Source organism: Bradyrhizobium sp. USDA 4503, assembly GCF_054055815.1.
In genome coordinates this window covers 8,674,753-8,788,738 of record NZ_JBSRXS010000001.1, presented here as the reverse complement: position 1 = coordinate 8,788,738, position 113,986 = coordinate 8,674,753, and the positions used below count along the sequence as shown (strand labels likewise).

Below are 113,986 nucleotides of genomic sequence, written 5' to 3'. Positions count from 1 at the left end.
CAATTCGGCAAGCTTGCGCGCCCCGAAGCGCCGGGTGATCTCGGCATAGATCGTCTCCGACGTCGGCGCCACCGCCTCGATCAGCTTCAACCCCTTGGCGGAGATCGAAACCACTGCGCGCCGCGCGTCGTTCTCCGCTGCCTTGCGCTCGATCAACGCGCGGCCCTCGAGATCGCGAAGGATTCGCGACAGGCTCGGGCCGAGCAGAAACGCCATGCGGGCGAGTTCGGTGACCTCGATCTCGTCGACCGCGGTGAGCGCGCGCAGGATCCGCCATTGCTGCTCGGTCAGCCCGTGATTGCGCAGCGACGGACGGAATTGCCGCATCACCGCCTCGCGGGCGCGAAGCAGCGACATCGGCAGCGAGCGCGAGAACTCGCGCATCGGTGTCCGTCGCGCCGCCACGTCCTCGCCCTGCCCCGGCCGAATGTCGTTCGAATTTTTGCGCGCCATTACCTAATCCTGCGCAACGAAATTTTGCGTTGCAACATGCCTTGATTCAGTTTGCGGGAATTCACTTAACATGTTAATCATCTCCCGACATCCACTTTTGTGTAGCACGCATGGCCCTCTCCAAGGACGATATCCGCGCTGCCGCCGAACGGCTCGACGGCGCGGAAAAGACCCGCAAGCAAATCCGCCAGCTCTCGCTGGAATACCCCCGCATCACCCTCGAAGACGCCTACGCGATTCAGAAGGCCTGGGTCGAGATCAAGGTGGCGCAGGGCCGCGTCGTCAAGGGCCACAAGATCGGCCTGACCTCGAAGGCGATGCAGAGCGCGCTCAATATCGACGAGCCCGATTCCGGAATCCTGCTCGACGACATGTTCTTCGCCGATGGCGGCCTGGTCCCGACCGACCGCTTCATCGCCACCCGCGTCGAGGCCGAGCTTGCCTTCGTGATGAAGCATCGCCTGACCGGGCCGAACTGCACACTGTTCGATGTGCTGAACGCGACCGATTTCGTGGTACCGGCGCTGGAGATCCTGGATACCAGGGTCGAGCGCGTCGATCCCGAGACCAAGGCGACCCGCAAGATCTTCGACACCATCGCCGACAACGCCGCCAATGCCGGCATCGTGCTCGGCGGCCGGCCGATCCGCCCGCTGGACGCCGACCTGCGCTGGATCGGCGCGCTGTGCTTCCGAAATGGCCAGCTCGAGGAAACCGGCCTGGCCGCCGGCGTGTTGAATCATCCGGCGACCGCGGTGGCGTGGCTCGCCAACAAGATCGCGCCGAACGGGCTGGCGTTGGAAGCCGGCCAGGTCGTGCTGGCGGGCTCCTTCATCCGTCCGATCGAGACCCGCAAGGGCGACACCATCCAGGCCGACTACGGACCGTATGGTTCCGTAAGCTGCTACTTCGCCTGACGCCTTCAGCAGGAGCGCTGCATGCCGCATTTCACGCTTGAATACTCTGCCAATCTCGACGATCTGGTCGACATGGGCGCGACGGTCGAACTGGTCCGCAAGGCCGCGGTCGAGACCGGCATCTTCCCGCTCGGCGGCATCCGCGTCCGTGCCGTCAGATGCGAGCACTACGCGATCGCCGACGGCCGCAAGAATTACGGTTTCCTCGACATGGTGCTGCGGCTCGGCGAAGGCCGCGATCTCGCCACCCGCAAGAAGGCCGGCGAGTACATCTTCAAGGCGCTATCGGCTCATCTCGATCCGGTCTTCGCCAACAGCAAATTCGCGTTGTCGTTCGACATGCAGATCAACGACAAGGAAACTAGCTGGAAACGCAACAACATCCACGACGCACTGAAGGTGGAGACGGTCAATGGATAAAGCGACAGCGAAATCGCCAGCCGACGTGTTCCAGGCCAACCGCGATCGCGCCGGCCCGCTGCTTGCAAGCTTGAAAGCCGAAGGCATCGGCCATGTGATCGACGGCAAGATCGTGCCGGCGGCCTCCGGCCAGACCTTCGAGACGAGATCGCCGATTGACGGCACGGTGCTGGCGACGGTCGCACGCGGCAATGCCGAGGATATCGACCGTGCCGCAACCGCGGCGTCCAAGGCCTTCAAGACCTGGCGCGACATGCCGGCGGCGCAGCGGCGCAAACTGCTGCATCGCGTCGCCGATGCGATCGAGGCGCGCGCCGACGACATCGCCGTGCTCGAATGCATCGACACCGGCCAGGCGCACCGCTTCATGGCCAAGGCCGCGATCCGCGCCGCGGAGAATTTCCGCTTCTTCGCCGACAAATGCGGCGAGGCCCGCGACGGTCTCAACACGCCTTCGGACGAGCACTGGAACATCTCGACCCGCGTGCCGATCGGCCCGGTCGGCGTGATCACGCCGTGGAATACGCCGTTCATGCTCTCGACCTGGAAGATCGCGCCGGCGCTCGCGGCCGGCTGCACCGTGGTGCACAAGCCGGCGGAATGGTCGCCCGTCACCGCCGATCTGCTGGTCAAACTCGCAAAACAGGCCGGCATCCCCGACGGCGTGCTCAACACCGTGCATGGTTTCGGCGAAGAGGCCGGCAAGGCGCTGACCGAGCACCCCGCCATCAAGGCGATCGGCTTCGTCGGCGAGAGCGCGACGGGCTCAGCGATCATGGCGCAGGGCGCGCCGACCTTGAAGCGGGTGCATTTCGAGCTCGGCGGCAAGAACCCGGTGATCGTATTCGATGATGCCGATCTCGATCGCGCGCTCGATGCCGTCGTGTTCATGATCTACTCGCTCAATGGCGAGCGCTGCACGTCGTCGAGCCGGCTGCTGGTTCAGGAGAGCGTCGCCGGCAAGTTCATCGAGAAGCTGACCCAACGCGTAAAGGCGCTCAAGGTTGGCCACCCCCTCGATCCCGCCACCGAGATCGGGCCGCTGATCCATGAGCGGCATCTCGCCAAGGTGTGCAGCTATTTCGACGTCGCGAAGAAGGACGGCGCCACGATCGCGGTCGGCGGCAAGCCGCATGACGGTCCTGGCGGCGGCCACTATGTGCAGCCGACGCTGGTGACCGGCGCGAACGCAAAAATGCGCGTCGCGCAGGAGGAGGTGTTCGGCCCGTTCCTGACCGTGATCCCGTTCAAGGACGAAGCTGACGCCATCGAGATCGCCAACGGCGTGCAGTACGGCCTGACCGGCTATGTCTGGACCGGCGACATGGGCCGCGCGCTGCGCGTGGCGGATGCGCTGGAAGCCGGCATGATCTGGCTCAATTCGGAGAACGTCCGCCATCTGCCGACCCCGTTCGGCGGCATGAAGTCGTCAGGCATCGGCCGCGACGGCGGCGACTACTCGTTCGACTTCTACATGGAAACCAAGCACGTCTCGCTCGCGCGCGGGACGCACAAGATTCAGAAACTGGGAATTTAGCCAGCCGTCGTTCCGGGGCGATGCGCAGCATCGAACCCGGAACCTCGAGATTCCGGGTTCTCGCTTCGCGAGCCCCGGAATGACGATAGAATTGAGGGGAAACACCGATGCCCGTTCCAACGCACGTTTTCGATCCGCCGTTCAACATCATCCGCTGCAGCCATGCCGTGCTCGACGTCACGAATCTCGACAAGAGCGCCGCCTTCTACGAGAAGACGGTCGGCCTCCACATCGAGAACCGCGACGACAAGTCGGTGTATCTGCGCGCCAGCGAGGAGCACCAGCATCACTCGGTGGTGCTGCGCAAGGCGCCGAAGGCGGCCTGCAACCGGCTTGGCTTCAAGGTCGGCAACGACGGCGACCTCGACAAGGCCGCCGCCTTCTTCTCCGAGAACGGCATCGCCTACGCTTTCGTCGACCAGCCGTTCCAGGGCCGCACCCTGCAATTCACCGATCCGTTCGGCTTCCAGATCGAGCTTTACGCTACGATGGAGAAGCGCCCCCATCTCTTGCGGCGCTACGATCTCTACAAGGGCTGCCATCCGCAGCGGCTCGACCATTTCAACGTGTTCGCCGCCGAGGTGCAGGACACAGTCGATTTCTACGCCCGGCTCGGCTTCCGCCTCACCGAATATGCCGAGGAGGACGGGGACAACGGCCGCATCGCAGCCGCCTGGATGCACCGCAAGGGCAATGTCCACGACTTCGCCATCACCAACGGCCGCGGCCCGCGCCTGCACCACATCGCCTATTGGGTACCGACCGCGATGAACATCGTGCATCTCTGCGACGTGATGGCCTCCTCCGGCTACCTCAAGAACATCGAGCGCGGTCCTGGCCGGCACGGCATCTCCAACGCCTTCTTCCTGTACATCCGCGATCCCGACGGCCACCGCATCGAGCTCTACACCAGCGATTATTTCACCGGTGATCACGACCATGAGCCGCTGCGCTGGTCGCTGCGCGATCCGCGCCGCCAGACGCTGTGGGGCGCGCCGGCGCCGCGCTCCTGGTTCGAGGAAGGCTCGACCTTCGCCGGCCAAGCGGTGCGCGAGCCGCGCTTCGTCGCCGACGTGCTGGTCGCGGACTAGTGCGCGCCTTCCTCCTCACGTCGTCCCTGCTTTCGCAGGACGACACCAATTATGGGACTACTAATGCCCTCTCCTCGCCTCGCCACCTATTCCTTCAACGGCGCCACCAGCTATGGCGTCGTCACCGACACCGGCATCGTCGACCTCTCGTCGCGCTTCGCCAAGGACTATCCGACGCTGCGCGAGGCGATCGCCGCCGGCGCGCTGAGCAGGCTCGTGGAGGACGCCGCCAGGCGCGCGCCCGACCACGCGCTCGACGCAGTCGACTGGCAGCCTCCGATCCCGGCGCCGGAAAAGATCATCTGCATCGGCGTCAACTACCCGGACCGCAATGCCGAATACAAGGACGGCTCGGACGCGCCGAAATACCCGAGCATGTTCCTGCGGGTGCCGCGCTCCTTCGTCGGCCACAACACGCCGGTGGTGCGGCCGCGCATCTCGCCGCAGCTCGACTATGAGGGCGAGCTGGTTCTGGTGATCGGCAAGGCCGGCCGGCACATTGCGGAGAGCGCCGCGCTCGATCACATCGCCGCGATCACGCTCTGCAATGAAGGCACCATCCGCGACTGGGTGCGCCACGCCAAGTTCAACGTCACCCAGGGCAAGAACTTCGATTCCACCGGCAGCCTCGGCCCGTGGATCGTGCCCTACACCGGTGAAGCGCAGATCGCCGATATCCGCCTGACCACGCGGGTGAACGGCGAGACCCGCCAGGACGACCGCACCTCGCGCTTGATCTTCGGCTTCCGCTACCTCATCAACTACATCTCGACCTTCACGACGCTGGTTCCCGGCGACATCATCGTCACGGGCACCCCGACCGGTGCAGGTGCGCGGTTCGATCCGCCGCGCTATCTGAAGCCCGGCGATGTCGTCGAGGTCGAGGCCGAAGGCGTCGGCATCCTGCGCAACAGCGTCGTCGACGAAGCCACCTAACCTCACCAGCAAAGTGGACAGTGCCATGACCTCTACATCCGGCGGCGAAGCGATCGTCAACGGCCTCGTCGCCCACGGCGTCGACACCGTGTTCGGCCTGCCCGGCGCGCAGATCTATGGCCTGTTCGATGCCTTCCACCAGGCCCAGCTCAAGGTGATCGGCGCCCGGCATGAGCAGGCCTGCGGCTACATGGCGTTCGGCTATGCGCGCTCCAGCGGCAAGCCCGGCGTGTTCAGCGTGGTGCCCGGCCCGGGCGTGCTCAACGCCTCGGCGGCGCTGCTCACCGCATTCGGCTGCAACGAGCCGGTGCTGTGCCTGACCGGTCAGGTGCCGACGCAGTTCCTCGGCAAGGGCCGCGGCCATCTGCACGAGATGCCGGACCAGCTCGCGACGCTGCGCACCTTCGTGAAATGGGCCGACCGGATCGAATACCCTGATAACGCCCCCGCGCTGGTGTCGCGCGCGTTCCAGGAGATGCTGTCGGGCCGGCGCGGCCCGGCCTCGCTGGAGATGCCGTGGGACGTGTTCACCCAGCGCACCCAGGTCGCGCCCGTCAAGCCGTTCGATCCGTTGCCGGCGCCGCAGCCCGATGCGGACCGCATCAAGGCCGCCGCCGACCTGATCGCCGGCAGCAAGGCGCCGATGATCTTCGTCGGCAGCGGCGCCATCGAGGCGCGCGAGGAGATCCTCGAATTGGCCGAGATGATCGACGCGCCTGTCGTCGCCTTCCGCAGCGGCCGCGGCATCGTCTCCAACGCGCATGAACTCGGGCTCACCATGGCTTCGGCCTACAAGCTCTGGCCGAAGACCGACCTGATGATCGGCATCGGCACGCGCCTCGAGCTGCCGACGATGTCGCGCTGGCCCTACCAGCCCGCCGGACTGAAATGCGTGCGCATCGACATCGATCCGGTCGAGCTGCGGCGCTGGCCGGCCGATGCCGGCGTGATTGCGGACGCCAAGGCCGGCACCGCCGATCTCGCCGCCGCTGTGCGCAAGGTGGGCTACCGCAGGACCTCCGGCCGCCGCGCCGCGATCCGCGAGGCGACGGCCGCGACCGAGCAGGAGATCCAGCGCATCCAGCCGCAGATGGCCTATCTGAAGATCCTGCGCGAGGTGCTGCCGGCGAGCGCCATTGTCACCGACGAGCTGTCGCAGGTCGGTTTCACCTCCTGGTACGGCTTTCCGATCTACGAGCCGCGGACCTTCGTCACCTCGGGCTATCAGGGCACGCTCGGCTCGGGTTTCCCGACCGCGCTTGGCGCCAAGGTCGCCAATCCGGACAAGCCGGTGGTCGCGATCACCGGCGACGGCGGCTTCATGTTCGGCGTGCAGGAACTTGCCACCGCCGTGCAGTTCAAGATCGCCGTGGTGACGCTGGTGTTCAACAACAACGCCTATGGCAATGTCCGCCGCGACCAGCGCGAGCGCTTCGACGGCCGCGTCGTCGCCTCCGACCTGGTGAATCCGGATTTCGTGAAGCTTGCAGAATCCTTCGGTGTCGGCGCCGCGCGGGTCACCTCGCCGGATCACTTCCGCCCCGTGCTGGAGAAGGCGCTGGCCGACGGCGGGCCTTACGTGATCTCGGTGGAAGTGCCGACGGATTCGGAAGTCTCGCCCTGGGCGTTCATCCATCCGGCGCGGAATAACTAAGCCAAACGCTCGTCATTCCGGGGCGATGCGCAGCATCGAACCCGGAATCTCGAGATTCCGGGTTCGTTTCGCCCCCGGAATGACAACGCTAAGCGCTCTTCACCCCGTGTTGCAGCCGTGACGCGGCGATCACGAGCAGGCCGGCGCCGGCGACCGACCAGCAGGCGACCGGCGCCCAATGCACCAGCGGCGCATAGTCCGGCATCTTCTGCAGGCCGCCCGCGACCGCCGCCATCCGCGCAAAGGTCGCAAGCGCCAGCGCCGAGAACACGAGGCCGGTGACCTTGCCTTCCGCGCCGGTCTCCCCGATCGCGAGCGCCGCGGACACCGCGCTCATCAGCATGCAGCCCCAAGCGGCCCCCGCCATGAATTGCGCCACGATCAGGACGTTGAGACTGCCGGCGATCTCGGCGGCGATGATCGCAAAGGCACCGAGCAGTCCCGCCGCGCCCATCACGATCAGGCCGCCGCGATGCTTGACGACGATGCTTGCCGGAAACATCGCGATGTTGAAGCCGATCCAGAATACCGGCATCAGCCATTGCAGCTCGTCCGCCTTGGCAAAGCGCAAATAGAACGGCGCGCTGTTGATGTTGAAGTGCAGCTGGTAGCCGAGCGACAGCAGCACCATCGATCCGATCAGGAACATCGGCACCGCCCCGAGCCGCTTCGCCGGGGGCGCCAGCCGCGCCGGCTGCGCCTCTGCCGCGATGCGGCGCTCGACGCCTGAGAAGGCGAGCGCGGTCAGTAGCAGCACCGCGCCTGACAGCACGAACGGCAGCCGTGCATCCTGGTTGCGCAGCACGACGCCAAGATAGGGCGAGACCGCGCCCGCGATGCCATAACCCAGCATCGCCAGCGCCGCGAGGAACGGCACCGAGGGTTGCGCGCGATACTTGCTGAGCAGCGTCAGCGGCGGCGCCCGCAAGGCCGACGACGTCACGGCCCAGATCACGATCAGCACGATCAGCCAGACCCTCGCGCCCGGCCCGGTGCCGGCGACGTAAGGCAATGCGACGAAGGCGGCGCAGGAGATCGCGGCAAGGATACCGACAAACAAGCCAAGGCGGCCGACCAGGCTCGATATCCTGTCGGCGGCCATGCCCATCGCCGTGTCGGTGACGGTGAAGATGCCTTGATCCATCATCAGGATCAGGATCACGGTCGACGGCGCGATGCCGACATCGGCGCACAGCTTCGGCAGATAGATCAGATAAGTGGTCCAGCCCAGCGTGAAGACGAGCTGCAGCACGGCGAGATAGACGCCGGTACGGTTGACCGCGCGGTCGGCCTTGGTGGTCATCCGCCAAGTCTAGACCACCCGGCGGTTCAGCGCACCTTGCGGAAGGTCAAATTGATGCGCTGGCGGCCGAGCACGCTGTGCTCGCCATCTGCGAGCGGTGCCACGCCGTGATAAAATAGCCGTGACGAGCCGCCCCACACCGCAACGTCGCCATGTTCGAGTCGATAGCGGCGCGGCGTGTCGCTGCGCTGCAGGCCGCCGAACAGGAAGATCGCCGGCAGCCCGAGCGAGATCGACACAATCGGTGCGCGGTAGTCGAGCTCGTCCTTGTCCTGATGCAGCGACAGTTTTGCGCCGGGGACGTAGCGATTGATCAGGCAGGCCTCAGGCGCGAAGCCGTTGAAGCCGGCTTCATCAGCGGCGTCGGCGGCGAGCCTGCGCAACACCTCCGGCATTTCAGGCCAGGGTTGTCCCGAGACGGGATCGATCGGATCATAGCGATAGCCGCTGGGATCGGAGACCCAGCCGACGCTGCCGCAATTGGTCATCGCGACCGACATGCGGTGGCCGCCCGGCGTGATCAGATGCCGGAACGGCGCCTGCTTGACGATGGCACGCAAGGCCGGGATCAGCTCGGCCTCGAACGGCCGGACAAAGCCGCGCAACAGCACCGCGCCATCCGCGATCGTCTCGCGCGATGGCCGGGCATCGCCAATGGTCTCGAACAGATCGGTGGCCACGCCTCTCTCGCACTCACTTCGCGTCGTGGAAGATCACACCAACGGTGTGGCGATGGCCGGAGCGAATCCTGCTGACGCCGTGGCGCAGATTGACACGATACGGTCCGCGCGTCCCCTGCACCGGGCGATGATGCACGGCAAAGGCCACCGCATCGCCCTTGGTGAGCGGCACCACCTCGGGCCGCGACTGCATCCGCGGCCGCTGCTCGGTCAGCACGAATTCGCCACCCGTAAAAATCGCGCCCGGGCTGCGACAGCAGGATCGCGACCTGGATCGGGAACACATGCTCGCCATAGAGATCCTGGTGCAGGCAGTTGTAGTCGCCCTCGCCATATTGCAGCAGCAGCGGCGTCGGCCGCGTCTGTTCGGCGTCATGGCAGCGCTTCAGGAACGCCGCATGCGACGCAGGATATCGGATATCGATCCCCATCGTCTCGTTCCAACGATTGGCTGCCGCGGTCAGCCGCGTATAGAGCGCCGGCCGCAGCTCCGCGATCAGGTCCGGCAGCGGATAGGAGAAATACTTGTACTCGCCGCGGCCGAAGCCGTGACGGCCCATCACGATCCGGCTGCGGAACTGGCTGTCGTCGGGATACAGCGCGGCGATGGCATCGCATTCCTCAGGCGTCAGCAGGCTGTTGAGGACGGCGCATCCCTGCCCATCGAGGTCGGTCGTGATCCGGTCCCAGTCGAGCCCGTCGACGCGGGCCGGGATGCCGGTGGGTGGACGGGTGATGGTTTTGGCTGTTGCTGTCATGGGACGGAATCTGGCCCCTGATTGCGGCCCGCGCCACCCGATTTCCGATCGAAAGATGCAGAGAACGTCACCACAATTACGGTGTCGTCCCGGCGAAAGCCGGGACCCATAGCCACCGTCGTCAGTTGTTGAGATCGGTGGGGCCACAGCGTGCCAACCACAACACTCTGTGGTTATGGGTCCCGGCTTTCGCCGGGACGACGCACGTGGAGAAAGCGTCGGTCATCTCCCTCACAACAACAACGCGGCGAGCAATCAGCCCCTCACCGGCAGCGTCACCACGTCGTAGCCGTGGCTGATCTTCCGCTTCAGCACCGGGTCTTCCAGCTCGAACTCGAACCGGCTGGCCGGGCGGATGCCGCCCTTGGCCGCGAAGGTGCCGCCGAACATGGCGCAGCCGTCGGGCAGCGCGCCCTGGTCGAAGCCGCGCGCGATCAGGTCCTTCACCGGCAGCATGTGATCGAGCGTGCCTTCCTGGTAGAGCACGCGCTGGCCGCCGATCACGGCCCAGGAACGCAGCACCAGCTGGTCCCAGTGGCCGATCACGTCGTCGAGTTCCCACAGCTCCGATGCCATCGGCTTGTCGCACATCTGCTTCGACACGGTGACGCTGTAGCTCTCGACCTTGCGGTCGGTGTGGTCGGAGCCGCAGCCGACGAAAATGCGGCCCTGCCAGCCGATCAGCACGAACTCGACCTCGCCGCTCGAGTCCTCTCCGCAGACTTCGATGGCATCGGCGAAGGTGAGCCGGCGCGCCGAGCAGCGGTAGTAGATCGGCGTGGTCGCGGGCCGTGCGATGCCGAGTGCCTCGAGCTCGGCGATGTGCTTGTCGCGCGCCACCGGATCGCGGCCGGTCCAGCCGGCGATCACGGCCTGCCTGATTTCCAGTGTGAGCGGAGTGGCGACGCCCTTGTCGTCGACATTGAAGGTGAGATCAAACACGGATCACGGTCTCCATTCCGGCAGCGAGCTCGAAAATGCGCCGATCCGAACCGCCCGCGGCGGCGAGCATCAGGCCGACCGGCGCCTCGCCCTCGTGATGCGCGGGCAGCGAGATCGCGCAGCCGTCGAACACATTGATCAGCGTGCAATTGCGCAGCGCGCGCAAATTCTCGGTGGCGAACGCCTTGTCGTCGGCGAGGCTGGCGATCGTAGGCGGCAGGTTCGCCGTGGTCGGCAGCACCATCGCATCATAGGGCGCGATCCGCTTCTCGGTACGGGCGATGAAGGAGCGGCGTGCGTTGAGCAGATCGATGTAGTCGGCGGCCGGAAAGCCCTCGCCGCGCTGGATGCGCACGGCGACGCGCGGATCGTAGATGTCGCCCTTGCTGGCCAGCAGGAAGCGATGCCAGGCATAGCTTTCGGCGGCGGCAAAGCCGCCCTTGGCGTTCATGACGCCGACATCGAGCAATTCGGGCACCTCGATCCGCTCGATCAAGGCGCCTGCGCGCGACAACGCCGCGAGCGCGCGCTCGAAGGTTTTCGCGACGGCCTCGTCGAGGTCGTCGAGAGCGACCGTGGTCGGCATCGCGAGCCGCATGCCTTTCACCGGGCGCGGCGAGACCGGCGTCACCGGCTGATCCGCCAGCACCGCGTCGAGCGCGGCGCAGCAGGCCACCGAATTGGCCAGCGGGCCGTAGCTGTCGAGCGTGAACGACAGCGGCACGCCGCCATCGAGCGGAATCCGGCGTTGCGTCGGCTTGTAGCCGACGATGCCGTTGAAGGCGGCGGGAATCCGGCAGGAGCCGCCGGTATCGGTACCGAGCGCGCCGAACGCCATGCCGTCCGCGATCGAGACCGCCGCCCCCGAGGACGAGCCGCCCGGCACGTGGCCGGCGCTCCGGTTCCAGGCGCTCTTCGGCGTGCCGTAATGCGGATTGATGCCGATGCCGGAATAGGCGAACTCGGTCATGTTGGTGCGGCCGATCACGATGAAGCCGGCGCGCTTGAGCCGCGCCACGACAGGTGCATCGGCATCCGCCGGCGCGGAATCCTCCAGCGCGCGCGAGCCCGCCCGCGTCACCTGCCCCTTGATGTCGAACAGGTCCTTGATCGAAACCGGAATGCCGGCAAATGGCGACGGCGCGGCATTGGCCTTGCGCAGCCGGTCCATGGCGTCGGCGGCCTCCAGCGCGGCGTCGCGGTCGACATGGATGAAGGTGCGTTGGCCCTCGCCTGAGGGATCAGCGATTTTGGCGATGCACTGCTCGACGAGCTTGCGGGCAGAGGTCGCGCCGCCGGCGAGATCGGCGGCCAGGGAGGCGAGTGTCGGATTCTTGGGCATGGCTTTCACTTCACGGCTTGCACTTCATGGCTTGCAGTTGATTGTCGCGCGAACCGAAGCCGATTTCCAGCCCGCCGGCGCCTCACCTCGCATCACTTCAGCCCGAAATAGGCGCGGTGCAGCTCTTCATTGCCGCTCATCTCGGCAACCGTGCCGGAGAAGCGGATCCGCCCGCCTTCCAGCACGAATACGCGGGTGGCAATCTCGAGAAAACCGATATTTTGCTCCGCGATCAAGAGTGCCAGTCCGCGGCCCTGCAGGCTCGACAAGGCGCGCAGCACCTCCTTGACGAACAGCGGCGACAGCCCGGCCGAGGGCTCGTCCATCACCAGCAGCTTCGGCTCGGCCGACAGCGCCTTGGCGATGCCGAGCATCTTTCGCTGACCGCCGGACAGGCTGGACGCGGGATCGCGGCGCTTGTCGCGCAGCACCGGGAACAGGCCGTACAGTTCGTCGACCCGCGCCCCCGGATTGGCATGGCCCAGCGCCTGCGCGCCGACGCGGATATTTTCCTCGATCGACAGGTCGGGAAACACCGCAAGCTCCGACATGTAGGTCATGCCGCGCTTCATGCGATCCGACGAGCGCATCCTGGTGATGTCCTCGCCGCCGAGCTTGATGTGGCCGCTGCGGGCCTCGATCAGGCCGACCAGCGACTTCAGGAACGTGGTCTTGCCCGCGCCGTTGGCGCCGAGCAGCAGCACGGTCTCGCCGGGGCGGACGTCGAGATCGACGCCCCACAGCACCTGCATGGTGCCGTAGCCGGCATCGACGCCCCTCGTGTCCAGAAGCGACACCGCATCAGTGGGCATGCTCGCCTCCCAAAAATACCTCGATCACCTGCGGCTCGCGTACCGCGGTCGCCAGCGTGCCCTCGAAGACCTCCTTGCCCGCATTGAGCACGATGACGCGGTCGGTGATCTGCTCGATGAAGCCCATCAGATGCTCGACCACGATGATCGCCATGCCGGTTGCGGCCAAGGCCTTGATGCGGCCGGCGATCCAGTCGAGCTCCGCCGGGTTGAGGCCGGCCGCGAGTTCGTCGAGCAGCAGCAGCCGCGGCCGCGTGGCGAGCGCACGGGTCAGATCGAGCATCTTCTGCTGCGCGCTGTTGAGATCGGCGGCCGGACGGTCGGCGACCTCCTTCAGCCTGAAATCCTCGAGCAGTTCGGCAATCGACGGCGCACCGGTCGCGCCGCCATAGGCCAGCGCCACCTGGATGTTCTCGCGTACCGTGAGCGACAGGAACGGCTTCGATACCTGGAAGGTGCGGTTGATGCCGCGGTGAACGAGCTTGTGCGAGGCGACGCCGCCGGCGGACACGCTGTCGAACACGACCTCGCCGCCGTCTGGCGCATAGAGACCGGAGATCACATTGATCGCCGTGGTCTTGCCGGAGCCGTTCGGGCCGACCAGCCCGAGGATCTCGCCGGGCACGACGTGGAAGCTGAGGCCATCGAGCGCGTGGAAGCCGCCAAAGCGCTTCACCAGCTTCGAGACCTTGAGGATCGGGGTTTTCTCAGGGGACATGCCACCCCCTGCGGGTTGCCAGCGACACCAGTCCAGAGGGCAGGAACAGCACCAGGCCCATGATCAGGAGACCATAGATCAGCTGGAAATATTGCGGCGTGGTGAAGCCGATCAGATTGTAGATGCCGTAGAGAATCAGCACGCCGACGATCGGTCCGGTGATGGTGGCAACGCCGCCGAACAGCGCGAACACGATCGCGAAGATGCTGAACTCGCCGGAGAACACGTTGTCCGGATAGAACACCGAGACGTACCAGGCATAGATGCCGCCGGCGAGGCCGGCGACCAGCGCCGAGGCGAGCCAGGCAATCACCCGCATCTTCACGATATTGACGCCGGCCATCGAGGCCGACACCGCATCCTCGCGCACGGCCTGCAGCGCCAGCCCGAACGGCGAGTTCTTCAGATAGACCACGGCGCCGACCGTCAGCGCCATCACGACGACCGCGGCATAGTAGGCGTGGGTCGGGTTGAACGTGCCGGTGAGCGACACGCCGTAGGGGCCCTTGGTGATCCCCTCCAGCGCGGGGTTGGCGACGAAATGCAGCACCGCGAGCGAGGCCGCGAGGTTGGCGATCGCGAAATACGCGCCCGACAGCCGCAGCAGCGGCGTCAGCAACAGGCCGAGCGCAACCGCCACGACGCCGCCGACCAGCACGGCGAGCGGCGCCGGTGTATGCAGATGCATCACCATGATGGCGAAGCCATAGGCGCCGGCGCCGAAGAAGCCGACATACCCGAACGGCAGATAGCCGGTGAAGCCATAGATGATGTTCACGCCTTGCGCGAGGATCAGGAAGATCACGAAGTTGAACAGCAGCAGATGGTTTTGATAGACGCCGGGCAGCAGTGCGAACACCACCACCAACGGCGCCAGGATGAACAGCAGGTGCTTCGAGGCGTTATGCAACGCGCACCCGCCTTCCGAGCAGACCGCTCGGGCGCAACAACAGGATCACGATCAACAACACATAGGGCAGCAAGTCGGCCCAGGAACTGAGATAGGTCTGCACCAGCATGTAGCAGAGACCGTAGACGACACCGCCGATCGCGGTACCGAGCGGATTGCCCAGCGAACCCAGCACGACGATCGCAAACGACGTCACCGTCGCGTCGGCGCCGAACGCCGGCGTCACCGAGCCGAACATGAAAGGCGCGAACACGCCGGCGACCGCCGCGATGCCGAGCCCGATACCGAACGCCGCCGCCGAGACGCGATCGACATCGATGCCGGTCGCCAATGCCTCGTCGCGCCGTGACATCACGGCGCGGGTCAGGGTGCCGAGCCGGGTGTGGTAGAGATAGAGGTAGACCAGCGCGATCGCGATCAGGCTGGTGATGGCCGCGATCACCCAAGGCGCGGGAAAACCCTGGCCGAAGATCTGGATCGGCCCTGCCCCACCCGCCTTGCCGCCGAACCATTTTACCTTGATGGTCGTGAACACGGTGCCGAGCAGCCGGCTCTGGATCGAGCGCTCGCTGGTGCCGGCGAAGATCGTGGTGACGGCCTCGATCACCTGCGACAGACCGAAGAACAGGATGATCGACAGCATTTCCGGATTGGCCGAGCCCTGCAGCCGCGGCACCAGCACCCAGTACAGCAGCACGCCCACCAGCACGAAGACCACGAAGGCCAGCGGCACCGCGAACAGCGGGTCGATGCCGGCGAGGCCGACCACGCCGAGCGCGATGAAGGCGCCGAGCATCAGGATGTCGCCATGCGCAAGGTTGACGATGCGCATGACGCCGAACACGAGATTGAGACCGATGCCGACCAGGCTGAAATACAGCCCGAACAGCACGCCGGCAACGAGCGCATAGGTCATGCTACCGCTCGCCGCCGACGGTTACGCCTGCCGCACCCACCTGCATCACGGCGCCGGGTAGATCGGCTTGCCGGTGGCGGTCTCGTGCGGATAGATCGAGACGAACTTGATGTGATCGTGCTCGTCGACCGTGAGCTGGCCGAGCGGCGTGAGTTCGCCGATCTGGCCGCCGGTCTCATCCAGCGCGAAGGTGCCGTCCAGCGTCTTGAGCTGGCCGCTGAGCGAGAACACCGTGCGGCGCAGTTCCATCTGGTCGAGGCTGGTCGCTACCGACAGCGTCTTCTCGATCACCAGCGCCGTGGTGTAGCCGGCCACCGCGTTGAAGCCGAACTCCATCTTGCCGTCGTTGTACTTTTTGGTCCAGGCGGCGCGGAAATCCTTCATGTTCATCCCGAAATTGACGGGATAGTCCAATTCGGACGGCGGCACATAGGTCCAGATGTGCTCGAGACCCTTGGCGCCGACGTTCTTCTCGAGCAATTCGGTCTCGAGGCCGGCATAGATCGCGAACAGCATCTTGAACTTGGTGCCGACGTCCTGGACGTTGCGCAGGAAGGCGATGTCGTTCGGCGCATAGCCGAAATGGATCACCGCGTCGGGATTGGCGTTGCTGATGTTGTTGATGATGACGTTGTAGTTGGTGGTCTCGGTCGGAACGCCCTGGTCATAGACGATCTCGATCGGCGCGCCGGACTCCTTGACGAACTTGCGGAACGCGTTGGCCTGGGTGCCGGTGAACTCGTTGGTCGAATAGAGGATCGCGACCTTCCTGATGCCGAGGCCAGGGCCGTCATGGCTGATGAAGTCGGCGACCGGCTTCGGCCACACCGTCGACACCGGATCGGCCATCAGCGCGATGTAGGGATTGTCCTTGGAGAAGAAGCTCGCGCCGGTGCCGGTCTGGTCGAACAGGAACATCTTGTGATCGCGCGCGATCGCAACCGCGGGCGCCGTCAGCACCGATCCGGAATCGGCGACCAGGAGATCGACCTTATCCTGGGTGACGAGCTGATTATAAAGCGTCGAGGCGGTCGCGGTGTTGCTCTGGTCGTCATAGGAGACGAGCTTGATCGGGATCTTCTTGTCGAACGCCTTCACGAAGACGCCGCCCTCGGCGTTCTTCTGCTCGACCCACAATTTCAGCGAGCTGTAGACCGGCATCGAGATCGAGGCGTAGCGCCCCGAGGATGCGTAGAGCGTGCCGATCTTGATCTCCGACGGTGCGTCGGCGGCCATCGCCTGCGTGGCGAATGCGAGGCTGGCAGCGAGTGCCGCGCCGATGATCCTCAGCATGATATGTTCCTCCCGGCTATCTTGAACGTGTCTTGGACGTATCTTGGACGCGGCCCTTCTACGCGCCGGATCGGAGCGACACAAGCATCGCCGCCTTAGCAATTGTGCGAGGGGCGGAATATGCGGCATGCGCGGGACACAGGCCGCTGCGCGGAGCATGGATGGACCGTTGACGGGCCTTGGTTCAATGTCGCATCAAGACTGTAACGATTTCGGGAGGAGACATCAGACATGGCCGAGCCCGCGCGCGCGAAACCAAAGCCGACACCGGAGACCCAGCATTTCTGGGATGGCACCAAGGCTGGCGAGCTGCGCCTGCAGCGCTGCGATGCCTGCGCCAATGTCTACTTTCCGCCGCGGCCGTTCTGCCCCTCCTGCGCCTCGCGCAAGGTCTCGATCTTCAAGGCCAGCGGCAAGGGCAAGCTCTACAGCTACGTCATCAACCACCGTCCGGCCGCGCCCGGCTTCACGCCGCCTTACGCGATCGCCGTGGTCGAGCTCGACGAAGGCCCGCGCATGATGAGCAACATCATCGATTGTCCGCAGACGCCGGAAGCGCTCGAGCTCGACATGCGGCTCGAAGTCGCCTTCGAGGCGCTCGACGACAAGATCACGCTTCCCTTGTTCCGTCCGGCAAAGGGATAATGTGATGCGCAGGAACCAGGTTGCCGTCGTCGGTGCGGCCGAAACCACCGAACTCGGCGTCATCCCGAACATGTCGCAGATCCAGCTGCACGCGGACGCGGCGCTGAATGCGATCGCGGACGCCGGCCTGAAGCTGTGCGACATCGACGGCTTCGCTACTGCGGTCGAGACCCCGCAGCAGATGGCGCACTATCTCGGCATCACGCCGACCTGGGTCGACGGCACCTCGGTCGGCGGCTGCTCCTTCATGCTGCATGTCCGCCACGCCGCTGCGGCGATCGAGGCCGGCCTGTGCAAGACCGTTCTGATCACGCATGCCGAAAGCGGCAAGTCGATGATCGGCAAGCAGCCGCGCTTCACGCCGGCCGACAGCCTCAACGGCCAGTTCGAGGCGCCGTTCGGCGTCTACGGGCCGCCGAGCATGTTTCCGATTCCCGTGCTGCGGTTCATGAAGACCCACGGCATCACGCATGAGCAGCTCGCGATGGTCGCGGTGGTGCAGCGCGAATGGGCGGGGAAGAACCCGCGCGCGACCATGAAGGACCCGATCACCGTCGCCGACGTCCTGAACTCGCGGATGATCGCCTATCCGTTCCGGCTGCTGCAATGCTGCCTCGTCACCGACGGCGGCGGCGCGCTGATCCTCACCTCGGCCGACCGCGCCAAGGATTTCCCGAACAAGCCGGTCTACATCCTCGGCACCGGCGAGAGCGTGGAAACGCCGATGGTCAGCCAAATGAAGACGTTCGACTCATCGCGCGCCTTCAAAGTGGCAGGGCGGCTGGCCTTCAAGGAGGCCGGCATCACCCACAAGGACGTCGATCATCTGATGATCTACGATGCATTCGCGCATCTGCCGCTCTACGGCCTCGGCGACCTCGGCTTCATGCCGTATGAGGAGACCGGCAAGTTCATCGCCGACGGCAACACCCGCCCCGGCGGCAAGCTGCCGCTCAACACCAATGGCGGCGGCCTCAGCTACATGCACTCCGGCATGTACGGCATGTACGCGCTGCAGGAGAGCGTGCGGCAGATGCGCGGTATCGCGCCGGCGCAGGTGCCGAACGCAAAGATCTCGGTCTGCCACGGCGTCGGCGGCATGTTCGCCGCAAGTGGCACGATCATCTTTACGAACGAGAAGTAACAACTCCGTCGTTCCGGGGCGCGCGAAGCGCAAACCCGGAACCTCGAGATTCCGGGTCTGGTGCTTCGCACCATCCCGGAATGACGGAGAGCAAACCAGGAGAACCGACATGGCAAAATCACTGCAGGATAAAGTCATCATCGTCACCGGCGCGGGGCGCGGCATCGGCCGCGAAATCGCGCTGCTCTGCGCGGCGGAAGGCGCCAAGGTCGTGGTCAACGATCCCGGCGGCGCCGCCGATGGCGCCGGCACGAGTGCCGCGCCCGCCGAGGAGGTGGTCGAGGAGATCAAGAAGCGCGGCGGCACCGCGGTCGCCAATTTCGAGTCGGTGGCGGAAGCCATTCCCGCCAGCAAGATCGTGAAGACCGCGACCGATCATTTCGGCCGGCTCGACGGCGTCGTCAACAATGCCGGCATCCTGCGCGACATGATCTTCCACAAGATGAGCGTGGAAGCGTTCGAGGCCGTCATCAAGGTGCATCTGATGGGCTCGTTCTATGTCAGCCACGCCGCGGCGCGGATCTATCGCGAGCAGGAGTCGGGCTCCTTCGTGCACTTCACCTCGACCTCCGGCCTGATCGGCAATTACGGCCAGGCCAACTACGCCGCCGCCAAGCTCGGCATCGTCGGCCTGTCGAAATCGATTGCGCTCGACATGGGCCGCTTCAACGTGCGCTCGAACTGCGTGTCGCCGTTCGCCTGGACCCGCATGATCGGCACCATCCCGACCGAGACCGACGCCGAGAAGGCGCGCGTCGAGAAGATCAAGCAGATGGGCCCGGAGAAGATCGCGCCGGTCTGCGCCTATCTGCTCTCGGACGCGGCCAAGGACGTCACCGGACAGATCTTCGGCGTGCGCATGAACGAAATCTTCCTGTTCGGCCAGCATCGTCCGGTGCGCTCGGTTCATCGCGGCGAAGGCTGGACGCCCGAGACCATTGCCGAACACGGCATGCCGGCGCTGAAGGGATCGTTCGCCAAGCTCGACCGCTCGGCCGACGTCTTCACCTGGGATCCGATCTGAACTTGATCTGATCCTCCGATCCGATCTGACAGTTTTATGAAATCGTCGCCTCCGCGAACTCCGCGCGCAATCGCGCGCTAGGCGGGGGCGACACACTCTTTGGTTGTTTCATCATGGCGTGCCCGCATTGTGCCAGAATTGCGGGGGTATGATCGTCCTCCCGATAACAAAAAAGCCTGGGAGGACTTTCGTGACAAATCCAAGCAACATTCAGAAACACGAGGGCGACGGTGCAAAGGCGTTCGACCGTCGGACAATCTTGCGCGGTGCAACCGCGCTTGCTGCAACCGCGATGGCCGCATCCGATGCCGCAGCGCGCGACTTCGGCCCCAACGCGGAGCCGCAGCGCTATCCCGATCCAGACATCGTCGTGATCGACGACAAGCGCTTCAAGGCCAAGGTCGGCAACACCGCGATCAAGCGGCTCTACACCGGCTGCCTGTGGGCGGAAGGCCCGGCCTGGAACGCGCAGGGCCAGTATCTGGTCTGGAGCGATATCCCGGCCAACCGGCAGTTGCGCTATCTCGACGATGACGGCCACATCTCCGAGCAATTCCACAAGCCGTCAAACGAGGCCAACGGCTCGACCTTCGATTTCGAGGGCCGCCAGATCACCGCCGAGCGCACCCGGCTGGTGCGCTACGAGCACGACGGAACCGTCACGCCCTTGGCGGAGCAGGCCAATGGCAAGCAGCTCAACGGGCCGAACGACATGGTCGTGCATCCCAACGACAAGTCGATCTGGTTCACCGACCCCGGCTACGGCGCGATCTCGATCTATGAGGGCCAACTGGCCAACACGGGATCGAAGCAGCCCTACCAGAAGGAAGCCGTCTATCGCATCGATGCTGCGACCGGCCAGATCACCAAGGTCGCGGACGAGCCGTTCAAGCCGAACGGCATCGCCTTCAGCCACGACTACAAGAAGGTCTATGTCTGCGATACCGGCATCACGCATTACCCGAATGCCAAGAACATCGTCTGGCAGTACGACCTCAACGGCGACAAGCTCTCCAACCCGCGCACGCTGATCGACATGGCGCTGGACGGCAAGTCAGGCTTCCCGGACGGCCTGCGTGTCGACGTCGACGGCAATATCTGGGTCGGCGCCGGCTGGGTCGGACCGGGCTACGACGGCGTGCAGGTGTTTGCGCCCGACGGCCAGCGGATCGGCCAGATCCTGCTGCCGGAGACCTGCGCCAACCTCACCTTCGGCGGCAAGAAGCGCAACCGCCTGTTCATGACGGCAAGCCAGTCGCTCTACGCGGTCTATGTCGAGACGAAGGGCGCGCACAACTGTTGATCTAACCGTCGTCCCGGCGAAGGCCGGGACCCATTACCACTGCAGTTGGTTGTTGAAGAAAGCTGGGGCCCACATCGTTCACGACACTCCCGGTCGTGGTTATGGGTCCCGGCCTTCGCCGGGACGACAGCGTAGCTAGCCGCTATTCCTCAGCCCCGCCGAAATCCCGTTGATCGTGATCTGAATCCCGCGCAGCACCTGCTCGTCTGGGTTCTGCGCGCGATACTCCTTCAACAGCTCGACCTGCACGTGATTGAGCGGATCCATGTACGGGAAGCGGTTGCGGATGCCGCGCTCCAGTAGCGGGTTGCCCTGCAGCAGCCGGTCATGCCCCATGATGTCGAGCAGCGTCTCGATCGACAGATGCCATTCGCGGCGGATCTGGCCGAAAATCTTCTCGCGCAACGCGACGTCAGGCACCAGCTCGGCATAGCGCGAGGCGATCGCGATCGAGCTCTTCGCCAGCACCATATCCATGTTGGAGAGCAGCGTGCGGAAGAACGGCCATTCCCGATAGAGCTCCTGCAGGAACGACATGCCCTGCTCCGGATGCTCTGATATCCAGCTCTCGACCGCGCTGCCGAAACCATACCATCCCGGCAGCATCAGCCGGCATTGCGCCCAGGAGAACACCCACGGAATGGCGCGCAGGTCCTCGATCTCGCGGGTCTTCTTGCGCGAGGCCGGGCGGCTGCCGATGTTCAGCGTCGCGATCTCGTTGATGACGGTCGAGCCCCAGAAATAATCGGCGAAGCCTTCGGTCTCATAGACAAGGCCGCGATAGGCCTTGAAGGCGAGCGCGGAAATCTCCTCCATCGCCTTGAGATATTCGGGGCGCGGCGCGCTCTGCCGAGGCTGCAGCAGACTGGTTTCCAGCGTCGCCGCGGCGAGGATTTCCAGATTGCTGCGGCCGACCTCGGCATTGGAATATTTCGACGAGATGATCTCGCCCTGCTCCGTGATGCGTATCTGGCCGTTCACGGCGCCGCCGGGCTGCGCGATGATCGCGTCATAGCTCGGGCCACCGCCGCGGCCGACCGAACCGCCGCGGCCGTGGAACAGGCGCAGCCGCACGCCGTGGCGCTCGAACACCTCGACGAGGCCGATCTCTGCCTTGTAGAGCTCCCAACCCGAGGTGACGAAGCCGCCATCCTTGTTGCTGTCGGAATAGCCGAGCATCACCTCCTGCACGCTACCGAGACTGTCGACCAGCTTGCGATAATCGTGCAGCACCAGCATGCGGTCCATGATGCCGCTGGAGGCCTGCAGATCCTCGATGGTTTCGAACAGCGGCACGATGTTGACGGCGCTGCGGCCGGACGGATTGACGAGCCCGACCTCCTTCAGCAGCACCGCGACCTCGAGCATGTCGGACATGCCCTGGCACATCGAGATGATGCATTGGGAGATCACCTCCGGCCCGAACCTGGCATGCGCCTCGGCCGCGGCTCGGAACACGGCGAGCTCGCTTTGGGTCTCCTCGGAATATTTCACGAAGGGCGAGGCCAGCGGCCGTGCATTGCGCAGCTCGCCGAGCAGCAGGCTGACGCGAGCGTCCTCGCCGAGCGCCACATAGGACATCCCCGGATTCGCGGTGTCGAACAGTTCGGCGATGGTGCGCTCGTGCACCGCCGAGTTCTGGCGGATGTCGAGTCGCGCCAGATGGAAGCCGAAGCAATCCACCGCCCGCCGCAACAGCCGCAGCCGGCCGCGCGCGATCACGCTGGAATTGTTCGCAATCAGCGAGCGGTTGAGCACGTCGAGATCGGCCTGGAATTCCCTGGCGCGCGCATAGGGCTCGGCCTTGCCGACCGGCGGCCGCGTGGTCTCGACCTCGAGCCGGGAGGCTGTCGCCGCAAGTCTCGCATAGATGCCCGATACGGCCAGACGATACGGCTCGCCGCTGCGATGCGGTGAGGTGTCGGGCGAACGCCCGGCGAGGCTCCGCAGCTCGTCCGAGACGTCGGCGAGATGCGCCGCCAGCGACAATTCGGCGCCAAGCGCATGCAGCTCCTCGAGGTAGAAGTTGAGCGCCTGGCTCGACTGCAGGCGCAGCGTGCCGCGCATCACCTCCGCGGTGACGAAGGGATTGCCGTCGCGATCGCCGCCGATCCAGCTTCCCATCCTGAGGAAGGAAGCGAGTTCGCCGGCCTCGCCGCCCTCCTTGTTCAGGCGGTCCTCCAGCGCGCAATGCAGCCGCGGCACCTCCTGCAGGAAGGTGTAGTCGTAGAACGACAGGCCGTTGGCGACCTCGTCGAGGACGGTCAATTTGGTCCGGCGCAGCAGATTGGTCTGCCACAACGTCACCACGGCGCGGCGAAGCTGCTCGTCGCTGGCCTCGCTCTCGTCCGGCGTCATCTGCAGCCGCTCGCGGCGGTCGAGCAGATCGGCGATCTCCATCTCGCGGTCCATCGTGCTCTTGCGGCGGACCTCGGTCGGATGCGCGGTCAATACCGGGCTGACCAGTGCACTCTTGAAGAAGCTGCGCAAATCGGCCGGGCTGATGCCGGCCTGACGGGCATGCACCAGCGTCTGTTCCAGCGTGCTCGGCCGCGGCGCCCCGCTCGGACCGCGGCTGCGCATCTGGCGGATGTTGTTCTGGTCCTCGGCGATGTTGGCGAGGTGGGAGAAATAGCTGAAGGCGCGGACGATCTGCAGCGTCTCGGCAATCGACATGCCGTCGAGGATGCTCTCCAGTTCCCGACGCGCCAGCTTGTCCTCGTCGCGATGGAAGCGAACCGAGGTCTGGCGGATGCGCTCGACCAGGTCGAATACATCGGCCCCTTCCTGGTCGCGCACGGTGTCGCCGAGAACGCGCCCCAGCAGGCGGATGTCGTTCCGGAGCCGCGCATCCTCCTCCTGCGCACTCGCTTCCAGAAGGCTGGCCTCTGCGGCAAGTTTGGCGCGGATTTCCGTCTCGGGCGGCATGATCTGGGGAGGCATTACCTGGGGAGACATGGCTCGGCTACTCCGGAGGCTGCCCGGCTCCTCCCGAGTGTGCGCTTTTTTTGCCGCAGCGCAAGATGAACTTGGTGGCGGTGCACACACCAATGTCGTCCCGGCGAAAGCTGGGACCCATCACCACCGGCGGCTGCGGTCGAAGCAAGCTGGGCCACTGCAGCGCGCAACACGGAGATTGGTGGTTATGGGTCCCGAGTCGCGCGGAGCCTGTCATCGGGCAGCGCTTCGCGCCGACCCGTTGGCTTGCCCGGGACGACGGCGAGTTTTGTGGCGCTAGATCCTCCGCCCCGCTCGCTCCCAATAGGGATCGCGCAGCCGGCGCTTGAAGATTTTTCCGGAATCCTCGCGCGGCAGGCTGGTCTGGATCTCGATGTGCTTGGGCACCTTGTAATCGGCGAGCGTGGTCTTCAGCTGGGCGCGGACGGAGGCGATGTCGAGCGCGACGCCGGGCTGCGGCTCGACCACCGCCATCAGCGCCTCGCCGAACTCGGCATCGGGAATGCCGAACACCGCGCAGTCGTGCACGCCGGGGACGGCATGCAGCACCGCCTCGATCTCGGCCGGATAGATGTTGACGCCGCCCGAGATCACCATGTCGCGCTTGCGATCGCAGATGAAGACGTAGCCGTCGGCATCGATATAGCCGACGTCGCCCGAGGTGATGAATCCCTGCCGGTCGATCTCGGCGCGCTTCTCGGCCTTGTTGTGATAGGTGAAATCGGGATTGCCCTTGATCCGCGAATAGATCTCGCCGATCTGGCCCTGCGGCACCTCCTTGCCGTCGTCGCCGATGAAGCGCAGCTCGGCACCGGGCGAGATCTTTCCGACCGTGCCGGGCTTCTTCAGCGCGTCCTCGGAATTGGCGAAGGTCACCGCGCCTGACTCGGTCGAGCCATAGAATTCATAGATCACCGGCCCCCACCATTCGATCATGGCGCGCTTGACGTCGGGCGGACAGGGCGCGGCGGCATGGATGATGTGACGCAGCGATGACATGTCGTACTTGCGGCGCACCTCCTCGGGCAGCTTCATCAGGCGGATGAACATCGTCGGCACCATGAAGATGGTGTCGATCCGCTCGCGCGCGATCAACTGCAGAAACTCCTCCGCGTCGAAGCGCGGCATGAGCACCAGCGCGCCGCCGAGCTTGCCCGAGCGCAAGCCGAAGGAATTCGGCGCGGAATGGTAGAGCGGTCCGGGCAGGATCGCGCGTGCACCGGGCTTCAGGCCGTAGATCATCGCGCGCATTGCTTCCGCATTGGCGGTCTGCTCCGGCGTCGGCGCGAAGCGGCGCACGCCCTTCGGATGGCCTGTGGTGCCCGAGGTGTAGATCATGTTCTGCGGCTGCGGCACTACCGGGCCGTCATAGCGCGGGAATTGCGCCAGCCAGGCTTCGAAATTGATCGCGAAATCCGGTGTCGCCAGATGATCGGGATTGATCTTGTAGTTGGCGAGGATTTCCGGTGGCGTCGGCACGCTGAGCACGATGACGCCGGGCGGGATCGCGCCGCGCAGCGGATGCAGCATGTCGGCATGACCGATCAGGACGCGCGTGCCGGAATCCGTCAGCACATAGTTGATCTCCTCCGGCTTGAAGTGCCAGTTGATCGGCACGCCATAGGCGCCGAGCCGCATCGCGGCATAGGCAGCCTCGATGAAGGCGATGTCGTTGCGCATCAGCATGCAGACGCTGTCGCCCGGCTTGACGCCGAGCTCGTTGAGGCCGCTGGCAATACGGTCGGCGCGCTCGGCCACTGCAGCGTGATCGCGCCGGCGACCGCCGCTGACGATGCCGAGGAAGGGCTGGGACGTTTCCATTGTCGTTGTCCGATCTTTCGTCGGGTTAAATGTCATTCCGGGGCGCGCAGAGCGCGAACGCGGAATCTCGAGATTCTCCGGTGCGCAATTGCGCACCATGGTTCGATGCTGCGCACCGCTGCGGAATGACTGCGGTCGTTACCCCGCATCCACAAACCTTGGCGCGCGCTTCTCCAGATTGGCGCGCACGGATTCGGTCTGGTTCGGGCTGCCGAGCAATTTCTGCTGCTCGACCGATTCCGCGAGCAGCGCGGCCGCCGGGTCGACCGACAGATTGTTGAGCATGCGCTTGGCGGCACGGATCGCATCCGGGCTCTTGCCGGCGATTTCGCGCGCGACCTCGAGCGCCGCGGCGCGCGGATCGTCGCAGACGCGGGTGGCAAGGCCGTAACTTTGGGCCTCCTGCGCCGAGAAGATGCGGCCGGTATAGGTGAGCTCGCGCAGGATGTCGTCGCGCACGAGGCTCGCCAGAATCGGCGTGCCCGCCATGTCGGGCACAAGACCCCATTTGATTTCCATGATCGACATCCGCGCATCCTGCGAGAGGAAGCGCATGTCGGCGCCGAGCGCGAGCTGGAAGCCGCCGCCGAACGCGACACCGTGGACCGCTGCGATCACGGGCACCGGAAGCTGGCGCCAGCCCCAGACCGCCTGCTGCGGGAAATTGGCCTTGCCGTGGGTGCGGACGGTGAGATCGCGCTTCTCGCTGCCCGGCACTCCGTTACCGCCGTCCTTCATGGCGGCGAAACGGCCCATGTCGAGCCCGGCGCAGAACGCCCGGCCCTCGCCGGACAGCACCACCACCCGAACGGCTTTTTCCCTGGAAAGCCGGTCGGTTGCGGCCACCAATGCCTCGAACATCGCGGCGTCGAGCGCGTTCATCTTGTCCGCCCGCACCAGGCGGACATCGGCGATACCGTCCGAAATCGATATCGAAACGCGATCTTCCATTGAAATCTCCTCCGCTGTTCCTTGTTGGCGCTTTACAGAAAGGCCGTTGTCCGCTTTTAGTCAATCGACCAATTAACTGACAACCCCCGTGGAGGAAACGATGTTCTCTGATCAGCTTCTTGCCGGGCGGCGCATACTGGTAACCGGTGGTGGCACCGGCCTCGGCAAGTCCATGGCCTCGCGGTTCCTGCAGCTCGGGGCCGAGGTGCATATCTGCGGCCGCCGCAAGAGCGTGTGCGACGAAACCGCCACCGAGCTGATGGCCGAGCATGGCGGGCGCGTGGTCAGCCACGGCGTCGATATCCGCAACGCCATGGCGGTCGACGAGATGATCGAGGCGATCTGGACCACCAGCGGCCCCCTCACCGATCTCATCAACAACGCCGCCGGCAATTTCATCTCGCGCTCGGAAGAATTGTCGCCGCGCGGCTTCGATGCGGTCGCCAATATCGTGATGCACGGCACCTTCTACGTGACGCACGCGGTGGGCCGGCGCTGGATCGCCGGCGGCCATCGCGGCAACGTGGTGTCGATCACCGTGACCTGGGTGCGCAACGGCTCGCCCTATGTGGTGCCGTCGGCCATGAGCAAGTCGGCGATCCACGCCATGACCATGTCGCTTGCGATCGAATGGGGCCGTCACGGCATCCGCCTCAACACCATCGCGCCCGGCGAGATCCCGACCGAGGGCATGAGCAAGCGCATCAAGCCCGGCGACGAGGCCGGTGCGCGCACCAAGGCGATGAACCCGATGGGCCGCGTCGGCACCATGGAGGAATTGCAGAACCTCGCGGTGTTCCTGATCTCCGGCGGCTGCGACTGGATCAACGGCGAGACCATCGCCATGGACGGCGCGCAGGCGCTCGCGATGGGCGGTAATTTCTATCAGCTCCGCGACTGGAGCGACGACGACTGGACCAAGGCGCGCGAGTCGATCAAGGCGCAGAACGAGAAGGATCGCGCGGCGCGGGGCTGAGGCCCGCGCTTGCTCCTCAATCACTACTGTCGTCCCTGCGAAAGCAGGGCCCATAACCACCGCTGCGCGTTGTCGAGCTCGCTGTGGCTCCAGCGTCGCGCCACATACAGATTCGTGGTTATGGGTCCCGGCCTTCGCCGGGACGACGATGTTGAAACAGCGCGGCCAATTCCTCCGTATTGTTTTTCCCGCGCGATGCCGCCACACTCCGTGCAACCAAAACAAGACGTCACGGGGGAACATGTCCGACGCGCAGAAACTAACCAATCTTGCCGACATGGTGCGCGAGCGCGCCAAGAGCCGCGGCGACGCGCTGGCCTATGAATTCGAGGGACGGCAAACCAGCTTCGCCGGGTTCGACATCAAGACCAACCGCGTCGCCAACGCGCTGATCGCGATGGGCGTCGAGAAGGGTGAGCGCATCGCCTATCTCGGCAAGAACAGTGACTTCTATTTCGAGCTGTTGATGGGCGCGATGAAGGCCGGTGTGGTGATGGCGCCGGTGAACTGGCGCCTTGCAGGCCCCGAAGTCGCCTTCATCGTCGACGACTGCAAGGCCCCCGTCCTGTTCGTCGGCCCCGAATTCATCACGCAGGCGCGCAACATCCGCGACAAGCTGCCGAGCGTTCGCACCATCATCACGACCGAGGGCGGCGCGCCGGAATGGCCCGACTTCGTCGCCTGGCGCGATGCGCAGGGCGGCGACGACCCGCGCGTTGCGATCGAGCCGAAGGACATCGCGATCCAGCTCTACACCTCGGGCACGACGGGCAAGCCGAAAGGCGCGATGCTGTCACACGCCAATTTCCTCAACCTCGTGCAAAGCGGCAACGAGGCCGAGAAGCCAGAGTGGAACCGCTGGACCACCGACGACGTCTCGCTGGTCGCGATGCCGATCTTCCACATCGGCGGCTCCGGCTGGGGCGTGATGGGCCTCTATCACGGCGCCCGCGGTGTAATCGCGCGCGAGTTCGACCCGACCAAGGTGCTCGACTTCTTCGAGCAGTCCGGCATCACAAAGCTGTTCATGGTGCCGGCCGCGATGCAGTTCGTGGTGCGGCAGCCGCGGGCGCGGCAGGTCGACTTCTCACGCCTGAAATACATGCTCTATGGCGCCTCACCGATTCCGGCGGCGCTGCTGAAGGAGTGCATCGAGGTCTTCAAATGCGGCTTCGTGCAGATGTACGGCATGACCGAGACCACCGGCACCATCGTCGCGCTGCCGCCGGAGGACCATATCGAAGGGCTCGATCGCATGCGCTCCGCCGGCAAGGCGTTGCCCGGCATCGAGCTTGCGATTCTCGATCCGGACGGCAAGCCGCTGCCGCCGGGCGAAGTCGGCGAAATCGCCACCCGCTCCGGCTCCAACATGGCCGGCTACTGGAATCTGCCCGAGGCCACCGCGCGCACCATCGACAGCGACGGCTGGCTGCGCACCGGCGACGCCGGCTACATGGACAAGGACGGCTATCTCTACATCCACGACCGCATCAAGGACATGATCATCTCCGGGGGCGAGAATATCTATCCGGCCGAGGTCGAGAGCGCGCTGTGCGACCATCCGGACGTGGCGGAAGCGGCCGTGATCGGCATCCCCGACGACAAATGGGGCGAGGCGGTGAAGGCCGTGGTGGTGATGAAGCCGGGCAAGAGCGCGACCGCGACCGACATCATCAACTTCACCCGCGAGCGGATCGCCGGCTACAAGACGCCGAAATCGGTCGACTTCATCCCGGCACTGCCGCGCAACCCGTCGGGCAAGATCCTGCGGCGGAGCCTGCGTGAACCGTACTGGGCGGGCAAGGACCGGCAGGTGAACTAGCGGTCTCTGTCGTCCCGGCCAAGCGAAGCGCGAGCCGGGACCCATAACCATCGTTGTTCATTGTCTGTCGACGCTGGGGCCACATCTCGTTCAACCAATAGCCGACTGTGGTTATGGGTCCCTGCTTTCGCCTGCTTTCGCAGGGACGACGGTGGAGGGAGTGTCGCACTTCACTTCTTCCCCGTCCTCTCCCGCAAGACGCGCCACCGCTCCTGCGCCTCTTTCGGCCAGACCTCTTTCCGATCGTAATACTCGGCGAACACTTTCGCGCCCGGCGGGAACGTCACCCAGGGCTGCTTCGACGAGGTGAAGATGTGAGCATCCGGCGGGCACTGGCTCGGATCATCCAGCGTGCCGACGCGGACGAAGCGTACCGCCGGTCCCGCGCCTGGATAGTTGCTCCACACCGCGACCTTGCAGATGGGGCAACGCGCGATCTTCTGTCCCTTGCCGCTCGCCGAGGGCGTGTCGACGATCTCGGGCTCGGCCGCGATATGCTCGACCCGCTCGGCCTCGTACAACGCGTTGAGCGCGTGCACGGTGCCGGTCTCGCGCTGGCACCAGGTGCAGTGGCAGGCGTGCACGATCAGCGGCCTGCCGGTCAGGCGGTAGCGGACGTTTCTGCAGGTGCATCCACCTTCCATGCTCATGCCGCCTCCTCTGCGTTAGTGCTTGCCGGCTCCCATGTAGCCGAACAGGAAGCCCGCCACTTTGCGCTTCTGGATCTCCTCGCTGCCTTCCGTGATGCGATAGCGGCGGTGATGGCGGTAGATGTGCTCGAACGGCTTGTGGCGCGAATAGCCCATGCCGCCATGCACCTGCATCGCGCGGTCGGCGGCTTCGCAGCACAGACGGTTTGCCCAGAAATTGCACATCGAGACCCGGTCGGACAGCGTGTGCTCGACCTGCGCCTGGGTCAGTTGATCCATCTCCCAGGCGGTCTTGCGGATCAACAGCCGCAGCATCTCGGCCTGGGTCGCGAGCTCGACCAGCGGCCACTGGATCGCCTGGTTCTCGGCCAGCGCCTTGCCGAACGGCTTGCGCTCGCGAGCATATTTCACGCTCTCATTGATGCAGTACACCGCAGCGCCGAGCGAGCTCGCCGCCTGGCGGATGCGGTTCTCGTGCACGAAGCATTGCGCCAGCGACAGGCCGCGGCCGACCTCGCCGAACTGCGCATCCTCCGGCACGAACACATCGGTGAAGCTGACCCGCGGATGGTCGGTCGGCATGTTGAAGGTCCACATATACTCTTCGACCTTCACCCCCGCCGATTTCGCCGGCACCAGGAAGCAGCTGATGCCGCGCGCGTCGCCGTCATTGCCCGAGGTGCGGGCAAACAGCGCGCAGTGCGTGGCGACATGCATGCCTGTCGTCCACATCTTCTCGCCGTTGATGATCCAGCCCTTGACGTTGTCGCGCGTGGCCTGAACCGCTTTGGTTTCCATATGGGTGGCGTCCGAGCCGTGCTCGGGCTCGGTCAGACCGAACGTGATGCGGTACTTGCCGGTGATCGAGCCGTCGATCATCGCCTTCTGCTCGTCGGTTCCGTAGCGGTCGAGCATGGTCACGATCGGCAGATTGCCGACGATCGAGTGTTCGTTCTGCAGGTCGTTGTGCAAACCGAGACCCTTTGAGGCAAAATGTTCGCGGATCACGGCCATCCACAGGTTGGAGCCGTCCTTGCCGCCATAGCGCTTCGGGATCGCGAAGCGCAGATGGCCGGCGGCATCGGCCAGGTTCTTGGCCTTGCGCAGCAAGAGCTCCCATTCATGGCGCGGCAGGCCGCCCTTGTCGAAATCGGTGCGCGCCCATTCACGGCGATGGTCGAAGAAGCGGATGTTGTCGTCAGCCTCTTCCAGCGGCTTGATCTCGCGTTCGATGAAGCGATCGAGCTCAGCGAGATAGGCTGTCAGGTCAGCCGGCAAGTTGAAATCCAAGGCGGTCTCTCCCGGAAATATTGTTGATTCTGATTTTGCGTCTAGACGCTGTCGCGCATCCGCGTTCGGATCGATTAAGGTGAGAAGCCTGTCGCCAAGTCAAGCAGGCGAGCGAGGCTTGCACGCGCGGTCGCCTTGCGTAATTGGATGGCACGGAACGACGCGCAGGCGCTAGGATATCAGCAATATTCTTCGCCGCAGAAAATCGACGGGAGCAAACATGGATCTGAAATTCTCCAAGGTGACGCGCAGGGGTCCCATCACCATCGTGACGCTGTCGCGGCCCGAGGTCTACAACGCGCTGCATATCGACGCGCATTTCGAGCTCAACAAGGTGTTCGACGAGTTCTCCGCCGATCCCGAGCAGTGGGTCGCGATCGTCACCGGCGCCGGCGACAAGGCGTTCTGCGCCGGCAACGACCTGAAATGGCAGGCTGCCGGAGGCAAGCGCGGCTGGGACAAGGGCGGCTTCGCCGGCCTGACCACCCGCTTCGACTGCGACAAGCCGATCATCGCCGCAGTCAACGGCGTCGCGATGGGCGGCGGCTTCGAGATCGCATTGGCCTGCGATCTGATCATCGCCTCCGAGAATGCGACCTTCGCCCTGCCCGAGCCGCGCGTCGGCCTCGCGGCGCTGGCCGGCGGCCTGCACCGGCTGCCGCGCCAGATCGGGCTGAAGCGCGCCATGGGCATGATCCTGACCGCGCGCCATGTCAGCGCCAAGGAAGGCCTCGAACTCGGCTTCGTCAACGAGGTGGTGCCGCAGGGCGAGGCGCTGGCAGCCGCCGAGCGCTGGGCCGAGACCATCACCAAGAACTCGCCGATGTCGATCCGCGCCTCCAAGCAGGCGATCCAGAAGGGCCTTGAAGTGTCGCTGGAGCAAGCGCTGGCTGAGCAGCGCGACTATCCGGCGGTGAAGGCGATGGCCGCCTCGCGGGATTACATCGAGGGCCCGAAGGCGTTTTCGGAGAAGCGGCCGCCGAAGTGGCTGGGGCGGTAGCACGTCCCTTCTGTCATTCCGGGGCGATGCGAAGCATCGAAGCCGAAATCTCGAGATTCCGGGTCTGGTGCTGACGCACCATCCCGGAATGACGGCGATCCTGTCATGACGACGTAGGATGGGTAGAGCGCAGCGAAACCCATCTACGCTTGCCGCGTGTCGTGATGGGTTTCGCTGCGCTCTACCCCATCCTACCTTTCGAGTTCCCGCTTGTATGATGCGTAGTTCGGCTGGTCGACGGCGAGCTTGTCCAGCGTGGTCTGCCAGAGATGCTCCGATAGCCCCGGCGTTTTCAGATCGACCTCGCCACCTGCGATCTTCTCCGACAGCACGCGGTTCAGCTCCATCAGCGTCCCGTCGGTGCCCAGCAATTGCTTCAGCCGCGCGGCCTCGGTCGCATCGCCGGCCTCGGCGAGCGCGAGCTGCCGCGTCACCAGGTCGAGCGCGTTGATGCCGACGCGCAGCTTGAAGCCGTTGTGCCCCTTGATCGCGGGCGCGATCTCGCTGCGCAGGAAGTCGGCGACGGCCTTGATCAGTTCGGTGGGTGTCGGTTCGTCCTGCATGTCACTTGCTCTCTTTCTTGCGCATGATCGATTCCGAAGACCGGCCTCCACGTTCCGGGATCATGCGCGCGGCGCCAGCAACCGCAGCAGATCGATCTCGGTCTCCGACGCGCGCCGCCCGATCATCGCGCGCTCCATCGAGTGATCCGGGCCGCTTCGGAAGCGCTGCATCATGCCGCAACACATCACGCCCCAGCGCAGCGTGCCCATCACTTCCCAGAACATCACGCGCTCGGGGTCGGCCCTGCGGCCGGCTTCCTCATAGCCCGCGAACAAATCTTCGCGCGTGCCGAAACCGCCGACCGGCTTGTCGATCTCGCCGAAGCGCCATGAGTTGACGCAGATCCATCCGAGATCCTCCATCGGATCGCCGGTATGCGCGAGCTCCCAGTCGAGCACCGCGCGCACCCCGTCGGGACCGATGATCAGATTACCGTGGCGGAAATCGCCATGCACCAGCGTCGTCTCCGACGACGGACCGGGATCGTGATCGCGCAGCCAGCGCAGCGCCAATTCGAACACCGGCCGCGGCCAGTTGAAGCTGTGATACTCGCGGGAGAGATCCTCGATCTCCCTGGTCGCGGTCAGGCTGCGCAGCTTCGGCAGCTTGGCCTTCGGCAGGCCATGGATGCCGGCGATGACGCGGCCGAGCTGGCGGGCGAGAATCGGCCGCGCGCCGGCAAATCCCTCGTCGCGCAAAATTTTCCGCGCGATGGTCTCGCCTTCGACCCGCGCCATGATGAAGCCGCGGCCAAGGCCGTCCTCCGGCCTCAAGACATGCATCACCTTCGGCGACGGCAGGCCCGCGTCATGCGCGAGCTGCATCAGCGTCGCCTCGGCATCGAGGCCGGCGGCGCGGCCCGGCGCGGCACCGTAGCCCGGCGGCGCGCGGCGCAGGATCGCGCCGACAGTGCCGTTCGGGTGCACGATGTCGAACGACCAGGTCTCCTGGCTGGCGCCGCCGGAGAGTTTTGCGGCGCCGGTGACGCCGGTCGCGCCGGGATGAAACGAGGCGACGCAGCGGGTGAGTTCGGTCTCGATCATTTGCCCTTGAACTTCGCCGGCCGCTTCTCGAGGAATGCGGTGACACCTTCCTTGAAATCCTCGGCGCTGCCGGCAAGGCGCTGCGACTCGAATTCCAGATTGAGCTGATCCTCGAGGGTATTTTCCGGGCTGTCCCAATAGAGCTTTCGGATCAGCGACAACGCCACCGTCGGGCCGTTGGCGAGATCGTGCGCGAGCTTCATGGTTTCTTCCATCAGCGCGGCGTCGTCATAGACGCGGTTGACGAGGCCCCACTCCAGCGCCTTCTCGGCCGGCAGCCGCTCGCCGAGCAGCGACAGCTCGACCGAGCGCGCCTTGCCGATCAGCCGCGGCAACAGCCAGGTCGAGCCGCAATCCGGCACCAGGCCAATGCGGCGGAATGCCTGCAGGAAATACGACGAACGCGCGCACAGGATGAGGTCGCCCATCAGGGCGAAGCTCATGCCGGCGCCGGCGGCCGGACCGTTCACCGCCGTCACGATCGGACAGTGCAGCTTACGCAATCGGCGCAGGAACGGATGGAACGCGGTCTCCAGCGCCGCGCCGGCATTGCTCTTGCCGGGCTTCTGCTGGTTGCGGCCCTGCAGATTGGCGCCGGTGCAGAAGGCGCGGCCCGCGCCCGTGATCACCAGGCAGCGCACCTCATCGCGCCTGTCGTCGATCGCATCGAGCGCTTCGGCAAGCCCGCCCAGCATGTCGATCGAAACCGCGTTCATGACTTCCTGGTGGTCGAGCCTCAGGATCGCGACCGATCCGTCGAAGTCGAGCGTGACGTGCTTGAACTGCATGGTTTCCTCTTCACGTTGTTTCGGCGGTGGGTACCGCGGTAGGTCGATGCTTCGACCCATATTTGATTTTTGTGCCGGGCTTGTCCATGGTCGGCGGCAAGCCCATCCGTGAACGCGTGATTAGCGCGCACCAAACCAAATGGAAACCCCAATGAGTGGCATCTTCGATCTCACCGGCCGCGTCGCTGTCATCACCGGCGGCAACGGCGGCATCGGCCTCGGCATCGCGCAGGCGCTGAACGCCGCCGGCTGCAACGTCTCGATCTGGGGCCGCAACGCGGAAAAAAACGCCAACGCCGCGGCCTCGATGAAGGCCGGCCCCGGCAAGGTCGCGACGCAATTCTGCGACGTCAGCGATCCCGGCTCGGTCAAGACCGCGATGAAGGCAACCCTGGACACCTTCGGCCGCGTCGACGGCTGCTTCGCCAACGCCGGCATCGGCGGCGGCGGACGTAGAGCCTTCATCGACCGCACCGAGGAGGAATGGCGCAAGATGTTCGCGACCAATCTCGACGGCGTGTTTCACGTATTCCAGGCTGCGGCACGCCACATGACCGACCGCGCCGAGGCCGGCGACAAGTTCGGCCGGCTGGTCGCCACCTCGAGCCTCGCCTCGCTGTTCGGCACCGCGCGCAATGAGCACTATGCCGGCACCAAGGCGGCGCTGAACGCGCTGTGCCGCGCACTCGGCGTCGAGCTCGCGCGCCACGGCGTCACGGCGAACGCGATCCTGCCCGGCTGGATCAAGAGCGACATGACCGCCGGCATCATGGCCAACGACAAGTTCGTCGCCAATGTGATGCCGCGCATCCCCCTGCGCCGCTTCGGCGAGCCAAGCGATTTCGGCGGCATCGCCGTCTACATCATGAGCAAGGCGTCGTCCTATCATACGGCGGATTGCTTTGTGATCGACGGCGGGTACACGGCGTTCTAGCCCGGCTCTTGCCGCATCAACGCCGTCGTCACGGCGAAGGCCGGGACCCATACGCCGCGGCGGATGTTGTGAACGGGACTCGTCGTACCAGCATCGCACCACAAATGACATCGGTAGTTATGGGTCCCGGCCTTCAACGGGACGACGCTGAATATGTGGCGCGCGGTTGAGTCATACATCCGCGCCCTCGCGGCGCAGTTGCGCGGCGTGGAATGACGGCCGGAGAGCGACGGATAGAACAACGCGCGACGCAGCGTCGCTTCCGTCGCGGCAAAACTGCTGCTAGCGTTTGAGCCGCAAGGGACGCAATGAGGCGGCTTTTAACAAGCAGGGAGGATATTTCAGATGTTTTCACACGTGATGGTTGGCACCAACGATCTCGACAAGGCCAAGGCATTTTATGATGCGCTGCTTGGCACGCTTGATGTCCGGCCGGCCCGGGTTGACGGTCACCGCATCATGTACCTCACCAAGGCCGGCATTTTCATGGTGTCCAAGCCGATCAACGGCGAACCGGCGACGCATGCCAATGGCGGCACGATCGGCTTTGCCTGCTCTTCGCCGGAGCAGGTCCATGCCTGGCACGCGGCCGGCGTCGCCAATGGCGGCAAGCCTTGCGAGGACCCGCCGGGCGTACGGGAAGGTTCTGGCGTGAAGCTCTATCTCGCCTATCTGCGCGACCTCGACGGCAACAAGATCTGCGCGATGCATCGGATGAGCTAACCGGCCTCCGCCGGACTCTTTTCACGCTGTACGCGGCGGCGTTCAAACAACGTTTGAAACGCCGTCGCGAAATTCCGCGATGCGGTAGCGGTGATCGGAAAATCGGTACTCGCGCTTCGCGTCGCACGCGTCTATTGTCCGCCGCGAAACGCGCCTTCGCGAGGGAGAAAAGACAGTGAAACATGCCTATGTGCCGCGCACCACGAACTACACGCTCAGTCCAGGCGACGAGCTCAATGACCTGCGCATGTCGGACAAGGTCCGCCCGCTCTACGACCATGTGAAGCAGTTCATCCGCGACACGGTCGACCCGATGTCGGTCGAGTTCTATCGCGCCGGCGAGAAGAAGACCAACCGCTGGAGCTTCACGGACGAGCAGCTCGCGATCCTGCAGAAGGCCAAGGACAAGGCCAAGGAAGTCGGCCTCTGGAACTTCTTCCTGCCCGATGCAGAAACCGGCGAAGGCCTCAACAACCTCGACTACGCCTACATCGCCGCCGAGCTCGGGAAGAGCCCGCTGGCCTCCGAGACCATGAACTGCTCGGCGCCCGACACCGGCAACATGGAGGTGCTGGAGCGCGTCGGCACCAAGGCGCAGAAGGAGAAGTGGCTGAAGCCGCTGCTCAATGGCGAGATCCGCTCGGCCTATGCGATGACCGAGCCGAACGTCGCCTCCTCCGACGCCAAGAACATCTCGACCACCGCAAAGCTCGTCGGCGACGAGTGGGTGATCAACGGCGAGAAGTATTACATCTCCGGCGCCGGCGATCCGCGCTGCAAGATCATGATCGTGATGGTGAAGACCAATCCCGACGCCGCGCCGAGCAAGCAACAGTCGCAGATCCTGGTGCCGATCGACACCCCCGGCGTCGAGATCCTCGGGCCCATGCACGTGTTCGGCCACGACCACGCGCCGCGCGGCCACATGCATCTGCGCTTCAACAATTGCAAGGTGCCGAAGGAAAACATGCTGCTCGGCGAAGGCCGCGGCTTCGAGATTTCGCAGGTCCGCCTCGGACCGGGCCGCATCCATCACTGCATGCGCACCATCGGCAAGGCCGAGAAGGCGCTCGACATGATGGTGCAGCGTGGCCTGACCCGCGAAGCGTTCGGCAAGAAGATCGCCCATCTCGGCGGCAACATGCAGATCATCGCCCAGGCTCGTTGCGAAATCGAGGCGATGCGGCTGATGGTGCTGAAGGCGGCCAAGGCGATGGACGTGCTCGGCAACAAGGAAGCCCGCGTCTGGGTCTCGATGGTCAAGGCCATGGTGCCCGAACGCGCCTGCAAGCTGATCGACCAGGCGATCCAGATGCACGGCGCCACCGGCATCTCGCAGTGGTCGCCGCTCGGCGAAATGTACCAGGACGTCCGCCATCTCCGCTTCGCCGACGGTCCGGACGAGGTGCACTGGATGGTGGTCGGCCGCCACGAACTGAGCATGCCGTAGTCGCTTCTTCTCCTTCTCCCCGCTCTTGCGGGGAGAAGGCCGGGATGAGGGGCTGCCTCCGCAAGCACGGTGAGAGATAGTCTCGCGGAGAATCCCCCTCACCCGGATCGCATCTGACGATGCGATCCGACCTCTCCCCGCAGGCGGGGCGAGGTAAGGGAAGAGCGCTCCAAGGAACAAACAAGCAAGTCTGCAAGGCGGGTTCGCGCGAGCGTGTCCCGCCTTTTACTTTGCTGTCCGGTCGCGGCGGGTTACGCTCCCCTAACCCGCCCTACGAACTTCCGGACATTCCCATGGAATATTCCCCAAGCGACCTCACCCAACGCGAACGCTACAAGGTGCTGACCTCCTTCGTGCTGCCGCGGCCGATCGCCTGGGTGACGAGCACGAGCGCGGACGGCGTGGTCAATGCGGCGCCGTTCTCGTTCTTCAATGTGTTCTGCGAGGATCCGCCGCTCTGCATGTTTGCGGTCAATCGCCGGCCCGACGGCCGCGAGAAGGACACCCTGGTCAACATCCAGCGTCTCGGCGAATTCGTGGTCAACCTGACCGACGAGCCGCTGGCGCGCGCGATGCATGAGACCTCCGGCGACTTCCCGCCCGAGATCGGCGAGCCCGATTATCTCGGCCTGAAGCTCGCGCCCTCAAGCAAGATCGCAGTCCCTCGCCTCGCCCAGGCGCCGTTCGCGATGGAGTGCAAGACCTGGAAGCTGATCGACGTCAATGGCGACCGCCAGCTGATCATGGGCGAAGGCATCCATTTCCACATTCGCGACGAATTGTGGGACCGCGAGGCGATGCGCGTCCACATGGAGCGCTACCACCCGATCGGCCGCATGTTCGCCGACCGCTACTGCCGCACCGACGACCGCGTGGTGTTTCCCGCGGCCGAGGGCACAAAGAAATAGAGGATCAGACAATGAGCGAAACATTCCGCGACAACGAAGCGCAGAGCCGGTTCGAGCTCGCCGTCGACGGCTCAACCGCTTTCGTGGTCTACCGAAAGACGCCGGACACGATCACGCTTGTGCACACCGAGGTGCCGCCGGAGCTTGGCGGCCGCGGGATCGGCTCCAAGCTCGCACGCGCCACGCTCGACGCCGTCCGCGCGCAGGGCATCAAGCTCGTCGTGAAATGCGAATTCATCCAGGGCTTCATGAAGAAGCATCCGGAGTATGACGATCTGTTGGGGTGATCGCAGGGCGGGTTGGCAAAGCTGTCATTTCGTCATGGCCGGGCTTGTCCCGGCCATGACGCGTTTCGTCACGACGCCACCGGCTCGCCGATCTTGTCCTGCGTCTTCGTTTCGAAATCGCTGGCGTCGTGGCGCTCATGGAGCTGGCTCGACGGCTCGCCCCAGGTGCGGTTGACCATGCGTCCGCGCTTCACCGCGGGCCGTGCCGCGATCGCATCGGTCCAGCGCTGCACGTTCTTGTAGTCCTGCACCGAGAGGAATTCGCCGCCGCCGTAAAGCAGACCCTTGGCGAGGCTGCCGTACCAGGGCCACACCGCCATGTCGGCGATGGTGTAGACATCGCCCGAGAGATACTCGTTGTCGGCGAGCCGGCGGTCGAGCACGTCGAGCTGGCGCTTCACCTCCATCGCGAAGCGGTCGATCGCGTATTCGATCTTGGTCGGCGCATAGGCGTAGAAATGGCCGAAGCCGCCGCCGAGATAGGGCGCGGCGCCCATCTGCCAGAACAGCCAGGAGAAGGTTTCGGCGCGGGTCTTGACGTCGGTCGGCAGGAACGCGCCGAACTTTTCCGCGAGGTACACCAGGATCGAGCCCGACTCGAACACCCTGATCGGCTCCTTTCCGCTGCGGTCCATCAGCGCCGGGATCTTCGAGTTCGGATTGACCGCGACGAAGCCGCTGCCGAACTGGTTGCCGTCGATCTTGATCAGCCAGGCGTCGTATTCCGCGCCCTTGTGACCCGCCGCCAGCAGCTCTTCCAGCATCACGGTGACCTTGACGCCGTTCGGCGTCGCCAGCGAGTAGAGTTGCAGCGGATGGCGGCCGACCGGCAGTTCCTTGTCGTGGGTGGGACCGGCGATCGGCCGGTTGATGCTGGCGAAGCGCCCACCGCTCTCCTTGTTCCAGGTCCAGACTTTCGGCGGCTCGTAGGCAGGAATGTCATTCACGTCGTTGGCTCCCGATTCATGTTCTTGCCAGGTGGCGCGGCGGCGCCGTGCCCATCCCCATGTCCGCACTAGATGGTGCGCGGGCTGCGCTTTGCCCACCCCGCGGATCGCATTTTCTATCCAGCGGAATGCGCTGCGAGGGATGCAGCCGGAGCAGCGCCTGCACGCAAGATCGCCGTGGCCGAAACCCGCTTGGCTTCGCGGACCGTGATGCGCTAGCGTTGCAGCGGCTGACGCCAACAAGCACAAGAAGCAGCCGCCGGGAGAGAACCAGTCCATGAAATCACCGATCTGCGATATGCTGGGGATAGACTTCCCCCTGCTCGCTTTCAGCCATTGCCGCGACGTGGTAGCGGCGGTCAGCCGCGCCGGCGGTTTCGGCGTGCTCGGCGCGACCGCGCATTCGCCGGAGACCCTGGAGCAGGAGTTGAAGTGGATCGACGCGCATGTCGACGGCAAGCCCTATGGCATCGACGTGCTGATCCCGGAAAACATCTCGACCGCCGGCGAGAAGAACGTCACCTGGAAAAGCCTCGAGGCGCGGGTCTCGCAGGAGCATCGCGACTTCACCCGCAATCTCTTGAAGAAATACGACATCGAGCTGACCGGCCGCAACGTCGCCGACAACCAGCCGCAGCCGTTCGACGCCGAGACCGCGCTGCAACTGCTCGAAGTCTCGTTCCGGCATCCGATCCGGCTGATCGCGAATGCGCTCGGCGTGCCGCCGAAGGCGATGATCGAGATGGGGCGCAAGCACGGCGTGCCGGTGGCGGCGTTGGTCGGCTCCAAGGAGCACGCGCTGCGCCAGGTCGCGGCCGGTGTCGATATCCTGGTCGCGCAGGGCACCGAAGCCGGCGGCCATTGCGGCGAGGTCTCGACCATGGTGCTGGTGCCGGAGGTGATCAAGGCGGTCAAAAAGATCCGCGACGTGCCGGTGCTCGCCGCCGGCGGCATCATGACCGGCAGCCAGATGGCGGCCTGCATGGCGATGGGCGCGGCCGGCGCCTGGACCGGCTCGGTGTGGCTGGCCACGGTGGAATCGGAGACGTCGGAGATCTTCCGCGAGAAGATGATCGCGGCCTCCTCGCGCGACGCGGTGCGCTCCAAGGGCCGCACCGGCAAGCCGGCGCGGCAGCTCCGCTCGGTCTGGACCGATGCCTGGGACCGCTCGCCGGAAAGCCCCGGCGCGCTGCCGATGCCGCTGCAAAGCATCATCAGCCGCGACGCCTTCAACGCGATCGACCGCGCCGCAGCTGGTGGTAACGAGAAGGCCCGCGACCTCGTCAGCTATTTCGTCGGCCAAGGCGTCGGCCTGATCGACAGCGTCAAATCCGCCGGCGCCGTGGTGCAGGAGTTCAAGGAAGAGTTCGTCGAAGCTGTCGAGCACATGAACGCGCTGGTGGCGGAGTGACGATCCCTCCCCGCCGTCATTGCGAGGAGCAAAGCGACGAAGCAATCCACCTTTCCCCGTGTCGGAGCATGGATTGCTTCGCTTCGCTCGCAATGACGCCCATAACAACCATCGAGTCCAAGACCGCAGAGTGAACCAACAAGAATGTCGAACAGCATCCCCGAAGACCGCATTCCCGTCATCGTCGGCGTCGGCGAGATCGTCGATCGACCGAAGGACATCGCCGCCGGCCTCGAGCCGCTCACGCTGCTTGAGGAGGCGCTGAAGCGCGCCGAGGCGGACAGCGGCGCCAGGCTGCTGTCCGACGTGCAGTCGCTCGACGTCGTCAACTTCCTGAGCTGGCGCTACCGCGATCCCGAGAAGCAGCTCGCCGCACGGCTCGGCATTCAGCCTTCGCATCTCTATTACGGCCCGGTCGGCGGCGAGAGTCCGATCCGCTATCTGCACGAGGCTGCGCAACGCATTGCGCGCGGCGAATGCAGCGTCGCCGCGGTCTGTGGCGCGGAGGCGCAGTCGACGGCGACCAAGGCGCAGCGTGCCGGCGTGGAGCTGCCGTGGACGCCGTTCGCGCACGACGTGGAGGAGCCGAAGCGCGGCGCCGCGTTCCAGAAGCCGATGGCCGTGAGCCTCGGCGTGTTCAGGCCGATCACGGTCTATCCGCTCTATGAATCCGCAACATCGGCGCATTGGGGCCAGACGCCGCGCGACGCGCTGAAGGAATCGGGCGAGCTATGGTCGACCTATGCGCGCGTCGCGGCCGACAATCCGAACTCGTGGCTGAAGAAGACCTTCACCGGCGACGAGATCACCACGGCCACGCCCGACAACCGGATGATCGCCTGGCCGTATACAAAGCTGATGGTGGCGAACCCGACGGTGAACATGGGCGGCGCGCTGATCCTGACCAGCCTCGCGAAGGCGCGCGCGGCCGGCGTGCCGCAGGACAAGCTGATCTATCCGCTCGGCGGCGCCTCGGCGGAAGAGCCGCGCGACTATCTGATCCGCGATCAGTTCGTCGAAAGCCACGCGCAGACCGCGGTGCTGAAGGCGGTGATGGATCTCGTCGGCGGCGATGGCAAGAAGTTCGACGCGATCGAGCTCTATAGCTGCTTCCCCTGCGTACCCAAGATGGCGCGCCGGACGCTCGGCCTCGGTGCCGACGTGCAGCCGACCGTGACGGGTGGTCTGACGTTCTTCGGCGCGCCGCTCAACACCTACATGACGCACTCGGCCTGCGCGATGGTGCGCAAGCTCCGAAGCGGCGGCACGCTCGGCCTGCTCTATGGCCAGGGCGGCTTCGTCACCAAGCATCATGGCCTCGTGCTGTCGCGCGCGGCGCCGAACGTCGCGCTCAAGCAGGACACGTCCGTGCAGACGGAGGCCGACCGCAACAGGCGCAACGTGCCCGACTTCACCGCCGAGGCTGCGGGAAAGGGCAAGATCGAGGCCTTCACCGTGATCTATCGCGCCAATGGCGAAGTCGAGCATGGCGTCACCATGCTGCGCACCGAGGACGGCCGGCGCACGCTCGGCCGCATCCCGGCGAGCGACACGGCGACGCTGGCCTATCTGCAGGACATGGACCGCACGCCGGTCGGTACCACCGGCGACATCGTCACCGCCGGCGATGGCATGCTGGAATGGCGGGTGGGCTGACAATTCCTACCACGCCGCAAAATCCGCCGTCATCCTGAGAGTCTGACTCATAAATCACCCAACCTTAGCTGCAGCCGCGAGTCTGCGGGTCAGGAGCCTGATGTGCAATCAGCAGCCAGGCAGCTTCGGTTGCCACCGTCGCCTCGAAGTCCTTGGCGAGGCGGCGGCATCTGCCGAACCAAGCGAATGTGCGTTCAACCACCCACCGCCTCGGCAGAAGCTGGAAGCCTTTGACGCCTTGAGGCCGCTCGACGATCTCGACAGTCCATGGACCGCAGTCTGAGAGCGCGTCGAGGAGTTGATTTCCGCGGTAGATCCGGTCGGCAAAGACGTGGCGCAGCCGGGGGAAGTTCATCCGCACGTTCTTCAGCAGCGGTACGGCGCCATGGCAGTCCTGAACGTTGGCGGGATGAACATGAACCCCAAGGAGGAGGCCATTGGTATCCGTCACAATGTGCCGCTTGCGGCCGTAGATGCGCTTGCCTGCATCGTAGCCGCGCGGTCCACCAGCTTGGGTGGTTGGCGCACTTTGACTGTCGATCACGGCTGCCGTCGGCTTCGGTGTCCGTCCAAGCTTTTTTCGCGCCCGGCGGACAAGCACGCTGACAATCCTCTGCCACCGGCCTGTATCCCGCCATCTATAAAAATAGCCCTGCACCGTCGAATAGGGCGGGAGCTCCTGCGGCAACGCCCGCCACTGGCAGCCGGTCGAAACGATATAGAGGATCGCTTCGATCACACGACGCAGCTCCGTCTTACGCGGCCGGCCGCGCCGGTTCGCTCGCGGCAACAGGCGTCTGATCACCGCCCACTCCGCATCGGTCATATCGCTTGCATAACGCAGATCGTCCCGCCGATATTGCTCCCGAGTGATCTTGGTCCAGGGCATCGTGCTCTCCCTCGAATCTTTGCAAATCCGATGGAATCACACCCCACTGAGATCACTCACCCATTTTTCAGTCAGGCTCTGAGGTGCGAGCGGAGCGAGCCTCGAAGGATGGGCTGCGAACACCGTCGTGATCCCATCCTTCGAGGCGCGCAAGGGCGCGCACCTCAGGATGACGGCAGCGCAAGCGGCTTGAGGTGAGAGGCAGGAACGAGCTTACCTGTCCTCCCCTACCCCTTCACGTCCTGCTTTTCGGATGCCGTGGTCGGCTTGCCCTTGGCGCCGGCACCGGTGACGCGGACATGGTCGCCGTCGGCGAGGCCGTCCGGCGGGGCGGTGATGATGCGATCGTCGGGCGCGAGGCCGGTGGCGATCTCGATCTCCTTGCCGAGGTCGCGGCCAATCTTCACGGTCTTGAACAGCACCTTGTCGTCAGGACCGACGGTTGCGACCCGCAGGCCACTGCTGTTGAAGATCAGCGCGCTGGCGGGAATGCTGAGCGGCGTGGATTCGCGCTGCAGATTGAGCTTCACGCTGGCATAGCTGCCCGGCATCAATTCGCCGGAGGAGTTGTCGAGCCCGAGTTGCATCCGCGTCGTGCCGGAGGCGACATCGACCGCCTGCGAGGAGGCTTCCACCGTCGCCTGGAAGGTGCGGTTCGGGTAATCCGGCAGCGCCAGCGTCGCCTTGGCGCCGATCTTGATCGCCGGGACGTAGTTCTGCGGCACGTTGACATAGACGCGCAGCTTGGTGATGTCCGAGATCGTGAACATCGCCGGGCCCGAGTTGCCGCCGGCGTTGATCAGCGCGCCGACGTCGGTGTCGCGCGAGGTCACCACGCCGTCGAACGGCGCCGTGATCTTCTTGTATCCGGCGAGCGCTTCCAGCCGCTCGACATTGGCCTGGCCGGCCTTGACCGCACCGTTCTTGTTGGAAAGGTCGGCGGTGCGCTCGTCGATCTCCTGGGCGGAGACGAAGTTCGAGGCCACCAGCGTCTTGCGCCGGTTCAACGTGGCCTCGGAGAGCTTGGCCGAGGCCTGGGCGCTGGCGAGATCGGCGCGCGCCTGCAGCAATTGCTGGTCGAGGTCGGGCGCCTCGATCTCGGCGATCACCTGGCCGGCCTTGACGCGGGCGCCGATGTCGGCGTCCCAGTTCTTGAGATAGCCGGACACCCGGGCATAGATCGGCGCGCGGGAATAGGCCTCGAGCCGGCCCGGCAGGTCGATCGTGGGGCTCAGCGCCTTGGCATTGGGCAGCGCCACCGCGACGGTCGGAATGGCCTGGTCGTCGGTCCATTCCTTCAGCCGCGTGTCCTGTTCCTCACGGGCGCGGATCCCGGTGCCGACGATCAGGCCCGCCCCTACCAGGGCCACCACGCCGAAGATGCCCAGCTTCCGGCGTGAGACCGGGGGGCGCTTTTCAGTGGGCGGCATGCGGAATCTCCGATGAGGCGGCGGCTTTGGCGCCTTGCTTCTTGTGTACCATACTGAATACCACGGGAACAAACATCAGCGTCGCGAAGGTGGCGAAGATCAGGCCGCCGATCACGGCGCGGCCCAACGGCGCGTTCTGCTCGCCGCCCTCGCCCAGCCCCAGCGCCATCGGCGCCATGCCGATGATCATGGCAAGCGCGGTCATCAGCACCGGGCGGAACCGGACGAAGCCGGCTTCCAGGGCGGCCGCGACGGGATCGCCGAGTTCCTCATAGCGCTCGCGGGCGAAGCTGATCACGAGCACGCTGTTGGCCGTCGCCACACCCATGCACATGATGGCGCCGGTGAGCGCCGGAACCGACAGCGTGGTCTCCGTCGTGAACAGCATCCAGACAATGCCGGCGAGCGCAGCGGGCAGCGCCGTGATGATCACGAACGGGTCCGACCAGGACTGGAAGTTCACGACGATCAGGAAGTAGATCAGCACGACGGCGCCGAGCAGGCCGAACAAGAGGCCGGTGAAGGCCGAGTTCATGGTCTGCACCTGGCCGAGCAGCACCACGGACGAGCCCTTCGGCACCTCCTTGGCAGTGTCGGCGATCAGCTTGCGCACGTCGGTCGCGACGCCGCCGAGATCCCGGCCTTGCGTCGTGGCGTAGATCTGCACCAGCGACTGGATGTCATATTGCGACACCACCGCACTCGAGGTCGCGCGCTTGATGTCGGCGATGCCGCCGAGGATCGGTGCCTGGGCGTTGCCGGTCGCGGTGATCGGCAGGGTCTGCAGCGCGCTCAGCGAGTCGATCTGGTATTGCGGCGTCTGCATCACGATCGAATACGACACGCCGTTATCGGGATTGAGATAATAGGTCGGCGCCACCTGCGAGGAGCCGGCGAGGTTGACCACCAGCGAGTTGGTGACGTCGCGCTCGGTCAGGCCGACATATTGTGCGCGGGTGCGGTCGACATCGATGTTGAAGGTCGGGTTGTTCGGCGACTGCTGGATCCGCGCATCGGCGATGCCGGGGATGCGCTTGATCCCGGCCAGCAGCTTGTTGGCATAGGCGAAGTTGGCCTCGAGATTGGCGCCGCGGATCTGCAGGTCGATCGGCGCCGGCGCGCCGAAGTTCAGGATCTGGCTGACGATGTCGGCCGGCAGGAACGCGAAGCTGGTGCCCGGGAACAGCCGCGGCAATTGCTCACGCAGTGCGCGGACATGCTGTTCGGTCGGCTTGTGGCCTTCCTTGAGGCGTATCTGGATGTCGCCGTCCTGCGGACCGATCACGCCGGTGTTGTTGTAGGTCATGTTGATGCCGGAGATCGGCATGCCGATGTTGTCGGTCATGGTCTCGATCTCGCCGGGCACCAGCTTGCGGATCGCCTTCTGGATGTCGGCGAGCTGGTTGGCGGTCTCCTCGACGCGGGTGCCGACCTGGGTGCGGACATGCATCAGGATGTTGCCGGCGTCGACCGACGGGAAGAAGTTGCGCCCGAGGAACGGCACCAAGAGGAACGACGCGGCGACGACTGCGAGAAAGCAGCTCACGAACACCGTGCGATGACCGAGCGCCATCGCGAGCAGGCCACGATAGCCGCTGCGGATGCGCTCGAACCGCGCCTCGAAGCCGCGCTGGAACCAGACCAAAGGATTGCGCGACTTCGGCGGCGCGCCCTCATGATGCACATGCGCCTGCAGCAGATAGTTCGCCATGGTCGGCACCAGGGTGCGCGACAGGATGAACGACCAGATCATCGCGAACATCACCGCTTCGGCCATCGGCACGAACAGGAAGCGCGCCACGCCGGTGAGGAAGAACATCGGCACGAACACGATGCAGATACAGAGCAGCGAGACGAAGGCCGGCGTCACGATCTGGTTGGCGCCGTCGAGGATCGACTGCTCGACCGGCTTGCCCTGCTCGAGGTGATAATTGATGTTCTCGATCGTCACCGTGGCGTCGTCGACCAGGATGCCGACCGCGAGCGCGAGGCCGCCGAGCGTCATGATGTTCAGCGTCTCGCCGATCAGGGACAGCATGATGATGGCGCCGAGCACCGACAGCGGGATCGACACCGCGATGATGACGGTCGAGCGCCAGCTGCCGAGGAACAAGAGGATCATGATGCTGGTGAGCAGCGCGGCGATCACGCCCTCGAACGCGACGCCGGTGATCGCGCCGCGGACGAACACCGACTGGTCGCCGATGAAGCCGATCTTCAGCGCGTCCGGCATCTGGTCCTTGACCTCGATCACCTTCTGCTTGATGCCGGAGATGATATCGAGCGTCGAGGTGGCGCCGGCCTTCAGCACCATCATCAAGACCGAGCGGTTGCCGTCGACATGGACGATGTTGGTTTGCGGCGGATTGCCGTCGCGGACCGACGCGACGTCACGCACATAGACCATCGCGCCGTTGACCTGCTTGATCGGCAGGTCGCCGAGCTCCTCGAGCCGCAGCGGCGAGTTGTTGAGGTTGATGGTGTATTCGAAATTGCCGATCTTCTGCGTGCCGACCGGCGTGATCAGGTTCTGCGCGGCGAGCGCATTGGCGACGTCCTGACCCGACAGGCCGCGCGCCTGCAGCGCGGTCGAATTGAGATCGATCTGGACCTGGCGCTGCTTGCCGCCGAACGGATACGGGATCGCCGCACCAGGCACCGTGACCAGCGGCGTGCGCAGCTGGTTGATGCCGATATCGGCGAGGTTCTGCTCGGTCAGTCCCTCGCCCGACAGCGCGACCTGGATGATCGGAACCGTCGAGGCGCTGTAGTTCAGGATCAGCGGCGGCGTCGCGCCCGGCGGCATCTGCTTGAGCAGGGTTTGCGAGATCGCGGTGACCTGCGCATTGGCGGTGCGGATGTCGACGTTGGGCTGGAAGAAGATCTTGATGATGCCGACGCCGTTATAGGAATTGGCGACGATGTGCTCGATGTCGTTGACGGTCGTGGTCAGCGCGCGCTGGAACGGCGTGGTGATGCGGCCGGACATCTGGTCCGGCGGCAGGCCGGTGTACTGCCAGACCACGCCGATCACGGGGATGCGGATGTCTGGGAAGATGTCGGTCGGCGTGCGCAACGCCGCCAGCGGTCCGATAATCAACAGCAGGATCGCGAGCACGACGAAAGTATATGGCCGGCTCAGCGCGATACGGACCAGTGCGATCATAAAACAAGCGTTCCCGAAATGAAGCCCGCCCAGGCAGAGGAATCGACATTGCAAAAGCCGTTCCGTAGCGGCCGATTTACCCGATGCCGGGCAAAACGCCAACCCGCGGAGCCGCGGCGGCTTTCACTTCCTCGGCATAGTGCGTGAGGCTGCGCGCTCCGAGCGACCATGCCGGGCGCAGTGCCGCCGATCGCGTGCGGATCATCGTCAAAAAGAGACGGCTCTGCTGCGAATGCGAGCCGGCCGAGGATGCTATTTCGGCCGACGCGAGGTTAACGCATCGCTGCTCTGCGAAAATGTAAAACGTGGTGGGCCGGGTCAGCCCACCACGTCGGCATCGGTTAGGCGAAGGATGGCGGCCGCCCGAGCGGCGCCGCCGGATCAGGCGGCGCGGACGGCGTCGAGGAACTTGCTGACCTCGAGCTTGAGGCGGCTGCTGTCGCCCGAGAGCGATTGGGCCGCCGACAGCACCTGGCTCGACGCCGAGCCGGTCTCGTTGGCGCCATGCTGGACGTCGGTGATGTTGGCCGAGACCTGCTGGGTGCCCTGCGCCGCCTGTTGCACGTTGCGGGAGATTTCCTGCGTCGCCGCGCCCTGCTCTTCGACCGCGGCCGCAATGGTGGACGAGATTTCCGACAGCCGTTCGATGGTCGAGGAGATTTCCTTGATCGCGCCGACCGACTCCTGGGTCGCGGTCTGGATGCCGGCGATCTGCTGGCCGATCTCGCCGGTCGCCTTGGCGGTCTGCTCGGCCAGCGCCTTCACCTCGGACGCCACCACGGCGAAGCCGCGGCCGGCGTCGCCGGCGCGTGCCGCCTCGATGGTGGCGTTCAGCGCCAGCAAATTGGTTTGGCCGGCAATGGTGTTGATCAGCTCGACGACGTCGCCGATCCGCGCGGCGGCCTTCGACAGCTCGCTGACGCGATCGTTGGTGGTGCGCGCCTGGCCGACGGCATCGCCGGCCATCCGTGCCGACTCCTGCACCTGGCGGCTGATCTCGGTCACCGACGACGACAGCTCCTCGGTCGCCGACGCCACCGACTGGACATTGGTCGAGGCCTCCTCGGACGCCGCGGCAACCGAGGTGGTCAGCTCCTGCGAACGCCGGGCGGTCGACGACAGCGTGCCGGCGGAGGCTTCGAGCTGGGTCGAGGCCGACGACACGGTCTGCACGATCTCGCCGATCATCTGTTCGAAATTGCGGGTGATGGTGTCGACCCGGCGGCCGCGCTCGATCTTGGCTTCGGCGTCGGCAGCCGCGGCTTCATCGGCCGCCTTCTTGGCGACCAGGGCTTCCTTGAACACCTGCAGCGTATCGGCCATCGCGCCGATCTCGGTCTTCTCGCCCTGATGCGGGACGTTTGCGGTCAGGTCGCCGCGGCCCAGCGCCTGCATCGGGCTCACGATCGAGGCGATGCCGGCCGAGACGTCGCGGATCATCAGGAAGCTGACGCCGACGCCGACGATGATGGCGGCGCCAAGGATCATCGCAAGCAGCATGACGGCCGACGCGTAGCTGTTTGCCGCCTCCTGCGCCGCCTTGTCGGCGCCGGCATTGTTGAGCTCGATGTCCTTGCGCAGGATCTCGTCGGCCTCGAGGCCGATCTTGTTGACGGTCTTGGCGTTCAGCTCATGCGCATCGTGCGGGGCCTTGCCGACATCCCTGCGCGACAGCGCCATCACCTCCTCGGTTCCCTTCTTGTAACGGGTCCAGGCATCGACCCATTGATCGTAGAGCGCGCGCTCCGCGGGGGTCGCGATCAGTGGCTCGTAGATCGCGCGGACCTTGAGGTTGGCGTCGACCACCGAGGTCAGGGTCTTCTCCTGCGCGAGCTTGTCCTCCAGCGTCTCGGACAGCATGTGCTCGCGGATCACGTTGCGATAGGTGATGACGCCGGCGCGCAGATCGCCGAGCGCACGCACGCTCGGCAGCCAGCTCGTCGTGATGTCGACAGTGTTGGCGTTGATCGACCGTAAATTCACGACCGCGAGCAGGCCCATGCCCGTCATCGCGACAAGCAGGAACGCAACCACGGCAATAATCTTGGCGCGGATCGAGAATTTGGCGAACATCGTGGGGGTCTCTTGATATCGGGCTCGCGAAGCCCGATCGAATGGCTGGGGGCGTGGCGGGACGCCGCAGACATCAAAGCCAGCCCCCCTCCTTAAGTAGGGTTAATTTGGTTCCCCGTTGAACTACGGAGGCGCTCTTCGACACCGTGGCATGATGCGCGCCAGCCGCATCAAGGCATCAACACGAGCGCATCCGAGAAAAACTCCGGCCCGCCGAAATTGCCTGATTTCAGGGCAAGCACCATCTCGCCTCTCCCGGCGCCGACCGCTCGCAGAACCGGCACGCCGGCGGCGATTTCCGCACCGACCAGGAATCCAGGAATGCGCAGGCGATCGACCACGGCGCCCGAAGTTTCACCACCGGCGACCACCAGCCTGTGCACGCCCGACTGCACCAGACCATCCGCGATGTCGGCCATCGCCTGCTCGATGGCATGCCCGGCTGCATCGCGACCATGACGGGATTGCACAGCTGCCACCTGATCCGGGGTCGAGCTGCTCGCAATCAGGATTGGCCCCGCCCCGAGCCGGTCTCTGGCCCAGGCGAGCGCACGCTGCGTTTCGTCCTTGCCGGCGACCACCTGCTCGGGATCGAGGTGCAGGACCGGCATCACTTTCTCGGCGTTTGCGATCTGGCGCAGGGTCGCCTGCGAGCAACTGCCGGCAAGGCACGCCGCCGGGCCGCCGACCGGCGTCGCCAGCATCGCATCCGCGCTGTCCGGTTTGGCCTTGCTCGCGGCGACCAGCGCCCGCGCCAGGCCAAGCCCGATCCCGGAAGCGCCGACTGAAAGACGGTGATCCAGCGCGACCTGCCCGATGGTCTCGAGGTCGCGGTCGAACACCGCATCGACGATGGTGGCGCCGATGCCGCTTTGCGTGAGCTCGGCGAGCTTTGCCCGGACGGCGTCCGCGCCACGGCTCAGCGTCGCCAGATCGACCAGGCCGACCTTGGTCGTGCTTTGCCGCGCCAGCACGCGAACCAGATTGGAATCATGCATCGGGTTGAGCGGGTGGTCCTTCAGCGGACTCTCGTTCAGCGGCACCGAGCCGACGAACAGATTGCCCTGGTAGACGGTGCGGCCGGTCTCCGGGAATGCCGGAGTCACCAGCACGATGGCATCCCTGGAATCGGCGCGCAGCGCGTCCATCACGGGGCCGATGTTGCCGGCATCGGTTGAATCGAAGGTCGAGCAGATCTTGAACAGGATATGTTTGGCACCGCGGCCGCGCAGCCAGGCCTCCGCTGCGCGCGAACGCGTCACGGCGAGGCCGGCCTCGATCGAACGGCTCTTCAGCGACACCACGACGGCGTCGACCTCGGGCAGCGCGAGATCGTCGGCAGGCACGCCGATGGTCTGCACCGTGCGCAGGCCGGCGCGGGTCAGCGTGTTGGCGAGGTCGGAGGCGCCGGTATAGTCGTCGGCGATGCAACCGAGAGACAGTTTTCCGGCTCGCGTCACGGCTTCACTCCGGCATAGGGCTTGAACCAGGCGAGACCGTCGGTGGTCTTGCCGCGCGGATTGTACTCGCAGCCGACGAAGCCGCCGTAGCCGAGCCGGTCGAGCTCGCCGAACAGGAACGGATAGTTCAGCTCCTCGCCGTCGGGCTCGTTGCGCGAGGGGATCGACGCGATCTGGACGTGGCCGATGATCGGCATCATTTCACGCAGCCGCATGGTGACGTCGCCATGGATGATCTGGCAGTGGTAGATGTCGAACTGCAGCTTCAGGTTCGCGATACCAAGCTCGTTGATCAGATCGCGCGCGAAGATGAAGTCGTTGAGGAAGTAGCCGGGCACGTTGCGCGGATTGATCGGCTCGATCACGACGTCGAGGCCGTGCGGCGCGAAGAACTCTGCGGCATGGGCGACCGATTTGCGAAACGCGGCGACCGCCCTGGCATCGCTGCGGTCGGCTATTCCCGCCATCAGATGCACCCGCTTGACGCCGGTCGCCTGCACATAGGGCAGCGCGGTCTTCAGGCTTTGCTGGAGGTCGGCGAAACGGTCCGGCAGCGCGGCAAACCCCTTCTCGCCGGCGTTCCAGTCGCCCGGCGGCAGGTTGAACAGCGCCTGCGTCAGCCCATTGCCATTCAGCCGCTTGCCGACCTCCTCGGCCGGATGGTCGTAAGGAAACAGGAACTCGACCGCGGTGAAGCCCGCCTTCGCGGCCGCCTCGAAGCGGTCGAGGAACGGGACCTCGTTGAACATCATGGTGAGGTTGGCGGCAAAACGGGGCATTGCAGGATCCTCTTATTTCTCGCCTGGAAGCTTGGTGCCGGTAACCTGCGCATACATCCGCGCCACCGACGCATCGTCGTCGCGGCCCATGCCGGCGGCCGCGGTCATCAGGAACATCTGCAAGGCCGCGGCCGAGACCGGCACCGGGAAGCGTGCATTGCGCGCCATGTCCTGGATGATGCCGAGGTCCTTCACAAAAATTTCGACGGCGCTGCGCGGCGCATAGTCGCCGTCGAGCACATGCGGCATGCGGTTCTCGAACATCCAGGAATTGCCGGCGGAGGCGGTGATCACCTCATAGACCTTGCGGATGTCGAGCCCCTGCTTGGCGGCGAAGGCGATCGCCTCGGAGGCGGCCGCGATATGCACGCCGGCCAGCAGCTGGTTGATCATCTTGAACGCGGCGCCCTGCCCCGCGGCATCGCCGAGCTCGTAGAGCTTTGCCGCCATCGCATCCAGCGCCGGCCGCGCCTTCGCAAATGCCGCGGCGCTGCCGGAGGCGAGAATCGTCAATTCGCCCTGCGCCGCGCGCTGCGCGCCGCCGGAGATCGGGGCATCGAGATAGTGCCGGCCGGTCGCCTCGAGCTGCTTTGCGAGGCGCCGCGCGATATCAGGGTCCATGGTCGCCGAGGAGATGAAGACCGCGTCCTTGGCCAAGGTCTCGGCGACGCCGTCCTTGCCGAACAGGATCCCTTCAGTCTGCGCCGCGTTGACGACGACGCTGACGACAATGTCGGCATCCCGGGCCGCCTCGGCCGGCGACTTGGCGCCCTTGCCGCCGTCGGCGACGAAGCGCGCCACCGCATCGGCCGTGACGTCGCAGCCGGTCACCTCGAAACCGGCCCGCCTGAGTGAGGTCGCCATGCCGTATCCCATCGAGCCCAGCCCGATGACGGCGACACGTGATGTTGCGGAACTGGACATTTGGCGATCCCTGAACATTTTTAGTTGTTTGAGCATGACCTTTTCGGAAAACCGGCTGCCACTTTGCGCTAGCGCGGCCTTCCGGGCCCGGTTCATGCTCGTTGCTGCTTGCCTATCACGGCTTGGCCGCGCTGCCAAAGCATGAGACAAAGCGGAAAACGGATAGCGCCAAAGATGGCGCGGCGAGCGAAACCGGATGAGCGAAACAAAGCTTCGTGAGGACATCTGCCGCTTCGGCCGCTCGCTGTTCGAGCGCGGCCTGACGCCGGGCTCCTCGGGCAATATCAGCGTCCGGCTCGCGGACGGCGGCTGGCTGGTGACGCCGACCAACGCCTCGCTCGGCTTCCTCGATCCGGCGAAAATGTCACGGCTCGACGGCAACGGCCGGCTCGTCTCCGGCGACGCCCCGACCAAGGAAGTGCCGCTGCACACCGCGCTCTACCAGACGCGCGCCTCCGCCGGCGCCGTGGTGCACCTGCACTCGACCCATTCGGTCGCGCTCTCGATGCTGCCCGAGATCGACCCGCGCGCCGCGCTGCCGGCGATGACCGCCTATTACGTCATGAAGTGCGGCCAGACCGCGCTGGTGCCCTATTATCGCCCCGGCGATCCGGCCGTTGCCGACGCGATCCGGGGACTGGCCGGAAAATATTCATCGGTGCTGCTCGCCAATCATGGGCCCGTCGTGTCGGGCGATACGCTGGAAACGGCGGTGTTCGCGACCGAGGAACTGGAGGAAACCGCAAAGCTCTATCTGCTGCTACGCGGCCTGAACCCGCGCTATTTGTCGCCCGACCAGGTGGCGGATTTGACCAGGACGTTCGGGCTCGTGCTGCCGGATCACCCTCACTAGATCAAGCGGAGGATCGATATGCGGAAGACAGTCATGATGAGGTTCACAGGCTTGGCGTTAGCGATTCCGTTCGCCGTCGGCCTTGCGGCGTCGGACGGACGGACCGAAGAGACCTTGCAAGGCATGCTGGCAACCCAGCTGCGCGCGCAAGGCTATGCCTGCGACAAGCCGCTCAAGGCCGAGCGGGACGACAAGCTCTCGAAGCCCGACAACGAGGCCTGGACGCTGACCTGCAGCAACGCGACCTATCGCGTCAGCCGCGTGCCGGACCTCGCCGCCAAGGTCGAGAAGATCGACGAGAGCAAGTAGGCTGCGTGGGCTGGATCAGTAGCCCGCATGAGCGCAGCGATATGCGGGACGCCCCGGATGTCGCTGCGCTCATCCGGGCTACGGGCTGGATTGCGCGCACCGCATGCACTGGCGTCATCCCCGCGCAAAGGCAAAACCTTTGTCGCTGGAGGTACGAGCGTGGAGATATTCCGTCGCTACAGCCCCAGATACGCCTTGCGCACGTCGGGATTGCCGCTGATCTCGGCGGCGGTGCCCTGCATCAGCACGCGGCCGGTCTGCAGGATGTAGGCGCGGTCGGCGATCTCGAGGCACTCGGCCATGCGCTGCTCGACGATCAGGACCGTCATGCCGGCGTCGCGGATGCGCTTCACGGCCTGGAAGATCTCGTCGACCAGTTTCGGCATGATGCCCTGCGACGGTTCGTCGAGCATCAGAAGCCGCGGCCGCGTCATCAGCGCGCGGCCGATCGCAAGCATCTGCTGCTCGCCGCCGGACAGCGTCTCGGCGCGCTGGTCGAGCCGTTCGCCAAGCCGCGGGAACAGCTTGAACACCAGATCGAGCGGCGCGTCGCGGTCAGACTGACTGCGGTAGAGATAGCTGCCGAGGCGCAAATTGTCGCGCACCGACAGCCGCGGAAACAGCCGGCGGTTCTCCGGCACGTAAGCGATGCCGCTTGACGTGATGACGTGCTGCGGCTGGCCGTCGATGCGCTTGCCGTCGAAGGTGACGGTGCCTGCGCGCGGCCGCTCGGCGCCGGCGATCGATTTCAGCAGCGTCGACTTGCCCGCGCCGTTGGCGCCGGCGACGCAGACGATCTCGCCCTTGGTGACGTCGATCGACACCGAGGAGATCGCGACCAGGCCCTGATAGGCGGTGGTGACTTCACGCACCGACAGCATGACGATCCCCGAGATAGGCAGAAATGACTTCCGGATTGCGGACGACCTCAGTCGGCTTGCCCTCGACCAGCACCTTGCCGAGATTCAGCACGATGGCGCGATCGACCAGCGGCATCACGATCTCCATCACATGCTCGACCATCAGCACGGTGATGCCGGCGGCGCGGACCTTCCGCACCAGCTCGACGCCGGTCTGCGCCTCGACCGGCGTCAGCCCGGTGAGGACTTCGTCGAGCAGCAGCAGCTTCGGCTCGGTCGCGAGCGCGCGGGCCACCTCGAGCCGGCGCTTCTCCGACGGCACGAGGTCGGCGGCGAGCTTGTCGGCGCGCGCGGCAAGGCCGCAGAACTCCAGCACCTCGTAGGCCTTCTGCCGCGCGATACGCATCTTGGTGTTGCGGATCAGCGCGCCGACGATGACGTTGTCGATCACGGTCATGGTCTCAAAACTCTTGACGACCTGGAAGGTACGCCCGACGCCGCGCTGGCAGCGTTCCGCCGCCGGCAGCTTGGTCACGTCCTCGCCGTCGAAGATGATCGAGCCTTGGGTCGGCGGCAGCACGCCCGCGATCAGGTTGAACAGCGTCGACTTGCCGGCGCCGTTGGGGCCGATCAGGCCGACGATCTCGCCGCGCCCGACCGAGATCGAGACATCGCTGTTGGCGACGAGGCCGCCGAAGCGCTGCCATACTCCGCGCGTTTCCAGCAGCGCCGTCATCGTGCAGCTCCCTTGCGCAGGGAGAACACGCTGACCAGGCCGCGCGGCAGCGCCAGCGAGATCACGACGATCAGCGTGCCGTAGACGATGAGGTCGACGCCGCGCCCGGAGCCGCCGATGAACGAGCGCGTCAGCTCGGTGAGCGGGATCAGGATGACCGCGCCCAGCACCGGGCCCCACAAGGTGCCGATGCCGCCAAGCACCGCAGGCAGCGCCATCAGCAGCGAGAACTGGAAGCCCATCACGCTTTCAGGATCGATGTAGGAGACGAACTGGGCGTAGAAGCTGCCGCCGACCGCAACGAGGAAGGCCGAGACCGCCGCCGCGCCCATCTTGGAATTGAACACGACCACGCCGAGGCTTTCGGCCGCATCGGGATTGTCCTTCACCGCGCGCCACCAGTAGCCCCATTTGGAATCCTCCAGCCACCAGGTGACGAACCAGGCGATGCAGGCCAGCGCCAGCGCGAAATAGAAGTAAGGCAGCTTCGAGCGGGTGAACTGGAATTTCAGCCAGCTGTCGCCGCGCACCGGGATGTCGATGCCGAGCGCGGCGCCGGCCCAATCCCAGTTCTGGATCAACAGCAGCGCGATCTCGGCGATCACGATGGTCGCGATCACGAAATAATGCCCGCGCAGGCGGAAGCAGGGGTAGCCGAGCGCCATCGCGATCAATGCGGAGATCGCCCCGCCCGCCAGCATGCCGAACCACGGCAGCACGCCGAACTTGGTGAACAGCAGCGCGGTGGTATAGGCGCCGAGCCCGAAATACAGCGCATGGCCGAGCGAGATCTGCCCGCAATAGCCGGACAGGATGTTCCAGCTCTGCGACAGCGCCGCATACATCAGCGTCAGCACCATGATGTTCTGGACGTAGACGTCCTTGACGAACAGCGGCACCAGCGCGGCGATCACCGCGAGGCAGGCCGCCACGATCAGGTCACGCCTGCGGCGTTGAGCGAACTGGGTGTCCATCACATCGATCCGAACAGGCCACGCGGGCGGATGAAGACGACCAGCAGGTAAACGGCATAGATGCCGACCGATTTCAGCGACGGCGGCAGGATCAGCGCGGTGGTCGCTTCCACCAGGCCGACGATGATGCCGCCGGCAAAGGCGCCGAATACGCTGCCGAAGCCGCCGAGCGCCACGGTGACGTAGGCGATCAGGGCGAACGACGCGCCCACGTCGGGGTAGACGTAGAAGAAGATCGCCATGATGGCGCCGGCGAGGCCGACCAGCGCCGCACCAAGGCCCCAGCCGAGCGCGAACACGCGGTTCTTGTCAATGCCGACCAGCGCCACCGCGCCGGCGTCTTCGCGCGTCGCCTCGAGCGCGCGGCCGAAATCGGTGCGATTGATGAAGAAGTAGAGCGCGACGAAGGCCGCGATCGACAGCATCGCGCCGATCAGCTGCGGCTCCGGCAGATAGATGCCGGCGATCGACACGGTCTTGCCGCCGACCCAGGAGTTGGTGACGCTGCGGTAGTCGGGCGTGAAGAAGAACTGGGCGAGGCCCCGCATCACGATCGCGAGGCCGAAGGTCGAGAAGATCTGCACCATGCCAGCATTGGCCTTGGCGCGCATCGCGAAGCGGACGATCAACAGATAGACCACCGCGCCGAACACGAACAGCGCCGCGGCGACCAGCGGCGCCGAGAGCAAGGGATCGATCGCGAAGAACGCGAACAGGAAGAAGGTCGCGTACATCGCGATCATCAGGAACTCGCCGTGCGCGAAATTCACGACGTCCATCAATCCGAAGATCAATGCGAGGCCTGCGGCGATCAGTCCGTAGAGCAGCCCCATCAACAGGCCGCTCGCCAAACTCTGGATAATGGTCTCGGCTGTCACGGTCGACGCTCCATGTTCCGACCATTGTCTTTAGCCCCCGTCATTGCGAGGAGCGAAGCGACGAAGCAATCCATGCTTCCTTTTCGCGGAGACGTGGATTGCTTCGCTTCGCTCGCAATGACGGAACATGCGAGACTCTGAATGATGTCTTCGGCTGTCACCGCCGTCTGCCCCCTCAATAGCGTTTTCGAGCGAAGTGGATACCGGTTCGCGCTAGGAAAACGCGTCGCAACAAGAATCCAGAGCTCCGTTCCGATACGATCGGAACGGACGCTCTGGCGCCCGACCGATCAGCTGTTCATCGGCCAGATCGCCTCGGAGACGGCGGCCTGTTCCGGGAAGATCGTCACGAAGTTCTTCGCGGAGTACTGCAACAGCACCGGATCGGCGAAGTTGTTCTGACCCATCTCGTCGAACTTGACGCGCCGCCACGGCATAATGGTCTGATCGCCCGGCATGTCGGTGGCGACCAGCGCCTCGCGGATCTTGTCGCCGTCGGTCGACTTGGCGCGGTTGATGGCGTCCGCCATCACGATCAGGCCCATGAACTGGCGCGACGAATAGTCGTTGAAGTCCTTGCCGGACTTGGCGCGGTACATCTCGTTGATCAGACCGACCATCGGACGCTTCTGCGCCAGGTCGAGCGAGAAGCTGCCGCGCGAGATCACGCCCTCGAGCTTGTCGCCGACCGCGTCATAGGTCGCCTTCTCCGAGAAGCCGGCGTCCTGCGCCATGATGTTCTTCGGCTTGTAGCCGAGCTCGGCCATGGTCTTGACCAGGAGGATCGCGTCGGTGGTGTAGCTCGACGGCATCAGCACGTCGGCATTCGCCGCCTTGAGCTGCTGCACCTCGGCGGTCAGCGACGGCGAGTTGGCGCGGTACTTGATGTCGGCCACGATCTTGTAGCCGCGCTCGCCGGCGAGCTTGGTCTGCGCGTTCGCCGAATCGGTGCCGAAGATGGTGTCCTCGTGGAACAGCGCCAGCGTTTCGATCTTCTGGCCCTTCTTCTTCATCGCATCGAAGAAGTCGAACATCGCGGTCGAGAACATCTCGTCATGCGGCGAGGCGCGGAAATAGTATTTCAGGCCGCGGCGATGCAGGCTCGGCGAGGAATTGTCCGCCGAGAGGAACGGAACGCCGTAGCGCTCGCAGATCTGGCTGACGGTGACGGCGACCGCGCTCTGATAGGTGCCGATCACGGCGCAGACCTTCTCCTGCGTGATCAGGCGCTCGGCTTCGGCGCGGCCCTTTTGCGGATCGGCCTGGTGGTCGGCGAACACGAGCTTGACCTTGGCGCCGCCGAGGCCGGACAGGCCCTCGCCCTTGGCGAGCGGCAATGCGAAGTCATAGTTCTTGTTGATGATGTCTGCCGCGGTCTCGAACGCGCGCTGCGCATCGACGCCGATCTGGGCGCTGGCGCCCGAGAGCGGATAGATCACGCCGATTGCCACTTCACTGGCCTGCGCGCGCGCGGCCATCGGACCGAGCGCCGCGGCGGCAGTGGCACCCAGCAACACGTTACGGCGAGAGATCGTCATCGAAATTTCCCCTTGGTCAGCTTGTTATTATCGATGTGACGCTTGTAGCGCGCAGTAAAGCCTCAATGAATTGCACGAATTGCCTATTCAGAGCACAGCGAGCTGCTTGTTCCTGAGATCGGTCACCAGCATCAGGCCCGGCGAATGCGTGATCGCGAACGGCAGCTTCGCACTTGCGATCACCGATTGCGGCGTCACGCCACAGGCCCAGAACACCGGGATCTCGTCATCGGCGACCGGTACCGCATCGCCGTAATCGGGCTTGGCGATATCATTGATGCCGATCGCATGCGGATGGCCGAGATGGACCGGCGCGCCATGCACGGACGGGAAGCGCGAGGTGATCTGCACCGCGCGGATCGCATCCGCCGGCTTGAACGGGCGCATCGACACCACCATGGGTCCAGCGAACGGCCCCGACGGGCTGCAGGCGATATTGGTGCGATACATTGGCACACGCAGATTGCGTTCAATGTGACGGATTGGCAGGCCCTCATCCAGCAGCGCCTCCTCGAACGAGTAGGAGCAGCCGAGCACGAAGGTGACGAGATCGTCGCGCCAGTATTTGGTGATGTCGGTCGGCTCGTCCGCCACCTCGCCGTCGCGCCAGACCCGGTAGCGCGGCACGTCGGTGCGGATGTCGAGGTCGAGACCAAGGGCCGGAATGCGGGGATCGCCGACGTCAGACATGCCGATGATCGGGCACGGCTTCGGATTGAGCTGGCAGAAGCGGTGGAAGGCGCCGGCAAGCTTTTCCGGCAGGATCGCGAGATTGCCCTGGACGAAACCGTTGGCGAGGCCGGCTGTGGTGGCCGAGGCCACGCCGTCACGGCAGGCGCGGCGCGCTTCGACGCTCGCCGGCACTGGCTCCCCCTGAGATCGCTGCACTGCCGCAAAAACAGTCATGGGATTCTCCTGCCCATAATCTCGACAAGGACAAACCAACACCAAGCGTGATATAATGTCTAATCGTCCTTTCTAATCAAAATCGATAAAGCAGATTTATCGATCGGGAAAATGCTTCCAATGACGGACTTCCGCTCGATCGAGACATTTCTCTGGGTCGTCAAGCTCGGCAGCTTCCGCGGCGCCGCCCAGCGGCTCAACACCACCCAGCCGGCGATCTCCCAGCGCATTGCCCAGCTCGAGCGCGAAATGGGCGTCAAGCTGCTCAACCGCGACCACCGGGTGGCCTCGCCCACCCCGAGCGGGCGGCTGATGATGATCTATGCCGAGAAGTTGATCGGCCTGCGTTCGGAGATGATGGCCGAGGTCGGCGACCGTTCGGCGATGCGCGGCGCGCTGCGGCTCGGTGTCGCGGAGACCATCGTGCACACCTGGCTGCCGCGCCTCGTCAAAAGCGTCAACGAGGTCTACCCGAACCTGTCGCTGGAGATCGAGGTCGACATCACGCCCAATCTGACGCAGCGGCTGCTGGCGCAGGAGATCGAGCTCGCCTTCGTGCTTGGACCGGTCTCGGCGTCCGGCGCGCACAACCACGTGCTGTGCGATTACCCGATCGGTTTCCTGGCGAGCCCGGCGCTCGGCCTCGGCGACGGCCCGGTGGCGCGGCAGGACCTGGCGCGGTTTCCGATCATCACCTTTCCGCGCAAGACCCAGCCCTACGAGACCGTGCGCGCGCTGTTCAACGCCCCCGATCTGCCGCCGATCCGGCTGCACGCCTCGACCTCGCTCGCGACCGTGATCCACATGGCCAATGAAGGGCTTGGCATCGCGGTGATCCCGGCGGCGATCGTCGAGAACGAGCTTGCCGACGGGCGCTTGCTGCTGCTCGATACCGACCTCAAGCTGCCGCCCCTCACCTTCACCGCGAGCTGGCTCGCCTCGCCCGATGCGGTCGCCATCGAGCGCGTCGCCAATCTCGCCAGGCAGATCGCGCAGACGAGCGTGGCGGTTGACGGCGCGAGAGTGGCGCGTCATTGAACGATTGCCGGAGATGAACTGTCATTCCGGGGCGATGCGCGAGCATCGAACCCGGAATCTCGAGATTCCGGGTCTGGTCCTTCGGACCATCCCGGAATGACCGAATACAAATGGAATGTCAGCATGAGCCGAGCCGCCACCAACCTGCAGATCGATTCCGCCCGCCTCTGGGGCACCATCCACGAAACCGCGCAGTTCGGTGCAACGCCCAAGGGCGGTGTGCGGCGGCTGACCTTGAGCGCCGAAGACAAGCAGGTGCGCGACTGGTTCCGCAAGGCATGCGCGGACGCCGGCCTCGAGGTGCAGGTCGACGCGCTCGGCTCGATGTTCGGGTTGAGGAAAGGACGGGACATGTCGAAGCCGCCGATCGGCGTCGGCTCGCATCTCGACACCCAGCCGACCGGCGGCAAATATGACGGCGTGCTCGGCACGCTGGCGGCGCTCGAAATGGTGCGCACGCTGAACGATGCCGGGATCGAGACCGAGCTGCCGATCTGCATTTGCAACTGGACCAATGAGGAAGGCTCGCGCTTTGCGCCGGCGATGATGGCCTCGGCCGCCTATGTCGGCGACTTCACCACCGACGACATCCTGTCGCGCAAGGACGCCGAGGGCGTCACGGTGGCGCAGGCGCTCGACACGATCGGTTATCGCGGCGACGCCCCGGTCGGCCGCCAGAAGTTCACCAGCTTCGTCGAGCTGCATATCGAGCAGGGCCCGATCCTGGAGGCCGAGAACAAGACCATCGGCGTGGTCGATTCCGGCCAGGGCGTGTTGTGGTACGACGGCAAGATCACCGGCTTCGAAAGCCACGCCGGCTCGACCCCGATGCCGCTGCGCCGCGATGCGCTGGCGACGCTGTCCGAGATCGTTCTGGCGATGGAGAGCATCGCGAAGAAGCACGGCCCGAAGGCGGTCGGCACCATCGGCGAGGCCGTGATCGCCGCGCCCTCGCGCAACGTCATCCCCGGCGAGATCACCTTCACGGTGGATTGCCGCAGCGCCGACGCTGGGATCATGGATGCGCTGGATCGCGACCTACGTGCCGCTGTGAGCGAGATCGCAGCAAAGCGCAAGGTCGAGGTGCAGCTTGATCTCGTCTGGCGCAAGGCGCCGACGCACTTCGATCCGAAGCTGGTCGACGCGGTCGAGAACGCCGCCAAGCAGCTTGGCTATTCGCACCGCCGCATCACCTCGGGCGCCGGCCACGACGCCTGCAACCTCAACACGGTGATGCCGGCAGCAATGGTGTTCGTGCCCTGCAAGGACGGCATCAGCCATAATGAGCTGGAAGATGCCAAGCAGACAGATTGCGCCGCCGGCGCCAACGTCCTGATGCATACGGTGCTGGCGCTCGCCGGCGTCGCGTCCTGATCATCATTTCTCCTCATCGGATGGAGGCTTTCGTGCGCGCAGTGTTTGTCGACGCCAATGAATCGCTTGCTGTCATCACGGAACGACTGGAAAAGCCCGGCGATCCCAGGATGCGGATCAACCGCAACCCGGACATCAAGTCCGAGGACTATCCGGCGGTGCTCGACGGCGCCGAGATTGCGGTGGTCGACCACACCGCGCTGCCGACCGATGTTGCGAAGAAGTGCGCCGGCCTGAAGCACGTCGTGTTCCTCGGCACCGGCGCGCGCAGCTACATGAACCCGGAAGAGCTTGCCGAGCTCGGTATCTCCGTGCACCTGATCAAGGGCTATGGCGACACCGCGGTCGCGGAGTCAGCGATCGCGCTGATGTGGTCGTCGGCGCGCGTGATCGCGCAGATGGACCGCGAGATGCGCGCCGGCAACTGGCTGCGAGAGGACGGCATGCAGCTCACCGGCAAGACACTCGGCCTGGTCGGCTTCGGCGGCATCGCCGCCGAGGTCGCCCGCATCGCACTCGGCAGCGGCATGAAGGTGATCGCCTGGAACCGGTCGGCCAAGAGCCATCCGGGTGTCGAATTCGTCGATCTCGACACCGTGCTGGCGAGCAGCGACGTGGTTTCGATCCACCTGCTGCTGAATGACGAGACCCGCGGCCTGATCACGCGCGACAAGATCGCGAAGATGAAAAAGGGTGTGGTGCTGATCAACACCGCGCGCGGCGCGATCGTCGACGAGCTGGCGATGATCGATGCGCTCAATTCGGGCCACATCCGCCACGCCGGCCTCGACGTCTACAACATCGAGCCGCTGCCGAAGGATCACCCGCTGACCAGGATCCCGAACGTGACGCTGTCGGCGCACTCCGCCTTCCGCACGCCCGAGGCGAGCGAGAATTTGATCCACGCGGCGTGGGAGCACTGCCGAAGGATCGTGAAGGGGTAATTTCACCGTCGTCCCGGCCAAGCCAACGGGTCGGCGCAAAGCGCCGCCCGATGACAAGCTCCGCGCGAGCCGGGACCCATAACCATCACTGCCCATTGTCACGAAGGCTGGGGGCACAGCGAGCCCCAACAACGAGACCCTGTGGTTATGGGTCCCTGCTTTCGCATGGACGACAGTGGCCGTAGGGTGGCTAACCCGCCCTACGCAGATTGCGAAGCAATCAATAACGACGTCGTCCTGGACAAGCGAGCGTAGCGAGCGCGATCCAAGACCCATTACCACCGGCCTGCGTCATCGCGCAGGGCGGTGGTCAGACCCAGCAACACAACAAGCACTCGGGGTAATGGGTCCTGGCTTTCGCCAGGACGACCCCGTGCTTGACGGCGCAGCCTAATCCACCATCTCCGCGACGGCCTTGCCGCATGCCGTGGTGTCGGCATTGCCGCCGAGATCGCGCGTGCGCAGCGTGCGTTCGCCGAGCGTGCGCTCGATCGCGCCGACGATCGCAGCCGCCGCCTGCTTCTCGCCGAGATGCTCCAGCATCATCGCGCCCGACCAGATCATGCCGATCGGGTTGGCAATGCCCTGCCCGGCGATGTCAGGCGCCGAGCCATGGACCGGCTCGAACACCGAGGGGAAGTCGCCTTCCGGATTGATGTTGCCCGACGGCGCGATGCCGATCGTGCCGGTGCAGGCCGGGCCGAGATCGGAGAGGATGTCCCCGAACAGGTTGGAGCCGACCACGACGTCGAACCAGTCCGGATGCAGCACGAAGTTCGCGGTCAGGATGTCGATGTGGTATTTGTCCCACTTCACGCCGGGATATTTCTTGGCCATCGCCTCCACGCGCTCGTCCCAATAGGGCATGGTGATGGAGATGCCGTTCGACTTGGTCGCCGAGGTCAGATGCTTCTTCGGCCGCGACTGCGCCAGATCGAACGCAAATTTCAGGATGCGGTCGACGCCGGTGCGGGTCATCACGGTTTGCTGGGTGACGAATTCGCGGTCGGTGTCCGGGAACATGCGGCCGCCGACGGACGAGTATTCGCCCTCGGTGTTCTCGCGCACCACCCAGAAATCGATGTCGCCGGGCTTGCGGTTCGCCAGCGGCGACGGCACGCCGGGCATCAGCCGCACCGGGCGCAAATTGACGTACTGGTCGAACTCGCGGCGGAATTTTATGAGCGATCCCCACAACGAGATATGGTCGGGTATTTTCGCCGGCCAGCCGACCGCGCCGAAATAGATCGCATCATGCTTGCCGATCTGGTTCTTCCAGTCGGCCGGCATCATCTCGCCGTGCTTCTCGTAATAGTCGTAGGAAGCGAAGTCGAAATGGTCGAACTTCACGTCGACGCCGTGCTTCTTGGCCGCCGCCTCGATGACGCGCAGGCCCTCCGGCATCACTTCCTTGCCGATGCCGTCGCCGGGAATGACCGCAATCCGATACTGCTTCTTTGCGCTGCTCATCGAGAACACCCTTGTGATTTGCCCGGCCGGCAATGCCGCCTATTCTGATGGTCCTGCAATGGACCAAACTTTGCGCGAGCGCAACGCTGCAGTGCAGTGTTGAAGGCGGCGCGACCCTGCCCCACCAAATTCGCCGACACCCACTCCTCATACCAAGCGAGACATCCCATGGATCTGCATCTGCGCGGCAAGCGTGTCCTGATCACCGGCGCCTCCAAGGGCATTGGCGCGGCCGCCGCCGAAGCCTTTGCCGAGGAAGGCGCCAACCTCCTGCTCGCCGCCCGCAACGGCGACCAGCTCAAGGCGCTCGCCGAGCGGCTGCGCTCCGCGCACCAGATATCTGCCGCGACCAGCGTGGTGGATCTGCGCAAGTCCGAGGATCTCGCGCGCCTCGCCGGGGAGGCCGCCGACATCGATATCCTTGTCAACAATGCTGGCGATATCCCCGGCGGCTCGATCGACAAGATCGACGAGGCGACCTGGCGGCATGCGTGGGAGCTCAAGGTGTTCGGTTACGTCAATCTGACGCGCGCGATCTACGCCCAGATGAAGGCGCGCGGCGGAGGCGTGATCGTCAATGACATCGGCGCGGCCGGCGAGAAGTTCGACGCCAATTACATCTGCGGCAGCGCCGGCAATGCCGCGCTGATGGCGTTCACCCGCGCGCTCGGCGGCAAGAGCCTCGCCGACAATATCCGCGTCGTCGGCATCAATCCCGGCCCGGTCGGGACCGACCGCCACGTCACGCTGCTCAAGACCCGCGCCAAGAACCAGTTCGGCGACGAGAACCGCTACAAGGAATTCCAGAAGGGCCTGCCGCTCGGCCGGCCCGCACATGCACGCGAGATCGGCGACCTGATGGCGTTCCTCGCCTCCGACCGCGCGGGCTATACGTCGGGCGTGATCTACACGGTGGATGGCGGGCTGACGTCGGGATGGGGTTAGAAATCGCCCCTTCGCTTGTACCGCCGTCATCCTGAGGAGCCGCGCGTAGCGCGGCGTCTCGAAGGATGGGCCACGGGCTGCGCCATCCTTCGAGGCTCGCCGAAGAGGCTCGCACCTCAGGACGACGCCGTCCGCTCGAACAGCTGCCGGATCAGCGTCGTGATGCGGCCCTGCGGCGCCAGCATCTGGTTCATGATAGAGAAATGATCGGCGCCGGCGATCTCCTCATAGGTCACCGGCAAGCCGTAGCGGGCGCGATGGCCGGCGAAATCGGCGGTCTGCTTGCGCAGCAGCGGCAATTCGGCGCTGCCGACTACCAGCGACAGCGGCTTTGCCGTGCCGCCCTCCGCCATCATCGGCGAGTTGCGCCGCGACGCCGCTTCGTCGAGCCTCAGCTTTTCGTTGAGGTAGGAATGCCTGATCGGCTCGAGGTCGTAGATGCCCGAGATCGCCATGCCGGCCCGGACATGGCCGTTCGACAGCGCCATCGATGTCAGATGTCCGCCGGCCGACCAGCCCGACACCACGATGCCCTCGGCAGCGGCCCCGAGCGCGGGCAACTGCCCGGCCAGAAAGTCGATGCCGGCATGGATCTCGGCGACGATGTCGTCGAGCGTCGCATCCGGCGCCAGCGTATAGCCGATCAGCGCGACATTGATGCCGTGGACCATCGGCCCCTCGGCGAAGGTCGTGAACACTTCCTTGGCACGGGTCTGCCAATAGCCGCCGTGGATGAACAGCAGCGTCGGCGCGCCGTCGCGAACTTTCACGAAGTCGATCCGGTTGCGCTCGCGCGAGCCGTATCTGAGGTCGAGACGGCCGGCGTGCTTTTGCCGCAGTGCCGCCGAGCGTTGCTCCCAGCCGGCGGCGATCTCGGCGCTGCCCTTGACGGCAACGCCGTTGTTCAAGCCGAGGTCACGCTCCTGCTGGCTCATCGCGCGCCAGTCCAGCGCGGAAAACAACGCTGCCATCCCTGTCCCTTCGGTTCTCGTCGCATTGCCACGACGGCAGGAAATGTTCTACAGCACAAGCAAACAGAAGGCATAGGAGCAACGGCGCATGGCTGATCAGGGCTTGGTGAAGGAAACGGCGTGTGCCGTCGTCGAGAAGCTGAAGGCCGGTGACGTTACGCCGCTCGATCTGCTCGACGTGCTGGAGACGCGCATCGCCGAGGTGGACGGCAAGGTCAACGCACTGCCGACGCTGTGCTTCGACCGCGCCCGCACCCACGCCAAGGCCCTGATGCAGAAACCGGTCAGCGAGCGCGGCCTGCTCGCGGGCCTTCCGGTTCCGATCAAGGACCTCACCGCCGTCTCCGGCGTGCTGACCACGCTGGGCTCGCCGATCTTCAAGGACAACGTCCCGGCGAAGTCGGACATCCTGGTCGAGCGTCTCGAAGAGAATGGCGGCGTGATCTACGCCAAGTCGAACACGCCGGAATTCGGCGCCGGCGCCAACACCTTCAACGAGGTGTTCGGCCCGACCCGCAATCCCTGGGACACATCGCGCTCGGCCGCCGGCTCCTCCGGCGGCGCCGCGGCGGCACTTGCGAGCGGCACCGCGTGGCTGGCGCACGGCTCCGACATGGGCGGCAGCCTGCGCAACCCGGCGAGCTTCTGCGGCATCGTCGGCCTCCGGCCGTCGATCGGCCGCGTCGCGCAGACGCCGAAATTCGGCGTCGACCGCACGCTCGGCCAGCAGGGACCGATGGCACGCAATGTCGAGGACCTCGCGCTGCTGCTCGACGCGATGAGCGGCGAGCATGCCGCCGATCCGCTGTCGCTGCCCGCACTCCCGACGTCGTTCCTGTCGGCGGCGCGGTCAGGCAGCAGGCCGAAGCGCATCGCCTATTCGCCCGATCTCGGCATCACGCCGGTCGATCCCGAGGTCAAGGCGGTGACCCGCAAGGCGGCGGAGCGGTTCGCGGCAGCCGGTGCGATCGTCGAGGAGGCGCATCCCGATTTCAGCGAAGCCCATGAATGCTTCCACGTGCTGCGCGCGTTCGATTTCGCAATCAGCAAGGCCGAACTGCTGCGCACCAAACGCGATCTGCTGAAGCCCGAGGTGATCTGGAACATCGAGGAAGGGTTGAAGCTCACGGTCGAGAAGCTCGAACGCGCCGAGGCGCAGCGCGTCGCGATGACGGCGCGTGCGCTCGAATTCTTCGACAAGTACGACCTGCTGCTGGCGCCCGCGACCATCGTGGCGCCGTTTCCGGTCGAGAACCGCTATGTCGCCGAGTGCGACGGCAAGAAGTTCGACAACTACGTCGAATGGCTCGGCATCGTCTACGCGATCACGCTGGCCTGCTGCCCGGCGCTGTCGCTGCCCTGCGGCTTCACCGCCTCGGGCCTGCCGGTCGGCCTGCAGATGGTCGCAAAGCCGCGCGCCGAGGCGCAGCTTCTGGCCGGCGCGAAAGTGCTGGAGGACATTCTGGGCGTGCGCGGCACCACCCCGATCGATCCGCGGCCGCCGCGATCCTGACCCTTATGGTGGAGAGGCGGGCGATACCCTCCACTTCGTCATTGCGAGCGAAGCGAAGCAATCCATTGTCACCGAGCGCGCAGAACGATGGATTGCTTCGTCGCTTCAGCGCAAAATTGCTCTGCAATTTTGTCGCGAGCTCCTCGCAATGACGGGGCTACCTATCTCTATGGGACGAAGGGATAGGCTGCAGACGACCTGCCCTACGCCTTATCTTCGGTCGCCTGCAGCGCCACGGTGAGTGCCGCCTTGGTCTGCTCGACGATTTCGTCCAGCAACTCCTCGCGGCTGATCTGCGCGGACTCGCCGGTCAGCAGTCCCTGCTCGGCGAGCATCACGATGCCGTGCAGCCCGGCCCAGATCTTCAGCGCCTGCCGCTCGCGCAGCAGGCCGACCGCGGGCGCCTCGAACGACTCGATCAGCAGTGCCAGCGTTTCCATCGCCGCGGTGTGCAGCTCGCTGCCCTTGGGCGCGCAGGCCATGGTGCGCGACGCGAACATCAGCCGGTAGATGCCGTGGCGCTCGAGCCCGAAGGCGAGCGCGGCCTGGGCAAAGCGCGACAGCTTCGAGCCCTTGCTCGACTGCTCGATCGCCTCGCGCATGATCACGTTGAACTGCCGGAATGCTTCCGCGGTCACCGCCTCCAGCAGCGCCTCGCGGTCGGCGAAATGCCGGTACGGCGCCGGCTGCGAGACGCCGAGCTGCTTGGCCAGCGCCTTGATGCTGATCGCCTCGGGACCACCGAGCTCGACCTCGCGTAACGCGGCCTGGATCAGGGCTTCGCGGAGGTCGCCATGGTGGTAGGTTTTGAACGGCTTACGAACGATTTGTCCCATTGCGGCAATGATCGCTGAATTTTCGCTTGACGCGCAAGCGCGACGATAATGTAATATACTATAACTTGGCGATCCGGTTAAGAGGGCCGGCCGCCCAAGCAAGCCAAGAGCTTGCCTAAACAAGAATTTGCCTAAACAAGGCTTGCATAAACCGGAATGAGGAACCCGGCGCAACCCACAATGCGCCAGAGCCGAGGGAGGTGCTTGCATGTCCAAGCTCAGAATCCGCATCGACCAGGACAAGTGCCAGGGTCACGCCCGCTGCAAATCACTCGCCCCCGAACTGTTCGAGCTCGACGAATACGGCAACGCCCATGAGGTCGGCGACGGGACGGTCCCGGCCGGGCTCGAGGACAAGGCCTGGCTCGCGCAGACCAATTGCCCGGAAATCGCGATCGAAGTCACCGAGGAATGACGGCCAGCCGGGGACGGCCGTGCGCCGCCCGTTGAGCCAACCAGCGTTTGATCGAACGAGAAGGAAACGAGCTGATGTCCGATTCCCCGTCCGCAAGCTATCTGCCCGAACATCCCCCGGTCTCCGACTGGGTCCATGATTTCGACCATACCGATCCGGTCTGGACCGACGACCCGTTCCCGATCTGGGAGACGCTGCGCGCGGCTTCGCCCGTCGTGCATACCGAGCGCTTCCTCGGCTGCTACATGCCGACCACCTATCAGGCGGTGAAGGAGATCGCCTACGACACCGAGCACTTCTCCTCGCGCCGCGTCATCGTGCGCGACATCCGCCCCGAGATCACCGCTCGCGCGCCGCCGATCACCTCCGATCCGCCGGAGCACAAGCCCGCCAAGCAGGTGCTGCTGCCGCCGTTCACGCCGGACGCGATGAAGCGGCTGGAGCCGCGGGTGCGCGCGATCTGCAACGAGCTGATCGACGAATTCATCGCCGATGGCCATTGCGACGCCGCCGCGCGCTACACCAAGCACATCCCGGTGCGCGCCATCGCCCATATGCTGGGAATTCCCGAGAAGGACGGCGACCTGTTCATCAAATGGATCCACCAGATCCTCGAGCTCGGCATCAAGAACGAAGACGAGCTGATGAACGGCGTGCGCGAGATGACCGGCTACTTCGTGGCCCATCTCGAGCAGCGCAAGCTCGAGCCGGGCGACGATCTGATCTCGCAGCTGCTGCGGGCCAAGGGCCCCGGCGGCCAGCCGCTCACCGACGAGCATGTGCTCGGCTCGCTGCGGCTGCTCTTGATCGCCGGCATCGACACCACCTGGAGCGCGATCGGCTCCTCGCTCTGGCACCTCGCCAAGACGCCGGCCGATCGCGAGCGCCTGATTGCGGAGCCGGCGCTGATCCCGACCGCGATCGAGGAATTCCTGCGCGCCTATTCGCCGGTGACGATGGCGCGCGAGGTGATGAAGGAGACCACGATCTCCGGCTGCCCGGTAAAGGCGGGCAACATGGTGCTGCTGTCCTTCCCCGCCGCCAATCGCGATCCCGCCATGTTCCCCGATGCGGACAAGGTGGTGATCGACCGCAAGGAGAACCGCCACGCCGCCTTCGGCCTCGGCATCCACCGCTGCGTCGGTTCCAACCTTGCGCGGATGGAGATGCAGGTCGCGATCGAGGAATGGCTGAAGCGAATCCCTGATTTCCGGCTCGATCCGGCCGGCAAGGTCACCTGGTCGGAAGGCACGGTGCGCGGCCCGCGTCAACTGCCCGTTCTGTTCGGCAACAACGCCTGAGGAACCCGACAGCGGTTACATCGCGTCACCCAATGAGGTAGCTTGCCCCGGAATCGAACCGACGAGTCCGGGAGCAATGCAATGACCGAACAAACCGCTCAGCCCGCGAGCGATCATCTCGACATCCACGACGTCGAGCGGCGGGTGAAGGCGATCTTCATCGGCTCGGTCGGCAATCTCGTCGAGTGGTACGATTTCTACGCCTACACGGCGTTTGCGCTGTATTTCGCGCCGGCATTCTTCCCGCACAGCGACCCGGTGGTGCAGCAGCTCAATGCGGCCGTGCTGTTTGCCGCGACCTTCCTCATGCGCCCGCTCGGCGGCTGGCTGTTCGGCTTCATCGCCGACCGCTATGGCCGGCGGCTGTCATTAACGCTCTCGGTGGTCTGCATGTGCTTCGGCTCGCTGATCATCGCGGTGACGCCGACCTATGCCTCGATCGGCATCGCGGCCCCGGCGATCCTGGCGCTGGCCCGCGTGATCGAGGGCCTGAGCCTCGGCGGCGAATATGGCGCCAGCGCCACCTATCTCAGCGAGGTCGCCGATCCCAAGCACCGCGGCTTCTATTCCAGTTTCCAGTACGTCACGCTGATCGGCGGCCAGCTCACCGCGATCATCGTGCTGCTGTTGCTGCAAAAGGTGTTCCTGACGCCCGACGAGCTGAAGGCCTGGGGCTGGCGGATTCCGTTCGTGATCGGCGCCATGCTCGCGATCGTCGCGGCGGTGATGCGCCGCAGCCTGCATGAGACCGAGGCCTTCGAGGAGGCCAAGAAGGTTTCCAAACCGACCGGCTCGATCGTCGGCTTGTTGAACTATCCGCGCGAATTGCTGCTGGTGGTCGGCCTCACCGCCGGCGGCACCGCGGCGTTCTATACCTTCACCACCTACATGCAGACCTTCGTGAAGCTGTCGGTCGGCCTCACCGAGGACCAGACCACCTTCGTGATCTTCGGCTCGCTGATCTTCGCGACCATCCTGCAACCGATCTATGGCGGGCTCTCCGATAAGATCGGCCGCAAGCCGCTGCTGATCTTCTTCGGCATCGCCGGCACGCTCGGCACGATCCCGATCCTGACCGCGCTGAAGGATACCAAGTCGCCGTTCGTGGCCTTCCTTCTGATCTGCGGCGCCTGGATCTTCGTCGCCGGCTACACCTCTATCAACGCGATCGTGAAGGCCGAGCTGTTTCCGACCAATGTCCGCGCGCTCGGCGTCGGCCTGCCCTACGCCATCACGGTGTCGATCTTCGGCGGCACCGCGCCGGCGGTCGCGCTCTATTTCAAGAGCATCGGGCATGAGGACTGGTTCTACTACTATCTCAGCGGCATGATCTTCCTGTCGCTGCTGATCTATTCGACGATGCGCGATACCAAGCGCGACTCCGCGATGCACCGCCACGAATGATCGCACGACGCCATGACCGACGATAACGAACCGCCCGAGAGCAAGCTGACGCGCAGCAAGCAGCGCTGGGCACGCGAAGGCAAATTCCTCACCGGCAAGGTCACCCGGCCGGAGGAGCAGCGCCTGCCGCCGGGCCAGCATCTGACGGCGGATTGGCCGGTGCTCGATCTCGGGCTGATGCCGAACATCTCCCAGGAGCGCTGGCGGCTCGACGTCTACGGCGCGGTCGAGCAGACCATCTACTGGACCTGGCAGCAGTTCATGGCGCAGCCGCAAACGCAATTCGTCTCCGACATTCACTGCGTCGCGACCTGGTCGCGCTACGACAACCAGTGGGAAGGGCTCGCCACAAGCGACCTGCTCGCCGCCTGCCAGCCGCGCGAGGACGCGCGCTTCGTCGCGCTGCATTCCTATGACGGCTATACGACGAATCTGCCGATCGAGGACTTTGCCGCCGAGGACGCGCTGCTCGCCCATAGCTGGTCGGGCAAGCCGCTGGAGCAGGAGCATGGCGGCCCGGTGCGGTTCGTGGTGCCGCATCTGTATTTCTGGAAGAGCGCGAAGTGGCTGCAGCGCATCGAATTCCTCACCGAGGACGCGCCCGGCTTCTGGGAGGTGCGCGGTTATCACAATCGCGGTGATCCCTGGGCCGAACAGCGCTATTCTGGCGACTGACACACCAACAGAATGATGGAGCCTGCCCGTGCCGCACGAACGCTTTCAATTCACCGGTGTTGGCGGCCATCAGCTGGCCGCCGCGCTTGACACGCCCGACGGGCCGATCAAGGCCTATGCGCTGTTCGCGCACTGCTTCACCTGCGGCAAGGACGTGCTGGCCGCAAAGCGCATCGCGGTCGCGCTCGCGGCCAAGGGCATCGCCACGCTGCGCTTCGACTTCACCGGTCTGGGCTCCAGCGAGGGCGAGTTCGCCAACTCGACCTTCTCGTCGAACGTCGCCGATCTCGTCCGCGCCGCCGACCATCTGCGCGAGATGCGCACAGCACCCGCGATCCTGATCGGCCACAGCCTGGGCGGCGCCGCGATCCTCGCCGCCGCGGGTCAAATCCCCGAAGCCAAGGCGGTCGCGACCATCGCCGCGCCGTCAGATCCCGTCCATGTCACGCATTTCTTCAGGGACCGGATCGAGGACATTCGCACGCAGGGCGAAGGCGAAGTCTCGCTCGCGGGCCGCCCGTTCCGCATCAAGCGCGAATTCCTCGACGACGTCGCCGAGCAGAAGTTGATGGCGCAGGTGAAGCAGCTGCACAAGGCGCTGCTGATCATGCATTCGCCGACCGACGACACCGTCGGCATCGACAACGCCACGCATATCTTCAGCGCCGCCAGGCACCCCAAGAGCTTCGTCTCGCTGGCCGAGGCCGACCATCTCTTGAGCGGCAAACAGGATGCCGCCTACGTCGCCGACGTGATCGGCGCCTGGGCCGAACGCTATATCGATATCGCGCCGCAACCGGCGGCAGATACCGGCAGTGCGCCGCGCAATGTCGTGGTACAGGAGACCCGCGCCGGCAAGTTTCAGCAGATTGTCACGGCAGGCCCGCATCGCATGCTGGCCGACGAGCCGGTCGCGGTCGGCGGCCAGGATTCCGGCCTCGGGCCGTACGACTTCGTGCTGGCCGGGCTAGGCGCCTGCACCTCGATGACGATGCGGATGTATGCCGACCGCAAGTCGCTGCCGCTCGATCGCGTCACCGTAACGCTGACGCACAGCAAGATCTACGCGAAGGATTGCGAGGAGTGCGAGACGCGCGAAGGCATGCTCGACCAGATCGACCGCGTCATCAGGATCGAGGGCGACCTCGACGCCGACCAGCGCAAGCGGCTGATGGAGATCGCCGACAAGTGCCCGGTGCACAAGACGCTGACGTCGGAGGTACGGATCGTCACCAAGGCCGCGGAGTAAGCCTGCGACACAGCGAGACGGGCCGTGCCGTAGCAGCATCTGGGCGGCGTCCCTCTCCCGCACGGGGACCGTCGCAGGGGCGTGCTGAGAAATATCGAAAACAACCCCATGCAAAGGAGCCGGTGGCGGCCGGTGCCCGACCAGGCGCCCCCCTATCCACGCGCCGCGCGCTTGCCGGTCAGGCAGTTCGCCATGATCCGCACCGCGGCGCCGATCTCGTTCTCGCGCCAGGCGGCGAAGCCGAGCAACAGGCCGTGGTCGCGCGGCCGCTCCAGCGCGAGGCTCGACAGTGCGCGCACCTCGACGCCGGCGACCACCAGGCGCGTCACAGCATCCCGGTCCGCACGGCCATCCTTGAAACGGGCAATCAGCTGCATGCCGCCCGGCGGCACCTCGGCGGTGAGCACCTCGCCGAGCTGCCGCGCCAGCGCCGCCGCGAGGTGATCGCGGCGCGCGCGATAGATCCGCCGCATCCGCCTGACATGCGCCAGGAAATACCCGTCGGCCATGAAGCCGGCCAGCGCCTCCTGGACATGCACGGAGGCGATCAGCCCGAGATGGCGCTGCGCGATCTCCATCGTCCGCGCCAGTGATGGCGGCACCACCAGATAGCCGATGCGGATATCGGCGGTCATCGCCTTGGCGAAGGTGCCGAGATAGAGCACGCGTCCCTCGCGATCGAGCCCCTGCAGCGCCGGCATCGGGCGACTGTCATAGTGAAACTCGCCGTCGTAATCGTCCTCGACGATCCAGGTCTTGCCGGGCTCGGCAGAAGCCAACAGCTCGGTGCGGCGCGCGACCGGCATCACGCGCCCTGTGGGGTGCTGATGCGAGGGCGTGGTGAAGATCAGCTTCGGCGCGCGCGTCGCGCGCGTCCGCATCATGCCCCATTGATCGAGGCTGACACCGACGACGTTTGCACCGGCGGCACGAAACGCCGCCGCCGCACCGGGATAGCCGGGATCCTCGGTCCACACCGCATCGCCGGCGACGATGGTGGTCGCGGCGATCAGCGTCAGCGCCGCCTGCGCCGTCGGCAGCACCAGGATCTGATCGGCCTCGGCGCGCACGCCGCGGCTGACTTCGAGATAATCGCGCAAGGCTTCGCGCAGGCTCGGCCGGTTGACCACGGTCTGGTCATTGAAGCGGCGGCGCAATGCGCTGCGACGCAGGCAGCGCGCCCAGATCTCGTGCGGAAACTCCCGTGCATCCGCAAGCCCGGGACGCAGCGGCCGGAAATCGGCCTGGTAGGACAGCGGCCAATCCGTATCGGAGAGCTGCAACGCCCAAGGCGACAGCAGCGGCTTGCGGGCGGCATCACGGCGTGGCGCGGGCAGAGCCTTGGCGAAGCGCGCCTCGATATCGTCGGTCACAACCGGCCGCCGCCGCGCCGCGACCCGCAGATACCCTTCGGCGACGAGTTGCTCATAGGCATGCGTCACGGTGTTGCGCGCCACGTCGAGCTCGGCCGCAAGGCTGCGGCTCGATGGCAGCATGGCGCCGCTCCTGATCCGGCCGCTCGCCATCAGCGCGCGCAGCTGCTGGGTCAACTGCGCGGCCAGCCCGGCATCGTCCGATCGCTTCAGCGCGAGCAATTCGGCGAGGATCAATCTGGCTCCACTATTCTACCAAATCTGGCTCTTTCGAGAGAGCCAGCATGATCCTATTCACAAGCGGTATTGCCTGCAAGGATCCTGCCGTGAACCAGTCACTCTCCCCCGCCAAGGCCGCCGCCCTGTTCATCGTCGTGGTGCTGGCCTGGGGCATCAACTGGTCGGTCACGAAATCGCTGGTCGAGGCGGTGCCGCCGCTGTGGACCGCATCGATCCGCAGCTGGGTCGCCCTGATCGCGCTGCTGGTGATCCTGCGCGCCAGCGGCAATTTGATCATTCCGCGGATCGCCGATGTCCCGGTCGTGCTCAGCGTGGCGCTGCTGCACATGACGTTTTTCTCGACGCTGGTCGCCGCCGGCCTGCGCTATCTCCCGGCCAGCAAGGGCGTCGTGCTCGGCTACACCACGCCGCTCTGGGTCGCGCTTGCCGCGGCCGCCGCGCGCACCGAACGGCTCGGGACGCTCAAGCTTGTCGGCGTCGCGCTGGGACTCGCCGGGCTCGGCGTGATCCTCAACCCGGCGTCGCTGGACTGGAGCAATCTGCATGTCCTCGCCGGCGCCGGCATGATCATCATCGCCGCGATCTGCTGGGCCGCGAACATCATCTATATCCGCTCGCACCGCTGGATCGCGACGCCGCTGCAATTGCTGCTGTGGCAGGTGCTGGTCGCGACGCTGGTGCTGACGATGTCGGCGCTCGTCACCGAAGGCGTGCCCGAGGTGAAATGGTCGCCACACCTCCTGCTGCTGTTCCTCTATTCCGGCTTCATCGGTACGGCGTTGGCCTACTGGGCGATGTCTGTTGTCAACAAGAGCCTGCCGGCGCTGACGACATCGCTCGGCACCACCGGGACGCCGATCGTCGGTATCGTGACCGCGGCATTGCTGCTCGGCGAGCCGATCGATCTCTCGCTGGCGATTGCCGCGGCCCTGATCGTCGGCGGGATCGCGCTGAGCTCGCTCGCGGATGCGCCATTACGTGCGTAATTAGGGCCTGTGCTCATAGATTCGTCACGTCCGCTTCGGTCTCGGAAGCTGACGTCGAAACCGACGCGCTGCATGTCGGCCTTGGGCCACAAGCGGTCCTCAACAGGACGAATGTCGCGCAGCCGGCTTCCCTTTGTAAGCCATTTCACACAGTAGCGAAGCGCCGCCCATTATGATTACTTGAGGGACTGCTCCCAAAACGGGAGGTCGAGATGCCAACGTCATCTCACCTTTTGCGATGGTCGACCGAGATGCTGCCGGAGCGCGTGCGGTTCTCCACGTTCCGTGAGGAGTTTGCGCGGCTGAACCTCGCGTTGGACGTGATAGACCACAGCGGTGGCCGCCCACGTATCAACGTCACCTGCTTGTCGCTCGGTGCGGTTGGCGTTTGTAGCCTTCTCACGACGCCGGTGGAGTTTATTCGTCACAAACACCACCTCAAGGATAGCCGTGAGCAATTCGGACTGAACCTCGTCGAGGCTGGACCGGTCCAATTTGCAAACGCAGGCCGAGAGCATGCCTATGACGTCGGCTCCGCTTGTTTGGTCGATCGGGGAAGGACGCTGCGAGTATTTGGGCCGCGTGGGGGGAGCGTCAAATTCGTAACCGTGCAGGCTGCCGCCCTTAGGTCTCTGGTGGCCAACCCGGAAGACCTATCAGGTCGGCCAGTGCGTTCCGGACCGGCGCTGAGACTTCTCAACCGCTACCTGCGGTCGCTCGCATCCTTCAAAGAACCTCTGTCATCAGAGCTAGCCGCCACCGTCGGCGTACATCTCCTCGATCTTGTCGCCGCGACGCTCGGGCCGACCGACCAAGCAACAGACATCATTACGGAGCGCGGTGTGAAGGCAGCAAAGCTGCAGGCGATACTAGCGGAAGTCGCGAAACGCTACAGCGATCCCAATTTCGATTTGAACAAGGTCGCTGGGGCGATCGGCATGTCGCGGCGATACGTGCAAAAATTGCTCGAGGAGGGGACCGGAAAGTCTTTCACCGAGCATCTTGCAAGACGCCGGCTCGAGCGTGCCTTCGCGATGTTGACTGACCCGCACCATCTGCATTTGGCCATCATCGACATCGCGTATGCAGTCGGCTTTGGTGACGTTTCTAATTTCAATCGCACGTTCCGCCGGCACTTCGGCGAGACGCCCTCAGGTGTGCGCGCCGCATCGACCATGCGGGAGCAGAAGTGATCCTGCGGCTCCTTACCAGTGCGCCGACGATGCCGCAGAATGCGAGTATTTGCGGGCTTCGCGAACACCCTTTCTTTAACATCATCGCCAAGAGGCGCATACCGACATCGCAGGGAATGAGCGCTAGACATGCAGACCGTCAGCTTAGGGCTAGCAGGCAACATCGAAATGAATTAGGCCGCCAACTGAGGCGGCCTAGTCATGTGACCAAAGTTGGTGGTCACTTCTCAACTTCCACGATGTATCGCCGTATCGTTTTCGCGGTTTTCGCGCCCTCAGGTGCAAGGTCCTTCCAGACCTTGGACTGGAAAAATGCTATGGCGGCATCTGCGCTATCCCACTCGGTCATGGCCACACTGATTGGAGCAGGCCCGCCCTCCGCGTGGAAAACTCTGCCTTTCAAAGTCCCCATTGAGCGGCCACCGGCCTCGGCCAGTGCCCTTCTCGCTGCCTCGATATAAGCGGGCGAAACAGTTGCACCAGCAATTGGTTCGATCTCACCGATACTGTAGGCCTTCAGCTTGGTTTGAGCGTGCAAACCTTGGAACGCGAACCCGCCGATTGCGATGCCGCTGAGCAGTGACAATGCCATCAAGTATTGAGTTCTCATGATTTCCTCCAGCTTGCCGATAACCGGCCGGGCGAGAGTAGGGTGAGAGGCAGCCGCACTCAACTTCGATAAAAGCGCGAGGGACTTCCGGTTACCCTCGAAGAGCCAACCTCTCGGGGGTCATGCAGACCATCAGCTTAGGGCCATCCCGGACTCATGCGTGCGATGACCATCCTACTCGATCACCTCGTCGGCATTGGCAGGCAACGCACGAGAATGATGAGCCGGAGCACGCTGCGGTGGTGAGATTTAATGCAAAGACATCTCAACGTATTGGCTCGATCCATTGGGCGCGCGACGGCCCCGGCTCAAAGGGATCACCGAAGTACTGGGTTTCACGAACGACCTTCCCGCCTCTGAATTCCATGATGCTCACCGTGTAAGATGGCAAGCCGTCGTATGTAAGGACAAATTCAGTAACCCAAAGGTCGGCAGCGCCGAGTATGCGTCGCACCGTAAAGCGCTTCTTGTTCGGCTGCGCAAAACGAGACGCTTGAATATTGCGTCGACCGCGGATTCTCTCCCCGGATTGAGGGTACTCAAGCACGGCATCATCACGGTAAATCTCATGCTCCGCCTCGAAGTCATTTGCATCTGAGGCTGCCCAGTGATGATCCAAAGCCGCTCGAATGGTTTGATCTTCATTCATTCTCTTCCCTCGCGTCGCAATGCTGCATATTATCTCCAAAACGGAGCATCGGCACGAATGGAATGTCTGCTGGGGGTCATAAGCCGCCGATAACTACCGAACCGGGCAACTTCCGCTTTATGACGGGAAGCCGACGGTTATGAGTACAGCCTAGGCCGTCGCAAGCGGCCTGACCCGCAAGCTCCCGCGCAGGCCGGCGCCGGTGCCGAGCATGATGCCGGCGATCGCGATGAGGGACGACAGCGAGAGCGTCGACAGCCCAGTCAGCCCCTGCCCGACCGAGCAGCCGAACGCCATCACGCCGCCCGCGCCCATCAACGCGGCGCCGCTCGCCGAGCGCAGCATATGCTGTGGCGACCGGTAGCCTTCGAGCTGGAAGCGCCCGGTGGCGATGGCCGTGATCAGGCTGCCGGCGAACACGCCGAACACGGTGACGATGCCGAAATTGAGCGTCGAGCCGGTCGACAGCATGACGTATTGCAGGGCGTCGGCGATCGGCGCGATGAAGGTCAGCGACGTCACCGGCACCGGATTGAAATCATCGGCGCCGAGATAGCCGGTCGCGTACCAGCCCCCCGCCACCAGCAGGCCGACGATCAGGCCGGCCGCGATCTGGCCCGGTGACTTGCGAAATGGCGCATGGGCAAAGGCGAAAATAATCAAGAGGGCTGCGAGAACCGAGGCCGCCACCATCCGCGCCGGCACCGCGCCGAGGCCGATGTCCGCCAATAGCGCCGGCACCGAATTGGCTGACACTGTGGCCTGTGACGCCTGCACCATCGCGATCCGCGCCGGGGCGATCAGGCCCTTCAGCGTCATCTCGGCGAAAATGCCGAGCACGATCACGACCACGAAGGAGCGCAGATTGCCGCGCCCGAGCAGCACCAGCGCCCGCGAGCCGCAGCCATTCGACAGCACCATGCCGTAGCCGAACAGGAGCCCGCCGAGGAACATCACCGGCGCCGAGAAGGACGGTTGCAGATAGATCGACTTGCCGAGATCGACGAGGCCTGCCGCCGCCAACAGCTGCGAGGCCGCGATCGCGACGCCCATCGCCAGCGCATAGGTGCGCGCCAGGCGGCCGTCGCCCTCCGCCCACCAGCCGCGCAGGCCGCTCATCATGCAGAAGCCGCTGAGCAGCGCGACCGAGCCATAGATGAGGCCGATGGTCAGGGCGGCAATGATGACGATCGTGGCGGGGTCCATAATAGTCCTTCAATTACGTTCGTCATTGCGAGCGACGCGAAGCAATCCATACTATCACGCTGGAGAGAAATGGATTGCTTCGTCGCTTCGCTCCTCGCAATGACGGTGAACTAGGGTCGCAAAATCACGCGGTCGCGCGACGAGCCTGCCACGGCAACAAACGCCGCCTTGGCCTGTTCCAGCGGGTAGATCGCGCTCGGCTTGATCGGGAATGGCTTCAGATGTCCGCCGGCAAAGCCCGGCGCGAGCTCGCGCAACACCTCGCCGGTCGCAACCGACGACAGCGCAAGCGTGTCGATGCCGACATAGGTGTGCTGGCCGCGGTAGAATTCGAGGATGTTGAACTGCACGATGCGGTCGACCGCCGCGATCAGGATCTGGCGGCCGCGCAGCGCCAGCGACTTGTGCGCGGCCTGGAAATAGGGATCGCCGACCGTGTTGTAGACGATGTTGGCGCCCTTGCCGCCGGTCAGCTCGCGCACGCGAGCGGCGACGTCGGTGGTCGAGGCGTCGATCACCTCGACCGGCGAATTGCTGTGGCCTTCATAGGGCTCGCTCTTGCGCACCACGCCGATCACGCGCGCGCCGTGCCAGCTCGCGATCTGCACCGCGGCCTGCCCGACCTTGCCGTTGACGCCCATCACGAGCACGGTCTCGCCCGCCTTCGGCAGGCCGGCGCGGCGCAGGCCCTCCATCGCGGTGACGAAGGGCACGCCGATCCCGGCGGCTTCGTCCCAGGAAATGCCCGCGGGTTTTTCCACCACGGCATCGCGCTCGACCACCAGATGCGTGGCATGGGTGCCGTCGCGGCGGATGCCGAGGTCGCCGGACGAGCCGAACACCTCACGCCCGATGAATTCAGCGGGACCATCGATTACGACTCCGGCGTAGTCGCGGCCCGAGGTACGCGGGAATATGGCATAGGGCATCAGCCCGGTCGCGGCCTTGACGTCGGACGGATTGACCGCGGCGGCCCTCACCTCGATGAGCAGATCGTCCGCCGCGCGCGACAACGCAAGGGTCTCGACCGCTGGCGCCACCGCCGCCGCGTTCTCCGCCTTCGTCAGCAGGCGGACGCAGCGCGCGTCGACAGGATGACGGTTTGCTTGCGGGGCCGGCGGCATCAGCGTTCCAGTCTCGGTCATGGAGCGCGCCGCAAGGCACGCGGATGGTGGCGGCCGGATGGCCTCGGGCCATGACTAATCGACTGACCGATCAATTCAAGGGGCTTGTTGCGGCCGGCCGAGTCAGAGCTTCGGCGGCGGGGCCGTGCCCAGGATCGCCTCGATCGACAGGCCGAGCCCGAGCAGCCTTGCATCGCTGCCGACCGGACCGTCGAGCTCGAGCCCAACCGGCAGGCCATCGGACGTCATGCCGGCATAGAGCGACAGCCCGGGAAGGCCAGCATTGCTGCCGGGATCGGTGTTGCGGATCAAGGTGCCGAAGGTCGGCACCTGCGCGCCGCCATTGACCGACATCTCGCCGGATCCGTTGTTTTCGTCGATGACCGGTGCAGGCGCGATCGTGGTCGGAAACAGGATCGCATCCAGCCCGTTGTCCCTGATGTAGGTGGCATAGATCGCCTGCAGCACCGGCCGCTGCACTTTGATTGCATCATCATAGGCGGCACCGAAGGCGTCCGTAGTGATGGCACCGAATGCGCCGACGACATCAGGACTGGCGACGCCGGCCGCGATGTCGGACAGCGTGATCCCTTCAATCCCGGAGGCGGCGAGCCAGGCCGGGATATCGGCGATCGGCTCGTGCAACGCGACCACAAACGACACCTTGCCGTTCTGCTCAAACAGATCGGGCATGTCGACATCGACCAGCACCGCGCCGGCCGCCGAGAGCCGGGCGCAGGCTGCGCGGGCGACGGCTTCGACATCGCGATCGAGGCCGCTCCAGAAACAGGCGGGAATGCCGAGACGCACGCCGCGTAGCGGGATGCTCGTTGCCAGCGGCGTGCCTGTCATCACGGCATCGAGCAGCGCGACATCGGCGACGGTGCGTCCCATCGGGCCGACGGTGTCGCGGGTATGGCTGATCGGAACCACCTGGTTGTCATCGTGATAACGCCGCTCGGCGCCGCCATCGCCGACTGAAGGCCGAAGGCCCACGGTCCCGGTCAACGCCGCGGGCACGCGGGTCGAGCCGCCGGTGTCCGATCCGAGGCCACAGGTGGCGATGCGCGCGGCGATCGCCGCCGACGTTCCGCCGGACGACCCGCCCGGGATCCGGCTGGTGTCGTATGGATTCCGCACCGGTCCTGCGAACGGTGCGAGATTGGTACTGGTGATGCCGAAGGCAAGCTCGTGCAGATTGGTCTTGCCGATGACGACGGCACCCGCATCGAGCAGCTTTTGCAGCGACGGCGCATTGCGCGCAGGCCGCGCGTGTTGCAGCGCCGGCGTGCCGCCCGATGTCGGCAGTTCTGATGTGTTGATATTGTCCTTCACGACGATCGGAAGCCCGGCCAGCACGCCGGTCCGCGTCCCGGCATCGACCTCGCGCGCCGCGGCCAGCGCGCCGTCGCGGTTCAGCACGATGAAGGCGTTAAGGTGCTTGAGCCGCTCCGCACGATCGAGCGCGGCCTCGACGACACTGACCGCCGTTACCTTGCCGGCGCGGATATCAGCCAGGATCTCCGCAGCGGTCGTTTCATTGGTGTCGGCCATACCCTGCGCCCTGTTGAATTGCAGGGATTAGGCTATTCTTTCGGCCGCTTGTCGTAAACACGTTTCGCCTTGCCGAGCGAACGCTCCAGCGTCTCGGGCGCAACGACGCGGACGCGGGTGGAGATGCCGATCGTGTTCTTGATGAAGGCGGAGACCTTCTCGGCGTGTGCAGTCAGCCCCTCGCCGTCCCAGCTCTCCGGCCGGGCTTCGGCGAGCACCGTCATCTCGTCCATGCGGCCCTCACGGGTCAGCTCGATGACAAAGTGACCGCCGCACCAGTCGGTCGCCAGCAGCGCTTCCTCGATCTGGGTCGGGAACACGTTGACGCCGCGCAGGATGATCATGTCGTCGGAGCGGCCGGTCACCTTCTCCATCCGCCGCATGCCGGGCCGCGCCGTGCCGTGCAACAGCCGCGTCAGGTCGCGGGTGCGGTAGCGGATGATCGGAAAGGCTTCCTTGGTCAGCGAGGTGAACACCAACTCGCCCTTCTCGCCGTCGGGCAGCACCTTGCCGGTCAGGGGATCGATCACCTCCGGGTAGAAGTGGTCCTCCCAGATGTGCAGGCCATCCTTGGTCTCCACGCATTCCTGCGCGACGCCGGGACCGATCACCTCCGACAAGCCATAGATGTCGGTGGCGTCCATGTCGAACGCCTGCTCGATCTCGACGCGCATCGCATTGGTCCAGGGCTCGGCGCCGAAGATGCCGAACTTGAGCGACGATTTGCGGGGGTCGAGGCCCTGTCGCTTGAACTCGTCGAGGATCGCCAGCATGTAGCTCGGCGTCACCGTGATGATGTCGGGCCGGAAATCATTGATGAGCTGCACCTGCCGCTCGGTCATGCCGCCCGAGATCGGGATCACCGTGCAACCCAGCCGCTCGGCGCCGTAATGCGCGCCGAGGCCGCCGGTGAACAGGCCATAGCCATAGGCGTTGTGCATCAGCATGCCGGTGCGGCCGCCGGCGGCGCGGATCGAGCGCGCCATCACGTCCGCCCAGGTGTCGATGTCGGCTTTGGTGTAGCCGACCACGATCGGCTTGCCGGTCGTGCCCGAGGAGGCATGGACCCGCACCAGCTGCTCGCGCGGCACCGCGAACATGTTGAAGGGATAATTGTCGCGCAGATCGGTCTTCACCGTGAACGGAAATTTGGCGAGATCGGGAAGCTGCCTGAAATCGGACGGCTGCACGCCGGCGGCATCGAACGCCTTCCTGTAGTGCGCGACATTGTCATAGGCATGCTTGAGCGACCAGGCCAGCCGCCTGGTCTGCAGCGCCATGATCTCGTCGCGCGAGGCGCGCTCGGCCGCATCGAGCTCGGCGTGATAACCGCTGTCCTTGACCTTGAGCTTTGCCGTTGCCATCGACGTTTCCCCTGAAGCCTTTATGCCTTGATGTCCGTATCGGGCAGCCAGGTGCCCGCTATCACGCGCGAATGCCCGCGGAATTCGGCGATCACGCTGTCGCCGGAGGTCACGCTCACGTCGTAGATTCCCGAGCGGCCATTGCGCGAGATCTCGCGCGCGGTCGCCACCAGGCGGTCGCCAAGCTTGCCGGGCCGGATGAAAGTGACGTTGCCCTGCGCCGCCACCGCGCGATCGTTGCGGCTGTTGCAGGCAAAGGCGAAGGCTGAATCGGCCAGCGTGAAGATGTAGCCGCCATGACAGATGCGCTGGCCGTTGACCATGTGCGGCTGCACCGTCATCGCCATCACCGCCTGCCCCGGCCTGATCTCGACGAGCTCCATGCCGAGACCCTTGCTGGCGTCGTCTTCCTTCCACATCGCGTCCGCGCAGGCGCGGGCAACGTCCTCGGGCGATAGCGTGGCCTTCACGTTCACATCGAACTCCCTGTGCGCGGGCCCGTTGCGGAGGGCCTCTTGTGCCGAACTTCAATTTCAAGCGCGACGCACGAGGCGTCAACGCTACTTCCGTCATTCCGGGGCGATGCGCAGCAGCGAACCCGGAATGACGACAATCTCAGACGTGGTCGTAGTCGACCACGACCTTCTCAGAGCACGGCTTGGCCTGACAGGTGAGGATGAACCCCGCCTTCAGCTCCCACGGCTCCAGCGAATAGTTCAGGTCCATCGGCGCCTCGCCTTCGACCAGCTTGGCGCGGCAGGTCGAGCACATGCCGCCCTTGCAGGCAAACGGCAGGTCCATGCCGGCGCGCAGCGCAGCGTCGAGGATCGACTCGCCGTCGGCCACCGGGACCTCGCGGCGCTTGCCGTCGATGATCAGCCCGGCAATCGCCTTCGGCGGCGCGCCGGCCGGAACGACGACCTTCGCCCGCGGCTTGCCGCCGAATTCCGACACGAAGCGTTCGACATGGATGCGCTCGTCGGCGATGCCGATCTCGCGGCAGGTGGCCTCGATGGTCTCGCTCATCGCGGCCGGACCGCAGACGAAGACGTGATCGACGGTCGCAGCCGGCACCAGCGAGCGCAGCAGCACCCGCACCTTCTCGCCGTCGAGCCGGCCATGCAGGATCGGAATGTCCTGCTCCTCGCCCGAGATGACGTGGAATACCGAGAGCCGCTGCATGAAGCGGTCCTTCAGTTCCTCCAGCGCCTCGCGGAACATGACCCCTTCGGTCGAGCGGTTGCCGTAGAACAGGAAGAAGCGGCTGTCCGGCTCACGCGCCAGCACGCCCTTGATGATCGAGAGGATCGGCGTGATGCCGCTACCGGCGGCAAAGCCGACATAGGTCCGCGCCTCGCCCGGCGCGTGGGCGACGCCGAAACGCCCGGTCGGCGTCATCACGTCGAGCTCGTCGCCGGTCTTCAATTCCTCGGCCGCCCAGTTCGAGAATGCGCCGCCGTCGACCTTCTTCACCGCGATGCGCAATTCGCCGTCGTCGGGACCGGAGCAGATCGAATAGGAGCGGCGAACCTCCTCGCCATCCATCGTGGTGCGCAGCGTCAGATACTGGCCCGGCGTAAAACGGTAGTCGCCTTGCAGATCGTCGGGGATCGCAAAAGTCATCGAGATCGCGTCCGACGCTTCGCGGCGCAGATCGCTGACGGACAGGCGGTGAAAGCGCGGTGTCGACATGGTCAATGACACTTGAAGTAATCGAAGGGTTCACGGCAGCTCCTGCAGCGCCACAGCGCCTTGCAGGAGGTCGAGCCGAATTCGGAGAGCAGCTCTGTATCAACGGAGCCGCATTGCGGGCACATCACATGCTGCTCGCCGAACAGCGCGCGGCGCGAGGAGCCCGGCAGCGGCGGCGCGATGCCGTACTCCTTCAGCTTGCGGCGGCCGTCCTCGCTCATCCAGTCGGTGGTCCAGGCCGGCGACAGCACGGTGCGGATCTTCGGCCCATGAATGCCTTCACGCGCCAGAGCGAGCTCGATCTCGAGTGCGATCATGTTCATGGCGGGACAGCCGGAATAGGTCGGCGTGATCGCGACCTCGACGTGACCGTCGTGGACCGCGACATCGCGCAGCACGCCGAGATCGGCGATGGTCAGCACCGGGATCTCGGGATCGACCACCTGCGCGGCCGCGCGCCAGGCGCGCCGGCGCAGATCGGCATCGCTGAGCGCAACGGTCACCATGTTGCCCCCGGAAAGGTCCGCTGCATCGATTGCAGCTCGCTGAGGAGATGGCCGAGATGTTCGCTGTGGCTGCCGCTGCGGCCGCCCTGCTGCATCCAATCGCTCTTCGGCAGTGCCAGCGTCGCCTCGTTGATGATGCCGGTGACCGTCTTCAGCCAGCGCGGCTGCAGCGCCGCCGGGTCGATCGCAATGCCGGCATCGATCAGGCCGCGCTCGCCGTCGTCGATCGTGAACATCTCACCGGTATAGGCCCAGAGATCGTCGATCGCGTCCTGGGCGCGGCGATGGCTCTCCTCGGTGCCGTCGCCGAGCCGGACGATCCATTCCGACGAATGCCTGACATGATAGGCGCTCTCCTTCTCCGACTTCGCCGCGATCGCCGCGAGCGTCGGATCGGACGAGGCCATCATCGCGCGCCAGTAGAGATCGGCGAATGCCGCGTAGAAGAATTGCCGCACCATGGTGCGAGCAAAGTCGCCGTTCGGCTGCTCGACCAGCAGCAGGTTGCGATACTGCCGGACGTCGCGCAGATAGGCGAACTTGTCTTCGTCGTTGCCTCGGCCTTCGACCTTGGCCGCGTAGGTGTAGAGCTCACGAGCCTGGCCGAGCAGGTCGAGGCCCATATTGGCGAGCGCCATGTCCTCTTCCATGGCGGGCGCATGGCCGCACCATTCGGACAGCCGATGGCCGAGGATCAGCGCGTCGTCGGCGCGGCGCAGCGCGTAGAGCACCAGCGGCGTTTCGGAGACTTCGATGTTGGCGGTTGCCATGTTCTCTATTCCACCTGCATCCACTTGCTCGACGTCATCCTGAGGAGCCTGCGCAGCAGGCGTCTCGAAGGATGGCCGCGGTTACGATCGGGCGTCATGGTTCGAGACGGCGCTGCGCGCCTCCTCACCATGACGGGTGAAATTCACATGTGCCCGACTTCGTCGGGGACGTCGTAAAAGGTCGGGTGACGGTAGATCTTGGATTCCGCCGGCTCGAACATCATGCCCTTCTCGGACGGATCGGACGCGGTGATCGCGTTCGAGGGCACCACCCAGATCGACAATCCCTCGCCGCGGCGGGTGTAGATGTCGCGCGCGGCCTGCAGGGCGAGCGTCGCGTCGGCCGCGTGCAGCGAGCCGACATGCTTGTGCGCCAGGCCATTGCGGCTGCGGATGAAGACTTCCCAGAGCGGAACGTTCGGCGTGGCCATCTCGGCGCTCCCTTATTCTGCGGCTTGCGCGAGCTGGCGGCGCTTGCGCTTCTCGGCATAGGCCATCGCGGCTTCGCGCACCCAGACACCCTCCTCATGCGCCTTGCGGCGCGCGGCGAGACGATCGCGGTTGCAGGGGCCGTTGCCTGCCAGCACCTGCTTGAACTCGTCCCAGTCGATCGGGCTGTGTTCCCAATTGCCGTTAGCGTTCTGCTTCATGCCGGGATCGGGGATCGTCAGGCCCAGGAATTCGGCCTGCGGGACGGTGGCGTCGATGAATTTCTGGCGCAACTCGTCATTGGAGAAGCGCTTGATCTTCCATTTGGTCGAGGTGTCGCTGTGCTGGCTGACCTGGTCCGGCGGACCGAACATCATCAGCACCGGCCACCACCAGCGATCGAGCGCGTTCTGCGCCATCGCCTTCTGCTCCGCGGTGCCGCGACACAGGGTCACCATAATCTCAAAACCCTGGCGCTGGTGGAACGACTCCTCCTTGCACACGCGGATCATCGCACGCGCATAGGGGCCGTAGGAGCAGCGGCACAGCGGGATCTGGTTCATGATCGCGGCGCCGTCGACCAGCCAGCCGATGGTGCCGATGTCGGCCCAGGTCAGCGTCGGATAATTGAAGATCGAGGAATATTTCGCCTTGCCCGATAGCATCGCGTCGACCAGCTCCTCGCGCGAGGTGCCGAGCGTCTCGGCGGCGGCGTAGAGATAGAGGCCGTGGCCGCATTCGTCCTGCACCTTGGCGAGCAGCGCGGCCTTGCGGCGCAGCGACGGCGCGCGGGTGATCCAGTTGCCCTCGGGGAGCATGCCGACGATTTCGGAATGGGCGTGCTGGGAAATCTGCCGCGTCAGCGTCTTGCGGTAGGCGGCGGGCATCCAGTCGTTCGGCTCGATGCGCTCGTCGGCATCGATGCGGGCCTGGAACTGACTGGCACGGGCGACATCCTCCACGCCGCGATCGTCGCCGTCGGATGAGTTGAGCGCCTGCGTATACATGGCCGACCTCCCAATGTGTTGTTAGGCAGGAATATATAACATAAATTTCCAAATGCAAGAAGTTTTTGTAATATGTTCAGACGCCCTCGAAACGGCGCGCCACCGCCCCGTTGGACTTCGGCAGCGGCCCGTCCTCGTTGGTTGCGTGGTCGTCAAGCCATTGTTCCGACGGCGAAAGCAGCCCGCGATAGATCTCGCCGCAGAGTTTGCGCGCCGCCCTGCCCGGCCAATCCTTCGGCAGCAGCGGATACGGCAGCAGCGGATCGCGCAGCACGACCCGGCGGTAATGGTGGATCAAGAGTATGCGCGCGGTGAAGGCGTCGGCGTCGCTCAGCGTCTCGCCGCGGATGATCGAGCCGCGCAGCGGCTCGAAGGTCTTCATGAACTTCAGATAGGCGTCCGCGGTGCGGTCGAGCGGCCAGCTCTCGCTGAGCAGCCGGCGGCCGCTGTCATCTTCCGCGGAGACTTCGAGCCGGATCGCGCGCGACGCTTCATCGGGGATCGGCACGCCCGACGGCGCGACCCATACGCCGGGCAGCGGGGTGCCGAAGCCGGCATTCTTCAACGCCTCGCGCGCGGCGTCGCGGTCCTCGGCATTGCCGATCAACAGCAGCTCGAAGCGGCCGGTCCAGTCCGACGGCGGCGGATCGTAGATGTGCCGGGTCGCGGTGTCGAAGGTCTGCCGGCCCTTGGCGTTCAGCCGATAAAAACTGTTGCGGCCGACCTTGTTGCGCTCGAGCCAACCATCGGCGGCGAGCCGCGACATCGCGGTGCGCACCACATTGCCGTCGATGTCGAGGAACTTGAAGAATTCCAGCAGCGTGCCGAGCCACACCGAGCCGCCGCGCGGCACGATGGAATCGCCGAACACGGTGATGATGATCGAGCCGGTGCGTGACGGCTCGCGCTTCAGCTGATCGACGATGCGGGCAAGCGGCTGTGACATGCCCAACGCATAGCGCGTTTTGTCGATTCACGACAATGCAGGGTCTTCTCCTTCTCCCCGCGTGCGGGGAGAAGCTCGGGATAAGGGGCTCTCCGCAATCACGGTGCGAGTTGCGCTCGTGGAGACTCCCCTCACCCGGATCGCATTGCGCTGCGCTTCATGCGATCCGGCCTCTCCCCGCAAGCGGGGCGAGGCAAGGAAGAGACATGTCAGCGATTGGGATCCGGATAGACGATGCTGCGCCAGCCGCTGCGATCGAACGGCGCCCACTCGCCTTCCTTCTGCGCGAGGCGATCGGCGACCGCGTAGACCACGGCCGGGTGATGACCCATGCCGCAATGGCTGCTCTCGACCTCGATGCTGTCGGTCATCGACGAGGCCTGCTCGCGGCAGCCCTGCCAGGCGCAGACGCCGTCGGTGCGGCTGAAGATCGCGGTGGTCGGCACCGGCGGCGCGCTGGCGAGCGAGCCGCCGAAACGCTGGTCCTCCTCGTCGGCACGACGCCCGCTGGCCATCTCATAGACGCGCCAGGCGTTGGTCGACTTCGGGCCGGCGGCAAACGGGCTGCCGAGCGTGATCACCTGGCGCACGCGCTCCGGCATCATCTTGGCGAGCTGGCGCGCATAGAGGCCGCCGAGGCTCCAGCCGACCACCGAGACCTTGCGGCCGGTGGTTTCATTCATCTCCTGCAGCAGCTCGACCATCCCGTCCTGCACGCCGGCGCGAAGCCCGAGATTGCGGCCCTGGCGCCAGCCGCTGACGGCGTAGCCCTTGCTCCTGAGAAAGTCGCGCAGCGGCCGGGTCGACATGTCGGAAGCGATCAGCCCCGGCAGCACCAGCACCGGATGCCCATCGCCGCGCGGCGCGAGGCTGAGCAGCGGCAATGCACCAAGAAAGGCGCCGAGCTCATGAATGGCGCGGCCTTCCAGGAACATCAGTGTCCTGGACGGCGGGCGTATCGTCTGCGCAGCAACGGACATTTCAGCTCCTCTTCCGGCAGGACCGCCGGCAATGGGACCAACGAGAATGGTCAACGGGATTGACTCAAACCCGGCGGAATCGTTCCGCAACGCAACAATCTGTCCTGAAAAGCTAGGGAACCGGACACTTTCGTGCAAGCGGTCCGGGTCACACTTGCCACAACTAAAGTGACGTTCGTGCCCAATCGGTCACAGCAGCCGCAGCGTGTATTCCAGGGTGTAAAGCGCAAGGCCGGCAAGCCCACCGATCAGCGCGCCGTTGAAGCGGATGTATTGCAGATCCTTGCCGACATTGACCTCGATCAGGGAGATCAGCTGCTCCATGTCCCAGCTCTTCATCTGGTCGGCGATGAAGCCCGAGACGCCGCTCTTCTGCTCGGCGACGACGGTGCGCAGGATCGCCACCAGGCCCTGATTGATCTCGCCGCGCAGGTCGGTGTCGCCGTCGAGCGCGTCGCCGGCCTCGACCAACATTCGCGCCAGCTGATGCTGCAGCACCTGCGACTCGCCCGAGGCGCTGCGTTCGATGAAGTCCTTGACGTTGGCCCAGATGGTGCGCCCGAGATTGGCAAGCTCCGGCCGCGCCATCAAATCGCGCTTGAGACCATCGATGCGGTCGGCGAATGCCTTGTCGCTGCCGAGCCGGTCGACAAAGGACAGCAGCATGCGGTCGAACTCGCCGCGGAACGGATGCTGCGGATCGTTGCGCACTTCCTCGAAGAATTTCGTGGCGGACGCGATGATCCGGTTCACCACGAACTTGTCGGCACGATAGAGCCTGAGCAGCGTCGGCATCTCGGCGCGGACCTTGTCGCGGATCACCGCCATGGTCTCCTGCTGCGTCAGCGTCTGGTGCAGCACGCGCAGGATGTCGTCGAGCAGGCCGCCATGCTTGCCCTCCTGCACGAAGCCGCGCAGCGCGCCGGCCGCGAGCGGCGCGAGGTCGATCGAGAGCACCTGCGTCGTGACGCGGCGGCTGATGAACTGCATCAACCCCGAGCTCTCGGTCGCCGCGAATGCCTCGGGCAGCATCCGCAGCACGAAGCGGGCGAGATCCTCGGAACGTTTGCGGTCGCGCAGCCAGTCGGCGATGAACGAACCGAAATCGATCTCGCGCAGCTTGGCCTCGACCGGCCCGGATTCCAAAAAGTTGTTCTCGATGAATTCGCCGAGCTTCTCGGCGATGCGCGCCTGATTGCTCTGGATGATCGCGGTATGCGGGATCGGCAGGCCGAGCGGCCGCTTGAACAAGGCGACGACGGCATACCAGTCGGCGAGGCCGCCGATGGTTGCGGCCTCGGCAAACGCGGCGATGAAACCGAACACCGGATGCACCGGCAGCAGTGCTTTCGCTGCGATGAAGATGATGAAGGTTGCCGCCAGCACGCCAGTCGCCAGCCACTTGACGCGCCGCAGCTCGGCCGCGCGTTCGACGTCGACTGGCGTTGCGATGAGGGCGGCGGGAAGGGTCATGGGGTTTCGCGGGGGTGACGAACGAAGCATAGCATGGCTCACCGCCGTCATTCCGGGGCGTGCGAAGCACGAACCTCAGGTGCGCAATTGCGCACCGGGGAATCTCGAGATTCCGGATCGCCGCTTCGCGTCGTCCGGAATGACGGTGGACACATGAGCTATGAAGGACACCGCCAAAAAAGAAGGCCCGCAAAATGGCGGGCCTTCGAAAAGGGCAGTTGGTCAGCGCGGCCGCGATCAGGCGGTCTTGCCGTAGACCTTGGCGAAGTTGTCCTGCGCGGTCTTCGCACCATCGGTGACGAGCTTGCCGAGATACTCAGTGGTGGCCTTCGCCCGCGAGACGAACAGTTCGCCACGCGCACGGGCCAGCTCCGACTGGATCTGGGCGGCTTCGCTCAGCGACTTGGCCGACGCGAGCTTGTCGATGCCGGCGAAGAACGCCTCGGCGTCCTGGTAGATCGCCTGCTGGATGTTGCGGCTGATCTTGGCGGCTTCGGTCACCGAACCGGCAACGGCGGACTCGATCACGTTGGTCACCTTCTCCGAGCCGGCATAGGCATCGGCAGCGCGGGTCTTGGCGGCCTCGGCCTGCTTCTTCACGAACTCACGGGCGGCTTCCGGAACTTCCAGGTTCTGAAGCTTGGTGAACGCCTCGGTGACGGGCGCGAAGGCTTCCTTGACGCTGTTCAGCACGGAATTGGTTTCGGTGGTCATTGGGGTCTCTCCATCCTCAGGTTTGAGCTATGGGCTCACCCCGTCCGGTTTGGCCCGGGGCAACGGTGTTATGACACGCCTCATGGTGCGTCGCAACATCTATGTTGCAGCGCGATATCACGAACCTGTGAACAGCACGAAGATCCGGCGGAATGCCTAGAGAACCAGCAGGAAACGGTTTCTAATTACCACTGACCGCGTCAGACACTCCGTAAGCCTCCATTTGGGCCCGGACCTGCGCCACGTTGTGCCCGAGCACGACAATGTCGTGGGTCTTGCCCTCGACGTCGCGGACATGGTCGCGCAGCAGGGCCTCAGCCTTGAAGCCGAGGCTCTCGAACAGCGCGATCGCCGCCCGCTGATCGACGGTCATCTGCACCGAGAACTTCTCCAGCCCGGCACCGAGCGCGATGGCGAAGGTCTCCTGCGACAGCGCCCGGCCGACGCCCTGCCCGCGCACGTCGAGCGACACCACCATCCGGATCTCGCCGACATGCGGCGACCAGGAATGCGGATCGCGCACCAGGGTGCCGCAGCCGACCACCTTGCCGTCCTTGATCGCGAGCAGGCTCGTGATGTCGCCGCGCTCGATCTCGTTGATCCAGGCCGACAGCACCTTCGGCTGGCTGATGTTGCGCGGCAGGAACAAGAGATCATGCGTCGGCAGCTTTTGCGCGAAGGCCAGCACCGCGGCCTCGTGGTCCCGAATCATCAGGCGAAACTCGATGTCGCCCGCCTCGGTCTTGACGCGGCGCGGATAGGAACGTTGTTCGGTCATGTCGATCTCTCTCAAGTCGACCCTTCTTAGGTCGATCTTTTGCTCAGCCAGGAGTCCAGTTTCGGCCACAGCCGCTTGATTGCATTGGCGCCGGCGACCAGCGAGACGTGACCGCCCTTCAGCATCACCTCCTCCTTGTCCTCGGAGCCGATCTTGGTGATCAGATGTTTTGCCGCATCATACGGCACGATGTGGTCGTGCTCGGCGACCGCGTGCAGGATCGGCACCTTGATGTCGGCAAGCTTGGCCGCGCGGCCGCCGACCGTCATGGTGTCGTTGTAGAGCTTGTTGTCCCACATCAGGTCCTTGGTGATGGAGCGGAAATATTCGCCCGCGAGCGGCAGCGTGTCGGTCGCCCAGCGATCGAACATCCGGTACGACTTGACGAACTCGTCGTTCCAGATGTTGTCCCAGAGCTGGATCTGGCCGACGACACGCGCGGCCGGCCGCAACATGTCGAACGATTGCAGGATCAGTTCGGGCGGCATGTTGCCGGTGCTGTCGATCAGGCGGTCGACGTCGAAATAGCGGCGGTCGGCGAAATTCGAGAACAGCTTCATCTCGCGGAAATCGATCGGCGTGGTGAAGCAGATCAGGTTCTTCATCGGCCCGTCGTTGAAGATCGAGCCGTACAGCAGCGACAGCACGCCGCCGAAGCAATAGCCGATCACCGAGACGTCCTTTTCGCCGGAATCCTGCTGCACGCGGCGGACCGATTCCGGAATGAAGTCGAGGACGTAGTCCTCCATGCGCAGCGATCTTTCCTCGGGCTTCGGCGCACTCCAGTCCAGCATGTACACGTCGAAGCCGCGCTTGAGCAGGAACTCGATGAAGCTCTGCCCCGGCACCAGGTCGAGGATATAGCCGCGGTTGGTGGTCGCCATCACGATCAGCACCGGCACGCGATAGACTTCGCTGGCCAGCGGCCGGTAGTGATAGAGGTTCATGGTGCCGCGCGAATACAGCACGTCTTTCGGCGTCGAGCCGAGCGACGGGCCGGAGCTCGAGAAATACTCGACGCCCTTGATGCTGCGCTGGATCGCGCGCTGCACCTCGGACTGGACCCGCTCGGAGATCGAGGCGAAATCAAAGGGGGTGGGAGCATTCATTTGCTGCCTCCCTCCGCTGGCGGCTGCTTGGTGCGCGGTGGCCGCGGCGTTGCGCCGTGGCCGTCGTCCGGCGCCAGCGAATTGTGGTGCACCTGCTGCAGCAGCGTCTTGATTTCGTTGAGCTGGTTCTCCATCGATTGCAGGCGTTCCGCCATGCCGACGAGCTGGGCGCGGCTCGGCAGGTTCATCGCCAGCAGATATTTCTCCATCAGCTCGCCGAGCTGCTTCTGCGCGCCGGCCGCAACGCCGCCGGCCTGGTTCATCGCCTTGGAAAATTCCGGCGAGCTCATGAGCTGGTTGCCGAAGGAGTTGAACCCCTTCTCCATCTCGCCAATCATCGTCTGCCAGATCACGGCAGGGTCGTTGCCCTTGTCGGCCATGCGGCGCTCCTCCACACCAATTTCGGGCGCTTGCCGCGCTTCCATTTGTTTCTGCCATACGACACTGTTGCTGCTGATCGGTCAACTGCGCGGCGCGACCAGCGACGCCGAGGCTCTTCTGCGCTGCGTCAATCCGTGGCATAGAGGTTCCTGACCGCGACACCAGCAGGGGACGCCCGTGACCACGCTCGCCCATCAGCCGCCGCAGATCATCCGCGCCAATGGCATCGACATCTGCTACGAGATGTTTGGCGATGCGAATGCCGAGCCGCTGCTCCTGATCATGGGCCTCGGCGCCCAGATGATCCATTGGGACGACGAGTTCTGCCGCCAGCTCGCCGCGCGCGGTTTTCGCGTCATCCGATTCGACAACAGGGATATCGGCAAATCCTCCCGCCTGAGCGGCGGCAAGCGGCTGACCGCGCTCGAACTGCTCAAGCTCCGCTTCCTGAAGATCCCGGTCGCAGCGCCCTACAAGCTGGCCGACATGGCGAGGGACACGATCGGGCTGATGGATGTGCTCGGCATCCGCACCGCGCATCTGGTCGGGGCCTCGATGGGCGGCATGATCGCGCAGGAGGTTGCCATCACCTTCCCCGAACGCGTGCGCTCGCTGACCTCGATCATGTCGACCACGGGCAATCCAAAGATCCCGGGCCCGACCCGCGAGGCGACCGCAGTGCTGATGGCGCCGCCACCGAAGAGCAAGGAAGAGTATTTCGTCCGCTTCGGGCAGACCTGGAAAGTCCTGCGTAACGGCTCGTTCCCTGAAGATGAGGCGCTCGATCCCGAACGCGCGCGGCGCACCTTCGAGCGCGGCCTCAATCCGGAGGGCGTCAGCCGTCAGCTCCGCGCCATCCTCGCCTCCGGCAGCCGCAAGGAGCGCCTGCGCGGCGTCAAGGCGCCGACGCTGGTGATCCACGGTACCATCGATCCGCTGGTGCATCCCGAAGGCGGCAAGGACACCGCGGTCTCGATCCCGGGCGCGAAGCTTGTGATGATCGAGGGCATGGGCCACGCCCTGCCGATTCCGATGTGGCCGCAGATCATCGACGCCATCGACAAGCACGCGCATGGCGCGGCGGCGAAGGCGGCGTGAGGCCGGAGCGTTTTCGAGCGAAGTGGATACGGGAAGAAAACGCGTCAAAGCCAGAATCGAGAGTCCCGTCCCGATTCAATCGGAACGGGGCTCCGGTATCTCCCGGTAACCATGTGAGCCGGGAGTGCGTTCTTCCGGGCGCGGCATGGACGCTGTAGAGAGCGCTATCCACCGCTCAGCCACCGGGAGCAACCAGATGAAGACCATCCTCCGGCCACAGACAGCCGTCGCCGCTCTCCTCCTCGCGCTCGCGTCTTCATCGGCAATGGCGGCTGCCAGCGAAGCGCAGCAGGAAGCCAACCGCAAGGCGGTGCTGGCGTTCTACGAGAAGGGGCTGAACCAGAAGGACGCCGACGCGGCGCTCGCCTATGTCGGCAACCGCTATGTGCAGCACAATCCCGGCGCGGCCGACGGCCCCGAAGGCTTCCGCAAGTTCATCGGCTTCCTGCGCGAGAAGTTTCCGAACTCGCACAGCGAGATCAAGCGCTCATTCGTCGACGGCGACTACGTGATCCTGCACGTCCACGCCGTGCGCGATCCCGGCACCCGCGGCAACGCGATCATCGACATCTTCAAACTCGAGGACGGCAAGATCGTCGAGCACTGGGACGTGGCGCAGCCCATTCCGGAGAATCCCGCCAACAGCAACACGATGTTCTGAGGCATCGTGATGGCTTGTGTTCAGCCACTGGCATGATCAGGCTGGCGAGCGCGCCGGGACGCCCGCTATTGCTTGACCGCGATCCAGATCACGTGGCGGACACCGCGGCCTCGGCCGGTGGCGCGGACGGCAATTTCGTTGACCGCGAACCCGGCCCGGGTGAGCGATTTCGGGAACTTGGCATTCGGACCGGACGACCAGACGGCGAGCACGCCGCCGCGCCGCAATGCGGCGTGTGCGATCTTGAGCCCGGAGACATCATACAGCGCGTCATTGGCCTTGCGGGTGAGACCTTCAGGCCCGTTATCGACGTCGAGCAGGATGGCATCGAAGCTGAGCGGTTGGCGTTCGATCACGCTGGCAACATCCTCCTCCCGGATATTCACACGCGGATCGTTCAGGCTGTCGCCGAAGATCTCCGCCATCGGGCCTCGCGCCCAGGCAACGACAGCCGGCACCAGTTCGGCCACCACGATTCTCGCCTCGGGCCCGAGCACGGCGAGTGCGGCCCGCAGCGTAAAGCCCATGCCGAGGCCGCCGATCAGAAAATGCGGCCGTTCGACCGTCTCGATCTTCTTCGCGGCAAGCGTCGCCAACGCCTCTTCCGAGCCCGACAGGCGGCTGTTCATCAGCTCGTTGGTGCCGAGCATGATCGAAAATTCGCGGCCTCGCCGCATCAGACGCAATTCACCCTCGGTTCCGGGAATGCGTGCGGTATCGATCTTTTCCCATGGAATCATGCGGCGGTTTGTATCATGGCAGGCACCTCTGCCGTAGCCCGGATGGAGCGAAGCGAAATCCGGGGTCTGCCCCGTCCGCACGAGACGCTGTCCCGGATTACGCTTCGCTTCATCCGGGCTACGAAGGCGTGAGCCTACCCACCTGTCCAGACGTCGAGCACGTAGCGGTTCCTGGTGCCCATTTCCTCGATCCAGCGCGCGGCGGCGTCGGTGTCGACACCGGTGCGCTCGCGATAGATCGAGATCAAGGTCGCCTTGACGTCGGGCTCCATCCTGCCGCCGTCGCCGCAGACATAGACGACCGCGCCCTTCTGGATCAGCTCCCAGACCCGGTCCTTCTGCGCGGCGACGAGGTGCTGCACATAGGTCTTCGGGCCATCGGCACGCGAGAAGGCGGTGTGGAGTTCACTGACGCCGTCGGCTGCGAACGCCTTCAGCTCATCCGCATAGATGAAATCCTGCTCAGGATGCCGGCAGCCGAAGAACAGCATCGCCGGCCCCAGCGTCGCGCCCTGCGCCCTGCGCGCGGCGCGCTCCTGCAGGAAGCCGCGGAACGGTGCGAGCCCGGTGCCCGGCCCGATCATGATGATCGGCACGGCATTATCATCGGGCAGGCGGAAGCCTGCCTTGGTCTCCTTGATGGTGGCGTGGACGGTGTCGCCGGCGCGGCGGCGCGCCAGATAGTTCGAGCACACGCCCTTGTAGATGCCGCGGCCGGAACTTGCCGGCGCCTCCACCACGCCCACGGTGACACTGCAGCGCTGCGCCTCGCCGGCCGGAGACGACGAGATCGAATAATAGCGCGGCGCCAGCAGCGACAGCATTTCGAGATAGAGGTGGAACGGCAGCTCGCAAGCCGGATATTCCTCGAGCAGGTCAAACACCGATTTGCGCTTCGCCAAGACGTCGGTGCGATAGCGCGCGGTCGAGGCATCGTCGTCCCCGACATAGGCCATCAGCTTCGGCTTGGTCACCGGGCAGCGAGTGTGCTCGGCCATGATCTGGATCTGCTTGCGGGTCGCGACCTGCTGCAACTCGACGAACTCAGTGAGCAGCCGCCCGACCGACACGGCGTTACCGACCGGCAATTGCGCACGGCGGCCTTCTGAGACCTGCAGACGGATCTGGTCGGCCGGCAGGAAGCCGAAGCGGCGCGCAACGGAATCGACCAGGGTCGGATCGTTGCGCGGCACCACGCTGAGATGATCGCCGACGCGATATTTCAGGCTGGTCGGCAGCTCGACCTCGATATGCCGGGTCGAACGCTCCGACGGATGAGCGCCTGCCTTGGTCTGCAGCTCGCTGTTGGCGAGCACCTTCATCGGCACCGCGCCGCCTTGCGTCACGATGGTGTTGACCGCACCCTGCGCCACCGGCTCGATCGCATAGAGCGGCTCGTCCTCGGCGGTGCGGGTGAAATTCCAGTCGATGCCGAATTCCTTGGTCGCGACCTTGGCCGCCTCCGGGAACCATTTCTGGAACTGGCCGTCGAGATCGCTGCGCGCATCGCCCTCGCCGCGCGGATAGACGGCGCGTGCGCCATGCTTGGTGAGCTGCTCATCGATGAAACGCGGCACCGACTGGTAGGTCGCGGCCCAATCGCTGTTGCCGCAGCCGAACACCGCGTAGCGGACCTTGGCGAAGGCATCCTTCGGCAGGTCGCTCTCGAGCCATTTGACGAACTGCGTCGCGTTGTCGGGCGCCGCGCCATTATAGGAGGCGCAGATGATCAGCACGCCGCCCTCCTCCGGCAGCTTGCCGACATAATCGTCCAGCGGGCCCAGCCGCGTCGCGAAGCCGTTGATCTCGGACAGATCGGCCATGCGGGTCGCCAGCTCCTCGGCGGAGCCGAGATTGGAGCCGTACAGCACCAGCATCGGCGTGTTGTGGCCGGGGCGCGTGGTCGGCGCGCGCGGCGCCTTTGGCGCGGCCGCAACCGCGCCCGTGCTGCCGGCGAACGCGCCGCGGTCCTTGTCGTCGCGCGGCCGCACCTTGATCCTGAAGCCGTCGGGCTTGACCGTCAGCGTCTCCTTCAGATGCATCTGGTAGCGATGCACGTCGATCAGCTTGAAGCGTTGCAGGATCATCCCGATCGCCAGCGCCGCCTCGTGCATGGCAAAGCCGCGGCCGATGCAGGCGCGCTGGCCGTTGCCGAACGGCTTCCAGGCATTGATCGGGCGCTTGGCCTCCGCCTCGCGGCTGAAATTCTCGGGATCGAACACGTCGGGGTTCGGGCCCCAGACGCTGGGATCGCGGTGCAGCGCCATCACCAGGATGGTGATGAAGGTGTTCTTCTTCAGCTTGTACTTGCCGCCGATCATCTCATCGTTGAGCGGCGCGATGCCGTAGGCCGGCGCCGGCGGCCACAGCCGCAGCGCCTCCTTCAGGCATTGCGTGATGTAGGTGAGCTGCGTCACCTGCTGATAGGTCGGCCGCGCATTGACGTCGGGACCGAGGACGCGATCGACCTCCTCATAGGCCTTCTTCAGCACCTCCGGGTGCTTCAGCAGCGCGTAGATCGTGCACGACAACAGGCCGCTGGTGGTCTCGTGGCCGGCGATCAGGAAGGTGTTGATCTGGTAGCGGATGTTGACGTCGTCGAGCTGCTCGCCGGTGGCGCGGTCGACGCCGGTCATCATCGCCGCCAGCATGTCCTTCTTGTCGTCGGTCGCGGCGGTGCTGCCGCGCCGCTCGGCGATGATCTCGTCGACCATCTTGTTCATGAAGGCGACGTCGTCGGCCAGCGTCCTGCGCCGCTTCTGCATCCACAGACCCTCGAGCGGCAGGCCGCGGGTCATCATGATGGTTTCGAGCGATCGCACCAGCGATTCCACGAACGGGTGGTAGTCGCGGCGGTAGAATGAATTGAAGCGGTAGTCGAAGCCGCAGAGGCCGATGGTGTCGAGGGTGAGCGCCGTCATGTCGTGGACGACCTCGATCTCCTCGTCGGCGTTAAGGCGCTCCCATTTCTTGACCAACTGCTCGGCAATGTCGACCATGCTCGGGTGGTACGACTGCATGGCGCGGTTGCCGAACGGCTGCATCAGGATGTTGTGCGCCTTGCTCCAGTTCGGCTCCTTGGTGTCGGCGGTGAACAGGCCGTCGCCGCCGACCGCACGCACCCGGCGCAGCGAGCCGCGCACGGCCTTGTCGAAGCGCTTCTCGTCGGAGAGCTCGTCGACGAGATCGTGACCGGACACGATCACGAGCGGCGCGCCCATCATGTCGAGCCAGAAGATCGGTCCGAGCTCCTTGGAGAGCTTGACGAGATGCTGCACCGGCGCGGTCGAGTCCAGCGACAGCATGTTGCCGACCACCGGCTTCGTCGGCGGATGCGGAATCGGACTCAGTCTGTTGCCGGACGCCATTTTCGAAGTGCCCCCTCTAACCTCAGTCATTCCGGGATGGTCCGAAGGACCAGACCCGGAATCTCGAGATTCCGGGTTCGATGCTGCGCATCGCCCCGGAATGACGACGCCGTCGTCAGCCAAACCGCTTTCTGCGCCATTCGATCAGCTTCGCGCTGACTTCGTCAGGCTTTTCCTGCTGCGTCCAATGGCCGCTGTCCTTGACCAGGTACTTCTCGAGGTCCGGCACCAGCCGCTCCATGCCGTCGGCGGCCGAGGGCGGCAGCACCGCGTCGTTCTCGGCCATGATCATCAGCGACGGCACCCGGACGTGATGGTCCAGGCCGGCCGAGCGCTCCCAGTTGCGGGTGAAATTGCGATACCAGTTGATGCCGCCGGTGAAGCCGGTCTTGATGAAGGTGTCGACGAACACCTTTTTCTCGTCCGCGGACAGGATCGGCGTGCGCGGATCATGCTTGGCGTCGTAATTCGCGATCATCTGCGGAAACGCCAGGTTGAGCCGCGCCGAGGCGCCGACGCCGGCGATCGGCTGTTCGGGCGGCGCGTCCGCCGGACGCGGCACCGGCTTGCGCATGAAGGCGTCGAAGGTCTGCTCGACGCGGCTGCCGAAGATGCGGTCGGGCTCGCGCGCCGGATCCTGGAACTGGACGATGTACATGTGATCGCCGAAGCGCTGGCGGAACAGCGCGATCGGATCCATCGGCGCGCGGTCCCAATGCGGCGTGTTGACGCCGACGACGCCGGCGACCCGCGCAGGATGCCTGAGCGGCATCTGCCAAACGACAAAGCCGCCCCAGTCGTGACCGACGAAGATGGCCTTGTCGATCTTGAGATGGTCGAGCAGGCCGACGAGATCGCCGGTCAGGTGCTCCATGTCGTAGGCCTCGACCGGCTCCGGCCGGTCGGTCGCGCCATAGCCGCGCTGATCCGGCGCAATCACCCGGATGCCGGCCTCGCCCAGCGCCTTGATCTGGTGGCGCCAGGAAAACGCCAGTTCAGGCCAGCCGTGGCACAGCACCACCGGCGGCGTGTCGGTCTTGGGGCCAGCTTCATAAAACCCCATGCGGATGCCGTTCGTCTCGGCGAACTGCAGCGGTGGCATTTCAATCATCGACCGGGATCCTTATTCGGCTGCGCCCTTGATGTCCGCAGGCGGGGGAGCGAACGCCGCCTCGAGTACATCGAACTCGAGCGGCAGCATGTCGCACATCACCTGCACGTGGGGAATGATGTTGGCGCCCACGATGAAGCCGAAATCGAGCTGATCGCGGTAGCTCTGCACGGTGATGTTGAGCGCCACGCCGTGGGTCGAGATCGAAACCGGGAAGATGTGCAGCAGCTCGGCACCGGCCGCATACAGCGTCTGCCGCGGCCCCGGCACGTTCGAGACCGTGATGTTGGTGGCCGGCGGCAGCACGTTGGAGAGGTCGGAACGGCTGTAGAGCAGCGCCAGGATCTGCACCAGGATCGGCGCGCCCAGCAGCGAGATGTTGGTGACCTGCGGCACCAAAGCGCGCAGCGGATGCGACATCTCCTTGGACTTGGTCGACTGCGCGATGATGGTTTCGAGCCGCTTCCTTGGGTTTTCGATGTCGGTCGCGATCGAGCAGATCATGCCGAACACCTGGTTGTTGGATTCGGCGTTGCCCTCCTCGCGCAGCGAGATCGGAACGCCTGCCGTCAGCGACTTGTTCGGCAGCGCGCCCTGGCTGATCAGATAGCGCCGCACCACGCCGGAGGCGAGCGCCAGCACGACGTCGTTGAGCTTGCCGCCGGACGCCTTCGCCAGTGCCTTGGCCCGCGACAGCGAGATCGAGGTGCCGGCAAAGCTGCGCTCGGACGAGATCGCTTTGTTGAGGATGGTCGGCGGCGAGGACATCGCCTGCAGGCTCTCGCGCGACCTCGGATCGGCGACCTTGGCGACGACGTCGGACAGGCTCTTCATGACCGTCGGCATGGAGCCGGCGAACTTCACCGCGCTCTCGATCTGGAACATGGCGTTGTCGAACAGGATCGAGCCGAGATCGCTCTTGCCGGAGCGCGGCAGCTCCAGGCTCTTCTGCGCGGCTGCGGCCGCCTCGAACGGCTGGGTCCAGAGTTGCTGATAGGCATCGATCAGATTGGCCGCGATGTCGCGCGGCTCCTGCGCGACTTTCTTCGCGCTCGGCGGCTCGATCTCGCGCGGCACCGGCGTCAGATCGTAGATCATGCTGGTCAGCGCCGCGCCGGCGCCGCCGTCGATGCAGGCATGGTGCATCTTGGAATAGAGCCCGATCTCGTTGTCCTTCATGCCCTCGAAGACGTAGAACTCCCAGAGCGGGCGGGCGCGGTTCAACAGCTTGGCATGCATCCAGCCGACGATGCGCTCCAGCGTCGCGCGATCGCGCGGCGCCGGCAGGCTGGCGCGGAAGATGTGACGGTCGATGTCGAACTGGTCGTCCTCGACCCAGGACGGATGATCGATGTCGAGGGGCGCCTTCTGCAGCCGTGCCTTGAGGATCGGCGCGATGTGCAGCCGCGAGGCGATCATCGCCTTGAACTCCTCGAAGAAGTCGCCCTTGTAGCCGTCGGGCAGGCGGAAGATCGCCATGCTGCCGACATGCATCGGCATTTCCGGCGTTTCCAGATAGAGAAACGATGCGTCCAGCGAGGACAGCTTCTTGGCGTCGCTCATGGTCTCCTCCCGAGAGCCTACTTACGCGGGCGCCTTGGGCGGCGCTTCTCGTCGTTTGGTCAGGATAGTGCCTGTTCTGCCGGCCCGTAGGCAATGGCAAAGGGGCCCGAGCGGTCAAAATGCCGGAATTCCCCTTCCGGCTGGGCCAGCCGGTCCGCAATCGCCCACAGCGCCGCGGGATTGACGCCGAGGCCGATATGGCTGGCGAAATGCACATCGATGTTCTCGGCGGTGGCCGACGGCCGCACGCGCGAGGTCCGCCAGTTCACGATGCCATCGGTGCGGGAATAGATCGAGGTCGTCGGCACCGGCATGTCGCCGGCGATCGCGGCGCGGATCTCAGGGATGTCGTCGACAGCTTCGCCGGACAAGAGCTCATAGAGCCGCGTCGCATTGGTGGCGCGGATGTCGTCGGCGAACGGGCTGCCCAGCGTCATGATGGAGCGCACCAGCTCCGGCATCTGCGACGCCAGGTCGCGCGCATAGACGCCGCCGAGGCTCCAGCCGATGATCGAGACCTTGCGCCCGGTCGCCTCATGGACCCGCTTCAGCAGGTCGCGCAGCGCAGCCCGCCTGCTGGAAATCCCGCCGAAATTGCGGCCCATGTTCCAGGCATAGGCGTCGTAGCCGAGCTCCTTCAGATAGCGCCGCATCGGCACCATCGAAAGGTCGCTGGCAAGGAAGCCCGGCAGCGCCAGCACCGGATGACCATCGCCCTTCGGCGCCTGCATCAGGAGGGGCGACAGCAGCAGGCTCGAATTGAGTTCGAGCACGCCGCGCGCCTCCGCCAGCATCAGGAACAGGCTCGGCGGGCGCAACCGGCGTTCGGTCCCATCAACGCTCCTGTCCATGTCGGTCACTATTTCTTCTTGCTCGTGCCGCCGAAGCCGGCCATCGCCACGAACATGTCCTGGAAGCGTTCGGCGAGCTTGGGATCGAAGGTGAACCAGCTCTGCATCAGCGATTCCGGTGAGATCTTGTCGATGTTCGACGTCATCTGCTGCTGCAGCTTGTCCATCACCGCGGTCTGCATCGGTCCCACATCCGGCAGGCCGAAGAATTGCCGCGCTTCGAGGGGCGTACAATCTATCTCGACGTTGACTTTCATATCCGCCTCCTCAAATGCGCCTTGGCCCGCCACAGTATCGCCGGGACGGGGCGAGTTGCGCAAGCGAGCCGTACCTGCCCCGGGGGGCAGTCGGCCTCAATCATCCGTTATGGTCAACCAAACCGTTTGGAGCGGTTGCTCGAGGCGCGCCGGTGATCATTCCCGTGACCGACAAGCGGCACTCCGAAAGTCGAATGTCACGCGTTCGCGCCAACAGCCTACTCTCCAAGCCGGTTCATTGCGCTGCACCCGCGCGGATGGGTTAACCCTTTGGCAAATCGCGCTTGCGCGGCCGGTAAACTCTGGCAACATGGATCAATAATACCAGCCGGACAAAGCAGCCGGCGGACAAAAACGGGGACGCGGGATTACATGTCGGGACGTTGGATTTTGTTTGCGGCCACTGTCGCCGCACTCGTCGCCTTTGCTTTGCCGGCATCGGCCCAAACGTTGAAGTATGCGAACCAGGGCGAGTTGAAGTCGCTGGATCCCTACACGCTGAAGGAAACCACGACGATCGCGCACCACGCCCACGTCTACGAAGGCCTCACCGCGCGCGACAAGGACCTCAAGATCATTCCGGCCCTGGCGGAAAGCTGGGAGACGCTGAGCCCGACCAAATGGCGCTTCCATCTGCGCAAGGGCGTGAAATTCCACAATGGCGATCCCTTCACCGCCGACGACGTGCTGTTCTCGGCCGAGCGCGTCCGCGCCAAGGGCTCCAACTTCCTCAGCAACGTCCCGGCCGACGCCAAGTTCAGCAAGGTCGACGACTACACCGTCGACGTAACGCTCGACTCGCCCAATCCCATCCTGATCTCGCAGTGGGATAGCTGGTACATCATGGACAAGAAGTGGAGCGAGGAGAACAACTCGGTTGCACCGACGCCGGCCTCCGCGACCACGCCGAGCTACGCGGCGCTGCACGAGAACGGCACCGGCCCCTTCACGATCGAGAGCCACCAGCCCGGCGTGAAGACCGTGTTCAAGGCGTTTGCCGGCTATTGGCGCAAGCCCGAGCATAATCTCAAGGAGATCATCTTCACCCCGATCGGCTCCGACGCCACCCGCGTTGCCGCGCTGCTCTCGGGCGAAGTCGACGTGATCGAACCGGTTCCGCTCCAGGACATCCAGCGCGTCAATTCCAGCGGCGTCGCCACCGTCATGACCGCGCCGGAGATTCGCACCATCTTCATCGGCATGGATACGGCGCGCGACGAGCTGCTGTTTTCCAACGTCAAGGGCAAGAATCCGTTCAAGGACATCCGCGTCCGCGAAGCTTTCTACAAGACCATCGACGTCGATCTGATCAAGACCCGCGTGATGCGCGGCATGTCGACCCCCTCGACGTTGATGATCGCACCCGAGCTCTATCCGCTGTCGAAGGAATTCACCCGGCCGAAGCTCGATCCTGATGGTGCCAAGAAGCTGCTGGCCGACGCCGGCTATCCGAACGGCTTCGAAGTCACGATGGACTGCCCGAACGACCGCTATGTCAACGACGCCGCGATCTGCCAGGCGGTGGTCGGCATGCTGGCCCGCATCGGCGTCAAGGTGAACCTGCTGGCGCAGCCGAAGGCGCAGTATTTTGCCAAGGTGCTGAAGCCCGGCGGCTACCAGACCTCGTTCTTCATGCTGGGCTGGACACCCGCGACGTCCGACTCGCACAACGTGCTGCACGACATCCTCGGCTGCCGCGACGATCCGAAGGATGCCACCCGGGGTGAGGCCAATCTCGGCGGCTATTGCAACAAGGAAGTCGACGCGCTCACCGACAAGGTGCTGGTCGAGGGCGACACTGCCAAGCGCGACCAGTTGATCAAGCAGGCCTACGACATTGTCATCAAGGATTACGGCTACATTCCGCTGCATCAGCAACCGCTGGTGTGGGGCGTGTCGAAAAAGGTCAAATTGACCCAGCGCGCGGACAACCAGGTGCTGCTCTACTGGGCGACCAAGCAGGGTGAATAGTGGCTTTGGCGAATTGGGTCCCGGAAGCGCAGGCTTCCGGGACCGCTCGTTTTCCGGCCGCGCAAGGCCGCGAGCCGAATGTCAAAAGCAGTGAAAGGTAGAGATGCTGGCCTTCACTCTTCGCCGCTTCCTGCAGGCGATCGGCGTGATGCTCGCCGTGGGCGTGATCGCGTTCGCGATGTTCCGCTTCGCCGGCGACCCGGTAAACCAGATCGTCTCGATCGACACCTCGGCCGCGCAGCGCGCTGAAATCCGGCACTCGCTCGGCCTTGACGATCCGGTGCTGGTGCAGTTCGGCCGCTACTTCATCAATGCGCTGCAGTTCAAGTTCGGCGTGTCCTACCAGTTCCGCCTGCCGGTCTCCTCGCTGCTGGCGGAGCGGCTGCCGGCGACGCTGGAGCTTTCGATCTGCGCCACGCTGTTCGCGATGGTGGCCGGCATCCTGATGGGGGTCTATTCGGCGCTGCGCCGCGACACCGTGCTCGCCAAATTATTCCAGGCGGTATCGCTGATCGGCATTTCGCTGCCGACCTTCCTGATCGGCATCCTCCTGATCTATCTGTTCGCGGTGACGCTGGGCTGGCTGCCCTCCTTCGGCCGCGGCGAGGTGGTGAAGCTCGGCTGGTGGACCACCGGACTGCTGACCGTCTCGGGCCTGAAGGCGCTGATCATGCCGGCGATCACGCTCGGGTTGTTCCAGATGACCCTGATCATGCGGCTGGTGCGCGCCGAAATGCTGGAAGTGTTGCGGACCGACTATATCCGCTTCGCCCGCGCCCGCGGGCTGACCACGCGCGCAATCCATTTCGGCCATGCGCTGAAGAACACCCTGGTTCCCGTGATTACGGTGGCCGGCCTGCAGTTTGGCTCGGTTATTGCTTTCTCGATCATCACCGAAACTGTGTTCCAATGGCCGGGCATGGGACTTCTCTTCGTGCAGGCCGTGCAGAATGTCGATATCCCGATCATGGCCGCATATCTGTTGATGGTCTCGCTGATCTTCGTCACCATCAATCTCGTGGTCGACATCCTCTACACCGTGGTCGATCCGCGCTTGCGCTCGACCGTCGGCCGCGCGGCGTGAGGGCTGACCGATGTCCGATGCCGTCGTCCCCCATCGTTCCCAAGGCCACCAGGCCCCTGCCGGCTGGTTCAGGCGCGCGCTCGACAGCGACATCTTCTATTCGTTCCGTCGCTCCAGGCTGACGATGGTCGCCGCCGTGATCACGCTGCTGTTCTTTCTGCTCGCAATCTTCGCGTCGTGGCTCGCGGTGCAGAACCCGTTCGATCCGGCGCAACTGCAGCTGATCAACTCGCGGATCGCGCCGCTGTGGACCACCGACGGCCAAAGCCCGTTCCTGCTCGGCACCGACGAGCAGGGCCGTGACGTGCTCTCGGCGATCCTCTACGGCCTGCGCATCTCGCTTGCGGTCGGCCTGGCCGGCGTGGTCTTCGCCGGCGCGCTCGGCATCGCCCTCGGGCTGATCGCAGGTTATTTCGGCGGCGTGGTGGACACCGTGATCATGCGGATCGCCGACGTACAGCTCACCTTCCCCGCGATCCTGATCGCGCTGCTGGTCAACGGCGTCGCCAAATCGGTGCTCGGCAGCCGGCTCGACGAGATGAGCACGCTCGGCGTCCTGATCATCGCGATCGGCCTCAGTTTCTGGGTGCAATATGCCCGCACCGTGCGCGGTTCGGTGATGGTCGAGAAGAACAAGGATTACGTGGCCGCGGCGCAGCTGATCGGCCTGCCGGCGCCGAAGATCATGCTGCGGCACGTGCTGCCCAACACGATGGGCCCGATCCTCGTCATCGCCACCATCAACCTCGCGCTCGCGATCATCACCGAGGCGACGCTGTCGTTCCTTGGCGCCGGCATGCCCGACACCATGCCCTCGCTCGGCACCCTGATCCGGATCGGCAACAACTATCTGTTCGCCGGCGAATGGTGGATCGTCGCCTTCCCCGGCATTGCGCTGGCCGGCCTGATCCTCTCCATCAACCTGCTCGGCGACTGGCTGCGCGACGCCCTCAATCCGAAGCTCCGATGACCAAGCCTGTTCTTTCCGTGCGCAATCTCGAGGTGGAATTCGTCACCCGCCGTGCGACCTTGCGCGCCATCAACGGCGTGTCATTCGACATCGCCAAGGGCGAGGTGCTCGGCGTGGTCGGCGAGTCCGGCGCCGGCAAATCGGTCACCGGCCTTGCCGTGATCGGGCTGATCGATCCGCCCGGGCGGATTTCTGGCGGCGAGATCGAGCTCTCGGGCACGCGGATCGACCATCTGCCGCCGGAGGAGATCCGCCGCATCAGGGGCAGGCGGATCGGCATGATCTTCCAGGATCCGCTGACCAGCCTCAATCCGCTCTACCGGATCGGCGACCAGATCATCGAGACCATTCGCACCCACAGCAATCTGAGCGAGAGCGCCGCGCGCAGGCGCGCCATCGATCTGTTGGCCGAAGTGGGCATTCCAGCGCCAGAGAAGCGCATCGACGGCTACCCGCACGAATTCTCCGGCGGCATGCGCCAGCGCGTCGTCATCGCGCTTGCGATCTGCGCCGAGCCCGAACTGATCATCGCCGACGAGCCGACCACCGCGCTCGACGTCTCCGTGCAGGCGCAGATCATCGCGCTGATCAAGCGCCTCGGCCGCGACCACGGCACCGCGGTGATGCTGGTGACCCACGACATGGGCGTGATCGCCGAGACCTGCGACCGCGTTGCGGTGATGTATTCCGGCCGCATCGCCGAGATCGGCCCGGTGCAGGAGGTGGTGCGCAATCCGCTGCATCCCTACGCCAGGGGCCTGATGGGCGCGATCCCGACGCTTGCCGGCGAGGACAAGCGCCTGGTGCAAATCCCCGGCTCGATGCCGCGGCTGTCGGCGATTCCGCCGGGCTGCCCGTTCAATCCGCGCTGCGCGTTTGCCTTCGATCGCTGCCACGTCGAACGCCCCGAGCCGATCCGGCAGGGCACGCAGTTCGTTGCCTGTCATCTGTTCGAGCCGGCGAAGGAGACGGCGGCATGAGCGGGACATTGATCGAGGTCAGGAGCCTGCGCCGCGTCTTCGACGTCTCCAAGCCGTGGCTCAACCGCGTGATCGAGGGCGGCCATCTCGAATTCCTGAAAGCCGTCGATGGCGTCTCTTTCGACATCAAGCGCGGCGAGACCTTCGCGCTGGTCGGCGAATCCGGTTCCGGCAAGACCACGGTCGCGCGCATGGTCGTCGGCCTGCTGCCGCCGAGCTCGGGCGAGGTCGTCATCGACGGCGTCTCGATGACCGATCCGCGGCAGGGCCAGGCGCGCCGCCGGCTGCGCCGGCGCATCCAGATGGTTTTCCAGGATCCCTATGCGAGCCTCAATCCGCGCTACCGGGTCGCCGCCATCGTCGCCGAGCCGATCCGCGCTTTCGACCTGATCCAGGGCGAGCGCGACGTCAAGGCCCGGGTCGGCGAATTGCTCTCGCTGGTCGGCCTGCACCCCGACGACGGCCAAAAATTCCCGCACGAATTTTCCGGCGGCCAGCGCCAGCGCATCGCGATCGCCCGCGCGCTGGCATCCGAGGCCGAGTTCATCGTCTGCGATGAGCCGACCTCGGCGCTCGACGTCTCCGTGCAGGCGCAGATCCTCAACCTGATGCGCGACCTGCAGGACAAGTTCGGCCTCACCTATCTCTTCATCAGCCACAATCTCGCGGTCGTCCGCCACATGGCGAGCCGGATCGGCGTGATGTATCTTGGCCGCATCGTCGAGATCGCCGAAGGGCGAGAATTGTTCGAGAACCCGCGGATGCCCTACACGAAGATGCTGCTCGGCGCGGTTCCGGATCTTGCGATGTCCGGCCGGCAGCGAATTCCGGTGAAGGGCGAAATTCCCAACCCGATCGATCCGCCGCCGGGCTGCTCGTTCAACCCACGCTGTCCCCTCGCCTTCGATCTCTGCCGCCAGAAGACGCCGGAACTGATCGACGGCGTCGCCTGCCATGCCGTCAACAGTCCCGCCGTCGTTCCGGCATGATCACGAGGATGGGAGCGGCCATGTGCACCAAGCGGTTGGCATACCAGCCGGCCTGTGATCAAGTGCGGCCGCCAAAGAGGCCCAACAACAAACCGACGAACGGTCAATCGCCATGAGCAACATCAACCCCGATCCGTTCACAACCCGGCCCGAGATCGAAGGCACCTTCGGCGTCGTCACTTCGACGCACTGGATCGCCACCGCGGTCGGCATGGCAACGCTGGAGAAAGGCGGCAACGCCTTTGACGCCGGAGTAGCCACCGCCTTCACGCTACAGGTGGTCGAGCCGCACCTGAACGGCCCCGGCGGCGACGTGCCGATCATCGTGCACGACGTCAAGCGCGGCAAGAGCGAGGTGATCTGCGGCCAGGGCCCGGCGCCGGCGAAGGCAACCATCGCGCATTATCGCAGCGAGGGTCTCGAGATGGTGCCCGGCACCGGCCTGCTTGCGGCCTGCGTGCCCGGCACATTCGAATCCTGGATGCTGCTGCTGCGCGACTACGGCACCATGAAGCTGCGCGACGTGCTGGAGCCCGCTATCGCCTACGCGCGCGACGGCTACCCGCTGGTCGAGCGTGCATCGGCCACCATCAAGACCGTCGAACAACTGTTCCGGAAATACTGGACCACATCGGCCGACGTCTATTTGCCTGGTGGCGAGGTGCCGAAGCCCGGCACCATCTTCACCAACAAGAAGCTCGCGGAAACTTACACACGCATCCTGACCGAGGCGGAGAGCGCAGGCCACGACCGCGTGGCGCAGATCGAGCGCGCGCGGCAGGCCTGGTCGAAGGGCTTCGTCGCCGAGGCGATCGACAAGTTCTGCCGCACCCAGGAGGTGATGGACGTCTCCGGCTCGCCGCATCGCGGCGTGCTGTCGGCCGACGACATGGCGCGCTGGCAGCCAACCATCGAGGCGCCCCTCACCTACGACTACGGCCGCTACACCGTGCAGAAGGCCGGGGTCTGGAGCCAGGGTCCGGTGATGCTGCAGCAGCTCGCGCTGCTGAAGGGTTTCGAGCTCGACGGGCTCGATCCCGCAGGCCCCGACTTCATCCATCTGCAGATCGAAGCCGCCAAGCTCGCCTATGCCGATCGCGAGACGTTCTACGGCGATCCGAAATTCACCGAGATCCCGATCGAGACGCTGCTGTCCGATGCCTATAACAACGAACGGCGCAAGCTGATCTCAAAAGACAAGGCGTCGCTCGACTTCCGCCCCGGCTCGGTCGAGGGCTTCGGCGGCGTTGTGAAGTTGCGACACGCCGAAGGGCATCGTGAAGCGGTCGGCGCCATGGGCGCGGGCGAGCCGACCGTCGGCCGGTTCGGCGAAGTGCGCGGCGACACCGTGCATTTCGACATCATCGACAAGGCCGGCAACATGATCTCGGCGACGCCGTCCGGCGGCTGGCTGCAGTCCTCGCCGGTGATTCCCGAGATCGGTTTCTGCCTCGGCAGCCGCGCCCAGATGTTCTGGCTCGAGGAGAACCACCCTGCTTCGCTCGCGCCGGGCAAGCGGCCGCGCACCACACTCTCGCCGACCATGGCGCTGCGCGACGGCGAACCGTATCTCTCCTGGGGCTCGCCGGGCGGCGATCAGCAGGACCAGTGGATCACGCAGTTCTTCCTGCGCCATGTCCACGCCAGGCTCAATCTGCAGGAGGCGATCGACGCGCCGGCCTGGCACTCCGAGCATTTCCCGATCTCGTTCTGGCCGCGCACCTCGCGGCCCGGCGTCCTGGTGCTGGAAAACCGCGTGCCGAAATCGACCGTCGACGAATTGAAACGCCGCGGCCATGTGGTCGAGATTGGTCCAGATTGGTCGGAAGGCCGCCTCACCGCGGCCTCGAAGGTCGGCGGCCGCCGCCGCGCCGCCGCCAACCCGCGCGGCATGCAGGGTTACGCCGCAGGCCGCTAGACACGAAGGTTTGAGATGACCTGGTCGATCATCGCCCGTGACAGCGCCACCGGCCAGCTCGGCATCGCCGTCGCGACGCGGTTCTTCGCGGTCGGCGCGCTGGTGCCGCACATCGCACCCGCAATCGGCGCGGTGGCGACGCAGGCGCTGGTCAATCCTTATTACGGCATCGACGGCCTCGCGCTGTTACGCAGCGGCGACAGCCCGCATGAGGTGATCGCGGCGCTGATTGCGCCCGACAGCGGCCGCGAAAGCCGGCAGCTCCACGTCATGGACGTCAGGGGCCGCATCGCGGCGCATTCCGGCAAGGACTGCATCGACTGGTTCGGCCATATCGCCGGCGACGGGTTCTCGATCGCCGGCAACATGCTGGCCGGCCCCGCGGTGCTCGACGAGACCGCGCGCGTTTATGCCGAGAACGAGAAGCTGCCGTTCGCGGAGCGGCTGATCAAGG

At 65.0% G+C, this 113,986-nt stretch carries 104 protein-coding genes and 1 pseudogene (2 of these 105 running past the window's edge); 43 read left to right on the top strand and 62 right to left on the bottom strand.

Going from position 1 to position 113,986, the window contains the following annotated elements; translation table 11 throughout:
• On the bottom strand, positions 1-453 hold the 5' portion of the coding sequence (gene hpaR / locus ACVMIH_RS41195) for a homoprotocatechuate degradation operon regulator HpaR (protein ID WP_057015717.1). Its footprint begins 81 nt before the window's first position; only the first 453 of its 534 coding nucleotides appear in the window; its start codon is at positions 451-453; its stop codon lies beyond the left edge, outside the window.
• Positions 454-563: 110 nt separating this feature from the next.
• Between hpaR and hpaH the strand changes: the two genes are divergently transcribed.
• From hpaH to ACVMIH_RS41165, 6 genes are all read left to right on the top strand, one after another.
• Positions 564-1,370: a 2-oxo-hept-4-ene-1,7-dioate hydratase gene (gene hpaH, locus ACVMIH_RS41190; protein WP_456866301.1), complete on the top strand. Its 807-nt coding sequence runs from the start codon at positions 564-566 to the stop codon at positions 1,368-1,370.
• 21 nt (positions 1,371-1,391) lie between these two features.
• Complete coding sequence (locus ACVMIH_RS41185) at positions 1,392-1,790, top strand: 5-carboxymethyl-2-hydroxymuconate Delta-isomerase (protein WP_076832987.1); 399 nt, start codon at positions 1,392-1,394, stop codon at positions 1,788-1,790.
• Positions 1,783-3,327: a 5-carboxymethyl-2-hydroxymuconate semialdehyde dehydrogenase gene (gene hpaE, locus ACVMIH_RS41180; protein ID WP_456784310.1), complete on the top strand. Its 1,545-nt coding sequence runs from the start codon at positions 1,783-1,785 to the stop codon at positions 3,325-3,327. The genes ACVMIH_RS41185 and hpaE overlap by 8 nt, the downstream gene beginning before the upstream one ends.
• A gap of 107 nt (positions 3,328-3,434) precedes the next feature.
• Positions 3,435-4,418 carry a 3,4-dihydroxyphenylacetate 2,3-dioxygenase gene (hpaD, locus tag ACVMIH_RS41175; RefSeq protein WP_057015721.1) on the top strand — a complete coding sequence of 328 codons (984 nt, stop codon included), beginning with the start codon at positions 3,435-3,437 and terminating at the stop codon, positions 4,416-4,418.
• Between the two features lie 63 nt (positions 4,419-4,481).
• On the top strand, positions 4,482-5,354 hold the full coding sequence (locus ACVMIH_RS41170) for a fumarylacetoacetate hydrolase family protein (protein WP_057015722.1): 873 nt from the start codon (positions 4,482-4,484) through the stop codon (positions 5,352-5,354).
• A 25-nt stretch (positions 5,355-5,379) separates the two neighbouring features.
• Complete coding sequence (locus tag ACVMIH_RS41165; RefSeq protein WP_057015723.1) at positions 5,380-7,008, top strand: thiamine pyrophosphate-dependent enzyme; 1,629 nt, start codon at positions 5,380-5,382, stop codon at positions 7,006-7,008.
• A gap of 88 nt (positions 7,009-7,096) precedes the next feature.
• On the opposite strand, the gene ACVMIH_RS41160 is transcribed toward ACVMIH_RS41165, so the two are convergent.
• The 10 genes and pseudogenes from ACVMIH_RS41160 to ACVMIH_RS41115 form a co-directional block, all read right to left on the bottom strand.
• Entirely contained in the window at positions 7,097-8,311 is a 1,215-nt protein-coding gene (locus tag ACVMIH_RS41160) for an MFS transporter (RefSeq protein WP_076832981.1), read from the bottom strand.
• Between the two features lie 26 nt (positions 8,312-8,337).
• Entirely contained in the window at positions 8,338-8,991 is a 654-nt protein-coding gene (gene alkB / locus ACVMIH_RS41155) for a DNA oxidative demethylase AlkB (RefSeq protein WP_057015725.1), read from the bottom strand.
• Positions 8,992-9,004: 13 nt separating this feature from the next.
• A pseudogene (locus tag ACVMIH_RS41150) lies at positions 9,005-9,749 on the bottom strand (2OG-Fe(II) oxygenase).
• A gap of 255 nt (positions 9,750-10,004) precedes the next feature.
• Complete coding sequence (locus ACVMIH_RS41145) at positions 10,005-10,691, bottom strand: DUF2848 domain-containing protein (RefSeq protein ID WP_076832975.1); 687 nt, start codon at positions 10,689-10,691, stop codon at positions 10,005-10,007.
• Positions 10,684-12,033, bottom strand: a complete 1,350-nt coding sequence (locus ACVMIH_RS41140; protein ID WP_456866298.1) for an amidase — start codon at positions 12,031-12,033, stop codon at positions 10,684-10,686. The genes ACVMIH_RS41145 and ACVMIH_RS41140 overlap by 8 nt, the downstream gene beginning before the upstream one ends.
• A 92-nt stretch (positions 12,034-12,125) precedes the next feature.
• The gene (locus ACVMIH_RS41135) at positions 12,126-12,845 is read right to left on the bottom strand and encodes an ABC transporter ATP-binding protein (RefSeq protein WP_057015727.1); all 720 of its coding nucleotides are present in this window, start codon (positions 12,843-12,845) and stop codon (positions 12,126-12,128) included.
• On the bottom strand, positions 12,835-13,563 hold the full coding sequence (locus tag ACVMIH_RS41130) for an ABC transporter ATP-binding protein (protein WP_456866295.1): 729 nt from the start codon (positions 13,561-13,563) through the stop codon (positions 12,835-12,837). The genes ACVMIH_RS41135 and ACVMIH_RS41130 overlap by 11 nt, the downstream gene beginning before the upstream one ends.
• Positions 13,553-14,473 (bottom strand): branched-chain amino acid ABC transporter permease, encoded by a 921-nt coding sequence (locus ACVMIH_RS41125; RefSeq protein ID WP_057015729.1) that lies wholly within the window; start codon positions 14,471-14,473, stop codon positions 13,553-13,555. The genes ACVMIH_RS41130 and ACVMIH_RS41125 overlap by 11 nt, the downstream gene beginning before the upstream one ends.
• Positions 14,466-15,389 (bottom strand): branched-chain amino acid ABC transporter permease, encoded by a 924-nt coding sequence (locus tag ACVMIH_RS41120; protein WP_253640318.1) that lies wholly within the window; start codon positions 15,387-15,389, stop codon positions 14,466-14,468. Before ACVMIH_RS41120 ends, ACVMIH_RS41125 begins: the two co-directional genes overlap by 8 nt.
• Before the next feature lie 45 nt (positions 15,390-15,434).
• Positions 15,435-16,682 carry an amino acid ABC transporter substrate-binding protein gene (locus ACVMIH_RS41115; RefSeq protein ID WP_456866293.1) on the bottom strand — a complete coding sequence of 416 codons (1,248 nt, stop codon included), beginning with the start codon at positions 16,680-16,682 and terminating at the stop codon, positions 15,435-15,437.
• A 231-nt stretch (positions 16,683-16,913) separates the two neighbouring features.
• On the opposite strand from ACVMIH_RS41115, the gene ACVMIH_RS41110 reads away from it, so the two are divergent.
• The 4 genes from ACVMIH_RS41110 (at position 16,914) to ACVMIH_RS41095 (ending at position 20,798) form a co-directional block, all read left to right on the top strand.
• Positions 16,914-17,327, top strand: a complete 414-nt coding sequence (locus ACVMIH_RS41110) for a Zn-ribbon domain-containing OB-fold protein (RefSeq protein WP_016841161.1) — start codon at positions 16,914-16,916, stop codon at positions 17,325-17,327.
• A gap of 4 nt (positions 17,328-17,331) precedes the next feature.
• Entirely contained in the window at positions 17,332-18,471 is a 1,140-nt protein-coding gene (locus ACVMIH_RS41105; RefSeq protein ID WP_057015757.1) for a thiolase C-terminal domain-containing protein, read from the top strand.
• Positions 18,472-18,580: 109 nt separating this feature from the next.
• On the top strand, positions 18,581-19,495 hold the full coding sequence (locus tag ACVMIH_RS41100) for an SDR family oxidoreductase (protein WP_018270553.1): 915 nt from the start codon (positions 18,581-18,583) through the stop codon (positions 19,493-19,495).
• Positions 19,496-19,685: 190 nt separating this feature from the next.
• Positions 19,686-20,798 carry an SMP-30/gluconolactonase/LRE family protein gene (locus ACVMIH_RS41095; protein WP_456866290.1) on the top strand — a complete coding sequence of 371 codons (1,113 nt, stop codon included), beginning with the start codon at positions 19,686-19,688 and terminating at the stop codon, positions 20,796-20,798.
• 135 nt (positions 20,799-20,933) lie between these two features.
• On the opposite strand, the gene ppc is transcribed toward ACVMIH_RS41095, so the two are convergent.
• The 3 genes from ppc to ACVMIH_RS41080 all read right to left on the bottom strand — a co-directional run bounded on the left by ppc (position 20,934) and on the right by ACVMIH_RS41080 (position 26,528).
• Positions 20,934-23,726 (bottom strand): phosphoenolpyruvate carboxylase, encoded by a 2,793-nt coding sequence (gene ppc, locus ACVMIH_RS41090; RefSeq protein WP_456866698.1) that lies wholly within the window; start codon positions 23,724-23,726, stop codon positions 20,934-20,936.
• Positions 23,727-24,032: 306 nt separating this feature from the next.
• Complete coding sequence (locus tag ACVMIH_RS41085; RefSeq protein WP_456866288.1) at positions 24,033-25,577, bottom strand: acyl-CoA synthetase; 1,545 nt, start codon at positions 25,575-25,577, stop codon at positions 24,033-24,035.
• Between the two features lie 138 nt (positions 25,578-25,715).
• Positions 25,716-26,528, bottom strand: a complete 813-nt coding sequence (locus ACVMIH_RS41080; protein ID WP_456866285.1) for a crotonase/enoyl-CoA hydratase family protein — start codon at positions 26,526-26,528, stop codon at positions 25,716-25,718.
• Positions 26,529-26,628: 100 nt separating this feature from the next.
• Between ACVMIH_RS41080 and ACVMIH_RS41075 the strand changes: the two genes are divergently transcribed.
• Both ACVMIH_RS41075 and ACVMIH_RS41070 read left to right on the top strand, forming a co-directional pair.
• On the top strand, positions 26,629-27,504 hold the full coding sequence (locus tag ACVMIH_RS41075; RefSeq protein WP_018270548.1) for an SDR family oxidoreductase: 876 nt from the start codon (positions 26,629-26,631) through the stop codon (positions 27,502-27,504).
• A 241-nt stretch (positions 27,505-27,745) separates the two neighbouring features.
• Complete coding sequence (locus ACVMIH_RS41070) at positions 27,746-29,326, top strand: fatty acid--CoA ligase (protein WP_456866282.1); 1,581 nt, start codon at positions 27,746-27,748, stop codon at positions 29,324-29,326.
• Positions 29,327-29,496: 170 nt separating this feature from the next.
• Here ACVMIH_RS41070 and ACVMIH_RS41065 read toward each other — a convergent pair whose 3' ends face one another.
• Together ACVMIH_RS41065 and ACVMIH_RS41060 are read right to left on the bottom strand one after the other, a co-directional pair.
• Positions 29,497-29,976 carry a GFA family protein gene (locus tag ACVMIH_RS41065; protein ID WP_057015736.1) on the bottom strand — a complete coding sequence of 160 codons (480 nt, stop codon included), beginning with the start codon at positions 29,974-29,976 and terminating at the stop codon, positions 29,497-29,499.
• A gap of 15 nt (positions 29,977-29,991) precedes the next feature.
• Complete coding sequence (locus ACVMIH_RS41060) at positions 29,992-31,266, bottom strand: acyl-CoA dehydrogenase family protein (RefSeq protein ID WP_038388013.1); 1,275 nt, start codon at positions 31,264-31,266, stop codon at positions 29,992-29,994.
• A 220-nt stretch (positions 31,267-31,486) separates the two neighbouring features.
• Between ACVMIH_RS41060 and ACVMIH_RS41055 the strand changes: the two genes are divergently transcribed.
• Complete coding sequence (locus ACVMIH_RS41055) at positions 31,487-32,266, top strand: enoyl-CoA hydratase-related protein (RefSeq protein WP_057015737.1); 780 nt, start codon at positions 31,487-31,489, stop codon at positions 32,264-32,266.
• A gap of 191 nt (positions 32,267-32,457) precedes the next feature.
• Here the strand turns inward: ACVMIH_RS41055 and ACVMIH_RS41050 are convergent, their stop codons facing one another.
• Genes ACVMIH_RS41050 through ACVMIH_RS41040 form a run of 3 tightly spaced genes read right to left on the bottom strand, consistent with a single transcriptional unit; the run spans position 32,458 to position 34,661 of the window.
• Complete coding sequence (locus ACVMIH_RS41050) at positions 32,458-32,829, bottom strand: DUF6285 domain-containing protein (protein WP_057015738.1); 372 nt, start codon at positions 32,827-32,829, stop codon at positions 32,458-32,460.
• Between the two features lie 60 nt (positions 32,830-32,889).
• Complete coding sequence (locus tag ACVMIH_RS41045; protein ID WP_057015739.1) at positions 32,890-33,873, bottom strand: phosphotransferase family protein; 984 nt, start codon at positions 33,871-33,873, stop codon at positions 32,890-32,892.
• Positions 33,870-34,661, bottom strand: coding sequence for an enoyl-CoA hydratase/isomerase (locus ACVMIH_RS41040; protein ID WP_057015740.1), 792 nt, complete (start codon positions 34,659-34,661; stop codon positions 33,870-33,872). The genes ACVMIH_RS41045 and ACVMIH_RS41040 overlap by 4 nt, the downstream gene beginning before the upstream one ends.
• 151 nt (positions 34,662-34,812) lie before the next feature.
• Here ACVMIH_RS41040 and ACVMIH_RS41035 point away from each other — a divergent pair, with 151 nt between their 5' ends.
• The 5 genes from ACVMIH_RS41035 (at position 34,813) to ACVMIH_RS41015 (ending at position 38,963) form a co-directional block, all read left to right on the top strand.
• A complete protein-coding gene (locus ACVMIH_RS41035) occupies positions 34,813-35,595 on the top strand; it encodes an SDR family NAD(P)-dependent oxidoreductase (protein WP_016845858.1) in 783 nt (260 codons plus the stop codon).
• Positions 35,596-35,940: 345 nt separating this feature from the next.
• Positions 35,941-36,318 (top strand): VOC family protein, encoded by a 378-nt coding sequence (locus ACVMIH_RS41030; RefSeq protein WP_057015741.1) that lies wholly within the window; start codon positions 35,941-35,943, stop codon positions 36,316-36,318.
• Between the two features lie 175 nt (positions 36,319-36,493).
• Positions 36,494-37,768, top strand: a complete 1,275-nt coding sequence (locus tag ACVMIH_RS41025) for an acyl-CoA dehydrogenase family protein (RefSeq protein ID WP_057015742.1) — start codon at positions 36,494-36,496, stop codon at positions 37,766-37,768.
• A gap of 293 nt (positions 37,769-38,061) precedes the next feature.
• Positions 38,062-38,676: a flavin reductase family protein gene (locus tag ACVMIH_RS41020; RefSeq protein ID WP_057015743.1), complete on the top strand. Its 615-nt coding sequence runs from the start codon at positions 38,062-38,064 to the stop codon at positions 38,674-38,676.
• A gap of 11 nt (positions 38,677-38,687) precedes the next feature.
• Entirely contained in the window at positions 38,688-38,963 is a 276-nt protein-coding gene (locus tag ACVMIH_RS41015; RefSeq protein WP_050386047.1) for a GNAT family N-acetyltransferase, read from the top strand.
• A gap of 68 nt (positions 38,964-39,031) precedes the next feature.
• On the opposite strand, the gene yghU is transcribed toward ACVMIH_RS41015, so the two are convergent.
• On the bottom strand, positions 39,032-39,910 hold the full coding sequence (gene yghU, locus ACVMIH_RS41010) for a glutathione-dependent disulfide-bond oxidoreductase (RefSeq protein WP_057015744.1): 879 nt from the start codon (positions 39,908-39,910) through the stop codon (positions 39,032-39,034).
• Between the two features lie 277 nt (positions 39,911-40,187).
• Between yghU and ACVMIH_RS41005 the strand changes: the two genes are divergently transcribed.
• Together ACVMIH_RS41005 and ACVMIH_RS41000 are read left to right on the top strand one after the other, a co-directional pair.
• Entirely contained in the window at positions 40,188-41,321 is a 1,134-nt protein-coding gene (locus ACVMIH_RS41005) for a nitronate monooxygenase (RefSeq protein ID WP_057015745.1), read from the top strand.
• Positions 41,322-41,465: 144 nt separating this feature from the next.
• Positions 41,466-42,977 (top strand): acetyl-CoA acetyltransferase, encoded by a 1,512-nt coding sequence (locus tag ACVMIH_RS41000; protein ID WP_456866278.1) that lies wholly within the window; start codon positions 41,466-41,468, stop codon positions 42,975-42,977.
• 54 nt (positions 42,978-43,031) lie between these two features.
• Here the strand turns inward: ACVMIH_RS41000 and ACVMIH_RS40995 are convergent.
• The 7 genes from ACVMIH_RS40995 to ltnD all read right to left on the bottom strand — a co-directional run bounded on the left by ACVMIH_RS40995 (position 43,032) and on the right by ltnD (position 53,794).
• Positions 43,032-43,866, bottom strand: a protein-coding gene (locus tag ACVMIH_RS40995) for an IS5 family transposase (RefSeq protein ID WP_456866275.1) whose coding sequence is annotated in 2 segments (ribosomal slippage) — positions 43,032-43,077 and positions 43,076-43,866 — 837 coding nt in all. Because the reading frame shifts where the segments join, the coding sequence is not laid out codon by codon here.
• 227 nt (positions 43,867-44,093) lie between these two features.
• Positions 44,094-45,296 carry an efflux RND transporter periplasmic adaptor subunit gene (locus ACVMIH_RS40990; RefSeq protein WP_057017653.1) on the bottom strand — a complete coding sequence of 401 codons (1,203 nt, stop codon included), beginning with the start codon at positions 45,294-45,296 and terminating at the stop codon, positions 44,094-44,096.
• Positions 45,283-48,462: an efflux RND transporter permease subunit gene (locus tag ACVMIH_RS40985; RefSeq protein ID WP_057017652.1), complete on the bottom strand. Its 3,180-nt coding sequence runs from the start codon at positions 48,460-48,462 to the stop codon at positions 45,283-45,285. Before ACVMIH_RS40985 ends, ACVMIH_RS40990 begins: the two co-directional genes overlap by 14 nt.
• Before the next feature lie 381 nt (positions 48,463-48,843).
• The gene (locus tag ACVMIH_RS40980) at positions 48,844-50,535 is read right to left on the bottom strand and encodes a methyl-accepting chemotaxis protein (protein ID WP_057017651.1); all 1,692 of its coding nucleotides are present in this window, start codon (positions 50,533-50,535) and stop codon (positions 48,844-48,846) included.
• Positions 50,536-50,705: 170 nt separating this feature from the next.
• Entirely contained in the window at positions 50,706-51,995 is a 1,290-nt protein-coding gene (gene otnK, locus ACVMIH_RS40975) for a 3-oxo-tetronate kinase (protein ID WP_057017650.1), read from the bottom strand.
• Positions 51,992-52,774: a 2-oxo-tetronate isomerase gene (otnI, locus tag ACVMIH_RS40970; RefSeq protein WP_057017649.1), complete on the bottom strand. Its 783-nt coding sequence runs from the start codon at positions 52,772-52,774 to the stop codon at positions 51,992-51,994. The genes otnK and otnI overlap by 4 nt, the downstream gene beginning before the upstream one ends.
• 12 nt (positions 52,775-52,786) lie before the next feature.
• On the bottom strand, positions 52,787-53,794 hold the full coding sequence (ltnD, locus tag ACVMIH_RS40965) for an L-threonate dehydrogenase (RefSeq protein WP_256520680.1): 1,008 nt from the start codon (positions 53,792-53,794) through the stop codon (positions 52,787-52,789).
• 100 nt (positions 53,795-53,894) lie between these two features.
• On the opposite strand from ltnD, the gene otnC reads away from it, so the two are divergent.
• Positions 53,895-54,551 carry a 3-oxo-tetronate 4-phosphate decarboxylase gene (gene otnC / locus ACVMIH_RS40960; RefSeq protein ID WP_057017647.1) on the top strand — a complete coding sequence of 219 codons (657 nt, stop codon included), beginning with the start codon at positions 53,895-53,897 and terminating at the stop codon, positions 54,549-54,551.
• A 33-nt stretch (positions 54,552-54,584) separates the two neighbouring features.
• A complete protein-coding gene (locus ACVMIH_RS40955) occupies positions 54,585-54,860 on the top strand; it encodes a hypothetical protein (RefSeq protein WP_057017646.1) in 276 nt (91 codons plus the stop codon).
• 176 nt (positions 54,861-55,036) lie between these two features.
• On the opposite strand, the gene ACVMIH_RS40950 is transcribed toward ACVMIH_RS40955, so the two are convergent.
• The 6 genes from ACVMIH_RS40950 to ACVMIH_RS40925 all read right to left on the bottom strand — a co-directional run bounded on the left by ACVMIH_RS40950 (position 55,037) and on the right by ACVMIH_RS40925 (position 60,752).
• The gene (locus ACVMIH_RS40950; protein WP_018270525.1) at positions 55,037-55,741 is read right to left on the bottom strand and encodes an ABC transporter ATP-binding protein; all 705 of its coding nucleotides are present in this window, start codon (positions 55,739-55,741) and stop codon (positions 55,037-55,039) included.
• A complete protein-coding gene (locus ACVMIH_RS40945; protein WP_016842862.1) occupies positions 55,725-56,456 on the bottom strand; it encodes an ABC transporter ATP-binding protein in 732 nt (243 codons plus the stop codon). The genes ACVMIH_RS40950 and ACVMIH_RS40945 overlap by 17 nt, the downstream gene beginning before the upstream one ends.
• The gene (locus ACVMIH_RS40940) at positions 56,453-57,430 is read right to left on the bottom strand and encodes a branched-chain amino acid ABC transporter permease (RefSeq protein ID WP_016842863.1); all 978 of its coding nucleotides are present in this window, start codon (positions 57,428-57,430) and stop codon (positions 56,453-56,455) included. Before ACVMIH_RS40940 ends, ACVMIH_RS40945 begins: the two co-directional genes overlap by 4 nt.
• Positions 57,430-58,308, bottom strand: coding sequence for a branched-chain amino acid ABC transporter permease (locus tag ACVMIH_RS40935; RefSeq protein WP_026192487.1), 879 nt, complete (start codon positions 58,306-58,308; stop codon positions 57,430-57,432). The genes ACVMIH_RS40940 and ACVMIH_RS40935 overlap by 1 nt, the downstream gene beginning before the upstream one ends.
• 290 nt (positions 58,309-58,598) lie before the next feature.
• Positions 58,599-59,846 carry an ABC transporter substrate-binding protein gene (locus tag ACVMIH_RS40930; protein ID WP_456866272.1) on the bottom strand — a complete coding sequence of 416 codons (1,248 nt, stop codon included), beginning with the start codon at positions 59,844-59,846 and terminating at the stop codon, positions 58,599-58,601.
• Between the two features lie 87 nt (positions 59,847-59,933).
• Complete coding sequence (locus tag ACVMIH_RS40925; RefSeq protein ID WP_456866269.1) at positions 59,934-60,752, bottom strand: putative hydro-lyase; 819 nt, start codon at positions 60,750-60,752, stop codon at positions 59,934-59,936.
• A gap of 120 nt (positions 60,753-60,872) precedes the next feature.
• Here ACVMIH_RS40925 and ACVMIH_RS40920 point away from each other — a divergent pair, with 120 nt between their 5' ends.
• The 3 genes from ACVMIH_RS40920 to ACVMIH_RS40910 all read left to right on the top strand — a co-directional run bounded on the left by ACVMIH_RS40920 (position 60,873) and on the right by ACVMIH_RS40910 (position 64,108).
• On the top strand, positions 60,873-61,790 hold the full coding sequence (locus ACVMIH_RS40920; RefSeq protein WP_057017643.1) for a LysR family transcriptional regulator: 918 nt from the start codon (positions 60,873-60,875) through the stop codon (positions 61,788-61,790).
• 123 nt (positions 61,791-61,913) lie between these two features.
• The gene (locus ACVMIH_RS40915; RefSeq protein WP_057017665.1) at positions 61,914-63,164 is read left to right on the top strand and encodes a Zn-dependent hydrolase; all 1,251 of its coding nucleotides are present in this window, start codon (positions 61,914-61,916) and stop codon (positions 63,162-63,164) included.
• Between the two features lie 32 nt (positions 63,165-63,196).
• Positions 63,197-64,108 carry an NAD(P)-dependent oxidoreductase gene (locus tag ACVMIH_RS40910; protein ID WP_076827234.1) on the top strand — a complete coding sequence of 304 codons (912 nt, stop codon included), beginning with the start codon at positions 63,197-63,199 and terminating at the stop codon, positions 64,106-64,108.
• 390 nt (positions 64,109-64,498) lie between these two features.
• On the opposite strand, the gene ACVMIH_RS40905 is transcribed toward ACVMIH_RS40910, so the two are convergent.
• The gene (locus ACVMIH_RS40905) at positions 64,499-65,578 is read right to left on the bottom strand and encodes a tartrate dehydrogenase (RefSeq protein WP_057017663.1); all 1,080 of its coding nucleotides are present in this window, start codon (positions 65,576-65,578) and stop codon (positions 64,499-64,501) included.
• A gap of 168 nt (positions 65,579-65,746) precedes the next feature.
• On the opposite strand from ACVMIH_RS40905, the gene ACVMIH_RS40900 reads away from it, so the two are divergent.
• Positions 65,747-66,523, top strand: coding sequence for an SDR family oxidoreductase (locus tag ACVMIH_RS40900; protein WP_057017642.1), 777 nt, complete (start codon positions 65,747-65,749; stop codon positions 66,521-66,523).
• A gap of 116 nt (positions 66,524-66,639) precedes the next feature.
• Here the strand turns inward: ACVMIH_RS40900 and ACVMIH_RS40895 are convergent, their stop codons facing one another.
• Positions 66,640-67,494: an alpha/beta hydrolase gene (locus ACVMIH_RS40895; protein ID WP_076827177.1), complete on the bottom strand. Its 855-nt coding sequence runs from the start codon at positions 67,492-67,494 to the stop codon at positions 66,640-66,642.
• Positions 67,495-67,582: 88 nt separating this feature from the next.
• On the opposite strand from ACVMIH_RS40895, the gene ACVMIH_RS40890 reads away from it, so the two are divergent.
• Entirely contained in the window at positions 67,583-69,007 is a 1,425-nt protein-coding gene (locus tag ACVMIH_RS40890) for an amidase (RefSeq protein ID WP_310882619.1), read from the top strand.
• A 203-nt stretch (positions 69,008-69,210) separates the two neighbouring features.
• Here the strand turns inward: ACVMIH_RS40890 and ACVMIH_RS40885 are convergent, their stop codons facing one another.
• Positions 69,211-69,843 (bottom strand): TetR/AcrR family transcriptional regulator, encoded by a 633-nt coding sequence (locus tag ACVMIH_RS40885; RefSeq protein ID WP_076827173.1) that lies wholly within the window; start codon positions 69,841-69,843, stop codon positions 69,211-69,213.
• Positions 69,844-70,051: 208 nt separating this feature from the next.
• Between ACVMIH_RS40885 and ACVMIH_RS40880 the strand changes: the two genes are divergently transcribed.
• The 5 genes from ACVMIH_RS40880 to ACVMIH_RS40860 all read left to right on the top strand — a co-directional run bounded on the left by ACVMIH_RS40880 (position 70,052) and on the right by ACVMIH_RS40860 (position 74,887).
• Entirely contained in the window at positions 70,052-70,258 is a 207-nt protein-coding gene (locus ACVMIH_RS40880; RefSeq protein ID WP_456784296.1) for a ferredoxin, read from the top strand.
• Positions 70,259-70,332: 74 nt separating this feature from the next.
• Positions 70,333-71,559, top strand: coding sequence for a cytochrome P450 (locus ACVMIH_RS40875; protein WP_141340861.1), 1,227 nt, complete (start codon positions 70,333-70,335; stop codon positions 71,557-71,559).
• A gap of 81 nt (positions 71,560-71,640) precedes the next feature.
• On the top strand, positions 71,641-72,963 hold the full coding sequence (locus ACVMIH_RS40870) for an MFS transporter (RefSeq protein ID WP_316397829.1): 1,323 nt from the start codon (positions 71,641-71,643) through the stop codon (positions 72,961-72,963).
• Between the two features lie 12 nt (positions 72,964-72,975).
• On the top strand, positions 72,976-73,638 hold the full coding sequence (locus tag ACVMIH_RS40865) for a sulfite oxidase-like oxidoreductase (RefSeq protein WP_456866266.1): 663 nt from the start codon (positions 72,976-72,978) through the stop codon (positions 73,636-73,638).
• A 28-nt stretch (positions 73,639-73,666) separates the two neighbouring features.
• Positions 73,667-74,887 carry a bifunctional alpha/beta hydrolase/OsmC family protein gene (locus tag ACVMIH_RS40860; RefSeq protein ID WP_456866263.1) on the top strand — a complete coding sequence of 407 codons (1,221 nt, stop codon included), beginning with the start codon at positions 73,667-73,669 and terminating at the stop codon, positions 74,885-74,887.
• A gap of 152 nt (positions 74,888-75,039) precedes the next feature.
• Here ACVMIH_RS40860 and pdxR read toward each other — a convergent pair whose 3' ends face one another.
• Positions 75,040-76,497, bottom strand: a complete 1,458-nt coding sequence (gene pdxR / locus ACVMIH_RS40855) for a MocR-like pyridoxine biosynthesis transcription factor PdxR (RefSeq protein WP_456866260.1) — start codon at positions 76,495-76,497, stop codon at positions 75,040-75,042.
• 47 nt (positions 76,498-76,544) lie between these two features.
• On the opposite strand from pdxR, the gene ACVMIH_RS40850 reads away from it, so the two are divergent.
• Positions 76,545-77,486 (top strand): DMT family transporter, encoded by a 942-nt coding sequence (locus ACVMIH_RS40850; protein WP_456866257.1) that lies wholly within the window; start codon positions 76,545-76,547, stop codon positions 77,484-77,486.
• A gap of 212 nt (positions 77,487-77,698) precedes the next feature.
• Positions 77,699-78,679, top strand: a complete 981-nt coding sequence (locus ACVMIH_RS40845; RefSeq protein WP_456866255.1) for a helix-turn-helix transcriptional regulator — start codon at positions 77,699-77,701, stop codon at positions 78,677-78,679.
• A 220-nt stretch (positions 78,680-78,899) separates the two neighbouring features.
• Here ACVMIH_RS40845 and ACVMIH_RS40840 read toward each other — a convergent pair whose 3' ends face one another.
• The 19 genes from ACVMIH_RS40840 to ACVMIH_RS40750 form a co-directional block, all read right to left on the bottom strand.
• Complete coding sequence (locus tag ACVMIH_RS40840; protein ID WP_229190439.1) at positions 78,900-79,289, bottom strand: DUF1330 domain-containing protein; 390 nt, start codon at positions 79,287-79,289, stop codon at positions 78,900-78,902.
• Positions 79,290-79,554: 265 nt separating this feature from the next.
• On the bottom strand, positions 79,555-79,938 hold the full coding sequence (locus tag ACVMIH_RS40835) for a nuclear transport factor 2 family protein (protein ID WP_057017631.1): 384 nt from the start codon (positions 79,936-79,938) through the stop codon (positions 79,555-79,557).
• Positions 79,939-80,088: 150 nt separating this feature from the next.
• Positions 80,089-81,144, bottom strand: a complete 1,056-nt coding sequence (locus ACVMIH_RS40830; protein ID WP_057017630.1) for a YeeE/YedE family protein — start codon at positions 81,142-81,144, stop codon at positions 80,089-80,091.
• A gap of 110 nt (positions 81,145-81,254) precedes the next feature.
• Positions 81,255-82,289, bottom strand: a complete 1,035-nt coding sequence (locus ACVMIH_RS40825) for a quinone oxidoreductase family protein (protein ID WP_456866252.1) — start codon at positions 82,287-82,289, stop codon at positions 81,255-81,257.
• A 102-nt stretch (positions 82,290-82,391) separates the two neighbouring features.
• On the bottom strand, positions 82,392-83,822 hold the full coding sequence (iaaH, locus tag ACVMIH_RS40820; protein WP_057017629.1) for an indoleacetamide hydrolase: 1,431 nt from the start codon (positions 83,820-83,822) through the stop codon (positions 82,392-82,394).
• 32 nt (positions 83,823-83,854) lie between these two features.
• The gene (paaK, locus tag ACVMIH_RS40815; protein ID WP_057017628.1) at positions 83,855-85,186 is read right to left on the bottom strand and encodes a phenylacetate--CoA ligase PaaK; all 1,332 of its coding nucleotides are present in this window, start codon (positions 85,184-85,186) and stop codon (positions 83,855-83,857) included.
• A 20-nt stretch (positions 85,187-85,206) separates the two neighbouring features.
• On the bottom strand, positions 85,207-85,662 hold the full coding sequence (paaI, locus tag ACVMIH_RS40810; RefSeq protein ID WP_057017660.1) for a hydroxyphenylacetyl-CoA thioesterase PaaI: 456 nt from the start codon (positions 85,660-85,662) through the stop codon (positions 85,207-85,209).
• A gap of 139 nt (positions 85,663-85,801) precedes the next feature.
• Entirely contained in the window at positions 85,802-86,878 is a 1,077-nt protein-coding gene (gene paaE / locus ACVMIH_RS40805; RefSeq protein WP_310882865.1) for a 1,2-phenylacetyl-CoA epoxidase subunit PaaE, read from the bottom strand.
• Positions 86,879-86,880: 2 nt separating this feature from the next.
• Entirely contained in the window at positions 86,881-87,384 is a 504-nt protein-coding gene (gene paaD, locus ACVMIH_RS40800) for a 1,2-phenylacetyl-CoA epoxidase subunit PaaD (RefSeq protein WP_456866249.1), read from the bottom strand.
• Positions 87,378-88,154, bottom strand: coding sequence for a 1,2-phenylacetyl-CoA epoxidase subunit PaaC (gene paaC / locus ACVMIH_RS40795; protein ID WP_253587437.1), 777 nt, complete (start codon positions 88,152-88,154; stop codon positions 87,378-87,380). Before paaC ends, paaD begins: the two co-directional genes overlap by 7 nt.
• 143 nt (positions 88,155-88,297) lie before the next feature.
• Positions 88,298-88,585 carry a 1,2-phenylacetyl-CoA epoxidase subunit PaaB gene (paaB, locus tag ACVMIH_RS40790; protein WP_016842890.1) on the bottom strand — a complete coding sequence of 96 codons (288 nt, stop codon included), beginning with the start codon at positions 88,583-88,585 and terminating at the stop codon, positions 88,298-88,300.
• Positions 88,586-88,597: 12 nt separating this feature from the next.
• Positions 88,598-89,590 (bottom strand): 1,2-phenylacetyl-CoA epoxidase subunit PaaA, encoded by a 993-nt coding sequence (paaA, locus tag ACVMIH_RS40785; protein WP_456866246.1) that lies wholly within the window; start codon positions 89,588-89,590, stop codon positions 88,598-88,600.
• A 76-nt stretch (positions 89,591-89,666) separates the two neighbouring features.
• On the bottom strand, positions 89,667-90,536 hold the full coding sequence (gene paaX, locus ACVMIH_RS40780; protein ID WP_456866243.1) for a phenylacetic acid degradation operon negative regulatory protein PaaX: 870 nt from the start codon (positions 90,534-90,536) through the stop codon (positions 89,667-89,669).
• A gap of 209 nt (positions 90,537-90,745) precedes the next feature.
• Positions 90,746-91,516 (bottom strand): esterase/lipase family protein, encoded by a 771-nt coding sequence (locus ACVMIH_RS40775; RefSeq protein ID WP_456866241.1) that lies wholly within the window; start codon positions 91,514-91,516, stop codon positions 90,746-90,748.
• 189 nt (positions 91,517-91,705) lie between these two features.
• Positions 91,706-92,989: a DUF445 domain-containing protein gene (locus tag ACVMIH_RS40770; protein ID WP_141340846.1), complete on the bottom strand. Its 1,284-nt coding sequence runs from the start codon at positions 92,987-92,989 to the stop codon at positions 91,706-91,708.
• Between the two features lie 237 nt (positions 92,990-93,226).
• The gene (locus ACVMIH_RS40765) at positions 93,227-93,703 is read right to left on the bottom strand and encodes a phasin (RefSeq protein WP_028331816.1); all 477 of its coding nucleotides are present in this window, start codon (positions 93,701-93,703) and stop codon (positions 93,227-93,229) included.
• Between the two features lie 181 nt (positions 93,704-93,884).
• Positions 93,885-94,481: a GNAT family N-acetyltransferase gene (locus tag ACVMIH_RS40760; RefSeq protein WP_038383826.1), complete on the bottom strand. Its 597-nt coding sequence runs from the start codon at positions 94,479-94,481 to the stop codon at positions 93,885-93,887.
• A 26-nt stretch (positions 94,482-94,507) separates the two neighbouring features.
• Positions 94,508-95,590: a PHA/PHB synthase family protein gene (locus ACVMIH_RS40755; RefSeq protein WP_141340843.1), complete on the bottom strand. Its 1,083-nt coding sequence runs from the start codon at positions 95,588-95,590 to the stop codon at positions 94,508-94,510.
• Entirely contained in the window at positions 95,587-95,970 is a 384-nt protein-coding gene (locus ACVMIH_RS40750) for a hypothetical protein (RefSeq protein ID WP_057017659.1), read from the bottom strand. Before ACVMIH_RS40750 ends, ACVMIH_RS40755 begins: the two co-directional genes overlap by 4 nt.
• Positions 95,971-96,148: 178 nt before the next feature.
• On the opposite strand from ACVMIH_RS40750, the gene ACVMIH_RS40745 reads away from it, so the two are divergent.
• Both ACVMIH_RS40745 and ACVMIH_RS40740 read left to right on the top strand, forming a co-directional pair.
• A complete protein-coding gene (locus ACVMIH_RS40745; RefSeq protein ID WP_200844535.1) occupies positions 96,149-97,069 on the top strand; it encodes an alpha/beta fold hydrolase in 921 nt (306 codons plus the stop codon).
• Positions 97,070-97,265: 196 nt separating this feature from the next.
• Positions 97,266-97,730 carry a nuclear transport factor 2 family protein gene (locus ACVMIH_RS40740; RefSeq protein WP_456866238.1) on the top strand — a complete coding sequence of 155 codons (465 nt, stop codon included), beginning with the start codon at positions 97,266-97,268 and terminating at the stop codon, positions 97,728-97,730.
• A 65-nt stretch (positions 97,731-97,795) separates the two neighbouring features.
• On the opposite strand, the gene ACVMIH_RS40735 is transcribed toward ACVMIH_RS40740, so the two are convergent.
• The 6 genes from ACVMIH_RS40735 to ACVMIH_RS40710 all read right to left on the bottom strand — a co-directional run bounded on the left by ACVMIH_RS40735 (position 97,796) and on the right by ACVMIH_RS40710 (position 105,620).
• Entirely contained in the window at positions 97,796-98,470 is a 675-nt protein-coding gene (locus ACVMIH_RS40735) for a spermidine synthase (RefSeq protein ID WP_456866236.1), read from the bottom strand.
• A 134-nt stretch (positions 98,471-98,604) separates the two neighbouring features.
• Positions 98,605-101,838, bottom strand: coding sequence for a bifunctional cytochrome P450/NADPH--P450 reductase (locus ACVMIH_RS40730; protein ID WP_456866233.1), 3,234 nt, complete (start codon positions 101,836-101,838; stop codon positions 98,605-98,607).
• 115 nt (positions 101,839-101,953) lie between these two features.
• Positions 101,954-102,949: an alpha/beta fold hydrolase gene (locus ACVMIH_RS40725; RefSeq protein WP_456866230.1), complete on the bottom strand. Its 996-nt coding sequence runs from the start codon at positions 102,947-102,949 to the stop codon at positions 101,954-101,956.
• A 12-nt stretch (positions 102,950-102,961) separates the two neighbouring features.
• A complete protein-coding gene (locus ACVMIH_RS40720; protein ID WP_057017615.1) occupies positions 102,962-104,512 on the bottom strand; it encodes a WS/DGAT/MGAT family O-acyltransferase in 1,551 nt (516 codons plus the stop codon).
• Positions 104,513-104,571: 59 nt separating this feature from the next.
• Positions 104,572-105,363 carry an esterase/lipase family protein gene (locus ACVMIH_RS40715; RefSeq protein ID WP_456866227.1) on the bottom strand — a complete coding sequence of 264 codons (792 nt, stop codon included), beginning with the start codon at positions 105,361-105,363 and terminating at the stop codon, positions 104,572-104,574.
• Positions 105,364-105,371: 8 nt separating this feature from the next.
• Complete coding sequence (locus tag ACVMIH_RS40710; protein WP_057017614.1) at positions 105,372-105,620, bottom strand: DUF6489 family protein; 249 nt, start codon at positions 105,618-105,620, stop codon at positions 105,372-105,374.
• 372 nt (positions 105,621-105,992) lie between these two features.
• Between ACVMIH_RS40710 and ACVMIH_RS40705 the strand changes: the two genes are divergently transcribed.
• The 7 genes from ACVMIH_RS40705 to ACVMIH_RS40675 form a co-directional block, all read left to right on the top strand.
• On the top strand, positions 105,993-107,591 hold the full coding sequence (locus ACVMIH_RS40705; protein WP_253640349.1) for an ABC transporter substrate-binding protein: 1,599 nt from the start codon (positions 105,993-105,995) through the stop codon (positions 107,589-107,591).
• 103 nt (positions 107,592-107,694) lie between these two features.
• A complete protein-coding gene (locus ACVMIH_RS40700; protein ID WP_028331828.1) occupies positions 107,695-108,675 on the top strand; it encodes an ABC transporter permease in 981 nt (326 codons plus the stop codon).
• A 10-nt stretch (positions 108,676-108,685) separates the two neighbouring features.
• On the top strand, positions 108,686-109,645 hold the full coding sequence (locus ACVMIH_RS40695; protein ID WP_141340835.1) for an ABC transporter permease: 960 nt from the start codon (positions 108,686-108,688) through the stop codon (positions 109,643-109,645).
• The gene (locus tag ACVMIH_RS40690) at positions 109,642-110,625 is read left to right on the top strand and encodes an ABC transporter ATP-binding protein (RefSeq protein ID WP_141340834.1); all 984 of its coding nucleotides are present in this window, start codon (positions 109,642-109,644) and stop codon (positions 110,623-110,625) included. Before ACVMIH_RS40695 ends, ACVMIH_RS40690 begins: the two co-directional genes overlap by 4 nt.
• Complete coding sequence (locus tag ACVMIH_RS40685) at positions 110,622-111,614, top strand: ABC transporter ATP-binding protein (RefSeq protein WP_456866224.1); 993 nt, start codon at positions 110,622-110,624, stop codon at positions 111,612-111,614. The genes ACVMIH_RS40690 and ACVMIH_RS40685 overlap by 4 nt, the downstream gene beginning before the upstream one ends.
• 112 nt (positions 111,615-111,726) lie before the next feature.
• On the top strand, positions 111,727-113,532 hold the full coding sequence (locus ACVMIH_RS40680; RefSeq protein WP_456866221.1) for a gamma-glutamyltransferase family protein: 1,806 nt from the start codon (positions 111,727-111,729) through the stop codon (positions 113,530-113,532).
• 15 nt (positions 113,533-113,547) lie between these two features.
• A protein-coding gene (locus tag ACVMIH_RS40675; RefSeq protein ID WP_456784279.1) for a DUF1028 domain-containing protein crosses the window boundary here: on the top strand, positions 113,548-113,986 show its 5' portion. 272 nt of this gene lie beyond the right edge of the window; only the first 439 of its 711 coding nucleotides appear in the window; the start codon lies at positions 113,548-113,550; its stop codon lies off the right edge, out of view.

Excerpts from the sequence above, each read along its gene's own strand:
- ACVMIH_RS41130 (WP_456866295.1), bottom strand. The coding sequence starts at position 13,563 with ATGTCCCCTGAGAAAACCCCGATCCTCAAGGTCTCGAAGCTGGTGAAG.
- ACVMIH_RS41015 (WP_050386047.1), top strand. The coding sequence starts at position 38,688 with ATGAGCGAAACATTCCGCGACAACGAAGCGCAGAGCCGGTTCGAGCTC.
- otnC (WP_057017647.1), top strand. The coding sequence starts at position 53,895 with ATGAGCGAAACAAAGCTTCGTGAGGACATCTGCCGCTTCGGCCGCTCG.
- ACVMIH_RS41115 (WP_456866293.1), bottom strand. The coding sequence starts at position 16,682 with ATGCTGAGGATCATCGGCGCGGCACTCGCTGCCAGCCTCGCATTCGCC.
- ACVMIH_RS40770 (WP_141340846.1), bottom strand. The coding sequence starts at position 92,989 with ATGACCCTTCCCGCCGCCCTCATCGCAACGCCAGTCGACGTCGAACGC.
- ACVMIH_RS40750 (WP_057017659.1), bottom strand. The coding sequence starts at position 95,970 with ATGGCCGACAAGGGCAACGACCCTGCCGTGATCTGGCAGACGATGATT.
- ACVMIH_RS41055 (WP_057015737.1), top strand. The coding sequence starts at position 31,487 with ATGGATCTGAAATTCTCCAAGGTGACGCGCAGGGGTCCCATCACCATC.
- ACVMIH_RS40825 (WP_456866252.1), bottom strand. The coding sequence starts at position 82,289 with ATGACCGAGACTGGAACGCTGATGCCGCCGGCCCCGCAAGCAAACCGT.
- hpaH (WP_456866301.1), top strand. The coding sequence starts at position 564 with ATGGCCCTCTCCAAGGACGATATCCGCGCTGCCGCCGAACGGCTCGAC.
- ACVMIH_RS40990 (WP_057017653.1), bottom strand. The coding sequence starts at position 45,296 with ATGCCGCCCACTGAAAAGCGCCCCCCGGTCTCACGCCGGAAGCTGGGC.
- otnI (WP_057017649.1), bottom strand. The coding sequence starts at position 52,774 with ATGCCCCGTTTTGCCGCCAACCTCACCATGATGTTCAACGAGGTCCCG.
- ACVMIH_RS40875 (WP_141340861.1), top strand. The coding sequence starts at position 70,333 with ATGTCCGATTCCCCGTCCGCAAGCTATCTGCCCGAACATCCCCCGGTC.
- ACVMIH_RS40760 (WP_038383826.1), bottom strand. The coding sequence starts at position 94,481 with ATGACCGAACAACGTTCCTATCCGCGCCGCGTCAAGACCGAGGCGGGC.
- ACVMIH_RS40710 (WP_057017614.1), bottom strand. The coding sequence starts at position 105,620 with ATGAAAGTCAACGTCGAGATAGATTGTACGCCCCTCGAAGCGCGGCAA.
- ACVMIH_RS40890 (WP_310882619.1), top strand. The coding sequence starts at position 67,583 with ATGGCTGATCAGGGCTTGGTGAAGGAAACGGCGTGTGCCGTCGTCGAG.
- ACVMIH_RS40940 (WP_016842863.1), bottom strand. The coding sequence starts at position 57,430 with ATGGACACCCAGTTCGCTCAACGCCGCAGGCGTGACCTGATCGTGGCG.
- ACVMIH_RS40835 (WP_057017631.1), bottom strand. The coding sequence starts at position 79,938 with ATGAATGAAGATCAAACCATTCGAGCGGCTTTGGATCATCACTGGGCA.
- ACVMIH_RS40690 (WP_141340834.1), top strand. The coding sequence starts at position 109,642 with ATGACCAAGCCTGTTCTTTCCGTGCGCAATCTCGAGGTGGAATTCGTC.
- ACVMIH_RS41000 (WP_456866278.1), top strand. The coding sequence starts at position 41,466 with ATGTCGAACAGCATCCCCGAAGACCGCATTCCCGTCATCGTCGGCGTC.
- ACVMIH_RS41035 (WP_016845858.1), top strand. The coding sequence starts at position 34,813 with ATGAGTGGCATCTTCGATCTCACCGGCCGCGTCGCTGTCATCACCGGC.
- ACVMIH_RS40930 (WP_456866272.1), bottom strand. The coding sequence starts at position 59,846 with ATGACGATCTCTCGCCGTAACGTGTTGCTGGGTGCCACTGCCGCCGCG.
- ACVMIH_RS40755 (WP_141340843.1), bottom strand. The coding sequence starts at position 95,590 with ATGAATGCTCCCACCCCCTTTGATTTCGCCTCGATCTCCGAGCGGGTC.
- ACVMIH_RS41170 (WP_057015722.1), top strand. The coding sequence starts at position 4,482 with ATGCCCTCTCCTCGCCTCGCCACCTATTCCTTCAACGGCGCCACCAGC.
- paaK (WP_057017628.1), bottom strand. The coding sequence starts at position 85,186 with ATGGCAACGGCAAAGCTCAAGGTCAAGGACAGCGGTTATCACGCCGAG.
- ACVMIH_RS40740 (WP_456866238.1), top strand. The coding sequence starts at position 97,266 with ATGAAGACCATCCTCCGGCCACAGACAGCCGTCGCCGCTCTCCTCCTC.
- ACVMIH_RS40685 (WP_456866224.1), top strand. The coding sequence starts at position 110,622 with ATGAGCGGGACATTGATCGAGGTCAGGAGCCTGCGCCGCGTCTTCGAC.
- ACVMIH_RS40885 (WP_076827173.1), bottom strand. The coding sequence starts at position 69,843 with ATGGGACAAATCGTTCGTAAGCCGTTCAAAACCTACCACCATGGCGAC.
- ACVMIH_RS41070 (WP_456866282.1), top strand. The coding sequence starts at position 27,746 with ATGTCCGACGCGCAGAAACTAACCAATCTTGCCGACATGGTGCGCGAG.
- ACVMIH_RS40715 (WP_456866227.1), bottom strand. The coding sequence starts at position 105,363 with ATGGACAGGAGCGTTGATGGGACCGAACGCCGGTTGCGCCCGCCGAGC.
- ACVMIH_RS40720 (WP_057017615.1), bottom strand. The coding sequence starts at position 104,512 with ATGAGCGACGCCAAGAAGCTGTCCTCGCTGGACGCATCGTTTCTCTAT.
- ACVMIH_RS40955 (WP_057017646.1), top strand. The coding sequence starts at position 54,585 with ATGATGAGGTTCACAGGCTTGGCGTTAGCGATTCCGTTCGCCGTCGGC.
- ACVMIH_RS40900 (WP_057017642.1), top strand. The coding sequence starts at position 65,747 with ATGGATCTGCATCTGCGCGGCAAGCGTGTCCTGATCACCGGCGCCTCC.
- ACVMIH_RS40695 (WP_141340835.1), top strand. The coding sequence starts at position 108,686 with ATGTCCGATGCCGTCGTCCCCCATCGTTCCCAAGGCCACCAGGCCCCT.
- paaE (WP_310882865.1), bottom strand. The coding sequence starts at position 86,878 with ATGTCGACACCGCGCTTTCACCGCCTGTCCGTCAGCGATCTGCGCCGC.
- ACVMIH_RS40945 (WP_016842862.1), bottom strand. The coding sequence starts at position 56,456 with ATGACGGCGCTGCTGGAAACGCGCGGAGTATGGCAGCGCTTCGGCGGC.
- ACVMIH_RS40840 (WP_229190439.1), bottom strand. The coding sequence starts at position 79,289 with ATGAGAACTCAATACTTGATGGCATTGTCACTGCTCAGCGGCATCGCA.
- ACVMIH_RS41135 (WP_057015727.1), bottom strand. The coding sequence starts at position 12,845 with ATGCCCACTGATGCGGTGTCGCTTCTGGACACGAGGGGCGTCGATGCC.
- ACVMIH_RS40905 (WP_057017663.1), bottom strand. The coding sequence starts at position 65,578 with ATGAGCAGCGCAAAGAAGCAGTATCGGATTGCGGTCATTCCCGGCGAC.
- iaaH (WP_057017629.1), bottom strand. The coding sequence starts at position 83,822 with ATGGCCGACACCAATGAAACGACCGCTGCGGAGATCCTGGCTGATATC.
- ACVMIH_RS41120 (WP_253640318.1), bottom strand. The coding sequence starts at position 15,389 with ATGACCTATGCGCTCGTTGCCGGCGTGCTGTTCGGGCTGTATTTCAGC.
- ltnD (WP_256520680.1), bottom strand. The coding sequence starts at position 53,794 with ATGAACCGGGCCCGGAAGGCCGCGCTAGCGCAAAGTGGCAGCCGGTTT.
- ACVMIH_RS40830 (WP_057017630.1), bottom strand. The coding sequence starts at position 81,144 with ATGGACCCCGCCACGATCGTCATCATTGCCGCCCTGACCATCGGCCTC.
- ACVMIH_RS41065 (WP_057015736.1), bottom strand. The coding sequence starts at position 29,976 with ATGAGCATGGAAGGTGGATGCACCTGCAGAAACGTCCGCTACCGCCTG.
- hpaE (WP_456784310.1), top strand. The coding sequence starts at position 1,783 with ATGGATAAAGCGACAGCGAAATCGCCAGCCGACGTGTTCCAGGCCAAC.
- ACVMIH_RS41040 (WP_057015740.1), bottom strand. The coding sequence starts at position 34,661 with ATGCAGTTCAAGCACGTCACGCTCGACTTCGACGGATCGGTCGCGATC.
- ACVMIH_RS40730 (WP_456866233.1), bottom strand. The coding sequence starts at position 101,838 with ATGGCGTCCGGCAACAGACTGAGTCCGATTCCGCATCCGCCGACGAAG.
- paaB (WP_016842890.1), bottom strand. The coding sequence starts at position 88,585 with ATGGCCACGCCGAACGTTCCGCTCTGGGAAGTCTTCATCCGCAGCCGC.
- ACVMIH_RS40705 (WP_253640349.1), top strand. The coding sequence starts at position 105,993 with ATGTCGGGACGTTGGATTTTGTTTGCGGCCACTGTCGCCGCACTCGTC.
- ACVMIH_RS41100 (WP_018270553.1), top strand. The coding sequence starts at position 18,581 with ATGGCAAAATCACTGCAGGATAAAGTCATCATCGTCACCGGCGCGGGG.
- ACVMIH_RS41020 (WP_057015743.1), top strand. The coding sequence starts at position 38,062 with ATGGAATATTCCCCAAGCGACCTCACCCAACGCGAACGCTACAAGGTG.
- ACVMIH_RS40725 (WP_456866230.1), bottom strand. The coding sequence starts at position 102,949 with ATGATTGAAATGCCACCGCTGCAGTTCGCCGAGACGAACGGCATCCGC.
- ACVMIH_RS40865 (WP_456866266.1), top strand. The coding sequence starts at position 72,976 with ATGACCGACGATAACGAACCGCCCGAGAGCAAGCTGACGCGCAGCAAG.
- paaC (WP_253587437.1), bottom strand. The coding sequence starts at position 88,154 with ATGGCAACCGCCAACATCGAAGTCTCCGAAACGCCGCTGGTGCTCTAC.
- ACVMIH_RS41140 (WP_456866298.1), bottom strand. The coding sequence starts at position 12,033 with ATGCCCAAGAATCCGACACTCGCCTCCCTGGCCGCCGATCTCGCCGGC.
- ACVMIH_RS41045 (WP_057015739.1), bottom strand. The coding sequence starts at position 33,873 with ATGATCGAGACCGAACTCACCCGCTGCGTCGCCTCGTTTCATCCCGGC.
- paaD (WP_456866249.1), bottom strand. The coding sequence starts at position 87,384 with ATGGTGACCGTTGCGCTCAGCGATGCCGATCTGCGCCGGCGCGCCTGG.
- ACVMIH_RS40870 (WP_316397829.1), top strand. The coding sequence starts at position 71,641 with ATGACCGAACAAACCGCTCAGCCCGCGAGCGATCATCTCGACATCCAC.
- ACVMIH_RS41075 (WP_018270548.1), top strand. The coding sequence starts at position 26,629 with ATGTTCTCTGATCAGCTTCTTGCCGGGCGGCGCATACTGGTAACCGGT.
- ACVMIH_RS40950 (WP_018270525.1), bottom strand. The coding sequence starts at position 55,741 with ATGCTGTCGGTGCGTGAAGTCACCACCGCCTATCAGGGCCTGGTCGCG.
- ACVMIH_RS41030 (WP_057015741.1), top strand. The coding sequence starts at position 35,941 with ATGTTTTCACACGTGATGGTTGGCACCAACGATCTCGACAAGGCCAAG.
- hpaD (WP_057015721.1), top strand. The coding sequence starts at position 3,435 with ATGCCCGTTCCAACGCACGTTTTCGATCCGCCGTTCAACATCATCCGC.
- ppc (WP_456866698.1), bottom strand. The coding sequence starts at position 23,726 with ATGCCGCCCGAGACGGAAATCCGCGCCAAACTTGCCGCAGAGGCCAGC.
- ACVMIH_RS40735 (WP_456866236.1), bottom strand. The coding sequence starts at position 98,470 with ATGATTCCATGGGAAAAGATCGATACCGCACGCATTCCCGGAACCGAG.
- paaA (WP_456866246.1), bottom strand. The coding sequence starts at position 89,590 with ATGTATACGCAGGCGCTCAACTCATCCGACGGCGACGATCGCGGCGTG.
- ACVMIH_RS40980 (WP_057017651.1), bottom strand. The coding sequence starts at position 50,535 with ATGTTCGCCAAATTCTCGATCCGCGCCAAGATTATTGCCGTGGTTGCG.
- ACVMIH_RS41005 (WP_057015745.1), top strand. The coding sequence starts at position 40,188 with ATGAAATCACCGATCTGCGATATGCTGGGGATAGACTTCCCCCTGCTC.
- ACVMIH_RS41105 (WP_057015757.1), top strand. The coding sequence starts at position 17,332 with ATGCGCAGGAACCAGGTTGCCGTCGTCGGTGCGGCCGAAACCACCGAA.
- ACVMIH_RS40850 (WP_456866257.1), top strand. The coding sequence starts at position 76,545 with ATGATCCTATTCACAAGCGGTATTGCCTGCAAGGATCCTGCCGTGAAC.
- ACVMIH_RS40915 (WP_057017665.1), top strand. The coding sequence starts at position 61,914 with ATGAGCCGAGCCGCCACCAACCTGCAGATCGATTCCGCCCGCCTCTGG.
- ACVMIH_RS40845 (WP_456866255.1), top strand. The coding sequence starts at position 77,699 with ATGCCAACGTCATCTCACCTTTTGCGATGGTCGACCGAGATGCTGCCG.
- ACVMIH_RS40775 (WP_456866241.1), bottom strand. The coding sequence starts at position 91,516 with ATGTCCGTTGCTGCGCAGACGATACGCCCGCCGTCCAGGACACTGATG.
- ACVMIH_RS40985 (WP_057017652.1), bottom strand. The coding sequence starts at position 48,462 with ATGATCGCACTGGTCCGTATCGCGCTGAGCCGGCCATATACTTTCGTC.
- ACVMIH_RS41185 (WP_076832987.1), top strand. The coding sequence starts at position 1,392 with ATGCCGCATTTCACGCTTGAATACTCTGCCAATCTCGACGATCTGGTC.
- ACVMIH_RS40925 (WP_456866269.1), bottom strand. The coding sequence starts at position 60,752 with ATGACTGTTTTTGCGGCAGTGCAGCGATCTCAGGGGGAGCCAGTGCCG.
- ACVMIH_RS40880 (WP_456784296.1), top strand. The coding sequence starts at position 70,052 with ATGTCCAAGCTCAGAATCCGCATCGACCAGGACAAGTGCCAGGGTCAC.
- ACVMIH_RS40765 (WP_028331816.1), bottom strand. The coding sequence starts at position 93,703 with ATGACCACCGAAACCAATTCCGTGCTGAACAGCGTCAAGGAAGCCTTC.
- ACVMIH_RS41050 (WP_057015738.1), bottom strand. The coding sequence starts at position 32,829 with ATGCAGGACGAACCGACACCCACCGAACTGATCAAGGCCGTCGCCGAC.
- ACVMIH_RS40680 (WP_456866221.1), top strand. The coding sequence starts at position 111,727 with ATGAGCAACATCAACCCCGATCCGTTCACAACCCGGCCCGAGATCGAA.
- ACVMIH_RS41080 (WP_456866285.1), bottom strand. The coding sequence starts at position 26,528 with ATGGAAGATCGCGTTTCGATATCGATTTCGGACGGTATCGCCGATGTC.
- ACVMIH_RS40895 (WP_076827177.1), bottom strand. The coding sequence starts at position 67,494 with ATGGCAGCGTTGTTTTCCGCGCTGGACTGGCGCGCGATGAGCCAGCAG.
- ACVMIH_RS41085 (WP_456866288.1), bottom strand. The coding sequence starts at position 25,577 with ATGGAAACGTCCCAGCCCTTCCTCGGCATCGTCAGCGGCGGTCGCCGG.
- paaX (WP_456866243.1), bottom strand. The coding sequence starts at position 90,536 with ATGTCACAGCCGCTTGCCCGCATCGTCGATCAGCTGAAGCGCGAGCCG.
- ACVMIH_RS41160 (WP_076832981.1), bottom strand. The coding sequence starts at position 8,311 with ATGACCACCAAGGCCGACCGCGCGGTCAACCGTACCGGCGTCTATCTC.
- ACVMIH_RS41110 (WP_016841161.1), top strand. The coding sequence starts at position 16,914 with ATGGCCGAGCCCGCGCGCGCGAAACCAAAGCCGACACCGGAGACCCAG.
- ACVMIH_RS40700 (WP_028331828.1), top strand. The coding sequence starts at position 107,695 with ATGCTGGCCTTCACTCTTCGCCGCTTCCTGCAGGCGATCGGCGTGATG.
- ACVMIH_RS41165 (WP_057015723.1), top strand. The coding sequence starts at position 5,380 with ATGACCTCTACATCCGGCGGCGAAGCGATCGTCAACGGCCTCGTCGCC.
- ACVMIH_RS40920 (WP_057017643.1), top strand. The coding sequence starts at position 60,873 with ATGACGGACTTCCGCTCGATCGAGACATTTCTCTGGGTCGTCAAGCTC.